Here is a 115,343-nt window from a genome sequence, read left to right on the forward strand (position 1 = left end):
TTTCGGGTACAAAAAGCTCGGAATTTTTAACACTCAGGCCGAAATCGACGCAGCTCCATTGCAGGAGGGTGCCGTACCGGGGGCTATGAAATTTGCTGATCTGCACGGCGCTCCCGACGGCGGGCCGGACGGAATCGTTTCCTACGATACCAAGGACATGACTGAAATCGGCAACCCTAACCCCAAATTCAACTGGGGATGGACTGTCGGGGCCGACTATAAGCGTTTCGATGTGAGTATCTTATTGATGGGCGCCCATAAATTCGATATTTACCGTAACATCGAGGCTTCGACGATGAACATGGACGGTGTCTTTAACGTGCTGGAAAAAGCGAAAGACCGCTGGCGTTCACCCGAGAACCCGGGCTCTAACCCGAATGCGAAGAACTCTCAGGGCGGTACCGACTATTTCAAATGGTCGCGCGAGAGTAGCGAGCGCTACGTGTACGACGGCAGCCATACCTGGATCAAAAACGTGACAATCGGCTACACGCTTCCCAAAGTGGGCGGCATTCTGTCGGATGCGCGCATCTTCATTAATGCGGCTAACCTGCTGCTGATCACCAAGTATCCGGGTAATAACCCCGACGCGGGCGTACGTGGCGGAACCGAACTGAACAACGACGACGAGTCGTATCCGGTACCCAGGACGTTCTCTGGAGGCATTAAAGTTAACTTCTAAAAATGGCGAAGATGAAAAAAGTAACGATACTCGGAATCGCACTGGCACTAGGCCTGTCGTCATGTAGCGAAGATTTCCTTAACCAAACCGACCCTACCAAGGTGGAAGTCGATTTGTTTTACAAAAACGAAGAGCAGGTAAAGCAGGCAGTAAGCGGCGTTTACAGCCAGGTACAGGCACTCACCAACACGGCATACCTGTTTGGTGAATTTCAGACTGACAATACGACCGTCGACCTGAACCCGTCCGACCGGGGAGGCGCAGGCGGCTGGGAAGCATTCGAATTCAGCACGGTCAACTCGGGCAACGGCGAAATTGCCAACCTCTGGAACGGTTACTATGCGGCCATGTACAACTGTAACCTGACGTTGGAGAAAATGGTGGAAGCCACTATGACCGACAACGGCCGAAAAGAAGCAGAAGGGCAACTCAAATTCCTGCGCGCCTATATGTACTTCAACCTCGTCCAGTACTTTGGCGATGTGATCATCGTCACATCCACACTGGATATCCCCGACCCGGCATTCGATCTCGTACGATCGCCCCAGGCCGATGTATGGGCACAGATTGAAAAGGACCTGAAAGAAGCGGCGGCGGCATTGCCCACAAAATACGCCGCCGCCGGCGACCTTGGCCGCGCTACCAAAGGTGCCGCATTGAGTTTGCTGGGCAAATCCTATCTTACGCAGAAGAAGTATGCCGACGCGGCCACGACGCTGAAAGAGGTAACTACACTGGGTTATGCACTGCACGCTAACTACGCGGACAACTACAATCCATCCCGGAAAAACGGGATCGAATCCATCTTTGAGATCCAGTACCAGGGCGATAACGACAACGGGGAGTGGAGCAACTTCGAATATGTGTTTGCACCAAGGGTTTCCAAAGGTGCGGTGACAGGTTTCGCGGCGGGATCGAACGGCGGTCGGAATGTTCCAACCAATGATATCATGGCAGCTTACGAAAAGGGCGACTTACGAAAGGATATTTCCCTTAAACCCAATTTCAAGCTAGATACCACCACGTATAAGGTGCCCTACGTAATCAAGTACAACTACCCGCACACGATCGTGAACCGTACGAATACCAACTGGCCGGTACTGCGCTACGCCGACGTACTGCTGATGCTGGCGGAAGTGATTAACGAGCAGTCCGGCCCGACGGCAGAAGCATTGGGCTACGTCAACCAGGTCCGCAAACGTGCCGGTCTCGCCGACCTTCCCATGATGGATAAAGTGGCGTTCAAAGCGGCTGTTTTGAAAGAGAGAAGACTGGAACTTGCATTTGAAAACCACCGCTGGTTTGATCTCAAAAGAACCAAAACACCAGCCGAGTGGGCAGCTTTCATGAATGCGCACGGTGCTCAGGAGCGCGCGAACCCCACCGTGGCAAGGGGCAATGTACCATTCAACTCGACAGACTATGTCTTTACTGAGAATGAGTATTTCCTGCCTTTACCGGCACCGCAGATCCTGATCAACCCTAAGCTGACCCAAAACCAGGGCTACTGATCCGATTGAGTGTATCGATGCACAGGAGGGGCATTCAATATGTCTCTCCTGTTAAATTTTATAACTAATCCTTGAATAAAATCGTTATACCTCTAATAGTCAATCCATTACCCAAAGAGGTATTTATATAAACCTTTTTAGAAAATCATGAATATTTATTATTTATAACAAGACAGAACAGGATACTATTTCCTTAACTGCATTTTAGTATTGTATGATATTGCGGAATATCCCCGCCGGTATTCCTGAACCACTAACCCCTTGAACTTGTGTTACTCCAAGCAACCGAAACTTTTTGGCTTTGGCAATTTTTAGGACGATTGCACCCTTTACTGGTCCACTTTCCCATTGGACTTCTTTGCATTGCATTGCTTTTTGAGCTGATCGACTGGAAGCATAAATCGACAGTCTTGCGTGATGGCACGCGCATTATCACCTGGATCAGCGCCGGAAGTGCAGTCCTGGCTGTTGCATTCGGTCTGTTACTCGCCAGCTCAGAAGATTCCAGCGGCACCAATCTCGAAATCCACCGCTGGGCGGGGATCGCCACGATGGTGCTTTCCCTTATTACCGCATTCACATTACGCTCGGGTAGCAGGAGCCTTTTCCGCGGACTATTGCTATCGACCGTCTTCGGCGTGTCGTTCGCGGGCCATTATGGCGCAATGCTCACGCACGGAGAAGATTACTTGTCGAGCGTGCTGCCCGGTGCTGACAAAACGGTAGAGCCGGAAGGAACAACCGAGGCTGATTTTGTGCTGACCAACAATGGCGCATTAACGCCTGAACAAATACAAAACCTGAATGTGGAAGTCAGGACGATCCTGGCACACAACTGTTACAGCTGCCACAGCGAAACCAAAATGAAAGGCGAGCTCCGGCTCGATAGCAAAGAGGCTATCATGAAAGGTGGCGAGGACGGCGTCGTTGTCGTTCCGAATCACCCTGATAAAAGCGAGCTGATCCGCAGGATTTCCCTTCCCAAAGGCCATAAGGAGGCCATGCCCACAAAAGGTAAGCGCCTGACGGAAAAAGAAGTTAAGCTGCTCGAATTCTGGATTGAAAAAGGTGCGCCATGGCCTGATGGCAAGGAAAAAAGCATTTACAGGGTAGCTGAGCTCGCTCCGCGCACACCTCCGGTACCAACCGCGACCGCGGAACTTAACAAACCCGTCGACCTTTTTGTAAACGCCTATTTCCAAAAGAACAAAGGCAGCTGGAAACCGGTGGTGGACGACCGCACTTACATTCGCCGCGTTTACCTCGACATTATCGGGCTGCTTCCGCCTCCCGAAAAAGTGGATGCATTCATAGCGGATACCCGCCCCGACAAGCGCGAATTGCTTGCGAAAGAACTTTTATCCCAAAATGACGCGTACGCACAGCACTGGATGACATTCTGGAACGACGCACTCCGTAACGATTATGACGGAACGGGCTACATTACCGGCGGCCGCTTCGGCATTTCCAAATGGCTTTACGCAAGCTTGCTGGATAACAAGCCCTACAATTGGTTTGTGAAAGAGCTGATCAGTCCTAACAAGGAATCCGAGGGTTTTATTAAGGGTATCAAATGGCGGGGCACAATCAATTCCAGTCAGCGCACCGAAATGCAGGCTGCTCAAAACGTAGCCCAGGTGTTTTTAGGTCTAAATCTAAAATGTGCTTCCTGCCACGACAGTTTCATCAGCGACTGGAAACTGGCCGACGCATATGCATTTGCCAACATCTTCGCCGACACATTACTTGAAATCAATCGCTGCGACAAGCCTACGGGCAAAATCGCGGGAACCCGCATTTTGTACCCTGAGCTGGGCGAAATCAAGGTTAATGCAAAAACTGAAAAACGCCTGCGCCAGCTGGCCGATTTCCTGATACAGCCGAAAGACGGAAGGTTATACCGCACGCTCGTGAACCGCGTATGGGCACAGCTGATGGGCCGGGGCATTGTGGAACCGGTGGATGCGATGGATAATATGCCCTGGAGTCAGGATTTGCTCGACTGGCTGGCGTCCGACTTCGTTACGAATGGCTATGATGTCAAAAAACTCATTTATACGATTGTCACATCGAAAACCTATCAGTTGCCTTCTACGTCGGTGAAAGAAGCGGGCGACATCATGGCGACCGATTACAAGTTTACGGGCATGGTGCGCAGGAGGCTCACGGCCGAGCAGTTCGCCGACGCGATCAGTTCCAGCTTCACGCCAATGTATGCCGACACTGCGCTCGCTTTGAAAAAACTGCCGGAAGACATTAAGGCACGGTTGCCATTCCCGCGCGCGGCCTTCGTTAAAAACGATCCGTTCCTTACTTCGCTCGGCCGGCCGAACCGCGAGACCGTCAGTACCAGCCGCACTTCGCAGGCCAACCTCCTGCAAGCATTGGAATTGACGAACGGCTCGAAATTCACGGAAACGCTCAAAGCAGGATCGAAGGTCTGGAAGTCGCAATACCCGACGTCCGACTCGCTCGTGACGGCTCTTTACCGGAAGGCGTTGGGCCGCTCGCCGGTACCGAAAGAGCTCGCGGCTGCGAAGAAAATCCTCGGCCCGACACCAAATGAGGAAGGTATTCAGGACCTCGTGTGGGCGATCGCGCTGGTGCCCGAGTTTCAGTTGATATATTAAATGTATGACACAAACAAAACATATCTAACATATCAAATGAATAAAGCTTTAAATACAGATTAAACATTTATAATGTACATAAAGAACAAGACCTATGATATTAATTATAAATATTAAAAGTATTTAAAGTACTATAAGTTAATTAAAGTAATACATTGAAATACAAACATTTAAAATATATAGAGAAATGAATATCCAGTGGAATAGGAGGGAGTTTCTGCAACGTGCCAGCGCCGCTACAATGGCAGCTTTGGCGGCGGGAGCCCCCATATCAAACCTGCTTACCTCATGCCGGGGGAAGGCGGGAGCCAATTCTTCGGCGGACACAGTGATTCTTTTATGGATGGCGGGCGGCATGGCACATACCGAAACTTTCGATCCGAAAGCATACACGCCGTTCGAAAAAGACATGGAAGGCAACCGCGTTTTGAGCACGTTTAAATCTTTTCCTACCAAGCTCGACGGCATCCATTTCTCGGAGGGTTTGCAGTCGATAGGGCAGGTGATGGACAAGGGAACGCTGATCCGTTCTTACGTGGCCGCCGACATGGGGCACATCCTGCATTCGCGCCATCAGTACCATTGGCATACCTGCTATGAGCCGCCTCAAACAGTGGCAGCACCGCATATCGGTTCGTGGATTGCCAAGGAACTCGGGCCAAAAAACCCGGTGATTCCAGCATTCATTGACATTGGCCAGCGGTTCACGGTAGGCGAGGCCGAAGAGCTGAAAGCATTTCACACCGCCGGCTTCCTTGGCAATGAGTTCGGTCCGTTCTTCATTCCCGACCCGAGCCAGGGGCTCGAAAGCGTGCGCCCGCCCGTGGGTATGGATGCAAAGCGCTTCGAGCGCCGGAACCAGCTATACAATGAGCTGATCAACAACAGCCCGGTGGGCGAGTTCGGCAGCGACTATCAGCGTGAATCATTGAAGCGCTCGATGGAACAGGCATACGCATTGCTCAACTCGCCCGAATCGAAAGCATTCGACCTCAGCACGGAGCCTAAAAAGAGCTACGACATTTATAATACCGGCCGGTTCGGATTGGGTTGCCTGCTTGCCCGCCGGTTGACCGAACAGGGCGCGCGGTTCATCAGTGTTACCACCGAGTACGAGCCGTTCAAAGGCTGGGATACGCATGAAAACGGTCATACGCGCTTGCAGGAAATGAAAAAGCAAATTGATGGCCCGATTGCTCAGCTCATCAAAGACCTCGACGAAAAAGGTCTGCTCGACCGCACGATGGTTGTGCTTGCAAGCGAATTCAGCCGCGACATGATGGTAGAAGGCCGACCAGACGCCAAGGTCAAGGAGCAAGTAGCGCAGCCCGACATTCTTTCTGATCTGAAATTCTACGGAATGCACCGGCATTTTACGGACGGCTGTTCGATGCTGATGTTCGGGGGCGGTATCAAAAAGGGTTTCGTTTACGGTAAAACTGCCGATGAACGCCCTTGCAAGACGATCGAAAACCCGGTCAAGATCGACGGAATCCATCAAACGATCTACCACGCATTGGGCATCCCGCCGGACACACAATACGAAATCGAGAAGCGGCCATTCTACACTACGCCCGACGGAAAGGGCCTGCCAGTAAAAGAATTACTTTTATCATAAATCATTTTTCCCGTGAGATGCTGGCAACCAGGATCTCACGGGCATTCCTCCCCAATTCGCCTCACCTGCTTCATACCCTGCGAGATAGAGCGTTGACGTTACCGCAACCAGCCCGGACGACGACGATAATATGAGATATATCCAAAAAACTCATGCTAATTAAATATTAATTAAAACCAGACAGAGCAGGACAGTCTGTTCTCGCATTCCTTCTACTATTGCATTAATGTTACTTTAAGTATGAATAATTGTCTTTTACACGTCAGTAAGACATTTATTTCTTAGAGTATTCCAACTTCTTCATCAACGATAAATCTGCCAGCTTTCAGGCCAAAATTCTGCCTTTTCCCGACCCGACAATTTGTTCACTTAAACCGAAAACTATGAGAATAGAAAGCTTAACCGATTAACCCCGCTTCCCGGACGTCTTAAACAAATGCGCCCGGGCCTCTGCTAATTACTAAATCTAAAAATGAAGCTTATGAATCAATTTCGACAATCTCCTTATTATGGCCGATTGAATTCGATCCTGAAACTCTCCGTGGGCCAGGCGCTCATTGGAGTGGCTTGCGGATTCAACGCAATGGCCGATAATAGTTTAAATCTTAACCCGCTGGTTGTAAGCAATATCACCGCCGACCGGACGATCAAGGGAAAGGTAACCGACGACACCGGCGAAAAGCTGCCGGGTGTGAGCGTGGTTTTGAAAGGCACCACGATAGGAACGGTGTCCGATGCGGACGGGATATATTCCATTAATGTCCCTGATAAAGGTGGTGTCCTTATATTCTCTTCGGTAGGCTTTCTCAGCCAGGAAGTACCTGTCGGAAATGGGGCGACGATCGATATCAAACTGGCCACCGACGCCAAAGCGCTCACCGAAGTCGTGGTTGTAGGTTATGGTAGCCAGTTGAAAAAAGAAATTACAGGTGCGGTACAGACCGTGAAAAGTGAGGAACTGAAAGATATTCCGGTATCGCAGGTAACTCAAAAACTGCAAGGACGTCTCGCGGGCGTGCAGATTAACCAAACCACCGGTAAGCCGGGGCAGGGGATGTCGGTGCGTATCCGCGGGCAAGTTTCGGTGACGGCTGGTAGCGACCCGCTTTACGTCATCGACGGCTTCCCGATCACCGGTACCATCGGCCAGATGAACCCGGATGAAATCGAAGACATTACGATTTTGAAAGATGCCGCGTCGACGTCCCTTTACGGATCGCGGGCGGCTAACGGCGTTGTGCTCATTACCACCAAGCGCGGCACGCCAGGCAAGACCAGCGTGAGCTTTAATGCGTTTGCAGGGATTCAGAAGGTCCCGATGAGAGGACGTGTAAAAATGCTGAATGCAGAAGAATTCGCTCAGTTCAAGAAGGAAATGTATGAGGATGAAAACAAGCCAGTACCTGGTGAGTTTTCCGACCCGTCCAAATACCGCGGCGCAAACAACGACTGGTATGACGCATTGCTGCGTACTGCACCGATCCAGAGCTACAACCTGACGATCAGCTCCAACAAGGAGAACATGCGTACATCGCTCGTTGCCGGTGTATTTAATCAGAAAGGTGTCGTGCTTAACAACAACTACAAGCGCTACTCGCTTCGTATGAACACCGAATACGACATATCGAGCAAGGTAAAAATCGGATTCAACGTGGCACCACAGTTTGTTTACGACAATACGCCGAGAACGGATGGTGACCGTGGTACCGGAGTGCTTTTCAATGCTCTGCACACCTGGCCGGTAATGCCGATCCGCGATGCTAATGGGAACCTGACTAAGTTCAACACATTCCCAAGCAGCACCGGTAACATCTTCAACTACCCGAACTGGGTCCGTGCCGCCAACGAGTTGACCAACGAAACGAAGATCAACAAGCTGCTCGGTAACACATATATCCAGTACACCCCGATCAAGGGGCTTACGCTGAAATCAACGTTGAACGTCGAAATGGAGAGCAACAAGTTCTTCTTCTTCAACCCCTCGACGGCCACCAGCGCAATTAACGTTCCCATCCCGACCACGGCAGTTTCAATCCGCCAGAACTATCAGAACTTCTCGTGGCTGAACGAAAACCTTGCGACATACAGCCACAGTTTCAATGAGAAACACAACTTTGAAATACTGGGTGGTTTTACGCAACAACGTTTTCGCCAGGAATTTGACCGTATCACGGCCAATACCTACACCGACGACCGTCTGCCGACTATCCAGGGTGCGATCAACATCGACCGCGGGGGCAGTTTCAACGTGAATGGCATCTCAGGTTCCAACACTTTCAATGGTGCCAACGAGTGGGCGCTGATGTCGTACATTTCACGTCTGACCTATAACTACAAAGGCAAATATCTATTCACGGCGGCTGTGCGTGCGGATGGTTCCTCCCGTTTCGGTTCAAACAATCGGTGGGGTACTTTCCCTTCCGCTTCTGTGGGATGGGTTATTTCAGATGAAAACTTCATGCAGTCGATACCCAAAGTATCATTCGCCAAGGCGCGCGCCAGTTATGGGGTGATCGGTAACAACAACATCGGTAATTACACCCAGTATGCTTTGGTAAACAACACGACGAATGCCGTGTTCGGAAGCACGGTAGCAACCGGTGCCCAGGTAACTTCATTGTCAAACAGCAATCTGGGTTGGGAAACTACCAAGCAGTTTGACGCCGGACTAGACCTGGGTCTCTTGAACGACCGAATTCAGTTTATTTACGATTTCTATACCAAACGGACTACGAATCTGCTTTACGCGGTTCAGATTCCGCAGGAATCCGGTTTCTCAAACTATAATGACAACATCGGTGAGATCAAATTCTGGGGGCATGAATTCTCCCTTACCACCCGTAACCTCGTTGGTAAGTTAATATGGACAACCAATGCTAACATTTCCATTAACCGTAACAAAGTAATGGAACTGGCTCCGGGCATCGACCGTGTGTACGGTACTTTCCACATTACCCAGGTAGGCCGGCCGTTTGGTCAGTTCTATGGTTTGGTAAAAGACGGCTTTTACACGAGCAAGGAGGAATTGGCCAGCAACGCAATCATCCCGGGTCGTTCGGCTATCGGTACCATCAAGTTCAAGGATATTAACGGTGATGGTGTGATTACCAACGGAGGCGACGCCGACGACCGCACGATCATTGGAAACCCTTTCCCTAAATTCACCTACGGTCTGACCAACACACTAAGCTACGGTGGTTGGGATTTGTCAATCACCGGATCGGGCTCGCAGGGTAACCAGCTTTGGGTACGCCACTTGTACAGTACTGCCAACCTCGACGGTGTATTTAATATGGTGGCTGGTGCCAAGGATCGCTTCCGCGTGAAAAACGGCGTAAACCCTGTAACCGGTGTTGTAGAAGCTCAAACGGTGATCACTCCGGGTAAAGGCATGTATGGTGCTACCAACAACGGTGGTAACTATACAGGTATCGAGCGCGACTGGAACAGCTCGCACTTCCTGGCCAATGCTTCGTACTTCACCATCAAGAACATCACGCTGGGTTACAATATGGGTGGTATTAACAAGTTTTTCAAGTCGGCACGCTTGTATGCGAGCGTTCAACAGGTTTATGTGTTCACCAAATATTGGGGCGGACCTAACCCTGAAACGAGCGCTCAGGGCGACGGACAAGGAGATGGCGGTAACCTGAGCCAGGGTGTGGATCTTTCCAACTATCCGGTACCACGTACCTGGACACTCGGTTTGAACCTCAACTTCTGAGCCTGACTTGTAAAACATCTCATCTTAATTTTGATAGAAATGAAAATAAAATATATATCAGCATGGTTTCTTGCAGCAGGGATCATGGCCGGATGCGGGGATAAGTTCCTGACCGTTAACCCGGAAACCGCATTGAGCTCGAACAACTTCTTTACATCTGAAAATGACTTTAAGCAAGCGGTAAACGCGGCATACGAACCATTCCGTCAGATGTTCAATGAGCGCGCGTGGATTTTGGAAGAAATGCACTCGGACAATACCTATTATGCCCGGAACAAGCTCTACGGAGCTGTTGACCCTACGGAAAACGTGGCGGATTTCGCGGTACCGACAGCGAACGGCGTGACAGCCAACGATAACGTACTGGTGCAGTACCGTCTGAACTTCCGGATCATCGCGCGGACGAACCAGATCCTGGCACTGATCGACGGTGTCGATTTCGACGCGGCATCCAAGGGAAACCTGAAAGGACAGGCTTTGTTTCTTCGCGCGTTCGCTTATTTTGACCTGGTGCGGCTTTTTGGCAAAGTACCTCTTCACCTGGTGCCCGTAACTGGCCGTGACGATGCGCCTGTTCCGCTGGCAACTACTGAGCAGGTTTACGCACAAATCGAGAAAGATGCGAAAGAGGCCATAACCGGCCTTTACGATAAAGCCAAGCAGGAAGCAGGACGCGTTACTTCGGGTACAGCGAGAACCTTGCTGGCCAACCTTTATATTACTCAAAAGAAGTGGGCCCTGGCCGAGCCGCTGCTGAAAGAAGTCGTATCGAGTGGTCAATACGCATTGATGCCTGATTACAACGACGCATTCTCGACAACGACCGGCAACAAAAACAACAAGGAGTCGGTTTTTGAAATCCAGTACATGGAAGGATCGTCAGGGTACAATGGTAACCAGATTTACCGCTTCATTCCGTCACCGATCACGGCAGCTGAAATCGCGCCGATCACCGGAACATCGAACCCGCAGCCGACATCTCAGGAAAGTAACAACATTCCTACGCCTGACCTGATCGCCGCCTATGAAGCAGGGGATAAAAGAAAGGATATTTCGATCGGAACGGTAACGCTGAGCACGTCGCTCGCTGATAACAAGGTTTACCCTTACATCAAAAAATACGCGCGCCCGCATTCGCTGCATAACAACACCGGCCAGAACTGGCCCGTTTATCGCTATGCCGAAGTGCTCCTGTTCCTGGCCGAATCCCTGAACGAGCAAGGCAAACCTGCCGACGCAGCTACCTACCTGAACCAGGTCCGTGCACGTGCAGGACTGACAGCGACCAAGGCAGCATCACAGGCGGATATGCGTGAAGCGATCTTCAAAGAGCGAAGGGTAGAGCTGGCATTTGAAAACAAACGTTGGTTCGATCTTACACGCACAGGCCGCGTGAAGGAAATTATCGGAGCGTACGGCGCCAAAGTGAAAGCCAACCCGGCTGCCTACTATTTCCCGGCAGGAGCCGTTCCTCCGCCCAATGCATTCACCGTACTGGACGACTACTATGGTCTGCCTGCCGTTGAAGCTGCATTGACGCCACATTTCTGATGGATGAAAAGAATAAAAAAGTGCAGCAGGCGAAAGCTCGCTGCACTTTTTTCATTATAAGCATACTTATCCGCCCGATACCCCACAGAACAGGATAGTCACGTGGAAGTTTCGATCTAATATTGTATTTATCAGATTATTTAAAGTTTTAGTTTGCTTTATTTAAGAAGAATCAATCTCATCAAACAGAGCGTCGGGCCAGGACACATCCGGCTAAGCGCCGTAACGCTCGTCCTTTTTTATCAATCATATTTACTTAAACTCTGAGCTGTAAAATGTACACAAAAAAACAATGGTTAAAACTTCCGATGACGCTCGCGGTGCTGCTCGCCGTAGGGGTCTTTTGTGGAGTGATGCTAAGTAACCGAACTGCCAAACACCGTCCTCCCGGCTCAAAGGTCGATAAACTGAAACTCCCAGATGGCTTCAAGGCCGATCATTTATATAGTGTTTCGGAAGAAAAGAACGGCTCGTGGGTATCTATGACCTTCGACAACAAGGGCAGAATGATCACTTCCGACCAATATGGTGGATTGTACCGGCTGGTGCTGCCGGCTATCGGCTCTACCGACAAGCCTCAGGTTGAAGTACTTAAAATTGAAGGCGACACCGCAAAAGTGGCCATGGGTTATGCGCACGGTTTGCTGTACGCATTCAATAGTCTTTATGTGATGATCAACAACCGGTCGAATGCACGTTTCCCCAAAGGAAGCGGCCTGTACCGCTTGCAGGATACGGATAATAACGATCAGTATGACAAGATCACGCTCATCAAACCGCTGAAAGGCGAAGGCGAGCATGGTCCGCACAGTATCGTGATGGCGCCTGATCAGAAGTCGCTGTTCGTAGTGGCAGGTAACTTCACCGACCTTCCCCAAATGGACATCTACCGTTTGATGCCGAACTGGAAAAACGATAACCTCTTCCCATTCATCAAGGACCCGCGCGGCCATGCCACGGATCGCAATGCACCGGGAGGCTGGATCGCACATACTGATCCGGAAGGAAAAAACTGGGAGTTGTACACTGCCGGTTTCCGTAACCCCTACGACATTGCATTCAATGAAGCGGGTGATCTTTTCGCCTACGACTCAGATATGGAGTGGGATTTCGGAACACCCTGGTACCGTCCGACACGTGTTTGCCATGCGGTAAGCGGCGGCGAGTTCGGTTGGAGAACGGGCTCTGCCAACACTTCACCAGCATTTGCAGATTTCCTTTCGCCCGTCATGAACATCGGACAAGGATCGCCTACCAACCTGATTTACCTGAAAGACGCGCGTTTCCCGGCAAAATACAAAAACACATTGCTCGCATTCGACTGGAGTTTTGGTATTGTGCACGGTTTGCACCTGAAACCAAGCGGTTCGACTTACACTGCTGATCACGAGGAATTCTTATCGGGAGCTCCGCTTCCGTTGACCGACGGCGCCATCGGCCCTGACGGTGCGTTATACTTCCTGACGGGCGGTCGTCGGTTGGAGTCGGATCTTTACCGTGTATATTATGGTGATTATAAGAACATTGCACCCGGATCAAATGCAGCGACCCCGGTTATCACCAACGAGCACAAGCAGCGCACCGCTATCGAAGAATACCATGTTAAAAAAGATCCGAAAGCGATCGACCAGGCGTGGCCATTGCTAAAAAGCCAGGATCGTTTCCTGCGCTACGCAGCCCGGTTGGCTATTGAACATCAGCCTGTAAGCCAGTGGGAAAGCAAAGTTTACGAAGAAAAAGATCCTCAGTCAATCATTTACGCGGCCATCGCGCTGGGCCGCCAGGGCGATTCTACGAAAGTAGGAGGGCCCCTTTTGAAAAAACTGACGACCATCGACTACGCGAAGCTTGACGACCTGAACAAACAGGCACTCTTGCGTGCCGTGGAAGTGATCCTGTACCGTACAGGCCAGCCTGATGCTGCTACGAAAGCCGCATTGATCGGTTATCTGAACCCTAAGTATCCTTCACCTAATGCATTACAAAACAGATTCTTAGCAAAAATTCTTGTAACTATCGAAGCACCGAAGGTAGTTGAAAAGACCCTGGCGCTGATCGCGAAAAACGAGAAGTTCGATGACAAGGACAACGAAATGGTTACCGCCTCTGCAGACCTGATCTTGCGTAACCCGCAATACGGTCTTGACCTGGCTGGTTTGCTGGAAAAAATGCCGCCGCAACAGCAGACATTCTACGCGATTATGCTAAGCAGCGCGAAAACCGGCTGGACACCCGCATTGCGCGAAGCGTATTTCAAATGGTTCCACAAAGCATTCAGTTACCAGGGCGGACGCAGCTACATTGGCTTTATCGACAAGGCCCGTCAGCTCGCATTGAAAAACGTTCCAGGCGATAAAGTGGCTTATTACAATAAACTGTCTGGTTCTGACTTACTTACAGGAACAGGAAATGACCTTGTAAAGCTCTATACGCCGAAAGGCCCTGGCCGTGGATGGAAAGTTGACCAGGCTGTCGAACTCGTGAAAGACAGTCTCACCAACCGTGATTTCGAGCGCGGCAAGCAGATTTTCTCAGCTGTACTTTGCAGTCGCTGCCATACCATCCAGGGCGAAGGTGCGGACGTGGGGCCAGAGTTGACACAATTGGGAACCCGCTTCTCCGTAAAAGACATGCTCGAAGCGATCATCGAACCCGACAAAGCCGTGTCTGACCAATACGCTTCTATCTCATTCCAGATGAAAGACGGACAGTCGATCGTTGGTCGCGAGGTAAACCAGGATGCGAACTTCTATTATGTTTCTCAAAACCCGTTTGATCCGAAAACGATCCGGAAAGTGGCTAAAAAAGACGTCGTGTCGAGCAAAATATCGCCCGTGTCCATGATGCTCCCAGGACTTATCAACGGGTTGAACCCCAACGAACTGAGAGATCTGGTAGCCTATCTGATGGCTGGCGGCAACAAAAACAACCCGATCTATTCCGAATCCGGAGGAGCGAAAAGCGGAAAATAGATCACATGATTTTTTGAGTAGATTATAATTAATTAGGCTTAAGATAGTGGTGCTGCGTGTTGATCCTGATGCTTTCAAGGCAAAAATGGGTCCGGCGGCATCACTACTTTTTTGTGGGAACTGCTAAACAGAAGACCGGCGAATAATAGACGTATATCAATAGACGTTCATAACCGGAAAAAGGGTAGGGGGCGCAATGCGCAAAAGGATCAAATATTATATTTTCAGATAGTTAACTTATAAATGAAGTCACTCTCAAATCGAAGAAAAGCACTCAAAAGCATGGCAGCAGCGGCCGGCCTGGGTACGTTTTCAAGCTCTCTTGCCGGTGCGTTCGCCGCGTCGCAAAAGGCGCTTGGCCCTCAGCTGAATGGCAAGATCAATCACTCCGTATGCAAATGGTGTTATAGTAAAATCCCATTGGACACCTTCGCGCAGGAATGCAAGAAGATCGGACTGACGTCCATCGAACTGTTGGGCCCGGAGGAATGGCCGGTCATTCAAAAATACGGACTTACCTGTGCGCTGCCCTGGGGCGAAGGACTTACACGCAGCATCGACAAGGGTTTCAACGACCCTAAAAATCACGAAGAGCTGATCAAAGGATTTGAAGATGTAATCCCCAAAGTACGCGCAGCGGGTTATGACAAGATTATCTGCTTTTCGGGTAACCGCCGCGGAATGTCGGATTACGACGGGATCCGGAATTGTGCCGAAGGTATCCGCAAACTGATCCCGACTTGTGAAAAACATAATGTGACGCTGGTTATGGAGCTGCTGAACAGCAAAGTCAACCACAAAGATTATATGTGCGATCGGACAGAGTGGGGTGCTGCCCTTTGCGAAGCTGTTGGTTCTGAGAAGTTTAAGCTGCTCTACGACATTTACCACATGCAGATCCAGGAGGGCGACGTGGTAGCAACGATCAAAAAGTACCATAAATACATTGCGCACTATCATACGGGCGGTGTGCCAGGACGCCACGAGATCGACGAAACGCAGGAACTTTACTATCCGGCGATCATGCAAGCCATTGTTGAAACCGGTTACAAAGGATTCGTAGGGCAGGAGTTCATCCCAAGCCGCGGCGACGATCTGGCTTCGCTCAAACAGGGCGTTACCATTTGTGACATTGCCTAATCACTGATATTCAAAAAGCTTATTATGCCAACCAGAAGAAACGCATTAAAAAATATAGTAGCAGGAACCGTCACAGGAGCCGGTATCATGTCTATTTCAGAGGTTTTTGCAAAAAACAAAGCTGTACTGGGTACTAAACTGAATGGTAAGATCAACCACTCGGTCTGTAAATGGTGCTACGGTAAAATCCCGCTTGACAGCTTTGCACAGGAATGCAAAAAAATCGGGATCACGTCCATCGAGCTGCTCGGACCGGAAGATTGGCCGACATTGAAAAAGTACGGGCTCACGTGTGCGTTGCCTAATGGCGCGGGCATGGGTATCGAAAAAGGGTTCAACGACCCGGCCCTGCACGACGAACTTGTCAAAAGTTACGAGGACATTTTTCCAAAACTAAAAGAAGCCGGCTACAAAACCGTCATCTGCTTTTCGGGCAACCGCCGCGGCATGTCCGATTACGATGGCATGCGCAACTGCGCGATTGGTCTGCGCCGGTTAATGCCGTCAGCTGAAAAGTACGGCATTACCATGATCATGGAATTGCTCAACAGCAAGGTCAATCACAGAGACTATATGTGTGACCACACTGCCTGGGGTGCCGGACTTTGTGAGATGGTAGGTTCCGAGAACTTCAAATTGCTTTACGACATTTACCACATGTCGATCATGGAAGGTGACGTCATCGCGACCATCAAGCAATACTACAAATACATCGGGCATTACCATACAGGAGGCGTTCCCGGCCGCGCAGAAATCGACGAGACGCAGGAACTGTATTACCCGGCGATCATGAAAGCGATCGTTGAAACGGGTTTCAACGGATTCGTCGCGCAAGAGTTCATTCCCAAGCGCGAGCCGCTGGCTTCTTTGAAGCAATGCGTTGGAATTTGCGATATTGCCTGACAGAAGAGCTGGGTCATCTAACGATTTTACGCTTAATATTGCCTGAAAAAGTCGCTTGAAGCGCATCAAAAGCCTTCAAATCGACATTTTCAGGCAATATTTGATTTTAATCACCGAATTTCATCCCGCTTAAAAATTCACTAAAAATCCTCTATTACAGCAAATTAAACCGCTTAAAACATAAAATATACAGCCTGACATTTGCACAAAAATTATTGTTCGATATCCAGGACAGGCTGATAAAATCTCGCGGCTATTAAAACGACGTGGACAGGAGCTCGAAAACGAACCGACGTGGCCAGGCAACTGCCTAATGAAATCCACATCTGATTGTTGTATAATTTATATTATGTTAAATAGATATTCCTAAACGAAGAGAGCATCGATTTCCCGATGCTCTCTTCTATCTTATAAGCTGGTGCGAAGCTACTGCCTCTTGCCATTCCTATTCCTCAATACAAGCGACTCCTTTTGCAGCGAACTGTTCGAGAACGCCGTTCAGGTTTGTCAGGTTATCCTTAGCCTCAGCTTCGTCCTTAGCCTGGATCGCTTTTTCGAAATATGGTTTCGCTTTTTTGAATTTACCGCAAACACGGCCTTCAACTTCCTTACCACGCTGCTGGTATTCAGTCATGTTCATATTATCCACTTCACCTTTCAGCTGTACGGCTTCGTTGAAATAGAAAACTCCCAGGTTATAAAGCGCATCGTAGTTGGTTGCATCGATTTCCAAAGCCTTTTTGTAATTCAATACAGCTTTTTCGCTTGCTTCTTTTTGTTTTGCTTTCGCATCAGCAAGTTCTTTTTCCAAAGCAGCTACATCCTGTCCCTTTGAAGCTTCCTGTGCAGCTTTTACGTCACCTTCCAGTTTGGCGATCGCTTGTACACTCTCTTTCTTCTTCGCATTCACGTCAGCGAGCTGGCGTTTCAGGTCAGCATTTTTCGGCTGCTTCTTGATCAACGCGCCGATACGTTTTACCTCGCCGTCGTAAACCTCGATCTTACCTTTTTCAGCATCCAGGGCTTTTGTAGCAGTGGCAACCGCATTGTTACCTGAGCCAACTTTACCACTCAACTGCTTCACTTTGTCGGTAGCTGTTCTGTACATGTTATCGTACAAGATAGCCAGGTTTACCACATTCTGGGTGTTTTTAGGATCAGCTACGGCCAGAGCTTCCAGCTCTTTGATAGCCTGGTCTTCTTTACCCGATGCCAGCAAAATGTTCACAACTTCCGCTTTCAGGTCTTTGTTATCCGGCGACTGCTTCAAACCGTTATTCAAAGCTTCGATAGCTTTATCGAAATTGTTTTCAGAACGGTACAATTGAGCCAGACCGTAGAAAACGCTGGGGTCTTTACCGCCGTTAGCAGCATATTTCTCAAAGGAAGTTTTCGCAATGTCCTTTTTATCAAGCTGTTGAGCAGCAATACCGCCATAAAGCGATGCGAGCGTATCCTTTTTGTTGATCTCCTGAGCAGCCTGGAACATTTCCAAAGCACCATTCAGGTTTTTAGCCTGGTATTTTTCAGCACCTTGCTTTACGAATGCATTGAAAAGCTGGGTTCCTTCTCCACCGGCAATTACGTTAGCGGCTTCCTTCGAAGATTTTCCCGGCTCCCCTTTCTTCGTAACATCCAGCTCAACAACCTTTTTGTAGGCTTCCAAAGCCGTTTTTGCTGCACTAGAATCTACTTCTGAACCTTGTAGGGCTATGTTTTCATAAAGTTTGGCGCGTTCGAGCCAGAATGCAGCCTTAGCACTTGCTTTGGGGTCAGTGGCATCTTTATCGCTTTTTTCTTTATCCTTACGAAATCCATCTACCAAAGCCTTGTTCACAGCGTCCTGCGCTATCGCAGCACAGCCGAACAGGCTAAGTGCAGAAACAAAAAACAGTTTTTTCATAAATATTAACTTTGGTTGTGATTGATTGTTCGAGTTCTAAATATAAATCAATTAATATAAATTTTACAAAAATCATGCCTCTGCGTCGTCGGAAGGCTCTTCGTCGTCCTCCTCTTCATCATCAGCAACATCTTCGTCTTCCTCGTCCAACTCATCCGTTACCAATATATCTTCGGCCGATGCGCCTTCAACCTGCGCTACCGGTTTTGGAACTACGTTTCCTTCTTCGTCCAGTTCTTCGGCTTTTTCATCCGGATCTTTCAGAATGCGGGTTACCGACGTGATCTCATCCGAGCTGTTCAGACGGATCAGTTTCACACCCTGCGTATTACGCCCTGCCTGACGAATATCCAGCACGCTCATTCTGATCGCGATACCATTGCGTGTGATGATCATCAGATCGTCCTCTTCGGTTACCTCGCGGATGGCCACCAGTTTACCCACCTTGTCGGTAGCATTCATAGTCGAAACCCCTTTACCACCACGATTGGTAACGCGATAACTTTCTATTGCAGAGCGCTTTCCGAAACCATTTTCTGATACTACCAGCAATTGAGCATCTTCCCGGCTGATACAAACCATACCGATCACCTTATTGTCAGGATCGTTCAGATTGATACCACGCACACCGGCAGCGGTACGGCCCATTGGCCTTACACCTTTTTCATTGAAACGCACTGCACGACCGGCCGCTGACGCAATCACGATGTCGTTGTCGCCGTTAGTCAATGCCACGTTCAGCAAACGGTCACCCTCGTTAATTGAAATCGCGATGATACCATTTGTGCGCGGACGCGAATAAGCTTCGAGCAAAGTCTTTTTGATGGTGCCCTGCTCGGTACACATAATGAGGTAATTATTGTTGATATAATCATCATCCGACAAGGTTTTCACATTGATCACCGAGCGGATTGAATCACCGGTCTCGAGGCTGATCAGGTTTTGGATCGGGCGGCCTTTCGAAGTTTTGCTTCCTTCGGGCACTTCGTACACCTTCATCCAGAACAACTTACCGAATTCCGTGAATATCAAAAGGTAGTTAAGCATTGTCGCAGAGAACAAATGCTCGGTGAAGTCGGTATCCTTGGTTTTCACACCACGTGAGCCAACCCCTCCCCTTGTCTGCGTACGGTATTCAGAAAGCGGAGTACGTTTGATATAACCTTCTTTGGAAATGGTAATAAGCATTTCCTCGTCGGCGATCATGTCTTCGTCACTGAATTCCTCAGCAGAGAACTCGATTGTCGTCCTGCGCGCGTCACCGTAGCGTTCCTTGATATCAGAAAGTTCGGTTTTGATGATTTCGTACTTACGGAATTCGTTGGCGAGAATGTCTTTCAAGTCGGCGATCAGCACCATGATCTCTTCATATTCCTTCACGATCTTCTCTCTTTCCAGACCGGTCAGACGTTGCAAGCGCATATCCAGAATTGCACGCGCCTGGATTTCAGACAGGCTGAATTGTTCCATCAATCCGGTCTTGGCCGTTTCCGGATCACGCGCCGCACGGATCAATGCGATTACCGCATCGAGATTGTCCAATGCGATCAGCAAGCCCTGGAGAATGTGCGCACGCTTTTCAGCTTCGCGTAGTTCGTACTCCGTCCGGCGGGTAATTACCACGATCCGGTGGTCTACATAATGCTTGATCAGATCTTTCAGGTTCAGCAACACCGGGCGGCCTTTGACCAGCGCCACATTGTTCACCCCGAAAGAGGTTTGCAATGGTGTGTATTTGAACAAATGGTTCAATACAATATTAGGTATAGCATCTTTTTTCAGATCGAAAACGATGCGCATACCGTCACGGTCCGACTCGTCGCGGATGTCGGAAATACCGTCGAGTTTCTTGTCGTTGATCAGCGACGCGATCCGTTCGATCATCGCCGCTTTATTGATCATATAAGGTATTTCGGTCACGATGATCTGCTCGCGGCCAGTCTTCGAAACCTCGAACTGTGCCTTCGAACGCATGATAATGCTACCGCGGCCGGTTTCCATGGCCGAACGAACCCCATTGTAACCGTAAATGATACCACCCGTCGGGAAGTCCGGAGCTTTTACGTGCTCCATCAGTTCCGGAATTGTAATGTCGTTGTTGTCGATGTAAGCCAGCACGCCGTCCACTACTTCACTCAGGTTGTGCGGCGCCATATTGGTGGCCATACCTACTGCGATACCGGATGATCCGTTCACCAGCAGGTTAGGAAATTTGGCAGGAAGAACCGTAGGTTCGCTCAGCGAGTCATCGAAGTTGGGTTGGAAGTCAACCGTATCTTTGTTCAGATCCGCGAGCAACTCGTCGGCAATTCTTTTCAGCCTGGCCTCCGTGTAACGCATCGCCGCCGGGTTATCACCGTCGACAGATCCAAAGTTACCCTGACCATCGACGAGGGGGTAACGCAGCGACCACGGCTGGGCCATACGTACCATCGTATTGTAAACGGAGGAGTCGCCATGCGGGTGGTATTTACCCAAAACCTCTCCTACAATACGAGCCGACTTCTTATGAGCCCGGTTGTAGCTTACGCCCAGATCGTCCATTCCGTAAAGGACCCGCCGGTGAACGGGTTTCAGACCATCGCGAACGTCAGGCAAAGCGCGGGAAATAATAACGGACATCGAGTAATCGATGTAGGCGCCACGCATTTCATCCTCGATATTAATCGGGATAATGTTTTCACCAGAAGATTCTGCCATAAACGATTAGAAAAGAATCAAATTTTAAAGTGGGCTAACCGATAGATTCAATTGCCCAGCGGATTAATACAATCTTATTGGTACTAAAAAGCCAAATTTCGCTATTTTAAAGCATTCTAACAAACTATCTTTTGTGCTATTTTGGGCCTTGGCTCGTATATGCGTGACTATCCGTACATTACCTCACAGAAATATCCGGGGGAAAACTAATTGGGCATGTATCATTAAAAATCCCGTTCTTCCAGCTTATTAGCAAAAGCTTAATTTTCGACAATTTCACTATGCCTTTACTATTAACCTTCATCGCGATCCTCGCGCTTATTTTACTTATTGCCTGGCTCAAAATCGATACATTCATTTCTTTTCTCCTCGTTTCCATCGCGCTGGGACTCGCGAGCGGGCTGGACGTGGACACGGTGAGCAAGGCCATTCAGAAAGGCGTGGGAGGCACCCTGGGGGACCTGGTGCTCATTGTCGGTTTTGGCGCGATGCTTGGGAAGATGGTCGCCGACAGTGGGGCGGCGCAGCGCATTACAGATGCGCTGATCAGCCTTTTCGGCCAGAAATATATCCAGTGGGGTATGGCACTCGCAGGGTTTGTGATAGGTATCCCATTGTTCTATAATGCAGGGTTTGTGATTGTAATCCCGCTGATTTTTATGATCAGTGCAACCGCGCGGTTACCATTATTATATATAGGTATTCCAATGTTATCCGCATTATCGGTAGCGCACGGGTACCTCCCACCCCACCCTTCCCCGGCCGCCATCGCCAGCCAGCTGCATGCCGACCTTGGTAAGACCCTATTCTATGGTATGATTGTTTCGCTGCCCGCCATCGCGGTGGCCGGCCCTATTTTCGGAAAAACCTTAAAACGCTTCCAGCCGAAACCCGACCAGGACCTGTTCGATGTGAAACCACGCCCCGCTTCCGAGCTTCCCGGCCTGGGGATCAGCGTCGTTACTGCGCTGCTTCCAGTGTTTCTACTCACGACCATGTCGGGCGTCAAGCGCATTTACCCCGGCAACAAACTGATCGCATTGCTGGCCGAGCCCTATTTCGGCATGCTTGTTTCGGTACTTTTCGCCGCTTATGTATTGGGTGTACAGCGTGGGCTGAGCATGAAAAAAGTGGGAAAATCAATGGAAGAGGCTTTCAAAGGCGTTTCAACCATTCTGCTAATTATCGCGGGGGCAGGCGTGTTTAAAGAAATCATGACGGCTAGTGGCGTGAGTACCTATATCGCCGAAAGCCTCAAAGGAATGGATATCTCTCCGCTCCTGCTCAGTTGGGCCATTGCGGCGGTAATCCGCGTTTGCGTCGGCTCCGCCACCGTGGCCGGCCTGACGACCGTCGGCATTCTCGCACCGCTGCTTGCCAACGCCGATGTGCCACCCGAACTGCTCGTACTCGCCATCGGATCAGGCAGTCTGATGTTTTCCCACCTGAACGACGGCGGCTTCTGGCTCTTCAAAGAATACTTCAATCTAAGTATCAAAGACACAATCCTGACCTGGTCGGTAATGGAAACAATTGTGTCAATAATGGGTTTGCTGGGCGTTTTAGTGCTAAATTTGTTCGTCTGAGATAATTTTGAATGATTGAATGATTGAATGACCGAATAGTCAGTTGTTGTCAAGCTTAGTCAGTTTGTCATTTGTCGTTTTCCAAACCCAATGACCACGCCTATCCATAGCTGACTAGAAATGATCATTCAATCATTCCCCGTTCCACGGCGGATCATTAATCATTCAATCAATCAATCATTCATTCATTCATTCATTCATTCATTCATTCATTCATTGAATCATTCAATCATTAAACATGGACAACACACCTGAATCAAACTTCGCAGCGCTTGGCCTCAACCTTCCTCCCGCCCCGAAACCGGTTGGCGTTTACAAACCCCTGTTGATCGTCGACAAACGTTGGGTTTACGTTTCCGGCCATGGTACTGTGCAGGACGATGGTTCGCTGATCAAAGGACGCATAGGAAAGGACCTGGATGCAGAACAGGGCAAGCTCGCCGCACGTCAGGTAGGTCTGGCCATTTTATCGACATTGAAAGCCAATCTGGGCAGTCTTAACCGTGTTAAAAGAGTTATCAAAGTCCTCGGTATGGTCAACTGCACAACCGATTTTGAAAAACATCCATTCATCATCAACGGATGCAGCGAGCTGTTCGCGAAAGTCTGGGGCGAAGAAAACGGCATCGGTGTAAGAAGCGCCGTCGGAATGGGCACATTGCCCGACAACATTCCGGTGGAGATTGAGGCAATGTTTGAGTTGGAAGAAAAATAATTTTGAGTGACAGAATGATTGAATGACTGAATATAGAATTTGGTTACGCAATCATTTGGTCATTCAATCATTCAAAATTCAAAAAGATGTCCTGGTACCAGCTGACCAATCCCGGAGAAGTCATATCTCCTTCACTCCTGTTCTACAAAGACCGCATCGAAAGCAATATCCGGAGTATGGTGAATATTGCTGGCTCGCCCGAACGGCTTGTGCCGCATGTTAAGACCCATAAATGCCCGGAAGTAGTTGAAATACAATTATCCGCTGGGATTTCGAAATTCAAGTGCGCAACCATCGCGGAAGCTGAAATGGTTGCAGGTACCGGCGCTCCATGGGTGCTGATCGCCTACCAGCTGGTCGGGCCGAATATCGACCGTCTTTTCTCGCTCCGTGAGAAATACCCGGCTACGACTTTCGCGTCTCTGATTGATAATGAACAAACTGCGGCCGTGCTGCACGAAGCCTCGCTCGCTCGCGGCGTTACAGCCACCGTCTTTCTGGATGTAAACAATGGCATGAACCGTACTGGCCATGCTACCGACGAAAGCCTGCTTTCGCTCTACCGCTATGTGAGCAACCTCGAAGGCCTTGCGTTCGGCGGCGTGCACATTTACGACGGCCATATCCGCAATCCCGAATTTTCGGAACGCAAAGCCGCGGCCGACGAGGCCTTTGAGAAAGCATTGCCCCTGCTCGATCGCATTGAAACCGAATGCGGCTATGAGCCGATGATCATCGTCGGCGGCTCGCCTTCGTTCACCGTCCACACGCTACGGCCTGATGTGTTCCTCAGCCCGGGCACAAATGTACTCTGGGACTGGGGTTATGGCGACCGTTTCGACGGCCAGCCTTTCGAGCACGCTGCATTGATACTAACGAGAGTAATTTCCAAGCCTGCCTCGGGCATCGTCACGATCGACCTGGGCCACAAAGCCATCGCCGCTGAAAATCCCATTGAAAATCGCCTTCGTCTGCTCAATCTGGCCGAATACACGCTAGTTGGACAGAGCGAGGAGCATGGCGTATTGCAGGTAGGCACGGAAGCCTGGGAAGCAATTCAGATCGGCGACGTCTTCTACGCCCTCCCCTACCACATTTGCCCAACCGTAGCACTGCACGATTTTGCAACCGTCATCGAAGATGGCAATGTAACCGGGGAATGGAAGATAACGGCCCGCAGCAGGCGGATAGGTATTTAATTTTGAATGATTGAATGATTGAATGGATAGTCAGGTGTGGTCAGTTATTGTCAGGTGTGGTCATTGGGTTTGCAAAACAATAAATGACACACTGACTAAGCTTGACAACAACTGATTATTCAATCATTCAGTCATTCGATCATTCAATCACTAATCATTCAATCATTCCCCGTTCCACGGCGGATCATTCAGTCATTCAATCATTATAACAATGTTCCTCTTCGACGCACATCTCGATCTTTCCATGAATGCCGTGGAATGGAACCGCGACCTGACCCAAGACTTATATGCAATCCGCGACCGTGAAAAGCACCTTACCGACAAGCCCGATCGTGGCAAAGGGGTGGTGAGCTTTCCGGAAATGCGCAAAGGGAATATCGGCATTTGTGTAGCCACCCAAATCGGCCGGTACATCAAGCCCGACAGCAAAATCCCTGGCTGGCATTCGCAGGCCCAGGCGTGGGCGATCACCCAGGCGCAGGTAGCGTGGTACAAAGCCATGGAAGAAGCCGGTGAAATGGTACAGATAACAGGGCTGGCTGGCCTAAGGAGCCACCTCGAACTCTGGCAGAATGCTGAAACGACCGAAGGCTTACCCATCGGCTACATTCTGAGTCTGGAAGGTGCCGATTCATTTGTAAGCCTAAAAAACCTCGAAACAGCCTACGGCTATGGGCTGCGTGCGATCGGGCCCGCGCATTATGGCCCGGGCGTGTACGCATACGGGACAGATTCCGATGCTCCGTTAAGCGAAAAAGGCAAAGACCTGTTACGCGAAATGGACCAGCTTGACATGATCCTCGACGCTACGCATTTGTGCGACACCGCTTTTTGGGAGGCGATGGATCTCTACAAAGGGCCTGTTTGGGCCAGCCATAACCTGGTGCGGGCCATCACACCGCACAACCGCCAGTTTTCCGACGAGATGATCAAGGTATTGCTGGAACGCGATGCGGTGATCGGTATGGCGTTCGATGCCTGGATGATGATCCCGGGTTGGGTTCGCGGTAAATCGACGCCCGAAAGTACCGGCCTGAAAATCGAACATATCGTTCAGCACATTGACCACATTTGCCAGATTGCAGGAAATGCATTGCACGTCGGCATCGGCTCCGACCTGGATGGCGCATACGGAAAAGAACAATCTCCCGGCGACCTGGATTCTATTGCGGATTTGCAAACCATTACGGGCCTCCTGGCGCAACGCGGTTATTCTGAAACCGACATCGAAAGGATTATGTGGCGCAACTGGGTTACTTTTCTGGAAAAGAACTGGGCCTGACGGCATTAGCCTACGGTCTCAGGAGAGTTTATTAAATCTAATAAATTCTTAATATAGCACTAAAAGGAGTTCTCAAAAAAGCTTCGCAACTTGGCATCATGGTTGCGAAGCTTTTTGTTTTTATTCCAAATTTTAAACCGACTTATTTGGAACGATTTTAAATAAGTAGTAATTTCGATTCATTAAATCAACAATCTAAACTCAACGGTAACATACCGACCACTAATTTCATGCAAAAAGATGGCCAATACATATAAGATTTTCTTCCGTACTCAAATTCAGGCGAGTAAATCGCTGCAAAAACTACACGACTGCCTGAAACAATTGAATGTAAAACACTGGGCTTACGATTTTCAGGACTTCCTGCTGACAATGACCTCCGAATTATCCGATTTCACGCGTATCGAGCTCGCCCTGCGCTCAGCGGGTTATGTTTGCCACTTTATCAAACTTGAAAATATGAATGAAACCCGGATGGAAACCAGCGGCGTTTCAATAGCGTAACATACTGACTATTAGCGGCTATCTACACCCTTTTCACGGGCAGTCATCCAGGTGGCTGCTTTTTTTATGCACGAACGGCCCGTGCAGAACCCGCACCGGCCGTTATGCAATGCATTGCTGGCTAATAAATGCTTTCGGGTACCAGGTTACGTTTTGCCTGCCTCATATGCCGCTCGTCGTGCGCGACAATAAATTGGAAAACATCACCCATTTTCATACGAATAAATGGCAGTATCGATATTGGAATGCGAATGGCGTCGAGATCTTTCCTGGCGCCTTCGCGCAGCAGATACAAAAGCTCCTCCCGCTGCCTGATGAACTCACTCACTACTGCGGCGGAATCCAGATGGGCAGGCGGAATGTGCCCTTTGAAAGCTTTAAATTTCCCCTTGCCCGTTTCCGGGTCCATCATTCGGGTAAAATACGCACCCAGCCAGGTGCTGGTAAAATCGTCCTTTTCCATCGACGGCGCTGCTCGAAGCTTTTCCCGCATTCTAGGCAAATAGTAATGGCCGTAACTGTTCAGATGATCCAGACATTGCGCGATGCTCCAACCTCCGTTTACCGACGGCCGGTTCAGAAACTCGTCGTCCCGGTTCTGGAACAATGCCACCGCGTCCGCGATATGTTGCTCAACCTGGTCGTCGAGGCGTTGAAGCAATGCTTTCTTATTGAAGTTCTTCATGGGCGTTCGATTAATAGACAATGCAAAGTTGCGCATCAGTGTTTTTGATTTTTTTGGTAAAAACCAACATTTTCAAATACGTACCCTATTCACAAGTTTGCTGAAATTGGTCGGATCGATGCCCAGGTAATTGGCGAGGTATTTGTGCGGTACGAGTTGCAGGATATGCGGACTTCGTTTAAGCAAATTCCGGAATTTATCTTCGGAAGAAAAGCATTGCACCTCCACAAGCCGTTCCAGAATACCCGAAAGCGTCTGCGTCATCCCCGCCCGTAGCATCCGTTCAACGGCCGGGCGTTCATATGCAACGGCCTTAAACTCGATATATGGCGCCCGGATGAAGCTCGAAGGCGTAAGCGTTTCATAATAGTAACGCGACGGCACCTCCATCAGTACCGAATCTATAATTCCGCCAAACGACGGCCGGTACGTGAATGCGATGGTCGCCTCCCGGTCCTGATCATCCAGGTAATAAATGCGCTGCACGCCATCCGTCACGAAATAGAGGTACCGCTCGGTTTCCCCCGCAGACGTGACAACCTCTTTCCTCCGCGCGGTGAACGGTTTCCAAATGCCCGACAATGCTTCCCAATCAGCATAATCGAGCGGGTGAATGGCCTGAACGACCGAGTGAAGCAATTTTAGCGATTCCTCCATAGAACCGCTAAAATACAAAAGCCCCTCCTACTCGCCTACGGGCGAAACCATAAAATGCAGGAAATGAAAAACCTCGTCCTGGCTTCGGATGTGGTTCCGTGCGGCCGAGAGGTCGTCACCTATTTTTATTGTAAATGAAGTATCGGGCAACGCCTCGAACATATCTTCGTCCGTCGTATCGTCGCCGATGGCCAGGATGAAATCGAAATCACCCGTTTCGACGAACGTGCGCGTGGCGGTTCCTTTGTTAAACGCGGTTTTCTTCACTTCCACAACCTTGTTACCGTCGATTACCTGCAAGTTCAGTTCGGGCTGTATATAATTTTTGAGCTGCCAAAGGAGCTCCTGCGCGCGGCGGGTAGCATATTCCTTGTCGTCGGCGGTGCGGTAATGCCACGCCAGCGCAGTTTCCTTTTCTTCAACAAATGCACCGGGGCAGCGTTTGGCATAAATCTGCATCATCGGACGGATACCGTCCTTCCAGTTTTCCTCGTAATTTTCATTCAGCTGCCATTCTCCCGAATCTTTGGCTTTTATCAATGCACCATGCTCAGCGATCATATGTACGGGAAGGTCGCTGAAAAGCTTGTCGAGAAAATAGCGGTCGCGGCCGCTGACGATGACCACCGTGTCCCGTTTGGCGATATCGTTCAGTAATTTTTTTACATCCTCACTCATAATCGCTTTCGCCGGGTCGGGAACGATCGGTGCGAGGGTGCCATCGTAGTCGAAAAAGAGGATCCTGTTATTGGATAATTGGTAAGCGTGCCGGATCGCGTCGATGCCTTTGTTAGTCAGGAAAACCTGGCGCAGCCGGTCATGTTCTAATTCAAGCATTGTCATTTGGGTAAAAAAATCACTGGTCCATGCGAACACATCATAGTCACGAATCCTTTCGCGCATGGCCTCCATTCGTTTGTATTGCTCTTCTTCCGGCATCTCGAACGCAGTTTTGATCGCGTCCGCAATATCCTGCCTGTCGAGCGGATTAATGATCAGGGCTTCACCCAGCTCGGCTGCGGCGCCGGCCATTTCACTTAATATCAACACGCCCCGACCGTCCCGCCGGCTTGCTACATACTCTTTGCAAACAAGGTTCATCCCGTCGCGCACGGGCGTGATGAGCGCGACGTCGCTAGCGGTATACATGCCCACCATCTCATGATAGGGCATCGAACGGTACTGGTAAATGATCGGCTGCCAGGATATGGTGCCAAAATCCGCATTGATTTTTCCCACCGTCTGGTCGATATCCGACTTCATCTGCTGGTACTGCTCAATCGTATCGCGTGAGGGCACTACCACCATCACAAATGATACTTTTTCATGCCAGCCTGAGTTTTGTTCCAGGAAGCGCTGGTAACCATGCAGCCGGTGGATAATGCCTTTGGAATAATCCAGGCGGTCGACAGAGAAAATGATCTTTTCTTTCAGCGACTGCCGGGCGTCAGCGCGCGCAGCGATGACATCCGAATCATCATAAGCGTCATTGAATTTATCGAAATCGATACTGATCGGGAATGAATCGACCTTCACGATCCGGTTGCCGAGGTTAATATAATGCAATTTATTCCCCAGTTCGGAGACAAGTCTCGCCGCTTTCAGGAAATACTCCACATAATCGTTGGTATGAAAACCCACCACATCAGCGCCGAGTATGCCATCTATAATGGCCCTTCGCCAGGTCACCGGCAACAAGCGGAATATCTCGAAAGAAGGAAAAGGGATATGAAAAAAGAAGCCGATCTTGTTTTCCGGAAATGCATTGCGGATCATTTGCGGGAGGAGCATCAGCTGGTAATCCTGTACCCACACCACATCGCCCGGGCGGATCACTTCCTTTACCTTTTCGAAGAACAATTGATGCGCTTCCCGGTATGCATCGAAATAAATATCGTGGAACCGTGCCAACGACGGGAAGTAGTGGCAGAGCGGCCATATCAGATTGTTACAGAAGCCCTCATAGTAATTTTCGTTGAGCTCGTCGGGAATAAAAACCGGGTGGGCCCGGAAGTTCTCATTTTCCATGGACTCCCCTTCGAGTTCCTCCGGGGTATTCTCCGAAAAACCGATCCATTGAATTTTCTGGTGGGGGTCAAAAGCCTGGTTTTCCTGGTCTTTAACCAGCGACAGCACCGCGGAAACGAGGCCGCCGGAATTTTGAAATAATCGGGAGACGTCACCGTCGCGGACAACCTTAAACGGTAACCGGTATGCGACTATGATGAGCCTTCCCGTATTGACTGACTGAGATAAACTTTCCATAATACGCTCAAACGACTTCAAAAGCCATGCCAAATCGGCTTGCAGCATTGAAATCCTTCTGCGAATGCAATAAGTGCCGCGTATATTGCCATTCAACAGCTTTGCCTTGCTCTATCAAAAAATGAGTACGCTACTCAAACTGATAAGGCTTTGCCGAAAGGAATGAATGTGTTACTTTCGCTGCCGCAACCTCTTTTATCACATTACAGGAACCGATGGTCCGTCATGCGGATTTTCGGGCCGTGGCGCGAAAGCACACAAACCCGCGGCAAGCAATACATTGCTGTTTTCCATGAGTTAATGTGATAACTGACCACAAATACGGGCTTGTAAAGGCCCAAGATTAGTCAAGGACTACAAAAATGTAATCGCAGATTAATACTGTGCCACTCTTTGTTGTGGGTTGCAGGCGGCCAGAAATGGCCGCCATTTTTTTGCATGTGTTTGGCGCAACTCTGCTCCTTCCAATGGCATTTTCACTGGTCGCTATGCCTTCCGTTTCCGCCTAAATTACATTTGTGACTACGATGCCTAATGTAACTATTGAACCGTTCTCAATATTTAAAGACTCACTTTCTGGCTACGTCCGACGAAATAGTATATTATTCCGCCAAAAAAAGGAAAGCCAATAATCACGATAATCCAGATCAATTTGTTAATATCCTTTGCGAAATCGCTTTTGATTACATCAATCAATGCCCATATGGTAATCGCAAATGGAAGAATAAGGAATAGAAACGTAAATACGCCACCTCCCAATCCAAAAAATAATAGAATTGCCGCTATCATACGAGTGTTATTTAGGCGATGACTTTTGTGTCATGCGCGGCAGCAAATTACAATATTCGGGTGGCTAAAAAAATCATTTCGCCACCCGATATCAAAGTCAGGCGATACTCCTTATCCAGGCTTCCGCCTTTCCCGGGTCGGTAAAGAAACGTTCGCACGGACTGCTGTAAAGAGATTCGTATTTCTCGATTTTGGTCTCATCCTGGTGGCAATGCACCGCAGCCAGGCACCGGATATTACGCTTCGTGGTTAGAACCAGTCTCGCCGCTTCCTCTTCAAACATGGCGAGGTAACCCACTTTCCACCCATAATCCGCGAGCGTCAGCGGCACGATGTTGCGGAAATATTTGTGTGCATCGAGATTCAACGCCGTGAAGCCATGCAGGTTGACGAAAATGCTGAACGATCCTCCATCCTCTATTTGATCCAGCGCGTCGTGAAGCGATTGCTTCCACCTGATCACATCCGCTTTCTCCACTTCACCGCTAATTTGCGTAATAATGAGTCGGTTAACTGGCTCCCAATCCGTTTTTGTAATTTTTGAATCTGACATCTGAATATGGCTGACAAATACTAACTGACGGGATAAACAGCAGGCTCCTGCATTTGTTCCATACCGTCGACGGACAGCACCGGATTGTCGACAAAGCGCTTATCAGGCAAGCAGCCCTTTCACTTTCAGATCGTCGAAAAGCAACTGCGCGGCCAGCGATACCTTGGCGCGGTCTGCGTATGTCAACCACTTAACCTCCTCGATCTCAGCAGCCGCGCTCACCTCTCCCCTTTCGGTGGTTGTATAGCAGCCCAGCCTAACCAAGACGCCTTCAGGTTGCCCATGCGCCTGTGCCTGAAACTCCCCGTAGAATTGCAACAGTGACGGATCCAGAACAATGCTGATCTCTTCGGAAATCTCGCGCACCAGTGCATCCTCATCCGATTCTCCCGGCTCGCGCTTGCCTCCGGGAATGTAATAAGTATCCCTTCCCCGGCTCTTGGCAGCCAGTATTTTTTGGTTTTCCAGGTAAATCAGGGCAAGTTTATCGATTATCATGTTATCTGTACGGGTTACTAATTATGTAACTTCTTGTAGCCAAAAGTAAAAAATTCTACATTAATGCTATTTAAAATAAGGAACAGGAAATCTTATCATTCAGATTTAGCACTTAATCAGCTCTGGCAACTTCTATCAACCTTGCCGCGAAACCGGTATTGACTGTACTCATGTGCATCTACATGGCAAATCCTGATAAACAAATCTATCTTCCAGCATACCTGTAAAGTTTCCTTTTAAAGAAACTTTCGCTATCTTCACCTGGAATAGATGATCGAAAAACTTTTTAATGTGGTCATCCTCGACCAGGCAGCCGATTTTCTAAGGTCATTGGATCGAAAAGCTGCGATGAAATCATGTCGAATATCAGAAAATCACAGTCACGACTTGACCCGGCCTTGCTTAAAAAGCTGAATGCGGATATCTGGGAGTTTCGGACACAGTTCAATGGCATCAATACCGGATGCTGGCTTTTTGGGACAAGACAGACCATAGGAACACATTGATAATTGCAACACACGGCTTTGTGAAAAAACAAAGCAAAGTCCCGGATCACGAGATCATAAGGGCACAAAACATCAAGGTCAAATACTTTTCAGACAAAAAGTCTAACACATGAAAACTTACACGCTTAACGAAATAGAAGACGAAATTATCGGCAAAGTAGGCACGCCGGAACGTGACCAATACGAATATGATTTGAAAATGGATTTGATTGGGAAAGCGATCAAGCAGACGCGCAAGAAAAGGAGACTTACTCAGGAAGCACTTGGCGAACTGATAGGAGTCCAGAAATCACAAATTTCAAAGCTCGAAAGCAATGCAGGAAATGTAACGGTCGACACGCTTATGAGGGTATTCAATGCCATGCAGGCCAATGTGAAGTTGCAGATTGAATTATTAAATTAGCTAATTTACACGGCCATTTGTAAGAATTAGTTTCCTAACTTCTTCTCAAAGCAAACACTATTTTCCACCCCCAAATATTGCCCGTAATTCTCCGTACGCCGGTACCCGTTTTTTTCATAGAGCGCAATTGCTTCCGGCTGGCGCTTGCCGGTTTCGAGCACGCATCGGGCATAACGCATTTCCCTCGCCCAATCTTCCAGCTCCGTAAGCACGCGTGTGGCAATACCCTTGTTGCGGCCTTCGGGTGAGACGTACATCCGCTTCACTTCCATCGCCTCGTCGCTGAATGCCTTAATGGCCCCGCAGCCAATGGCCTGGCCGTTTTCGTAGCATACTACGGCGTGCCGGATCTTGTCTATTTTGTTGAATTGAGAGTAAAAACCATGGTCGGCGCCGTCGCGTATGGCCAGGTCGGCGTCCAGGAGCTTTACTAATGCTTTGAAATCTTCGTCGTCGGAATCGGTTCTTCTTAGTGTAATCATTGCAATTCTTCGAGTTCTACTACTTTGGGCGTTCGGGTGAGCCAATGGATAATCAGCCACGCCACAAGATAAGTAAAACCGCAGATTGTAAAAATGATGTTGTAGCCCGCCTGGATATTGCCGGCTGCTTTGTAGCTGTCGAGCAGGTTGCCGATCAGGATCGGGAACAGGATGCCGCCCACCGCCCCGGCCATTCCGCCAATGCCTACCACCGAGCTAACGGCCTGTTTCGGGAAAAGATCGGACGGTAGGGTGAATACGTTGGTAGCCCAGGCCTGGTGCAATGCTACGGCCAGACTGATCAGCCCTACTGCCATCCATACGCCGCTGGAAAACTGGATCAGTATCACGGATAATTCACAGAATGCCAAACCCAGCAAAACCGTTTTGCGCGCTTTGAGCGTCGGCCAGCCCCGTTTGATAAGCCAGGAGGACAAATAGCCGCCTCCGATACTCCCAACGGTTGTCGCCGTGTAAATGAGCATCAATTCAAAACTGGGCTTTTTAAGGTCCAGGTTAAACGTCGAAGCGAAATAGGATGGCAGCCAGAAAAGGAAAAACCAATAGATTGGGTCAATGAGGCCTTTGCCCGTGATGTACGCCCAGGTTTGCGGGAAAGTGAAGAGTTTGATCCATTTAACCGGCTGCCTTTCGGCCTCGTTTTCGTCCTGGTCTTGCCCGCTCAGAATGTAATGCAGTTCTTCTCCGCTCAGGCGCTTCTGCTTGACGGGAATATCGTAAAATATCAGCCAGAAAACAAGCCATACAAAACCCAGCGCTCCCGTAATCCAGAACACTTCCTGCCAGCCGTAATGGCTCAAAATCCAGGGCACGAGTATCAGTGCCACCACCACGCCTACGCTGGTACCGGCATTAAAAAGACCGGTCGCTAATGCGCGTTCCTTTTTCGGAAACCATTCAGCAACGGTTTTGACTGCCGCAGGATAATTACCGGCCTCTCCCAAACCGAGCCCCACACGCGCAAGCCCAAACCCGAATGCGCTGCGTGCTACGGCGTGCAGCATTCCTGCGACACTCCAGAAGATGATAGTAAACGAGTACCCCGCTTTTGTACCGATCTTGTCGATCAGCCAGCCAAAAACGAGTAGACCAACGGCGTAAGCTGCCGTAAATGCCATGACAATGCGGGCGAAATCGGTTTCAGTCCAAACGAACTCTTTTTCGAGAATGGGTTTCAGGAGACCGATGATCTGCCTGTCGAGGTAATTAATGGTCGTGGCGAGAAACAGCAGGATCACGATGATCCAGCGGTAATTCCTGATTTTACCCATTGCTAAGCAAGTTTTTGTACGAATTGAAGGAAATGTGCTTTCAGTCCGTCCCAGTTTTTGTCCTGGATCAGTTTCTTGTCAAATAACTGTCCGCCAATACCCAGCCCGTTCGCTCCCGCTTTCAGGAAAGCTTCCATGTTTTCGAGGCTTACCCCACCGGTAGGCAACAATTTCAACTGGTTCATCGGCGCTTTGAGGTCTTTGATATACCCTGGCCCCAGGGCCGTAGCCGGATAGATCTTCACCATCGACGCGCCGAGCGACCATGCATTGAAAATTTCAGTGGGTGTATATGCGCCCGGAAACACCGGGATGCCCTTTTTCACACAAGATTTAATAACCTTTTTACTCAGAACCGGCGTGACAATGAACTGCGCGCCTGCTTCAAGGGCCGCATCCAGGTCATCTTTGGTACAAACCGTTCCCGCACCGATGTTCAGGCCGTAATGTTCATTTTCCAGGGCATACCGGATTATGTCAGTCGCGCCCGGTGTGTTCATCGTAATCTCAACGGTCGTCAGGCCGGCTTCCCGGTAAATGGGTAGAATGCGTTTAACGTCTTCCGGCGAAACATTCCGGATAATGCCAACCAGCGGCGCCTTGTTGAACAGCTCCCACGAAAATGTATGCTCACTCATAAATTGTTTTATTCAATGTTAAATATTGGTTCTCAAAAATTCGGATATGCCCCATGGTGGCCGCCCTGTCTACAATCTCCGACGGGATAATGGTCGCCCTTCCGGCCAGCCCCAAAGCCTCGATCGCAGCTCTGTACAAATGGTACAGATTGCCCCCGCCACATAGTACCAGCTGTGCGCTGGTCTCCTTCGTGAGATCACGGATTTCGTAGCCGATCAACAGCCCGCTCAGGAACATTCCGTTTTCCCGCTTATTCATTAAATCAAAAAGCTGGTTGGTTCTTACTGTAAATAATGCATTTAAAATATTTCCCGAACCCGACTCACGTATGCCCAACCTAAAAGCTCCGGTAGCTTCCGCGTCAAAATCAGGCTGGTGGTAATGGTCGATGGAATCTTTCAAAATGCTCTGATTGGCCATCAGGTTGAACACTTCGCCCGTCATAAAAGTCTTGAAATCAATCAAACGGCCGTCGCGCACGAACATATGCTTGGAATGCGTGCCCGGGAAAATGAATATCGCGTCGCGACCGGAAAGATCCATGGCCGCACCCAGTCCGATCAGTTGGGTTTCTTCGCCACGCATTACGTCATGATCGCTCCTTACGCCGGAAACCAGCGTGAGCTCGTGCCGGAAACCGGCCTGCTGTCCATAATGATGCATGCCCAGATGTGCCCCGTCCAATGCAAACGGCAGGCGGGCGTACGGCAGCTCCTGCATCCCGATGGAGGAAGAGGCCATGCCCGAAAGCACAATGGACACGCCTGTCAAGTCTATTCCGGTTTGCTTCTCCAATGCGGTAACCTGCGTCGCGATGATCGAACGGTAGTATTCGCCCCGCGGCATCTGATTGGCATTGTGCACTTCCTGCCAGGCATTGTACACCGCGCCTATCCCATTCTGGGACGTCACTTCCGCTACCACATCGTGATCCTTCACATTGACCAGCCTCAACCGGAACGAGGACGTTCCCCAGTCACAACTTAGCAGGTTTTTACTCATAGCTTCTTTTTCGTTAGGTAACTTCCGCCGCCTTAAATCGACGGTCAACGGTATGTCATGGCAGGGCAAATGCAATGTAATTGCCGCCGGGCTTCAGCCCGTAGCGTGTACCGCCGGCTGCGATCGCAATATATTGCTTTCCATCGACCATATAGGTAATGGGAGTAGCAAAACCGCCTGCCGGAAGTTTGTATTCCCACACAACCTGACCGGTTTTGGTATCGAACGCCCGAAGTTTTTCATCGTAGGTCGCTGCGAGGAAGAGCAGGCCACCGGCTGTCACCAACGGGCCGCCATGATTTTCCGTACCGGTCGGCGGGATTCCTTGCTTCGTCAGCTCGGGATACTCGCCAAGTGTAACTTTCCAGAGGTATTCGCCGGTGTTCATATTAATGGCGTTCAATGTACCCCATGGCGGCTTGATGGCCGGGTAATTATCCTGGTCACGGAACTGCACATTGCCGTTGTTGACATAAGGCGGCTGATATGGAAAGTTGACATTGCTTTTAGTCGCGTTCGCCGCCGTTTGTGCGTGGATGTCGTTCGCTGCCGGTTTCGGTTCGGTTTTTAAAAGGAAATCTATAATAGCCGCGCGGTCATCCCTCGAGATATGCTGAAAGGAAGGCATCCTGCCGCGGCCGGTTTCCAGCAACGTGCCGATTTGTTCACGGTTCATCCGCTGTCCGATGTCTTTCAAAACCGGGTAAGTTTGAGAGACCGTCGCATTTTTCGAATCGGTAGCATGACAAACCGCACAATTGGTATTAAACAAAACCTGACCTCTTGTCAACACCTGGCCCTTCTGACTTTCTTTCGCATCCCGCATTTTAAGCCACCAGAGCATATTGTTGCCATTCACATACACAATACCTTCCGGATCGGCTGCGGTACCGCCCCACTCCGCTCCGCCGCCGATACCGTATAGCAGCCCGCCCTGCAAATCGGGCGGCTGGTTTTTCGGTCCTTTGTTACTATTGCGAAAACGGTCGAGCACGTAGGCGTGTGCCTCCGGCGTGCGCGTAGTAATGTCGGCTTCGGTCAACGACTGGTTGGCAAATGGCTCCGGTTTAACGGGTACGGGCTGCGTAGGCCAGGGCTGCTCGCCCGCCAATGGTTTCGCTTTGGGGACCGGTACCTCTTTGATTGGAAACAGTGGCTTTCCGGTTTCACGGTTGAAAAGGAAAATGTGGCCATCTTTTGTCGCCTGCGCCACGGCATCCACCATCTTTCCATTCCGTTTGACCGTGATCAGATTGGGCGGGCACGGAATATCCCTGTCCCAAAGATCGTGGTGAACTGTCTGAAAATGCCAGACGCGTTTGCCTGTCTCCGCATTAAGCGCGATGACGCAATTCGCGAAAAGATTACTTCCCTTCCTGGCCGCTCCGTAAAAATCTACGGATGGCGAGCCGGTTCCCAGAAAAACCATTCCCCGTTTTTCGTCCATCACCATTCCTGCCCAGCAATTGGCTCCGCCCAGTTTCTTGTATGAGTCTTTCGACCAGGTTTCGTAGCCATATTCACCCGGCAGCGGAATGGTGCGGAACACCCAAGCCACCTTACCCGTACGTACATCGAATGCACGGATGTGCCCCGGCAATGCGTCGCCGCCTTCGGAAACAGAGGAACCGGTAATGAGGAGGTTCTTGTAAATCACGCCGGGCGTGGTGTTGCGGATATTGAACTGATAGGGATCGTAACCGTAGGTGGCCTCATCGCCCAGGCCATCATGAAAATCCACCTCGCCGTTTTTACCGAAGCTTTCCACCAGCTTCCCTGTTTCTGCATTCAATGCAAACAACGATGCCCCGGCCGTGAACAGAATGCGCTTATCAATCCCATCCGACCAATACACAACCCCGCGCATCGGATGGAACCGCGGCCGTTTTCCTTCAAAAGGATCGAACTTCCAAAGCTCTTTGCCTGTCGCCGCGTCGATGGCAAAAACCTTCAACCTGGGCGTGGTACCGTACATAACGCCGTCAATGACGATCGGCTGGCACTGCAAATCCATACCGCGTTCACCGGGTTTGTTTTCCCCGGTATCGTAAGTCCAGACAGGTTGCAGGTTTTTCACATTATCCTTATTGATTTGGGTCAACGAAGAATAGCGGTTACCGGCATTGTTGCCGCCGTACACGGGCCAGTCGGCATCTTTCCCATCGTCCCGGAAGACCGGTGCGAGGCCGCAAAATGTTGCGGTTGCAATCATTGAAAGTATAATCGGGAAACGGATTGTCATGGAATTTTTGCAGGTAATTTGTACTAAAAAAGCCGGATGCCTGAGCCGTTTGTTCCAACGTCGGCCTGACCGGTAACGTCTCGCATGCCTTCGACTTCGCTCAGGCTGACATCAGCGATATCCAAATGTCAGCCTGAGCGCAGTCGAAGGCGGGCGAAACCGTATCTCCACCCCGGTTACTGCTACAAATTCGGATTAATGGACGTATCCGTATAAGGCAGCGGGAACCAGTAGTTAGCCTTCACGATCGGCTTGATCGGCTGCAAATCGTCGTTGCTTTTCTTGGCATTGGCTTCTTCCACCTTTTCGAGCCGCACCAGGTCGAACCAGCGTGTGCGCTCGCAGGCGAACTCCCAAGCCCGCTCCTGTACCACTTCATCTGCAAACTGGGCTGCTGTGAGGCCGTCACCAGGCATCAGCGCTTTGGTCCCTGCCGCACGTCCACGCAAGCGTACCTTGTTCAAAGCGTCGTATGCCGCCTGGTCGGGTCCACCGGTCCCGCGGGCTTTGGCTTCGGCATAGATGGTCAGCACGTGCGGGTAACGCATCATAACCGACGGCAGCGAAATGCTCGACGTTACGATATTTCCCTTGATATACCATTTCTGGTAGTAAGGATGTTTGGTCAAACTGTTCTGCCAGGGAATTTTGGTAGCACCCAGGCCGAATTCCGTGCGGAATGTAGCGTCCTTTCGCGGGCCGGCGGGAAAGTCACGGAAGAAGTTAAGCTCGGCAAACATATCGTCCCAACCGCCTTCTTCGCCGGGCATAGTGGTGTTGCCATAGGTTGCATTGGCCGTGCCGCTCCCGCCAAGGTACCCGCTGATCTGGAACACAGCTTCTTTGGTGCCCGGGGATGCCGGATCGTTTTCAAACACCGCCGCGAATGTCGGCAGCAGTTCAAAGCCGTAGGCGCCGGCGTTGTCGATAACCTCTTTGGCTTTCGCGGCAGCCAAATCGTATTTGTCTGTTTGCTTCAACGGCCAGCCCGCCATCGTCAGATACACGTCCGCGAGGAATGCTTTGGCAGACCCTTTGTTAGGCCGTCCCGGATCACGTTTTGCGTTTGGAAGATTGGTTTCAGCCACTTTCAAATCAGCCACGATCAGATCGTAAACTTCCTGCGGCGTCGATTTTTTAACCGTCAGCAAATCATCGGAATATTCGCCGGCCAGGATCAATGGAATGTTACCCCAGAAACGGGTCAGCCAGTAGTAGGAAAACGCACGGATAAAATGCGCCTCGCCGACGATGATATCGATCGTCGCCTTGGTACCCACCGTTTTCTGGTAATTATTGATCACATTATTCGCTCCCTGGATCGCTTTGTAACACCCATTATAGACCGCATTCGAGCGCTGGTTCGTAGTCGAAACATTGAACTGATCGAACTCACGCCAATCCGCCTTATTACTCGCCGGGTGCGTGGTAACGTCGTCCGCCCCGAGCACCGCCGCATTGGCGGATGGATGTAAAAACCCGTAGCTCCACTGGTTGGCCAGGCCTTTGTAAGCGCCTGTCAACGCCGATTCAAGTCCATCCTGGGTCGAAAGTACATTAGGCCCGTATAACAGTCCCGTCGTATCCTCATCGAGATAATCGCTGCAACCCGCACCAGCCAGAAGCAGGGCGCTTAGAAGAAGTATTGGTAGTTTTTTCATTTTTTTAATGCTTTAGGCTTTAAGCTGTATGCTTTAAGCTACGTTTGCTCAGCAACAGCTGATGTTTTTATTTCTTTGTTGAAATTTCATTTAAAGGTTCACAGGCGATATGCTGCAAGCGGTGCGCCCGTTGTAAATTCCCGCCTAAGGCTTAAAGCTTATCGCTTACTGCCTATTGCCCCTAAAACCCAAGCGTCACCCCCAGCGTGTACACTTTCGCATTCGGGTATGAACCGCGGTCGATGCCTATGGCGGTGTCGGTGCTGGAACCTACATTGCTGGTTTCAGGGTCGGGACCGGTGTATTTGGTGATCGTGAGCAGGTTGGTCGCGCTGGCGAAAATGCGGACATTGGCTTTATCTTTGAAAACAGAGGAAGGCAGGTTGTAGGCCAGGCTGACATTTTTCAATCTTACAAAACTCCCGTTTTCCACAAACCGGCTCGACTGCGTAAATGGCTGGTAGGTTTTGGTAAATGCGGGAATATCCGAATCCGTATTGCCCTCCCGGTAATAGTCACGGATTTCTGTCAGCAAGAACTGACGCGCCTCACCCGAGCCCGACATGGCGCCCGCGCGGGTGTAGTTTAGCTTATCAACTCCAAAAGCACCCTGGAAGAATACATTCAGAGTTAAACCGCTATATGTAAAGGTGTTATTCCAACCGCCGGTCAGTTTTGGGAACGCGTGGCCGACAATCTGAAAATCGTCGGTGGTGATCGCATTGTCGCCATTCACGTCTTCATAATGCGGGTCGCCGGGTACGCGGCCTTGCTTGGCGGCGATGTCGGCCTCATTGGGTTTGAAGGTACCAAGGTATTTCAGGCCCCAATACGAACCGAGCGGCTGGCCGGGCATGAGCATAAATTCGTTGGTAATGGACATGCCGCCGCCTGCTCCGGTACCGGTGCCGAGACGTGGCAACCCGCCGAGACTTACCACCTCGTTTTTCAGTGTCGACAAGTTCAGGTTGGTTTCCCAGCTGAATTTGCCTTTCTCGATAGGTGTACCACCAATAGCAAACTCAAAGCCCGTGTTTTTGATCTCGCCCACGTTGCGAGGCTGCGTACCACCGCCTGCGTAGTTGGGCAACTGCACGTTCAGCAGCAAATCGGTAGTGCTTTTGTTGAAATAATCAGCTTCGAAATGCAGACGGCCATTAAGAAACTCCATTTCAATACCCACGTCGGTTTGTGTGGTCGTTTCCCATTTCAGATTTTTGTTCCCCTGGTTACCCTGGATCACACCCGCCGTCACGCCAGTATTGTTGAAACCGACCTGCGTAGAGTTGTAGGGCGATAATGTAGCGTACGGGTTAATAGCCTGGCTACCGGTTTTACCCCAGCTTCCCCGCAATTTCAGGTTTGAAAACACATTCAGGTTCTTGATAAATTCCTCCTCAGAAAGCCGCCAGCCCAATGCTACCGACGGGAAAACGCTGTTACGGTTATCTTCGCTGAATTTCGAAGAACCATCACGGCGAATGGCCGCAGTCACCAGGTATTTGTCTTTGAATGCATAGTTCACCCGTCCGAGCAATGAAAGCAGTGTCCATTTGGAAAAGCCTGAATTGACGGTCGCGGCCGAGTTACCGCCGATGTTATCGTAGCCCAGCTGCGGAAAACGAAGGCCATTGGCGGTGGCCGTGAAGTTTTTATCGGTAAACTGCTGTGTCTCGAGAACGGCTACCGCGGTGATAGAATGGTTACCGAAAGTGCGGGTGTAGTTCAATGCATTGGTATTTTGCAAAGTCACCTGGTCGGACGAATAGCGGGTCGCATTCGGGTTGTTGTTCGAAAGGCGTTTGCCGTTGAAGTTCTTGTTTTGCGCATCCAGGTAGTTGATCGCGTATTGCAGATCAAGCGACAAGCCGTTGATCGGCAATTGGTAAGTCAGTCCGCCGATCGCGTTGATGTTCATCCGCTCGGTATCGATGGATTTGTCATACAAATGATCCAGCGGGCTTCTGGAAACCGAACCGGTCGGATCCGCAAACGTCGGCTGGCCGTCTGCACCATAGGCAGGCGTGGTAGGCGCCCATTGCAATGCTTCGATCAATGCTCCGCCACCGTCCGTATTGTGGTTGGCCGTTTTGGCACCCGACAAATTGAGCCGCAAGGCAAGGTTCTTGTTGATTTGCGTCGTCAGATTGGTCCGCAACACATAGCGTTTGAAGCCACTGTTATTGACAATACCTTTCTGATTGACATAATTTCCGGAAATCAGGAAAGAAGTCTTTTCGTTACCACCCGAAACCGTAACCTGATGCTGTTGGCCGCTTCCCTTGCGGTATACGAGATCTTGCCAGTCGGTACCGCCGTTCTTTTTAAAATCGTCGACCTGCGCCTGCGTAAACGGGGCATTAGAACCCGTAGCCGCCGCGCGGGCATTCACGATCTCGGCAAATTCACCCGCAGGCAGGATATCGAATTTCTTGATCACATTCGAAACGCTACCTTGCCCTTCATAGCTTACCTTAATGCCTTTGCTACCCTTTTTGGTCGTGATAATGATCACCCCATTCGCACCGCGACTACCATAAATAGAAGTCGAAGCCGCGTCTTTCAGCACTTGCAGCGATTCGATATCGTTGGGGTTCAATAAATTATAGTTGGCACCAACAAAACCGTCGATCACATAAAGCGGATCATTGTTTCCCAGCACAGAGTTGGCACCGCGAACACGTACTTTCGAATCGCCGCCCGGCGCACCATTGGACTGCGTCACCTGCACACCGGCCGCACGGCCCTGCAACACCTGGTCGAGACGGGTAATGGGCTGCTGCGAAAACTCACGCGTCGAAACGACCGATAGTGCGCCCGTTACGTCTGTTTTCTTTTGCGTACCATACCCTACTACTACCAGTTCGTCGAGGCTGCGGGATCCCTGGGCGAGTTTAATGTCAATTACCGAACGATTACCGATGGCGACCGTCTGGGTTTCATAGCCGATAAACGAAAATACCAGGCTTCCGTCCCCCGGTGCATTGATCACGTAATTCCCCTCTCCGTCGGTCACGGTACCCTGCGAGGTACCGCTGATCAGGATACTCACACCAGGCAGCGCGGCATTGTCCTGATCCGTTACTTTTCCGGTTATCCTGCCATTTTGGGCAAGCAAACCACCTCTGCCCAATGCAAGGAGCACCAGGCATAAACTCAGCAATTTTCTCATGGATTTTAATAGATAGATTTATTTGAACGTTAGGAAAATACTTGTCACCGATCCACTACCGACGAGGTATGGTATTTCATAGCATTACCAGTTGTGGATAGCACCGTCCGGACTTTTCAGGATCGGGTGCGGGAATTTGGTTTTCTCTTTGACCTCCATAATGAAAGTTGCCTTTTTAGGATCGAATTTTACCCCCAGTCCGGGCGCGTCGTTGAGATACAGCTTACCGTTTTTGAAATTGATAAAGTCCTCATTGAAGTAAGGCGGCCGCTCCGGTTCTCCCCCGCCCAGCTCCATCAGCGCCCTGGCCGGACTGCTCGAACCAAGCACGTGTACCAATGTGGCTGTCGCCAGCGGGCCTGTGAAATGCGGTATCATGCCTACATAATGCGTTTCGCACATGGAAGCCAGCTTTTTAAATTCGCTGATGCCGCCCGTGTTAGGTAATGTAAACCGGGTGTAATCGATCCAGCGGTTTTCGATAAACTCGTTGCAATCCCACCGGTCGCCGAACTGCTCGCCGACGGCAATGGGCACCTTGGTCATCGAGCGCACGGTTTTGTAAACCGAAGGGTTTTCCGAGCGGATGATGTCCTCCACGAAATACGGTTCCAGCGATTCAAGCGCCGTACAGATCTTCAAGCCATCGGTCATATCGAACCTCGTATGCAGGTCGATGGCCCATTTTCCCCCGCCGCCGACAGCCTCGTCGATCCGTTTGCAGAAATCGATGGTCTTTTTGACATTCTCATAAAAATCAAAGGGCTGATCGCCATTACCTCCCGTAGGACCGATGCGATAGGACCGCAAACCTGCCTCGATGCAATCTCTCGCCCGCTCTTCTTCCGTCGTGGCCTTTGATGCGCGGAAACCGGTGGCATAGCATTCGACATAGTCGCGTGTGGCGCCGCCGAGCAATTCGTAAACAGGCACATTCAGCGCCTTGCCTTTGATATCCCAAAGCGCCATCTCCAATGCGCCCAATGCGTGCAGTTTCTCGCGGCCCGGTGGGTAAAACATCCCGCGGTACACGTTCTGCCAGATGTGCTCGATGCGGAACGGGTCCTCGCCGATCATCATTTGGGCACATTGCTCGATCATATCCTTCGAGCCGCCCTCGCCGATCCCGATAATGCCGCCATCAGTTTCGATCTCCACGATCCCGCGCGCCTGGTTGAAAAGCGGCTTGTTATATCCCGGAGCGGCATAGTACCGGATCTTGGTGATCTTCATTTTGGACGCTGCCTCGGCTTTGATCAGTGGAAAGCCACTAGCGACCGCCGCAGTGCCGAGGAACGCAGTTTTGATAAAGTTTCTTCTTCGCATAATGGTAGTAGGTCTGGTAATAGTCAGGCAATAGTCATGTGATAGTCAGGTACGTTGTCAGGTGCTGGTCAAGAGTTTTCGGGAATAGTCAGGTTATGATTGGGTGTTGTCACAAATGGTCAAGTGCGGTTGGGTATAGTCAGGTGATATTGCATCCTCCATCATTCCTCCAACCCACAATATGACCAAACCTGACTACGCCTGACTTCATTTGACTTTAGCCTGACTACACCTCACTTCGCTTGACTACGCCTGACCAAACCTGACCACACGTGACTATCCACATCAATATGGTTTATAACCGCCCGTGCATTAAACGTTTAAGCATGTTGGCAAAAAAATAGCCTGCCATGCATTAGCCGCTAAGCGCCGCAGGTTTGGCCTTCGATGACTCCCGGGCGATCAACTTCGCCTCCATCAAAATCTGCTTCATGCCTTCCTCGGGGTTTTTTAGCTTTTTCAACAAAAACTCAACCGACGTTTTGCCCAGCATTTCCAAAGGCTGCCGTACGTAGGTGATCGGGCAATAGTACAGGTCAAAAACCTCCGCCTGGCCAAAACTGACGATCGCCAGGTCGGACGGGACTTTGAGGCGCAGCTCCGTGATATATTTTAATGCATTGATAGCTAATCCGTAGGTCGCAAAAATCATCGCGTCTACACGCTGCTCGGAGGCCAGTATTTCGTCGATTGCCGTCCGTACCTCCTTATCCATCGTTTCGAAATGCACTTCTTTCAGCCATGAGTCGTGAAACTCGATGTGGTTGTCGCGCAATGCGTGTTTGTAGCCCCGCACGCGCTCCTCCATGTGGTACATAGTCGATTTGTAAGCCATGATCCCGATCCGCGAATAGCCGCTTTTGATGAGGTGAACGCCGGCGTCGTAGGAGGCCTTGTAGTTGTTGGTAGCCACAAAATCGGTCTGGATTTCGGGAAAGTGACGATCCAGCAGCACGAATGGGATATTCCGCTCTTTAAGATAATGCACCTGACTTTCGGAGCCTTCGCAGGAGACGATGATGAAGCCATCGACCTGGCGGTTGATCAGCACATTCAGCAAATCCCAGGATTTCTCGGCATGCTCGTCGCAGCTGCCAATAATGACCGTGTAGCCGTTTTTCTTGGCCTCATCTTCCACCACACGGGCGATATTGGCGAAGAACGGGTTGGAAATATCGGCGATGATCAGCCCGATGGTGTGTGTTTTGCCGCTTCTCAGGCTTTTGGCCAGGTGATTGGGCTGATAGTTCAATTCCTTGGCTATCAACCTGATTTTCTGAGCAATGGCCTCCCCCACCCTGGTTTCCTTCTCTTTGCCGTTGAGGACATATGAAACCAGGGCCGTGGAAACGCCCGCCTGCTGTGCAATATCTTTGAGCGATGTTTTTTTCATGGACGTATAAGCGTACCGTCGAATTTTCTTACTTGCCAGTTCGATTTTGCGCTGATCGGAAATTTAGCCGCGGCTTTTTCATCGATGTCCACCCCTATGCCCGGCACTTCATTGACCGACATATAACCGTTTTTCATCGTCGGGCAACCCGAGAATACTTCCAGTGTCTTGTCATTGAACTGCACCGCCTCCTGGATACCGAAGTTCCAGACAGCCAGATCGATATGCGCGTGCGCCGAGTGGCCTACCGGTGACACATCCCCAGGACCGTGCCAGGCCGTTTTGACATTGAACCATTCCCCAAGCCGGGCCACTTTCATGGCCGGCGTGACCCCGCCGATCTGCGATACGTGGATGCGGATGTAGTCGAACCACTGATTGGCCATAGGTTCGAGGAATTCATTGATATTATTGAAAAGCTCGCCCATTGCTAGCGGAACCGTGGTGCTCTGGCGCAGCAGTTTGAACCACTTCATATTCTCGGGAGAAAAAGGATCTTCGATAAAAAACGGCCGGAATTCTTCCAGCTTTTTGATCATATTGATCGCATTCATCGGCTGCACGCGCTCGTGGATGTCGTGCAGGAGCTCCACTTCCTCCCCACATTGCTTCCGCACGGTTTCGAAGAGAATGGGAATGGCTTTGAGGTAGGCATTTTCGTCCATATAATTGTCGGTAGCCCCGCCGAAGCCAGCTTCCTTGAAATCAGGCTTTTGGGTAGTGCTGCCCACGGCACCGTACCCTCCCTGCTGAATGCGGATGTAGCGGTAACCCTGCTCCTGGATTTTTTTGACACTTTCCACCGTTTCCTCGGGCGTGCGCCCGTTCGCATGGGTGTAACAAGGCACTGCAAAACGCGCTTTACCGCCCAGCAACTGGTACAGCGGCATCCCGGCGCGTTTGCCTTTGATATCCCATAGCGCCTGGTCCAATCCACTCAATGCATTGTTCAGCACGGGACCGTTACGCCAGTACGAGCTCACATAGGCGGCATGCCACATGTCCTCGATATTGTCGACGTCCCTGCCGACGCAAAATTCATTGAGATAAGTATTGACCGCCACCAGCACCACCTCGGCGCGCTGCGTGAAAGTAGCGCAGCCCAGCCCGTAAAGCCCGGGCTCGGAGGTTTCCACTTTCACGACAATGAGGTTGGAGCCCTGCGGCGCCGTCGCAATCGCGCGGACGCTTTTTATCGTCAGGGGTTTCATGCCTTTGGCATACTGCGGCGTTTCCGCTTCGGCGGCGGCCCGACGGTCGGCACGAGCATCGGAAATACCTCCGAACAGCCCGAGCATTCCCGCCGAACCGCCCAGCCCCAGGGCTTTCATCGTGTCGCGACGACTCATTCCATTCTCTTTCATTTGTTTCAGGTTAAAGGTTTAAGAATTGCCTATTACTTTTTATCCCACCAGATCCGGCGCGTCAAGTTTCAAAACCGTTCTGGCCAAAAACCACGCTGCTGCATAGCATGCTGAGCAGCGCCATCATTGTAAAACATTTCTTCATCACGTCTAACTGGGTCAAAATTCAGGGTGAATGGCGTTATGCAAAACGTACACGAAACCGTAATTGCTTACGGACACGAGCACCAGGAACAGCAAAGCAAAAAACAAGCTGCGAACGGCCGGAATAAACGAACGATCATATCTATACGCAAACAACAAAGAACCTCTTCCGCTACTTACCGGATGCGGAAAGTGACGGCAAATGCATGCATTGCACGGGCAACAGGCTATGTGTTGATAACTGTTTTTTATTTAAACGATTAAGCAATTTCTCAAACCAATATGTCGGATAGCAATGTCTTAGTCAGGTTTCTGTGATGGTATCGGGTAATGGAAACGGCTCGCCGAATAAGTATCTGATGGCAAGAGGGAAAATCTGAAACTGGGAATAATGTGACCAAATGTAGATTTAATCGATTAAACAACAAAATTTACAAGCAATTATTTTTACATTTTTTCTAAAAATAAACACATAACAACCAACATTGGCCTCAAACGAATCGCATGGCTAAAAATGTGTTTCAGATAACGATTCCCCCGCTTCGCGTAAATCAGGGTTACTTCCCGGTGCGAAGCCATTAGATTTGTCCGGAAATCATCCTTATGGTTTCCAAATCATCCATCCTGTCATGACCTTTTTAAAACGTATGTTGGAACATTCGGGGCTGCCGCTTTCCGTCGGGCAGTTCTGGTGGTACTCCTTCTGCTATTGGGGCATTTTTGCAATAATAACGTTCGGTCAGCTTATGATGCTGTGGCTTTTAAGGGAGGGTGTAGTCATGCGGCCCCATGAGGTGTTTATCTGGCTGCTCGACGGGTTGTTCTGGTGGTCTACCACCCCGCTCGTTCTGTACGCGTCGATCAAAGTTCCGATCGCCTTCAAAGTCCGGCAGAGCTCCATTCTGAAACCGATCCTGATCCACCTGGCGATCGTCACATTTCTGAACATCTTTATCAACCTGCTGCATTATTATATTACCAACCCGCTGATGTACCGGGCAGTGGGAAAATCCGTACCGCTGGAAAACTACCTGTTTTCCTTCTTCATTGCCTACACGGCAAGTTTCGGGCAGTATTTACTGTTGGTGGTCGGTTTTAATAAGGTGTCCTATATTTACCGCTATCAGCAACTCAAACAACAGAATTTCGAAACCGAGCTGCACAACGAACAGCTCCGCGGCCAGTTGGCCAATGCGCAGCTGCAATCGCTCAAAATGCAGCTCAATCCGCATTTTCTCTTCAATACCCTGCATAGTGTCGTCAGTTTAATGGTTAAAAACGATATCCGCAAAGCCACGCTGATGATCACCACGCTGAGCGACCTGCTGCGGGCGGTACTGGTGAACCAGTCGGCCGATTTCATTCCGTTACAGGAAGAGCTCAAACTGACCCGGCAATACCTCGACATCCAGCAGATCCGTTTCCAGGACCGGCTGAAAGTGGAATACCATATTGATCCCGCTTCCGAGCTTTGTCCGGTGCCACAGCTCATACTACAACCAATCGTCGAAAACTCTATTACTCACGGCATTTCCGATATTGCCACCAACGCGCTCATACGCATTACCAGCCGCGTGACCGCCACCGGCATGCAGGTGACGGTCTACGACAACGGCATCGGCGCCACTCCCCGGAAGCCCTCGAAAGGAATGGGCCTCGGCCTGCAAAACACGTTATTGAGGCTGCAACAAGCTTACGGTGCCGAAGGCCGGCTGGAATTTGACCAACCCAATGGCGGCGGCACTTCGGTGACCATGTATTTTGACGGCCGTCGGCCTGGCAATAACAACGAACACCAAAACCCCGAAAGAATATGAAATACCGCTGCCTGATCATCGATGATGAAGTGCTGGCCAGGGACGTTATCAGGACATTTGTACAGCATGACCATACCATTGAAATCACCGACGAGGCTGCCAACGGCTCCGAAGCGGTGGTAAAAACATTACAGCACAAGCCCGATGTCATTTTTCTCGACATCCAGATGCCCGAACTCGACGGTTTTGAGGTATTGCGGGAAATATGGCCCTACCACCAGCCGTTCGTCGTCTTCACGACCGCGTTCGATCAATATGCATTGCGTGCATTTGAGGTGAATGCGATCGATTATTTATTGAAACCGTTCGATGAAATCCGCTTTCACCAGTCGCTGGGGCGGCTTAAAGAGCGGCTCAGCCAAAAGTCGCAACCGCGGATCGAAGAGCTTGTAAACAGCCTTTTTCGTGATCAAAAAGAAAAGGAAGATAACTATTTGCAGCGGCTGCTCGTAAAAGAGGCCGGGAAGATGTACCTGGTCAAGACCGACGATATCACCCATTTTTCGGCGGATGGCAACTATATATCTGTTTATACTACGCAGAAGAAAGTTTACACCGTTTACGAGAGCCTCGGCAGTCTCGAAAACCGTCTGGACCCTTCTGTGATGATCCGTGTGGGCCGTTCGAACATTGTGAACATGAATTTCATCTCCGAGCTCGAAACCTACTTCAACGGCGAGTATATCATACACTTAACCACCGGTGAAAAAGTAAAATGGACACGTGGTTACCGCGACAATATCAAGGCTTTCATTGCCAGAATGGGATAACCTGCCGATACGGTTCACGATTTGAAATGCACGTTTTAAATAGTAAATAATCCAGATCAGACATTTTCTGTACACATTTCAACGAATTGGGCTACAAATTTGTCAAACGGTTTAGCTTTCGCCCACGCGGCGGGTACACCAAACATCTATTGCATTTAAATCCATTAGCCATGCTCTTCAAATCTACTACCATCGTAACCTCAGCAGTATCCGCGCTGTTCCACAATCCCAAAGGACAGCTGCAAGCCTTTTTCGTCTCGGCCGCAGCGGCCGGCGTTATTATCTGGCGACTGTGCATCTGCCCGGTCAGCCACGCGAGTCCAGCTCCAACGCTCACGGAAGCTCCGGCAGCCGACCAGAAAATGGCCGGGATGAAATGGAGCTACGACGAAATGGCACATAAGCTGATCGTGGAAAATACAGACCTCGCTTATGCTGAAATCAGCGAGGGTTTCACAAAAGGGATCGGTCAGGCGCTTAATAAGGTTACCAGGCAAAGCGGCGGCAAGCCCGTGGTCGTCAATTTATAAGGAGATAGCATCAAAAAGAAAATGGTTACCGGTAAGCTGCCGGTAACCATTTTCTATACTAGTAGGCTGCTTCAAGCTCTGTTTCCTCTACTGCGAGCCGTTGTTCTACTTTCGGCGGCAACAGCTTGTACATTACCGGCGTCACCAGGCGGGAAAGCAGTGTGGAGCTGATCAGCCCGCCGATAAGTACCAAAGCCAGGGGCGAATACAATGCGCTATACTCTATCACGAGCGGCAGCAAGCCGCCTATCGCCGTCATCGAAGTGAGCAATATGGGTACGAAACGGATTTCGCCGGCTTCGATGATTGCTTCCTCGATGCCCTTGCCCTGCTCGCGCAACTGGTTGGTAAAATCGACCACCAGCAGCGAGTTTTTCACTTCAATACCTACCAATGCGATAAAACCGATCGTGGCTGTGAAGGAAAGCGTTTCACCCGTCAGGAACAACATCGCCAGGCCGCCCACAATACCCAGCGGGATCACCGACAGTACGATCAGAATGCTTTTAAAGGTTTTGAATTCCAATATCAGTACTCCCAGGAACCCGAACACGGTGATCAGTATGATCAATCCCAATCCGCCAAAGCTCTCCTCCTGGCTCTCTTTTTCCCCGGCCACTTTAAAGTGCTGGCCTTTTTCAAATTTGAACTGATTGAGCTTCGCCGTAATGTCGTCGTTCATTTTCTGGACATTATAACCCGGCTTAGCAAATGCTGAAACGGTCACGTAACGGTCTTTATCGTAATGCCGGATCTGGTTCGGGGAGCTTTCCATTTCGATCGTGGCGATATTTTTCAGGGGAATGCTCGCACCCGAGGCCGATGTGACATACAGCTTGTCGAAAACACTGTAATCCTGGATTGCAGCATTGCGCGGGACGGATACATTGATATTGTAGCTATCGGCCTTACCCACATCCTCGCGGAAAGTGGCCACGTTTAGCCCGGCAGCCCCCAGCCGCACCGTACGATCGATGTCGGCCGAGGAAATGCCCAGCGTTCCGGCTTTCTGTTTATTGATGTTGATGCGTAAATCGGTCGGTTGCACGAGCAACGGGTTATTGACGTAAATCGTCCCTTCGGTTTTGGTGAGCAAATCCGCGACGCGGAATGCGGTTTTGCGCAAGTCTTCCAGGTTTTCCCCGTAAATGCGGTAGGCCAGCGGCGCTTCGATCAACGGCCCCTGCTCAAAGTCTTTCACCTTGATTTCAGCGCCCGGATAACGTTCCAGCCTCTTTCGCAGCTTTTCGATCACCGCTACTTTCTCCTCGGTTTCAAGTCCTTCCACCTGCACGAATATCTCGGCAAAGTTCTCGCTCTCATTCCTTTGAATTACATTATAATAAACCCGCGGGTTACCCTTGCCGACGTTAGTCGAAAAGGAGGTAATAAGTGGCTCTTTTTTAAGAATACCTTCCACGTAGCGGGCGATTTCGTTCGTCTTTTTGAGGTTGGTACCCTGCGGTGTTTCAATGTCTATCAAGAACATCGGCTTCTCCGATTTGGGAAAAAGACTGTTGCCGATGAGTGGTACCAATGCCAGCGAGCCTGCGAAGATGAGCCCGGCGATGAGCAATGTGGTTTTCGGCCAATGCAATGCACGGTCGAGCACGCTGCCGTAGGTTTTGTGAATACCTTTTTTCATACCCCGCAGCAGCCAGTTACCATCCTCACTCGCATGCGGTTTCAGGATCACGCTCGACAGGAACGGCACTACGGTAAGCGAAACGAGCATGGAGGCAAATACCGTCGTGATCACGGACATCGGCAAGCTTCGGATAAAGTCACCCGCGCCTTCGGGCAGGAATACCAGCGGCAGGAATGCGAAGATCAGCAGAATCGTACAACCGACTACCGCGAGGCCGATTTGCGAGGAAGCCTGAATAGCCGCCTGCACCTTTCCGTAGCCCATGCGTAAATAACGTTCGATATTTTCCACCACTACAATGCTGTCGTCAACCAGGATACCCAGCGCGACGATCATCCCGACAATGCTAAGCTGATTAATATTATAACCCAGCAAGTTCATGATCGTAAGGCCGATCGCCAGTGAAAGGGGGATCGAAATCATCACCACCAGCGAAGCCCGTGTGCCAAGCGGCAGCAATGTGAGCAGTACCAGCAATATGGCTATGCCGAAATCCCTGGCGAAATGCGATAAACGGGTATCGACGCTACTGGCCTGATCGAACACCTTGATCATTTCTATATTGGAAGGCAATGTTTTTTCAAACTTCGCCACTACCGGCACTACCTGGTCGCGCACGGATATGATGTTTTCGCCTTCCTTCTGGCTTACATTCACAAAGCTGCAACGGAAGCCGTTCAGGCGGGTGATATGCGTTTCGTCCTCATAACCCATCTTTACGTCGGCTACGTCTTTCAGATACACGATCTTGCCGTTCGAGCGGGAAACTACCGTATTGGCAACTTCATCCAGCGTGCGGTAGCTGCCGCTCGTTTTAATGTTCAGCTTTTTGGTGGCCATGCTGATGCTGCCGCCGGGAATGTTTACGCCCTCGCTCTGCAATGCGCCAACGATCTGGTCCTGGGTCAGTTTCTGCTGTGCGATTTTTTGCAAATTGAGGTTTACCTTCACTTGCGGTTCCGGGATGCCCGAATATTCCACCTTTTTAAGGGTTTTGATCTTTTCGAGTTGCTCCTTGAATTCCTTCGAATACTTTTTCAATTGCGCATAACTCGCATTTTCGCTGATGAGTGCGTACTGGTAAATGCTTACGTCCGACGGAATCTGTTTGTTAATGCGGATGTCGGCAATGTCCGCAGGCAGCTGCGAGCGGAGCGCGTTGATTTCCCGCACTACTTCCTGGTATTTGTCATCGGGATCCGAGCTGTATTTGTATACCACCTGCATAACGGCGAGCCCGTCGCGGATATCGGTAATTATGTGCTTCATATCGTCGAGCTCGTTGATTTTCTTCTCCATCGGGTCGACGACGAGCTGCTCCATGTCTTTCGGGTTCGCACCGGGGTACACCACCACGACGGTAAATTGCGGCGGATGAATGTCCGGATCCTCGCTTCGGGGCATGGTGAAGAGCGAGTACAGCCCCAGCGCCAGCACGCCCAGGAATATCACCAGCGTAAACTGGTAATTCTTGACTGCAAATTCAGGTAATTTCATGATCTAAACAGTTGAAACAGGTTACTGAACTACTTTAATCACCGATCCTTCGGCCAGATAAGCCGAACCTTCGCGGATCACCCGCGCACCTGCATCGATACCGGCGAGGATAAATGCCTTGTCGCCTTCGAGGAATGCGATCTTCACGCCTTTTTTCTGTGCCCGGTTACCATTGGCCACGAATACGAATGCGCTATCGTTCTCTCCCTCGATCAATGCGTCGACGGGAATGGAAACCATGCTCGTTTTCTCTTTTGGATAAATATGTACTTTGGCAAAAAGGCCGCTGGCAAGCTTCATGGCGGGCTTGTCAATTCTGATTTCCGCCTGGTATAATCCTGAAACCGGGTCGGTAACCTGCGCGAGGGTTTTTACATTACCTGTAAATGTCTGCGGATAAGCGTCGAATGTGATCTCGGCTTTCTCGCCTCCTTTGAGCCTCGCCCAATCCTTGTCGGTAAGGCCACATTTGACCACCCAGTCACTGCTGCTGGTGCTGCTTACATGCAACACCGGCGTTCCGCCTTGGACCTGCTCGCCCGCATTCTGTAATTTCTGCACTACCACGCCGTCGGCGGTGGAGAATATTTTGGTCTGCGACAGATTGAATTTGACGATATCGAGCTGCTTTTCAGCGAGTACCAATGCGGTCTGCGTGTTTTCGAGCTGTTCCTTCGTCGCAACGCTATCGCGGTAGAGGTTCTGCACACGGCGGGCGTCGCGCTGGGCTTTCAGGAAGTTCTCTTCCGCCTGCCCCATCTGCGCGGCGATTTCCGTCGTATTAAGCGTCGCCAACAACTGGCCTTTCCTTACTTTATCCCCTTCCTTGACAAGAATATCTTTAATAATGCCGCCGATCTTGAACGACAGGCGCGCCTCGTTTTCGGAACCCAGCAGACCGGACGTTTCCACGGCCTGTGCCTGGGTCAATGCGGCTGAACTGATGATTTTAACCGGGATTGTATCGTCGGTCTGTTCCGGTTTCTTTTCTTCCCTGCATGCGGACGCGAACAGCGTTGCCGCGAGCAGATAGGCGTATATCATGGGATGTGTTGTAGCTTTCATATCATTTTTAGTTTGAGAATAAATAGCTTGCCCGGGCCCGTTCCAGCTCTGCGGCGCGGGTTTGGACATTCAAATAGGAAATACTCTGTTGAAGCTGGTCGCTGATCAGCCGGTTCTGGGCGTCGAGCAATTCGATGTAAAGCAACTGGCCTTCGCGATAGAGTTTTTGCTGATCCTGGTAATATTGTTGTGACAATGCAGTCTGGCTCTTGGCAGCCCGGTAAGTAAGCACTGCCGATTGAAAAGTATTGGCCGCGGTTTTGTTCTGTAATTGAAGCTGTTGTTCTACCTGGCTGATCTGCTCGCCGGTGGCTTTCTGCTCCATTTCCGCTTGTTTCACTTTGTATTGTGTGCGGTTGTTGGCAAAAACCCGCCAGTCGAGTGTCACCCCGAAGAGGTAATAGCGGGTATCCCGGTTAAAATTCACAAAATCACCCTGTGAACCCAGATCCATGAACGTAGAGAGCTTCGGTAATGCCCCTGCACGCGCCAGCTGGCCCGACAATGCATTGATTTTCGAAAGCGATTCCAGCTTGGCCAGTTCCTCTCTCCTACCCGCAGCAGCCGTATCCGTCAACACCTCCGCCTCGGTAGGAGCTTCGATTTCCAGACTGTTATCTAATGGGTTATTCAGCAGGAAATTAAAGTAAGCCTTCGCATTCACCGACTGGTTCCTTGCGTCCACGAGCCGCGCTTCGAACCCGATGAGCTCATTCTCCGAACGGCTCACGACGGTGCGGATCGCCTTGTCGTTTTTCACCAATGACTGATTGAAACGAAGGTTCTCCCGTGCCAGTAAAACGGCGCTTTCCAGAATACGGACCGCCTCGTCGGACTGCTGACAGGCATAATAGGCAAGTTTAATCTCCTTCACTAACTCTCGTCTGTAAACGTCGACCTCCGCCTGCTGCAAATGGATCTGCTCTTTCCGGATTTTGGTGTTATAGGTGATTTCTGCATTGTAAAGCGGCAGCGAAGTCCTGAATTTGGCATCATAGTAATTCCGCGGATTGAACGTCTGGCTTACATTCTCCACCTTCGGAAATGCCGAAGACTTGGTCAATTCATTGAGGGAGTTATAGACAGGGTTCAGCAAATCGCCAATCGGAATGCTGATTTTCCGTCCGCCGCGCGAGTCGAGATAAGAAGTACTGAAATTGACTTCGGGATAAAAGAAGGTCCTCGCCTCTTTGAGGGCAAACAGGTTTCTTTCCAGGATAAAGCGTTGCTGTTTAAGCCCTTGATTGTTCCGAAGACCCTGGTCAATATAGGTTTGCAGACTCGCGTCCTGCCCTAGCACGGGTGTAAAGATGCTTAGCAAAGGCACAAGAAGATACTGCCAATGCCGAAGCATGGGTTTCAAGAATCGTATCATTTTTTAAGTAATGTTTAGTTTATAAACAGTGTTTAGTGAATGGTAAAATTTTTTACTTTTTCAGATTGGCTAAAAATAAGTCGAATGAATTATACAGCATTTCCCGCGTAGCATCGTCGGGCATCATCAGGATACACATCCGTTCCCTGACATAGAGCGAAACCAGTCCGTGCACAAACGACCACACCTGGATCGCCGTCACGTGTAAATCGGCCTTCCGGATCCTGTCCTGTTCCAGGCAAGCTTCGAGCGTCGAAATCAGGTAACCGAAAGCACATTCGCCGGCTTTCCATTTCTCTTCATTCCTGATCTGTTGCATCGGCGCGCGCATGATGAACATCAGATCGTAATAATCCGGGTTTTGAATACCGAACTGCATGTAGGTCCGGCCCAGCGCGGCAAGCCTTTCAAACGGGTCGGCTATCACATCGTGTTTTCTTAGCTCCTTGTCCAGAATATCGAACGCATTCTCGTGTATGACGTAGAAAATCTCGTCTTTATCCTTGAAATACAGATAGATAGTAGCCGGACTATATTCAATATCGTCAGCAATGATACGAATCGACGTCTTATCGTACCCTTGCTTCAAAAACAGCTGAGTGGCTGACTCTATGATCAGGTTCCTCATTTCCTGTTTTTCCCGCTCTTTTCTTTCCTTGATCGCCATGCTTTTTGTAATTACGATGTGAATATAATAAACACTGTTTAGTAAATGCAAATTGTTTAGCAAATAAGGTAGGAATGGTGGAAATCTACCTATGAGCGGGAGCGGAATGTGCGGGAAGTTATTTTTGCCGGAAACGGTCGTCAGTCAGGGCTTCGAGAAACGCCACAATGTCGTCGACCTCATTTTCCGAGAGATTCAGCCCGCTACCCAGCGACAGGTCGCGGTTGATCGGGTTGTTTACAAACTTGTCGGGCGTGTTGTAATATTGTACCACTTCCCGCAATGTTTTAAACATCGCATTATGCATATAGGGAGCTGTCACGGCCACATTTCGCAAGCCAGGTACTTTAAAGAGCCCGATATGAGAGCTGTCTTTTGTGATTTTAAACCGGCCGGAATCGTTCAGCTCTTTACCATTAAACAAGCCAATACTTTTGAAACGGTCGGCCGTGAAATCCTCGCCGGAATGGCAGGTAGCACAATTAGCCTTTCCAATAAAAAGCATCCTGCCGCGCACAGCCGCTTCCGACATGGCTTTTTCGTTGCCGTCCAGATAGCGATCGTAGGGCGTATCGGTCGTTTCCAGCGTGCGTTCAAAAGCAGCTATGGCGCTGAGCAGGTTTTTAGTGTTAATCTCTGTTTTGAAGACCTTTTGAAATGCGGCGCTGTAAAAATCGTCTCTTTTTAGCCTTTCAACTGCCTGATCAACGGGCAGGTCCATTTCATCATGTGCCGACAGTGGCCCTAGTACCTGTTCTTCCAGTGACGCGGCGCGCCCATCCCAGAAGAAGTCCGTACGGCCCGACAGGTTGGTCAGCCCAGGGCTGTTGCGCGTGAGCCGCGTGCCTTTATCCCCGATACTGAACGCGGCAGAGTCCGCAAAAGCAAACTGCGGAATATGGCACGACGCGCAGCTGATCGCCCGCCCACGCGAGAGGATCGGGTCGGAAAACAACTTCTCGCCCAACTCCTCCTTCGTTTTCACTTCCACCGACGCCGGGTTGGATTGCCAGGATATGAATGTCAGCGAGCCGCCGCAAAGCACGACCGCCAGCCATTTTGTAATGCCCATTTGAAACTATGGATTTAAATCAATGCACTTCAAAAGATTCCTTAAATGGCACGCAGAGGCCGTCCTCGCTGGAACACAAGAGGCCTTTGATCGTTCCAGACACCTTACCGCCGGCTTTCGCGAGTTGGATCGTCTGCCGGAACTCAGCCTTGTCTGTGAAATAGGTATAAGCCTTGTCCCAGGTCGGGTCCACAGCTTTGAGGGGCTTCACCGGCCTGACCTCGCCAACGAGCTTGTATGTATGGTTGGAATTAAATGCAAATTCGGTGGGAAGTGGCCCGATATCGCCCTTGAAATCGGACGAATAGAGCTTCCAGTTTTTATCGATATCCGCGGAAAATACCACTTCCACCTGTTCGCCGGGTTTGGCATCGCTTTTCGAAAAGCTTACTTTCCAGCGTGAAATGTCTTTGAGGTCCTGGCCGAAAACACTTCCCGAGCAGCACAGAACAAGCGCTATAATCTTGTAAATCATTGAAATACTATTTTGGAATAAATGTTAAACAACTGCAAAGCACAAACATTTTGCCGGCCTTGCAGTTGTCTCAAATCACCACGTACCTAGTTTGTTGAACTTACGATCTGGTTTAGGCCAGGTATTGTTGTTACATGCCTAACGGCATTTACGATCGATACGACCAACCATTTACAGCTACCAATATTACATCGCTAACGCGATTGGACTTTCCCCGCCTAGTGCCGTCAGGCACGCAACATTGGTAGAAAAACGGTTGTATCAGAATTTTTAAAATCCCGTAGGGATGTAACAACGCACTGTTTGCAAAACGTTATTTTGAACTCTTGGTCGTACCAACCGAGGCCGACCTGACACCAGCCGGCACCGGCTCTGAGATAAGCTCGTTGAGGTCTTTGTTCCATTTCGCCACGTAATCCTGAAAGTACTGGCCGGTAACCTCGCCGGTGTACCCGGTATGGATCTGGCGGACTTCGCCTTTGCGGTCGATCAGGATTGTCGTCGGGAACGCCATCATGCGGTTCAGCGCCGGTAGTTTGTCGGAAGCCACCTTTTTATCGGCAATGCCTCCAAAAAGAATGTCGTACTCGATACCGTATTTCTTTTTCAATGTACCCAATGTGTATTTCGCATATTCAAGGTCGTCTTTTTGCTCAAACCCGATCGCGATCGCTTCCACGCCGCGGTCTTTATTGGCGCGGTACCAGGGCGCGAGGAACGACGTTTGGTCGGTACAGTTCGGGCACCAGGTCCCGATGATCTCCACGATCACCACTTTACCCTTGTACTTGTCGTCGCTGAGCGATACCTGCTTGCCGTCAAGGTCAGGTAATGTAAAATCGAGTTTTTTGTAACCCTCTTTCAGATAAGTCAGTTTGTAAGGGTCGGGCAGTTCCGCCTTGTCGTTCTTGCTGCCTTCGAACCGGGTATTATCATAAATGCCCGAGCTGATAACCCCTGTAATGCTGCCGTCCTCGTTGATTTTGCCTTTATACACGCGCGGGTTCGGACCTGAGAAATGTGACAGCACAAACTCATCGCCCTGTACCACGCCTTCCAATTCACGGCTATCCCCTACTGTGGACATCACCACGCCTGTCAGTTTGCTGCCCTCCTGTTTAAGAAGCGCCACATTATCAGGCATTTTGGCTTTGCTGAAAACCTGCAAATCCCATTTGCCTGAAAGGTTATGCTTCGTAGGTTGTTCCTTTCCTTTCTCCACGAAACGGTAGTTCTTACCATATTCGGCCGAGAACGGAAGTGCATTACCCCGGAAGCCGGGCACAAGGCTGCGGTACTCGCCTGTGATCTTTCCGTCGGTTTCTACTTTGGCCACCAATGCGGCGTCGTAAGTATTCATTTTCACGAAAATAGAGTCGCCCCCGAGTTTGGTCACCTTAAAATCGTCGCGGCGTGAGCCGTTCAGCAGCGTCAGGATCGGGTGGTCTTTGTCTTTGGCGTTATACTCGAAATTAAATGGAATGTGCGTTTCGCTGATCACGAATTCGCCCCTCCATACGCCCTGCTTTGGTGCTTTGGCGCCCGGACCGTCGCTTGCAAATGCTGCACTGCCGAACAACGTGGCCCCTGCCAATGCCACGGCTTTGATCTGGTTGTTGATTTTCATACAACTGGAAATTTTTAGGTTTTGAAAAATGAAAAATTGCATAGCCTCGCCGGCCGCGCCTGGCCGTCAGCGCCTCGCTGGTGCGTTATCGGCAATACACTGGCTGCCCGCGCCGGAAATACTTCTTTTTTGATCCGAGGCATTTTGCAGGATTGGCCCGGATCGTCGGCAGGTCAGTGGTGGTTTGTGACCGGCCGGTAAATCATGCAGCAAATATAAAACAGCGGTTTTAATTATCTATAATTTTTGTAGACTAAGTAGAATAAACTCGTTTTTCATACCACCAGACTCCTACGCACGTACATATAATGCGGCCTGCGCATCTGGTGGCAACGTATCCGATTTGCCGTTTCAAAATTTTGATTAACCGGATTGAGCGGCATTACCTTTGTGACGTCTTACAATTACTACCTGCAAAGTAAAAGTGGATTTATAGGTGCAGCCGGGCGGCGACCGCCGACCACCGTTTTTTTCGGAAACTATAAATTTGCAAATCATGTCAAAACTGATTCACTCAAAGCATTTCGTGCAGAAAAGCACTCGTACACTCCACCGTTGTTGTCCGGCGGATGTCTGGCGGAGTTAAGCATCTGCTTTTTTAAATTATTTTAGTCTATAAAATCCGTAGATTAAATATAATAAACACAGATCCGACGATGTGCGGAATGGCTACCGACGGGAATGCAGGCTCTCCGTTGGTACACTGTGCGCCGGGTCGCCGGGACGCCGGTGCCCCGAGACGCCGGTGCACCAGAATGTCGGCCATTTCCGCCATCGCCGGATCAGGTTTCAAGTTCATTATCCCAAATAATACTTATGAAACATTTATTACTTTTTATACTTTTAATATCTACTCCCCTGCTTGCTCAGCAGCGCACGCTCACGGGCATCGTGCGGGCAGAAGACGGCGCTGCACTCCCGGGTGTGAATGTCTCTGTCAAAAATACACGTCAGGGCACGATCACCGATGTCGACGGTCGTTTCACCATTTCGCTCGTGAAGGGCGAAACCCTCTTGTTTTCCTTTATTGGCTTTACAGCAAAAGAACTGCCCATTACAGCTTCCAACGAATACAATGTGACGCTCCTTGCCAGCACACACACGCTCGGAGAAGTGCAGGTAGCGGGTTCTCGGAATGCTAACCGCACCAAAATCGATTCACCTGTCCCGGTAGACATTATCGATTTGAAACCTTTGCAGGAATCGGCCCCGCAGGTAAGCATTACGCAGCTCCTGCAATACGTTTCGCCCTCTTTTCACTCGGTGAACGGCACCAACGCCGGCGATGCAGGCTCCGCGTTGAACCTTTCGCAGCTGCGGGGATTAGGCGTAGACCAGTTGCTGGTGCTCGTAAACGGCAAACGCCGGCATAAAAGCGCCAACATCAACTGGGGTGGCCTGGGTAACGGCGCGACGGGCTACGACCTGAATGCAATACCTACGGCAGCCATCGAGCGTGTCGAGATCCTGCGCGACGGGGCGGCGGCGCAGTACGGTTCGGATGCCATCGCGGGCGTGATTAATATTGTGCTCAGCAAGAGCGTCGATCAGCTCACATTGAGCTCCACGGCCAGTTCACGTCGCCGCGGCGATGGCGTTACCACCCGCACCAACGCGAACTACGGTTTTGCTCTGGGCAAAAACGGCGGCTACCTGAACACTACGGCAGAATTTGCTACACAAGCCATTGCGATCCTTCCCGGTAACGACGATGCCGGCCTCTACCTCGGACCGATTTACGGCGGCGGCGCCAATACGCGCAATTACGATGCCATTTATACGAAAGAGATCGACGAAGCCATCCTTGCTTCCCGGGGCATCGACCGCCACCATTTTGACCGTCGCGGCGGCGGCTCCAATAAAGCCAAAGATGCATTGCTGTTCTTCAATGCGGCCGTTCCGATCCGCCAGAATGCCGAACTGTACGCATTCGGCGGCATCAGTCACCGCAACTCGCAGTTCACTGCCGTATACAGGCTACCGGGATGGACCGAGCGCAACAACGCTTTTCTGTACCCCGACGGCTTTCTGCCGGCGATGGAAAACATCATTACGGACAAATCAATTGCCGTCGGTATCAAAGGCAAGGTGCGTGACTGGGATGTGGATATTTCCAACGTGTATGGCAAAAATGATTTCGGGAATGTGATTACCAATTCACTGAACGCCAGTCTGGGACTGAAAACGCCTACCACTTTCGACGCGGGCAGCTACAACGCGAGCCAGAACACGGGCAGTATCGATATCAGCCGCTATTTTCCGAAGACACTGAAGGGTGTGAATGTAGCATTCGGGGCGCAATACCGGGTAGAAACTTATCAGATCATTGCCGGTGAAGAAGCGTCTTATTCCAAAGCCGACCTCCGGACAATCTATGGCCTTGATACTACGGCAGCGGGTATTGTCTACGAAACCAAAGAAGGCAGCATCGGCCTGAACGGTCTTTCCCCGGGTTCTCAAATCCACGCCGGCTTTCGCCCTGAAAACGAAGTGAGTGTAAGCCGTTCGGTATTGGCGGGTTATGCCGACATCGAGGCAAACATTGCCAGTAAATGGCTGGTGTCCGGCGCTGTACGACTCGAAAGCTTCTCGCAGCTCCGGAATGTGACTACCTACAAGGTCGCCACCCGGTACAGTATTGCCGACTGGCTGGGTGTTCGAGCGTCACACAACACGGGCTTTCGAGCGCCTGACCTGGCCCAATACTACTACACCGAAACATCCACCAGCTTCCAGCAGGGCCGTGCCATCGACCAGGTGACCGCCTCCAACCAGAGCGCAGCCACACGTGCGCTGGGCATACCCACGCTCACACCCGAGAAATCAAAGGGCTATGCCGCCGGCTTCACATCCCAGCCATTCCGGAACTTCGAGCTGACGGCCGACGCCTACCTCGTGGACGTTGACAACCGCGTGGGCAATACCGGCAATTTTTCGGCTACCGACGTCAATCTGCCGGCCGAAGTGCGGACATTGTTCGTGCAAACCGGCACAACGCAAGCCAAGTTCTTTTACAACTCGTTCAGCACCCGTACGAAGGGGCTTGAAGTTACCGGAAGCTACCGTACGCCATTTCGCAGCGGCACGTTGAGCCTGCTTTTGGGAGCCAATATTGTAAAAAACGAAGTGAGGCAGGTGAACACGCCCAAAGGACTGGAAGCATACCGTTACATCATTTTCAACGATGGCGAAAAAGCCCGGGTAACGTCGCAGATTCCTGGTCAGAAAATCACATTACAGGGCATTTTCAAGAAGGACCGCCTCACTTACCTGGCACGCGCCGTGTACTTCGGCTCTGTTACCAATGCCTCTGCATTGAATGCGACATTTCCGAAACCGGATTACTTCTACCAAAAATTGAAACCGATCTGGGTTGCCGACGTATCAGTGGCCTATTCACTGACAAAATCCATCCAGGCCACATTGGGAATTAACAACCTCTTCAACGAGCTGGGCGACTATTCTGATCCGAAATTAAGCGCATTAAATAATCCTTCAGTTATAGGCATCCAGAACGGCAGTGCCGGGATCCAGCCGTTTATTCGTGTTACCGCAAAACTTTAACCTCATGAGAACATTCAAGCGACTGACCAGTCCGGCTTTTCGGCTGCTGAGCATTATCCCGGCCATTCTCCTCGTCTCTGGCTGTAAAGACACTGGCTACCTCGACATTGACGCGGCCGACCGGCCTCCGTTGAACGCTTACATCAGCTTTGTCAATGCGCGTCCTGTGGATGCCGGCCTCTATTTCTGGACATTCACAGACAAAGTAACGCCTGCGCCCGTAGCCGTCAACAAGGCTTCGGAATACCTGCCGACCGTTTTCGGAAACGTGCAGATCAATTTCACCGAAGGTACCAATACGAGCTACAAAGCCTCTTATCAGTTCGGCAACTCCGCCACATTCACGGCAACCGGCCGTCCCAATGGCCCTATCGCGACCTTCTACCACACGGTAGTAGCCGCGCGGACTGCCAGCAACAAAGCCGACTCGCTAATTCTTTTTTATGACGATCTCAAAGCCCCGAGCTCGGGTAAAGCCAAGCTGAGGTTCATTAACCTCTCTCCTGGTGCGGGGACACTGGATGTCGTTCAGAACGGGAAAACGCTATTCAACGACGTAGCATATGGTCGCGCCGCCAACTCGGCATTGTCTGGAGAAGCATTAAGCGCCTGGTCGCTCGGCCCGTTCGAAACCGTCGGCGCCGGCACATTGAATGTAGATTATGTCAATGCTGCCACGGCCGTTAAAGTCGGAACGGCGAGCCTGCAACTTGAAGCCGGCAAAATATATACTGTCTTCACGAGAGGTCACACGAACGCAACGCCCGCTTTCGGCACGAGCATCATCGAACATCCTGTGAAGTAAATGGTGATTGGACAAAGTCTAAGCCGCGCTGCCGATTGGCGGCGCGGCTTTTTGTCTCTATATTTTTATTCCAAAACGATTACCCTCAATTTCGACAGTAAGGCAATTCTTTTAAAGTCAGACTTGTTAAAAGTATACAACTCATCGCAATGCCGTTCGGCAATGGCAGTATGGAGGCAATCGTTGATATGCTGAAAGCCCAGGTTTTTGCATAACGATATGGCTCGCTGCATTTCCGGCGCCTCGTAGCTAACAGGCCCGAAAGTCAGGAACGTGTTCATAGTTGATTCGATATCTTGCTTTGCCAGTCCTAAGCGATTCAAAACGTATGCAGTTTCCTGCATTAGCAAAAAGGATACTTTGAGTTTTCCCGAAGAGATTATCTGTTCCAAAATGGTTTTAGCAACCCGATACTTTGAAATATCTTGAGGTACTAAAAAATGAATCAGTACGTCTGTGTCGAGGTAAATCATAAATTTACCTCATCTGCAAGTTTAGAGATATCTATATTGGGATCGAGTTTTACGTCTTTGAATTGTTCTCGGAGTGACATTAATGACCGGCATAACTCTTGCTGAGACACGTCGTATGGCTTAACGTGTTCAACTACTACCTTCAATTCCTTGTCACCGAACATCTTCCTGACAAGCTCGACGAATGCAGGTGTGAGACTTTCTGGCTTCAAATGAAAAGTGTGTTGCATAGCTTTCTGAATTGCTTTTTATCAAAAATAACAATTTCAGAAAGCCCAAGCAACTCACTTTCGGGAAATGATAAGTTAATCGAATCATCAATTATCAGGCGCTACGCCACAGAAAGCATCCGGCGGCTCAGTGCGCTTACCCGAATGCCTTTCAGGTATTTCTTGCGTTCTTCTATTTCATTTTGATAACGGAAAGTATAGCCCGGACCAACGGCGCGTTTGAATTCCCGGGTGGCCTCTTTGATTTGTTTGCGTGAGATACCGCCGTATTCCAATTGGAGCAATTGAGACCTTTCAGGAGTAGATTTTTTGAGCTTCCAGTACTGCGGATGGTTCGGGCCGATCGGTTCGCGGAAACCGGCGTCGTGCTTTTCGCGGATGAGAAATTTAGTACTGAATAAACAATCTACTTATTTTATAGACAAAGTAAACTTAAAATCATCAATCTGCAAAACCCGGGTTACAAAAGTTCATCGAATTTCCCGATCTTGCCGCATGATCATTCTCTTACCTAAACCACTAATTAAACATGAATTCCCGCTTTTGCGCATGGCTGCGATCTGTGATGATACCGGCAGTGCTCCTCCTAACATTCCCCGCCCTGGCGCAGCCGACATCAAAAAGCAACCCCAATATCATTGTTTTCCTGGTCGACGATATGGGCTGGCAGGACACCTCCGTACCTTTCTGGACCAAGCCTACCGACTTCAACCGCCGCTACCACACGCCCAATATGGAGCGGCTTGCCCGCGAAGGCATTAAGTTCACGAACGCATACGCCATGCCCGTATGCACACCCACCCGTGTGAGCCTGATCACGGGCGTAAATGCGGCACGGACCCGCGTGACGCATTGGACATCGCCTGACAAAAACAAGAACACCGATTATGCCGATGCCACACTGAATGGTGTCGATTGGAATATCAACGGTTTCAGCCCGGTTGCAGGCGTGGAGCACACTTTCTATGCCACCGGTCTGCCTGAGGTATTGCGCCAAAACGGTTATTATACCGTACACAGCGGCAAGGCGCATTTTGGTTCTTCGGGCACGCCTGGTTCCGATCCGCTGAATGCGGGATTTGATGTAAATATCGCCGGAAGTTCGATCGGCCATCCTGCAAGTTATTCGGGCCGGGCCAATTACGACAGCCCCGTCAACGGAAAGCCTAACCGCAATGCGGTACCCGGCCTGGACGCTTATCATGGCACGGATACTTTCCTGAGCGACGCGATCACCACCGAGGCGCTCAAAGCAATCGACAAGCCGGTGGCGAACAAGAAACCGTTTTTCCTCTACCTCGCGCATTATGCAGTACACATTCCGCTGACAGCCGATCCACGTTTTCTGAATAAATACCTGCAAGCAGGCCTCGACAGCACCGAAGCCAAATATGCCGCTTTGATAGAGGGTATGGATAAAAGCCTGGGGGATGTGCTCCAATACCTCGACGACAAGAAGATCGCGGACAATACGGTAGTGCTGTTTATGTCCGATAACGGCGGCCTGAGCACCACTCCGGCACGCGGTGGCAAGGCGTGGACGCACAATCTGCCGCTAAAAGCAGGGAAAGGATCCGTTTATGAGGGCGGTATCCGCGAGCCGATGCTCGTGCGGTGGCCCGGGGTCGTTAAAGCCGGTGCAGTAGCCGATCAATATGTGATTGTGGAGGATTTCTTCCCCACCATTCTGGACATTGCTGGTGTAAGGAATGCCAAAACAGTTCAAAAGGTGGACGGAAAGACATTTATGCCGATCCTTAAAAATCCGGCATTCAAAGATGAACAGCGGGGGCTGGTATGGCATCACCCTAACCGATGGATCGCAGCCGAAGGTCCGAACATTCACTATGCCACCGCATTCCGGCAGGGTGACTGGAAGCTCGTCTACGACTACCGCCAGGCTAAGCTCGAACTGTACAACCTGCGCGATGATATCGGCGAGGAACACGACCTGGCAACTTCCAACCCCACGAAAGTAAAAGCGCTGGCAAACCTTCTGACCAGACAACTCAAAGCGTGGAATGCGCAATGGCCGACCTTCAAAACAACAGGCAAATCGGTGCCTTTCCCCGATGAGCTGACGCTTTAATAACAAAACACCTCCCGAGAAGCCCCGAGAGGTGTATTCGCTTTACTCAACGTGTACAACAAGCTGTACAACCATTATACCTCAAAATATAGTGCCTGCGCAACCTGCTGTCACACAATTTTTTACCAAACCGGTACTATCCTTCGTCATCCGTATTCTTCATCTTCATTAAAAGCGCATATGCGTTGCGGATAACGATCTTCGATTTGGCGTCTATATCAGGACCACCGATCAGCTGAAAACCGTCTTTTGCCGTCCCAGGCTCGATTTCCACCATTTCAAAGTTACCCCGGTCGCGTTCAAGGAAAACGAAGGACTTGTTCTTCCAGCGAACGACGGCATCTTCGGGTACCGCAAGGCCCTTTTTCCCCTCTACCGAAACTTCCCCGTTCATAAACATCCCGGGCACAAGGCCGGCACTATACTGGTCGAAATGGCAATGCACTTCTGCCATTCTGTCATCGTCAAGGCTCTTTCCAACCAGGATAATTTTGGCTGTAAACTTCTTTGAAGGATCGGCATTGGCGTAAGCGGTAACCCGCTGCCCGAGCGATAAGGCATTCAGGTCCTTTTCAAACACATTCAAGGCCAGGTGAATGTCTTTCGGATCGACCAGTTCGAAAAGCATATCAGTCGGCGCGGTGTATTTACCTACGTTTACATTCACTTTTGAAACAAAACCATTGATCGGTGAAAGGATTGGGACAGTTTTGGAAATGTTATCCGGAGTCAGTTTTCCAGGCGCTATTCCGATTACTTCCAGCTTCCGCGCGAGCGCATTCATCAGGATCCGTTGGGTTTCCATTTCCGCCCTGGCTTGCTGAAAAACCTTGTCGCTGGCCGCTTTACTTTGATTCAGGTCTTTCTGACGGGCATATTCATTCTCAGCCAGTTCGAATTTGGCATGCGCCGTCAGGTAATCCTGTTGAAGTTGAATAAACTGCATATCTTCCAGTTCCGCCAGCACCTGCCCCTTCCTGACCCGCATACCTGGCAGCATTTTCGTCGATTTGAGATAGCCTCCCAGCGGAAAGCTGAGACTGATGGTACTCTGGGGCGGCACGTCGATCTTCCCCTGAAGCATGAGCGTTCCGGAAATGTCTTTTAAAGTCGGCCTGCCGACCTCAATCCCCACGTTGCGGACTTGTTGCGGATTAAATGACACAAGGCGCATGGCGGGCGCGGCGGCTTCGCCAGTCGTATCTTCTTGCCGTTCCTGCTCAGCAGTACCGCATGACAGGCAGATCCAAAGTGCTGCGGATATCAAAATGTATGTTTTCATAATGGCTTACTGGTTGTTCAAATGAAGTAACTGGATGACGGCTTCGTTGTAAGAGCTCAATGCGTTCACGTATTCGCCTTTTATGGCGATCGATTGCCCTGCGAGAATGACCCATTGCAGGTAGTCGATCTCACCGCTCACAAACTGGCGATCGGCCACGACCATAATCGTTTCAGCATTAGGAAGGCCCTGCTGCTCGTAATAGCGCAGGTTTTCGGCGAATTTCCGGACCTGTCCGTTCGCATTCCGCATATCGGAACGCAGGCGTTCTTCGGTAAGCTCAGCGTCATTTTGCGCGCGAAGCCACCCAATACGAGCTGCGGAGATCTGCGCCGTATGGGCTTTAAAAAAGATCGGGATATTGATTCCCAGGCCGTAGTAACCAAACCGGTCGCCCGAGGTCAGGTTTACTTCCCGGCCGTCGAGCAGCTGGGTTCCGCGAAGGCTCTGGTTATTGTAAGACGCGGAAAGTTCGGGCAAAAGCTTCGACTTCTCCGTCCGGTAACGGAAGTACGCCGATTCCGTCAGCTGTTTGCCCATCTCGATCACGGGCAGGTCTAATGCGGTCGTCATGGTGTCAGGCAGGTTCTGCGCCGGCATACGTGGCGTGTTCCATTCAGGGATGTAGGCCAATGAGTCCTGCAACCAGAAATTGAACTGTTCGAGCACGATACCGAGATCCTGCCGGACGAGGTTGAGCTGATTGGCAATCTGCTGCTTCTGCGAAATAGCGGCCGTTTTTTCCAATACATTGGAAGCACCGCGTTCGAAACGGAGGGTGGATTTCTCCTCAAAACCGGTGAAAATACTATCGGCATAGACCAACAGCTTTTCCCGTTCCTTCAACACGGCATATTCATAGAAAACCCGCCGCACGCCCGTACGTACCTCCTGCTCGGTCAGCCTGGTCTGAGCCTGGGCTGCCCGGTAATCTGCTTCGCGGGCTTTGCGCTGGTTGGTATAAACCGACGGGAAGGCGATCGATTGTGTAATACCGATGCGCGTGTCGTTGTTCGGACTGTTGAATTTACCATAATCGGCGCTGATCCCTGTTTTGGCAATATCGAATGCCGTACCTCTCAGCTTTTCCGCGGCGCGTTCACCCAAACGGCTTCCCTTAACGGTCCGGTTGTTTGTCCATGCTTTTTGTACCGCTTCTTCAAGGCTTATAGGATTGTTTTGAGCATGAACAACGTTCGAGAACAACATTAGCAAGCCTACTACAGTGGCGACAATGCGTTGCTTTATCTCCGGCTTATTTTTTGAATTAAACAACAAATACAAAGCCGGTAGCACAAAAAGCGTGAGCAACGTAGCGGTGATCAGCCCGCCTATCACCACCGTAGCCAGCGGCCGCTGCACTTCCGCCCCGGCGCCATTGCTGACGGCCATCGGCAGGAAACCGAGCGATGCCACGGCGGCAGTCATTAACACCGGACGCAACCGGTTACGCGTGCCCGTCATTACCAGTTGCCAGGCATCGGTGATCTGTCCTTCCTTTTTGATCCTGTTGAATTCGGAGAGCAATACGATGCCGTTTAGAACCGCCACCCCGAACAATGCGATGAAGCCGACACCCGCCGAAATGCTGAATGGCATCCCCCGTATGACAAGCGCAAAAACGCCGCCGATCGCCGAAAGGGGAATTGCCGTGTAAATGAGCGCCCCGTCCCTGACAGACGAAAATGTGAAATACAACATCATGAAAATCAGCAGAAGTGCCACTGGTACAGCGATTCCCAGTCGCGCCTTTGCTTGCTGAAGATTTTCGAACGCACCTCCGTAGGTAATCGAATAACCGCTTTCGAACTTCATTTTCGCTTCCACTTGCTGCTGCAACTCTTCCACGATCGATTGCACATCGCGGCCCCGCACGTTGAAACCGACAATAATGCGCCGCCGCGTGTCTTCGCGTTGGATCTGATTGGGTCCTTCTATTTCGCGTACGGTGGCGACCTGACTAAGCGGGATTTGCAGGCCGTTGGGTGTCGATACGAGCAAATTCTGCACATCGGCCATGCTTTTGCGCCCTTCCGGTCCCACGCGTACCACAAGGTCGAACCGCTTTTCGCCTTCATAAATCTGCCCCGCGGCCGCTCCTGCAAACGCCGCGTTAATCGTTTTGTTCAACTCGTCGATATTCAAACCGTATTTTGAGATTTCGGCCCGGTTAAAGTCGATCACGATCTGCGGCATACCCGTCACTTCCTCCACATACCAGTCGGCGGTACCATTCACACGCCTGGCGATCTGGCCAAGCTGATCGGCATAGGCGGTGAGCTTATTGAGGTCCTCACCGAAAATCTTGCATACCACATCCTGTTTTGCCCCGGTCATTAGCTCGTTGAAACGCATTTGGACTGGATACTGGAACCCGGTTGTGACCCCCGGAACGACTTCCTGGGCCGTTGCAGCCATTTTGGTGGCCAATTCCGGGAAAGTCGTGGCATTGGTCCATTCCGATTTGTCCTTCAATACGATGATCATGTCCCCACCCTCGATCGGCATCGGGTCGGTAGGGATTTCGGCGCTGCCAATGCGCGATACGACCTTGATCACTTCCGGATAATCCTTTTTCAGCCGGTCGGAAATGCGGTTGATCGCCTCGATGGTCGTACTGAGGTTAGTGCCCACTAAAAGCCGTGTTTCAGTGGCGAAATCGCCTTCTTCGAGCTGGGGGATAAACTCCCCGCCCATCTGACTGAAAAGCCATACCGCCCAGCCGAAAAGCACAAATGCACCGCCTGCGATTGCGCGCTTGAAGCGCAATGCGCCTGTAAGCGTTCGCTCATACGCGCGTTCGATCCTAGTCATAATCTTGTCGGACCAGTTGGGTCCCTGGCCGATTTTCCTGCTGATCAGCAGCGAGCTGATCATGGGCACATAAGTGAGCGATAAAATGAATGCGCCCAAAATTGCAAATGCGACCGTCTGCGCCATCGGCTTGAACATCTTGCCCTCAATGCCCGATAGTGAGAGTATCGGCAGGTAAACGATCAGAATGATTATTTGCCCGAAAACGGCGGCGTTCATCATGCGGCTAGCGGAGCCCGACACCTCGTCATCCATTTGCTGCTGACTTAGCCGGTTTATTCCCACGTATTTTTTGGAGGTATGCAGATGGTGCAGGATCGCCTCGACGATGATCACCGCTCCATCGACGATCAGCCCGAAGTCCAGTGCCCCGAGACTCATCAGGTTTCCGCTCACCCCAAACAGGTTCATCATCGCCACCGCAAAAAGCATCGATAGCGGGATCACGGAAGCCACGATGAACCCGGCCCCCAGGTTCCCCAAAAAGAGCACAAGCACGATCACGACGATCACCGCGCCTTCAAGCAAGTTGCGCTCGACCGTGCCAATGGCGTTGTTGACCATCTTGGTGCGATCTAGAAATGGTTCTATTTCAAGCCCTTCCGGTAAAGTCTTGCTAATCTCTGCAATGCGCGTTTTTACATTCCCGATCACTTCCGACGAATTTCCGCCTTTGAGCATCATCACAATGCCCCCGGCAACTTCGCCGTAACCGGCCATAGTGAGTGCGCCGTAGCGGATGGCAGGCGCAAACCGCACCTGGGCCACATGGCGTACCAGCACCGGCACGCCGGCACGGTTGGCAACGACAATATGGTTGATATCCTCGATCGACCCCGCTAGTCCCAGGCTGCGGATATATAGTACCGTAGGGCCTTTTTCGATGTAGGCGCCGCCGACATTCTGGTTGTTACGGCTTAATGCGGTGAGTATGTCGGATATGGTCAATCCCATCGCTTTCAGGCCCGACGGATCGACGGCTACTTCATATTGTTTCAATTCTCCCCCGAACGTCGAAACATCGGCAACGCCGGGCGTGCCCAGTAATTGCCTGCGGATGAGCCAGTCCTGCGTGGTACGGAGATCGGCGAGTGAGAACTTTTTCTCAAACCCCTTTTTAGGTTTAACCACATATTGATAAATCTCTCCAAGGCCAGTCGTAACAGGCGCCAGCTGGGGTTTACCGGCAGTTTCAGGCATGTCGACCTGCGAAAGCCGTTCGGTGACCTGCTGGCGTGCCCAGTAGATGTCGGAGTCGTCGTCGAACACGATCGAAACCAGCGAAAGACCGAAACGCGACATGCTGCGGCTTTCCCGGAGGCCGGGGATATTGGCCGTGGCCTGCTCGATCGGGAATGTGATAAGGCGCTCCACGTCTTCGGTCCCCAGCGATGGCGCCGTGGTGATAATCTGTACCTGGTTGTTGGTGATGTCGGGGACGGCATCGATGGGCAACCGGGTAAGTTCATAAATGCCGCAGGCAACCCACAGCAACATGAATATCCCGATCACCAGCTTGTTCTCCACGGAGAACCTGATGATTCTGTTCAGCATATTGGTCGAAAGAATAAATACACGGATACGCGCACAGCCAGACAGGTGGTGTGCACGGAAATTTACGCCGGGCGCTATCTGCCCGGTCCGGTGTATTTATGCCCGCGGCGGGCGGAAGAGTGAGCCCAGGACAGTACTGTAAGCAACCTGAGGCACAGCGGGGCCATATTCGGCTTTAACAGGAAGATAAACCCTCCTGAATGTAAAAACGGGTGCAAGAGGTACGAAAATGAAGCTGGATGTATGCGCTTCCACCTTTTTGAAAGGCAATTGCATGTCCTTGTCGTCGTCATTATCATTGATATCCTTTCCCAGGTAATGCATGGAAAGGAAGTCGGTGAAGGTAATTTCGTGGTTGAGCGACTGGTGTTCCTCGAAATGCCTGAGCAGCAAGGGCATCTTGTACACCTGGCACAGCGAGGTAGTATCCAGGATAACTATAAATAAAATGATATTTCGCAATAGCCGTCTCACGCCGGTAAAAGTAACTCACGGGATCATTAAAATCAACCGCAGGCCATTTTAAATAGCATTATTGGTTTTCGATTTACTCAAAACAAAACTTGCCGACGACCGGCCGGCAAGTTTTGAAATCAAAAAGTACAAATTTCTTCAAGCTCTCTCACATTTAACTAACGGGCACCTTGCAGCGAAGCGAGTTTGGACTCGTCCTCAGCGATCTTCTTTTTGAGCGATTCAATGTTCTTGTTCAGTTTATCGAGGTTCTGTACAGCCCGTCGCGCCCTTTTCGCATCGCGGCTTGCCGACCCGGCACTTTTACTGGCCCTCCGCGCATCTTTTTTGTCCTGCGGATTATCGCCCAGCTTTTCAGCTGCTTTCTTGTTTTCCTCGGCAGATTTCCGGGCTTTTTCAGCGGTACTTGCAACTTCCTCTGTTTTTTGAGGAACCTGGTTTTCCAGTTTGGCCAGTTCAAGCTTTCGTTCGTTCAGCCGCTTGCTGACTTCGATTACCTGCTTCTGGTCTTTCAGCATGTTGATAGAGTCTTTGGACACCACCTGGGCCGATACTGACAGCGATATCAGCAAAAGTCCCAATACTCCTACTATGTCCTTGATTTTCATAATGGTATTGTATTTAAATAAAAGATAAAAGACCGATCCGCGCAAAAACCATGCCCGGATACATGGTTAAATATAATGTTACCGAAGGAATCAAACAACGATTTTCGGAGTTATTCGGAAGCGTCCGTGGCGTGCGACTCCCGAAGTCGGATCCTGGGCGTGGAATCACTCTTATCACTAAATCATCAATAAACTTGAAAAATGTAGTACACTGGGCCTGCCTCGGCCTGGTTTTAATGCTCACTTCCTGCGACGACCTTTTCCAGTACAATCCCAACGAGGAAACACTTTTAGACAGGGACAAGGACCTTACCGCCAGGAACATCGAAAGAATCAGCCATCTGCCCGTTTCCGATACCACACGGTTCATTCTGATGGGCGACTCGCAGCGGTGGTACGACGAGTGCGAGGAATTTGTACGGAGCGCCAACCAGCAAAAGGGCATTTCATTCGTGCTGCACGCAGGCGATATCTCTGATTTCGGTCTTACCCAGGAGTTCAAATGGGTGAACGAGATCATGACCCGGCTAAAATATCCCTACGTAACGGTGATCGGCAATCACGACATCGTCGCCAATGGGTCGGCCACTTACCGCAAAATGTTCGGGCCGCTGAACTATTCTTTCAGCTTCGGGCGCGACCGGTTCATTTTTATCAACACCAATTCCCGCGAATATGCATTCGACGGCTCGGTACCCGATATTTCGTGGCTGAAAGCGCAGCTCGCCAACAATCCCGAAAAAAAGAATACGATCCTTGTCGGACATGTGCCGCCTTTTGATGCGGATTTTGACAAAAATCTCGAAGAACCCTACACGAACGCCCTCGCCGACGACCCGAATGTAAAGTTCACGCTCTACGGCCATCAGCACCGGTTCTATGAAGGAGAATTTTATGACGACGGCGTAAACTACCACCTCACCACCTCCATGGGTGCGCGTGGCTACATGATTATTTCGACCTGGAAAGACGGTTATAATGTTGAACGCGTCGAATTCTGAAAGCCATGAAAAATTATCTGCTATCTCTTTTCTTTTTGATAAGTCTGTCCTCGCTGGCACAGGAAGTGGGCCTGAATCCTTACCGCAAATGGTACATGCCGGATCACTTGAAGTTGCAATTTGCGGGAAACATTGGTTTTCTTTCGGGCGGGCCGGGCTATGTCTCGCGTAACAAGACGCTGGAAACGGATCTGCTCTTCGGGTTTTTACCTCAGAAATTCGGTGGAGACGCGCTGGTAACAACCACGCTCAAGACCACCTATTCGCCCTGGCGTATCGGCTTGAAAAACGATTACTACATCAGGCCGTTCTCGATCGGGGCGTATCTGAGCTACACGTTCGGTCCGCAGTTTGATACCAAATGGCCTTCCTACTACCCGGCAGGATACTACTGGTGGGCAACGTCAATCCGGCCCGGAGCTTACCTCGGTGGCAAAGCCGGGCGAAACGTGGTAGTAAATAACCGGCGGAGATCATTGGAATTGTATTACGAACTGGGTACCTACGATCTTTTGATTATCAGTTATGTACAAAACAAAAGCTTCCTTAAACTACACGATATTGTGAGTCTTTCACTGGGCGTCAAATTCGGTTTTGATTAAATGCGCTCGGTTTTAGAGGAAATGTCGCGGATGATTTCATCCAAATCATGTGCCGACGTGAGTACGTGATCGAGCAGTTCGCTTTTCTCAATGTCCGAATGCTGGTAGTTACGGATCAGGTCTATCAGGCCCATCAGTCTCGCCAGCGGAGCGCGTATGACGTGCGACTGCATCCAGGCAATCTCCTGCAATTTATGGTTCCGTTCCTCTATCTCACTGATGTAACGCAGGCGGTCGGTTACGTCGTGCCCGATCGCGATCCAGTGCGTGTGTACACCGCGTGCATCGGTAACGGGCAACAGCGCCAGGTTTATGAAAAACTCCTCTCCGTCGCGGACATAACGCAGCGTGGCACCTTTAAGCGGTTCGAGGTTATAGATGGCGTCTTGCAGCCGGTCGAAATCATTTCGCGCGGGACTGAAACCTTTCAATAACGCCGGACTCTTGCCTACTACTTCTTCCGGAAGGTGCCCGGTAACCCGCGTGAATGCCGCATTGACATACAGGATTTTAAGCCCGGAAATGTCGTTTGGGTCAGACTCGGCGATCAGCACCGCGTCGTTGGTATTGGTAATCACCGACACAAGCAGTTTCAGCTCGTGCTGCTCCTGGCGGGCCTTGGTCACATCCCTTAAAACACCAATCATGCGAACCGCCTTTCCTGACTGGTTGCGTCTGATATAGCCAATTTCCTCCACGTAAGCATATTGCCCATCGGCCTTTAAAAAACGGTAGTCTGCGCTCCATTTGTGCTGCTCAGGATCGGCAAGCTGGACTTCGAGGCTATCCGCGATCGTTTCGCGGTCGGCAGGATGCACGCGCACAGCCCAACGCGACAGCGGGTAATCCACCGATTCGGCCTCGTTACCGAAAAGCCGGAAAAAGCCGTCGCCCCACTTGATATGGTCACGGATCAGGTCCCAATCGAAAATGGCGTCGTTGGTTGCCATATTCACATATTCGTAGCGCTCGTTGACACTTTGCAAGAGCTCCGAATTTTGCCTGTTTTCGAAAATCACTTTCAATATCGAGCCTACCCGCTCGATCACTTTCAGCTCGTCTTCACCCGGGATGGCGATTCGGTCGTAATATATCGCGAAGGTCGCCACTACCTCCCCGTCCAGAATGATGGGATGCGACCAGCAGGCGAGCAGGTTATACGGCAAAGCCAGATGCCGGTAATCTTTCCAGCGCGGGTCGCTGGCAATATCGCTTACGATCACCTGTTGCCGCGAAAAGGCGGCCGTTCCGCACGAACCGGCATTCTCCCCGATCTCCTGATTTTCGATGGCTGCCACGAATTCGGGAGGCAGCGAAGGTGCCGCCAGGCTGTAAAGTTTTTTGTTTTTAATCCCCAGCAGAGAGCACCTGGAATGGGGAAACATAGCTTCCACCCCTCTCACGTAGGTATCAAGCACGTTGGCCAGCGGCGTGCCCTTTACCGAATTCATTTCGAGCACGATCTTTTCAAGGTGTTCCAGGCTCTCCAGGCGTTTAGCCTCCGTCACATCGACCATCAGGCCCCTCAGCGTTACCGCTTTGCCATTCTCGCGGATCACCGACACCACGTCTTTGATCCATACCAGGCTGCCATCGGCCTTCCACATGCGGTAATCGAAGGTATGGTTCCGAAGGCCGCGCGTTTCCTGATGGCAATAACTGATTGCCTGTTTGCGATCGTCCGGATGAATGTGGTCCTGCCAGAAATCTGGGTCGGCCAGCCATTGCTGCGGCGTGTAGCCCAGGATATTCCAAACCCGGTCGCTGATAAAGCTGAATTGGAAAGTCTCGGCATCCGCTTCCCAGACGATCCCGTCGACGGTTTGAATCAACGATTCGAACTGCCGGTAGGACTCCACGAGCTTCTGCTCAACGAGCTTCCGGTCCTGAATATCCTGTATTACACCGTAAATGCGGGAGCAGATACCCTCCACGACCTCTGCCTTTCCGGTAACACGGGTCCACTTTTCCCGGCCCTGCCCGGTAATGATTATCAATTCGAGGTCAAAGAGCTTCCCGCTGACGATTGTCTCCTGCACAGCCTGCATGAACGCATCGCGATGCTCACCGGGCTGGTAAAATTCCATCGCCGTCAGAAAACCAGGCTCGTAGTCGGCCGGTACCTCGTGAATTTCCTTTACCACATCCGACCAGTTGATCATTTCGTTGATCAGGTCTACCTCCCAGCTTCCAATGCGTGCGACCTGGAGGGTTTCGCTTAGAAATTTCTCGGATGTGAACGGGCGGTGCGTCTGCCGCGCCAGGGTAACCTCGGTCACGTCGGTGACAGTGCGAAGAATGTGCGTTAATTCGCCGCTATCGTTCCTAACCGGCGTGTTGGTTGAGATCAGATATCTGGTGCCGTTCCCGGGCAAAATGTGTTTCGAGACGGGCGATTGGTTGGGTAAACCGTCGGCCACCAGCTTTTCGAGCAGGTTATTCCAGGGCGCGACACGGTTATATGGATTATTGGGAAATGCCTCATAAAACCCCTTGCCGATCAAATCGTTACGCGACATAGAAACCAGTTCAAGATAGGCGTCGTTCACCTCGGCTATCGTAAACTTCGGAACGTCCGGCAACAGCACCAGGCTCGGCGCGGGCACGAATTTGAATACCTGACTTAGATAATTGTCGATCATATCGCTTTCGGCCAAAATGGCCCGATGCACAGTTTCCCTACCGATACCTTATACACGCCGACTTCGATTTCCATCGGCGTAAGGCCCCTATCATTCCTACAATTTAAAGATATTTCCGACCAAATAAGCCAATTTAATTACTATATTGGGATTGAAGCCTTAACTTTTCTCATGAAAATCATTCTACCCATCGCTGCCTTGTCGCTGTTGACAGGCATTGTCGCTTTCGAACACCTATCGCCGAAAACGATACCCTCGCCGGCTCCCGGAGAGATCGCCGTGTGCGGGCCCGCTTATCAGAATCCTCAGGCGCCGCTGCTCAATGGTAAATACGTTGTGGCGCTTCCCGGGTGGGGCGTTTTTTCCTATAAAGTTTCGACCAGCTCCGATAGCTCGCAGTTCTACTTCGACCAGGGGCTGAATATGTACTACGGGTATCATTTCAAAGAGGCCGTTGCTTCATTCCGTGAGGCAGGGCGGATCGACTCTACGAACGCGATGGCGTTCTGGGGGCAGGCACTCGCAATGGGTCCTTACTACAATGCGGCACATATGTATACCAAACCCGCCGAAGTGGCCCTGGCGCTGGCAAAGATGAACAGCCTGACCGACCATGCTACCGGCAAGGAAAAGTTATTGATCGACGCCATGAATGCCCGCTATTCTGATGACCCCACCGATTCCAAACGCGCGGAACTGAACCAGGCCTACTCCGGCAAACTTAAAAAACTCGTAGCCGATCATCCCGACGAAAACGAATTCAAACTCCTTTATATCGATTCCCAAATGCTGATGCATGCCTGGGACTTTTGGAAAACTGACGGCACGGCCAAGCCCTGGACACCCGAATTGGTTGCATTGTGCGAAAAAGCATTGAAAGTTGCCCCGAAGCACCCTGCGGCCTTGCATTATTATATCCACCTGACCGAGGCATCCAAACATCCCGAAGTGGCGCTCGCGAGCGCGGAAGCATTGCGTGACCTGCTTCCGGGCGTGGCGCACATGGTACACATGTCCAGCCACGAGTACGAGCGCAACGGCTTGTTCACGGAAGGCGTGGAAGTGAACAACCTCGCCGACGACGCGCTGCTCAACTATGATATGCTTGCGAAGAACCTGTCCCTCGTCAAGCATTCTCCTCATTATTTTGCAGTGCAGACTTACTGTGCCCTGAGCGCCGGCATGTACAGCGACGCGATGCGCTACGCAAAGCGCCTCCGCGGGAGTGTGGCGCCAAAACCCGAAACCACCTACGATCAGTATCTCTACATGCTGCCCGTCATGGTTCAGGTAAGAATGGGTAAATGGCAGCAAATCCTTACCGATTCAGTCACCCCCGATCCGGCATGGACTTACGCAAGCCTGCTTTCTGATTTTGCAAAAGGCATCGCATTTGCCAATACCGGCCGCGTCGATTCGGCTGCGGCCAGACTTTCATCGCTGAAAATCAAAGCCCAGGATCCCGTTTTAACCAAGCGGAGAATCCCGTTCAACGCGCCGGTAGAAATAGCGGCCATTGCCGAAAAGATACTCGAAGGCGTGGTTGCCATCTCGCGAAACGAATGGGCCAAAGGCATCAGTGCTTTGCAAATAGCCGTGAAACTGGAAGACAACCTCATTTACACCGAACCCAAAGACTGGCCGCTACCTTCCCGCCAGTTCCTGGGCGCATACGTGCTCAAATCGGGTAATCCTGCATTGGCCGAAAAAGTGTATCGCGAGGACCTGATCTATAACCCATCCAATGGCTGGTCTCTCGTCGGTCTGGCACGAAGCCTGAAAGCACAGCGAAAAACAAAGCAACTGGCAGGCATCAAGGCAAAATATGAACGTGCATTCGCAAAAGCCGAGCAGATTCCGGCAGGCTCTGTCTTTATGAAGTAAGAGCGCTGTTCAACCTTATCACGATCATTATGAGTGTCTTGAAAATCGGCAGACCGGGCCGGAATACCATCTTATCGGCCACTTTGGTAGCAGGTGCGCTGGACATCCTGGCGGCCTTCCTGGTGTATGCGGTTATATTGGAAAAAACCAGTCCGTCGCGCATACTGATGTCGATCGCCAGCGGTATTTTCGGCAAGGCCGCCTATTCGGGCGGTACGCCGATGATCATCACCGGCCTGCTGCTGCATTTCCTGATCGCTTTTATTTTTTCAGTCTTTTATTACTTTATTTACCCCGGCTTATCCTTTCTGCATCGGCGTAAACTGCTCAGCGGCATTCTGTACGGCATTTTTATCTGGCTGGTGATGAACCTCGGCGTGCTGCCGATCGTGTTCAAAGGCATGCCCCTCCCCGATCCCGCTGCCGCATTGCTGGGCGTCGCGATTGTCATTGTCGCTGTGGGGATACCGATTGCATACATTGTGTCAACCGCGCGACGCTGACCGGGAACTGAATCCAATTTGAATGAAAGAAATATATCAGGACAAAGTCCAGGCATACAAAATCTCTGCGGCTGGTTTCTTACCTGAGCTTAATCGCCTTTCCTACGCACGGTTAGCCGTTTTTCTCGCAACCGGCATCCTGATCATGATTTTTGCCGCCAATGGCTGGGTAGTTCCCGTCGCTTGCACTGCGGTGATCGGCGCTGTGTCGTTCGTTTCGACATTACGCGGATATAACCAGATAACGGCCGACAAAAAACGCGTCGACTTTTTAATACAAATCAATGAGGCGGAACTCCTCCGGACCGGCAATAACTTGTCTGCTTTTCCATCGGGTAACGAATTCCTGCACCGCAACCACGACTATGCGGCCGATCTCGATGTATTCGGACATCACTCGTTGTTTCAATTAATGAACAGGACAACCACCGAATCCGGTGCACGGCTTCTGGCGGATTGGCTCACAGCACCTTCCGACCGGTCCACCGTCGACGGCCGCCAGGAGGCAGTGCGCGAACTGGCGCCAAACCTGGATTGGCGACAGGATTTCCAGGTCTCAGGCATGCAGTTTGAAACGACGAAAAGTGACTACCAGCTGCTTTTGAAATGGATCGAAGAGCCGGAGCAGTTCCTGTCATCAGGCAAAAGATTGCTGACTGTCAGTCTGTCGCTCGCTGCATTGTCCAGCGCCGCATTGGCTTTCTTCCTCTACCACTTCCTGTTCCATCTCCGCGATCTTTCCGGCATTCATTTGCTGCCGCTGATACTTACCTCTGTCATCAACTCGGTTTACCTGCGCAAATTCAAACAGACGGCCGAGCACATTATCCTAAGCACCCAGCAAAACATCGGCATTCTGGGCGCCTACCAATCGCTTATTGAAACAATTGGAAAACAATCATTTAATGCCAAAAAACCAAGCGAACTGCGGGCCATTCTTACCCATGCAAGCAACCCAGCAGCATATGAAATCGGGGCATTGAAAAGAATACTGGAAATTTTCCAGCAAAAAGGCACGCGCAATACTATCGGCAAGAACGCTTTCTACGGCATGATCAATAACCTGTGGCTGATCGACGTCCATCTTATCCTGAAAACAGAAGACTGGAAAGCAAGGAATCGTGACCATATCCGTCCGTGGGTCGCGGCTGTAAGTGAACTGGAAGCGCTCTGCAGCATTGCAGGGTTTACTTATTCAAATCCCCGGTATGCCTTTCCCGAAATCACTTCCGAACCTTATCTGGTTGATTTCCGGGCGGTCGGGCATCCTTTGTTAAAGCCGGAAAAACGGATCAGCAACGACTTTGCCATGAGTGGCCGCGGCGCTACCACGATGATCACCGGTTCGAACATGGCGGGCAAAAGTACATTTTTGCGGACGGTGGGCATTAACCTTGTACTCGCATTCATGGGTGCGCCCTGTTGCGCGTCCCACGCACGGGTGTCGCTCCTGCGCATATTCACAAGCATGCGCACGCAGGACAACCTTGAAGAATCCGTGTCGTCGTTTTATGCGGAGCTGCAACGGATCGAGCAGTTGCTCAGGCTTGTGGGCGAAGGTGAACCGATTTTCTTTCTACTCGACGAGATGTTTAAGGGCACCAATTCGCAGGACCGCTTTCGCGGCGGGGTATCGCTGATCCGGCAGCTTGGCGAGTTCAATGCGTTCGGTATGATTTCCACCCACGATCTTGACCTGGCCAAACTGACCAAAGACCTTGCGATCGAAAATTTCAGCTTCAACAGCGTTATCAGCAACGGCCAGATTTCGTTCGATTACCGGCTTACACCTGGTATTTGCACCGATTTCAACGCCAGCGAACTCATGAAACGAAGCGGGATACACATCTTGCCCGACATTCATCCGGCCTGAAAACCTCAAACGCGCTTTACTTCTGTTTCCAGGTATTCCCGTAATGTAGTATCGGCCTGCACGCTGACTGTTCCTTTGCCCTCTGGCCCGGATTTGCCATTGATAACCGCCTCGGTCATTTCTATGAAGTTTCGGATGCCGTCTGCGGAAAAGCCGATTGACCGCAGCGTTTGCTCCCATTGATCCCGCGGAATTTGCCGGGCCTTGATTTCTTTGTTGAATACTTCGCTGAACGCTTTCGCGACGTCGGCCGAGCTGAGTGATGCTGGGCCGCTTAGTTCGTAGATCGTCAGGTCGCGGTCGTTATGGAGCAGTACTTCGGCTGCGAACTGGCCTACGTCGCCGGGGCAGATCATCGGAATTTTCAGGCCGACCGGAAAGAACGTCGGCAGCACACCGCTTTCCTCGGCCGATTCGAGGTAGCCCAGCCAATTGCTAAAATAATAGGCCGGGCGGATAAACACGCGCGTCAGGTCAAGGCCTTCAAATGCGTGTTCCAGCATGTACGACATCAGCAGGTTACCCGTTCCCTCGCTATGTTGTGCGCCCATTGACGATAACCCAACAACCTTTCGTATGCCGCTGGCAGCCAATACCGTGTGGTAGTTAGTGAGAATATCGTTTGTATCGGCGAGCACGTTTTCCTCCTGGCCGGTTTCAGGTGTGAGCGCAAAAAGTGTTTCCCCGTCACGCATGGCCACCTTCAATGCCGGCAGGTTATGGGCGTCGGCAATTGCCGCTTCTGCTCCACGGGATTTGAGCCCTTCGGCTTTTTCTTCATTTCTTACTACTCCTTTGACCACCTCTCCGCGTTCAAGAAGCTTATCCACTGCTGCCGAACCTACCCTGCCCGACGCGCCCAGAATGATATGTGCCATAATGAAATTTGAGTTTGTAATTAATTGAAAAATTTCGGTTACATCAAAAATCGAACCAGGCCGCTGTATTACCAGAAGCGGCTGCCTCAGCTGCATTTGATCCGTTTTCAGAGACCTGTCGTCAAAACAATTTTCCCTGCGGCATCGCACCGTATTTCTTTGCGGACAGAACTTTGGGATACTCACTCTATGGATCGCCGTGAATTTATGCAAACAGCCGCGCTCTCAACGGGCGGTTTGCTGCTCTCCTTTTTCGTACCCGACAAATCCGGGCTGGCCGCAGGTGCCATGCAAGACTTTTCGCCGAACGCATTGCTGCGGATCGGCACCGATGATACCATCCGCATCATTCTCAATAAAGTCGAAATGGGGCAGGGCGTTTGGACGACGCTTGCCATGCTGATCGCCGAAGAGCTGGATTGCGCATGGAGCCACATCCGCGTAGAACACCGGGTAATCGAAGGCCAGCATCTGGCGGAAAGCATGTGGGTGCTCTCGACCGGGGGATCCGACACCATACGCTCCGAATTTGACCGCTATCGTACCACGGGCGCGACCGCCCGCACCATGCTCGTGCAGGCCGCAGCGCAGCGCCTTGGCGTTTCGCCTGACCAGTGCACCACTGCCGCAAGTTATGTGCAGGCCGGATCAGCAAGACTCAGCTACGGCTCCCTGGCCTCAGATGCTGCCAGGCTGCCCATTCCGGAAGTAAAGTTGCGCGGGCGCAGCGAATGGAAACTGATCGGCGGGCTGCCCGGCCGCTCGCCCCGCAAGCTGGACATACCGGATAAAGTGAACGGAAAAGCCCGGTATGGTATTGACGTCCGGTTCCCGGGCTTGCTCACTGCCGTCCTCGAACGCTGCCCGGAGTTTGGAGGGAAGGTCAGGTCTTTCGATGCGTCGCAAGCGCTGCATATTCCGGGCGTGCACAAGGTGGTGCAGGTGCCCGAGGGCGTGGCCGTGGTCGCGGATCATTTCTGGGCAGCCATGCAAGGCAGAAAAGTATTGCGGATCGAATGGGACCCGGCCGGGCACATTAACCCCGACACCGGGCAACAGTTTGCGCAATACCGCGAGATCGCCGCGCAACCTGGTATCGCAGGACAGTCCAAAGGAGATGTCGAAAATGCTTGGGGGAATGCCAGAGAGATCTATGAGCAGGAATTTCGCTTTCCATACCTGGCGCATTCGCCGATGGAAACGCTCAATTGCACGGTAAAACTGTCGGCCGGCAAATGCGAAATATGGACTGCGACACAATCGTCTTCCCTGCACCGGCAGGAAGTGGCCCGCGCGCTGGGCTTCCGGGACGATCAGGTGATGATCTACACACCGGCTATCGGTGGGAGTTTCGGTCGGCGCGGTTCATTCGGGAACGATTGGGTAATGGAGGCGGTGCACATTGCCCAGGCAACCGGCCAGGCGGTGAAACTGATCTGGACGCGGGAAGACGATATCCGCGGCGGCTACTACCGTCCTATGTACCTGCATCGGGTAAAGGTAGGAACGGACAGCAATGGTATGCCGATAGCATGGCGGCACGACGTGGTCGGGCAATCGCTTTTTGTAAATACAGTTTTAGAAAAAGACATTGCACCCAACGGGCTCGATTACAGCTCGCTCGATGGCGTGAACGGCTCACCTTACATTGCCCATTGTCCCGATCATTCCGTGGTGCTGCACACGACCACCAATAATATCCCCGTGCTCGCATGGCGTTCGGTAGGCAATACGCATACGGCGTTTGTCATGGAAACGGCCATAGACGAGCTGGCTTTTCGTGCCGCGACCGACGCCGTGGAATACCGCAAAAAATTGTTTACCAACTACCCAAGGCACCTCGCTGCTCTGGTAACCGCCGCAGAAAAAGCCGGTTGGGGCAGCCCGCTTCCGGCGGGACATTTCCGTGGCGTGGCCGTCCATGCCGCTATGGGCAGCGTTGTGGCGCAGGTTATTGAAATATCCTATTTAAATAAAAACCTTAAAATTCACCGCGTGGTATGCGCCATCGCCTGCGGGCTGGCGGTAAATCCCGACGGCATTGTGGCGCAGATGGAAAGTGGCATCATCTACGGTCTCACAGCCGCCCTGTTTGGTGAAATCACCATCGAAAAAGGTGCAATACAGCAGCACAATTTCCATGATTACCGAATGCTAAGGATGGAAGAAGCACCGGCCATTGAAGTACATATTATCGAAGACGACGGCAAAATGGGCGGTGCGGGAGAACCCGGCGTTGCACCGGTTGCCCCGGCATTGGCGAATGCATTCTTTGCGGCCACGGGCAAGCGCGTCAGAAATTTGCCTTTACTTTCTAATATTTAATAAATTCGGGTATGCGAACGGCTATTTCCAAACTTTACCATATACCTTTCTGGCTGGCCTACCATTATCTGTGGTGGGTGGTGGCGATGGGCAATCCGTGGAAAGCTGCGCACAGCATCCTGTTTTCACCCTATGCGGTCAAATTCGTATTTTATGTGGTACTGCAAGCGGTGGCGGTTTATTTTAATCTGTATTATCTCATCCCAAAATATCTTGAAAAGGGACGGTTGAAAGCCTATCTGGGTTATCTGAGTGTTACTTTGCTTGCCGCGGCGCTGGCCATTGTTTCAGGTTACTATGTGAGCGCATTGCTGGCCCATCAATCGGTAGAGGTGCTTTTTGGCCGGGACAGCAATTGCTTCTTCTACTTTTTCGGCGAAGCAATGCCTTCCACACTGGCCAGCACCACCCTGGCCATGAGCATTAAGCTCACTAAAAACTGGATCAGTACCGAGCGACGGAAACAGCTATTGGAGAAGGAAAAACTGGAAACCGAACTCCGCTTTTTGAAATACCAGTTCAACCCGCATTTTCTCTTTAACAGCATCAATTCCATCTTTTTTCTCATACACAAAAACCCGGACGCTGCCTCTTCATCGCTGGCGAAGTTCTCGGAGCTGCTGCGGCATCATTTGTATGAATGCAACGACGAGCTGGTTCCCCTCGACAAGGAAATTGCCTACCTGCGTAACTTCATCGCGCTGGAAAAACTCCGCCAGAACCGTAGCGTCAGCGTCATTACCGATATTTTGGAAGAACTGCCTGCCGACGCATACATTGCGCCATTCATTTTGATGACCTTTGTTGAAAATGCTTTCAAACACGTTTCAAAGGACAGCGACCGCGAAAACCGGATCGAAATCCGGCTCTATGCGCAGCCGGACACCCTGGAATTTGAAGTATCCAACACTACTTCGGCCCTGACGACCAAGCAGGCGCCGCATTACCGCGGAATAGGTCTTCGAAATGTGCAGCGGCGACTTGCGCTGATCTATCCAGGCAAGCACCAGCTGGCCATACGCGATGCCGGCGGCACATTTGAAGTCAGACTTTCGCTCATCCTCGCAGCACAGCCGGTATCCCGACCGGCACAGCTCACCCTTTAAAAGCGCTTTATTTAAATTCCCATTCCTTTAAAATACTTTCAACTTCTTTCAAATACTTAACCCAAGGGTAACCTGCCCTTAACGGACTGATAATATTGCCCGCCTACATTTGTGCCGGATTTAGCAGTCAACCTTTCCTTCTATACGATCAGGCCGCATTTTGCCTGACGACCGTTCTGAGCCGACATTGTTCCTGATGCCCTCCCGGCACCGGTGTGATCGTTCATGCCTTTTTTGAACGTGCCCTCTCAAATGGTCCGTCCTGGTATTGCCCGGGAAACTACACCGCAAATCCTACAAGTACCGATCCTGTTTCTCCGGGAATTGTGCCGGAAAGAGCACCTGAAAAGCATTTGTAAAAAATTACCAAGTAACCAAACGAACAGAAAAAATGAGGAAATTAATTACTGCATGTCTCGGAATATGCGCTTTTCTCCTGCTTTGGAGCCTCGAAACGAGGGCTCAGGCGAACGAAGCGTCCATTATCGGGAAAGTGAGCGAAGGACAGTCGGGGCCGGTTGTCGGCGCAACGGTGTTCGTCAAAAACGAATCGACCGGTTTCAGCACGGGTACGGTAACGGACGCCAACGGCGACTACATTATCAAGCAATTACCCCTTGGTTCGCCCTATTCCATCACCGTGTCGTTTATCGGTTACGGTGAGCAGAAAAAGACGGGATATTCGCTCAACCAGGGCGATCAGTTGCGCCTTAATTTCACATTGGAAGCCGCTGCCAACGAGCTGAAAGCCATTGATGTTGTAGCCAACTCGTTGAAAAACACGGTGGTCTCGTTAGGCGCCTCAACCCCGGTGACGGCACGTGATATTGCGCGGCTGCCGGTAAACGGCCGTAACTTCACCTCGCTTATCGATCTTTCGCCACTGAGCAACGGAAGCAGCCTCGGCGGTCAGCTGGCGTCATCGACCAACTACACGATCGACGGTATGACCTCGCGCGGTACGATCGCCGGCGGTGGTACCTCGGGCGCTTATTCAATTTCCATGGAAGCGATCCGCGAGTTTAAGGTGGTTACCAACGAATATGACGTGACCATGGGCCGCGCGGGCGGCGGTACGATCAGCACCGTGACCAAATCGGGTACCAACAAGCTTTCTGGCAGCGCCTTCACCTATATGCGTAACGACGCGCTTTCGAGCAAATACGACCTCCGCGGAAACAAGAGAACGCAGGAGTTTTCGACCTACCAATATGGTTTTTCTCTCGGCGGGCCGATCATCAGGAACAAAGCGCATTTCTTTGTGGCATGGGACCACCAGGCCGATACCCGCCCACTTTACATTGCCAACATCCTGAGTCCAGCCGACGAGGCCGCCAATAAGGTTACCAATGCAACCCTGGAACGTTTCGTGGGCATCGCACGCGACAAATATGGCGTGTCGAGCAATCCCCAATACGGCGCATTCGATAAAGCCAAAGGTACGGACGCACTTTTTGCCCGTATCGACTGGCAGCTGAACTCGAAAAACCTGCTCACGATCCGCAACAACATGGTGATCGAGGACGACGCCCTTTCGGAAGGTGACAACTCGAACATCAACTTCTACGAGTCGTACATCGATCGTAAAAAGTTCGACAACAGCCTCATGGCCTCGCTCCGCACCACACTTAATCCCCGCGTGACCAACGAATTGAAAGTGCAGCATTTCTATGAAGACGTTCAGGTGATCCCAAGTTCCGAGCTTCCTTCGGCGGGTATTCCGCGCGCGATCGTAGAAAACGTCGAGTCTGTTGCCGGAACAGCCAACTACCTGACCTCGATCCAGATCGGCGGCCAGCGCTTTTCCCCCGAATGGTTCAAAGGAACCGTGTTGCAGGCGGTTGATAATCTGTATTACAATACGGGAAAGATCAATTTTACGTTCGGTATCGATGTGATGTACAACTTGATGCACTCGCGTTACGGCAGCGAAATGAACGGCCGTTTCTATTTTACGGGAATGGATAATTTCAATAACCTGAAACCCTACCGTTACGCCCGTGAGATCTATCTAAATGAGGATCAGAGCAATAAGGTGAAGTCGCTAAGCACCGGTTTGTACGCGCAAATGGATACCAAACTGGGCGTAGGCCTGGACATGACGGCCGGTTTGCGACTGGATAACACCGTCTACCTCAACCGCGCGAATTTCAGTCAGGTCGTGTTCGATGAGCTGGGTATCAAAACCAACAACCGCATCAACACGCTGCAGCTGCAACCCCGCGTTCAGTTTACCTGGGACGTGAACGAGCAGAGCAAAGACGTGATCCGTTTCGGTGCCGGTGTTTTTGGATCCGCTTTGAACCCTTACTCGATGGTCAACAATATGCTGTTCGATGGTTCGAAAGTGGCTTCGGTCGAAATCCAGGGGAACCTCGTTCCTACCCCTAATTTCCCGCTGTACCGTCAGGACCCCAGTAAGGCTCCGGGTGCAGAGCTTTTCAATATTCCGGGCATCGAGCGGCTGATCACGATCAACACCAACAGTCCCGACGCCAAGGTTCCTGTCATATATAAAACCAATCTTTCGTACAACCACTTTTTCAGCGACCGTCTGCGCGTGGGTATAAGCGGCTACGCATCATGGGCGCGTCACAACTACATGTACATCGACCGCAATATGGTGGACGAGCCATTTTTCCGCATCGGAGCAGAGGCTAACCGCGGCGTATATGTGCCTTCGGAAAGCATCAACGCTACCAACGGGGCTACCAACTGGCTCAACAGCCGCCGGACCAAGCAGGTGGGCCGTGTACTCGAACTGGTCAGCGATGGCAAGAAAAACCAGTATGCCCTCGTGATCGATGGAACTTACAAATATTTCCGCGATGGACAGATCACCGCTTCCTATACCTGGAACGACGCGAAGGATAACACTTCCTACAATGGCAACGTGGCCAACACGGCTACCCTCGACCAGATGGTAATCGACGACCCGCGCGATTTGAGCCGCATGAGTTATGCAAACAACCAGTTCCGCAACAAGGTGATAGTGTACGGTACGGCGCCGAGCTTCTGGGGGATCACGCTTGGCGTCCGCTACTCGGGCATCGGCGGTACGCGTTACTCACTGGCGGTGAGCGGCAACATGAACGGCGACTTCGTTTCCTCAAACGACCTCCCTTACGTTTACGATTACAACAGCGCAGCAACTCCCGAATACATTCGTACAGGCTTAAAGGCTATTATGGATAATCCCGAAGCAGAAGAAAGCATCAAGACATTTATCCGTGAAAACACTGGTAAAATAGCCGAGCGTAACGGCGGTGTGAATGGCTTTTATGGCGTATTCGACCTACGCCTGGTTAAACGTTTTAAAATTCACAAAACGCACGGCATCGAAGCTTCCATCGACGTGTTCAACTTCGCGAACCTGCTCAATAAGGACTGGGGCGTGGGTAACAACCTGGGCAAGCAGACCCTGTACACAATCAAAAGTTTCGACAAGGTGAAAAATGAGTTTGTCTACAATGTGAACAAGGGTGCAGGGGTATCCAGCCTCAATGGCAGTCCTTACCAGATTCAGGTCGGTCTGCGCTACTCGTTCTGATTGTTTTGAATTAATAAAAAACCGGCTCCCTGCGACGGCTCGGGGAGCCGGAAACTTAACTAACGGGCGTATTCAATGAAAAAACTAATCCTACTCTTAACCCTTTCCACCTTTACGCTCAAAAGCCTTCGCGCGCAGGACTCGCACGTGATCGTGATCAGCGTCGACGGCCTGAGGCCCGAGTTTTACAAAGACCCCACCTGGTCGATGGTGAACCTCCGGCAGGGAATGGAGACCGGCGCTTATGCCGACGGCGTAACCGGCGTTTTCCCGACCGTTACCTACCCTTCGCACACGACCATGATCACAGGCGTGAAACCAATCAAGCACGGGGTTTATTACAATACTCCTCCCGAACCGCTGGAAGTGACGGGCAAATGGCTCTGGGATTACAAGACCATTAAGGTACCTACCATTTTCAGCGCGGCGAAGGAAAAAGGGCTGACGACGGCCTCTGTATTCTGGCCGGTGTCGCTCGGCGGGCCTGCCGATTACAACATCCCCGAATACTGGTATTTGCCGGAGACAAAAGGCGGCAAGCGTAATATGACCAAGGCACTCAGCGAAAACGCAAACCCGAAAGGATTTTACGAAGAGATCCAGCAGAATGCCACCGGTAAGCTGGAAGAGATCGATTTCGACGGCGAATACCTCAGCATCGACGACAACCTCTCGCGTACGAGCGCCTACATTATCCGCAAGTACAAGCCTTCCTTCCTGGCCGTGCATTTGGTAGCGGTGGACCACTTCGAGCACGAGCAAGGCCGTGATGGTGACAAAGTGCGCGCCGCATTAACGAGCGTCGACCGGGGCATCAAAGCCATTCTCGAAGCGATCGACAAGGCGGGTATCAAGGACAAGACGACGGTAATCGTCACCGGCGACCATGGATTTGTGGATATTCATTCGTCGCTTTCGCCCAATGTGCTCCTGGCGCAGGCGGGACTCTACGACCCTAAAAATCCATCTTCCTGGAAAGCCTATTTCCATGCATCGGGCGGGTCTTCATTTCTGCATTTAAAAGATAAAAACAATACCCAGACGCTTGAAAAAGTGAAAGCGGCGCTTTCCAAACTGCCTGCGGCCCAGAAGGCGATGTTCGAGGTGAAAGACCGAGCGGCGCTGGATGCGGTGGGCTCCGACCCGAATACGGTGCTGGCCCTGGCCCCAAAACAAGGGTTTACGATCGGTAATGCCGCTACGGGCGACTTTGTGCGCGCTGCCAGCGGCGGTACCCACGGTTTTTTCCCAGATTTCAAGGAGATCCAGACGGGTTTTGTGGCATTCGGCCGTGGCATCAAAAAAGGCGCCGTGATCCCCGAAATGGGCTTGCAGGACATTGCCCCGCTGATCGCGAAGCTGCTCCATATTGATTTCCCAACAGCGGAAGGCTCCGTGTACCCGGGAATCCTGACCAAAGAATAGCATTTAGGTTTGTAAGATAGATAAGAATCAAATCGGAAAGGGCGTCGCTGTTGTGCGGCGTCCTTTTTTGTTTGGCGGGAGGCATAATTTTTGTTGTTTAGTCCGAATGGCGCGAGGGTTCCCTTCGTGCCATAATATCAAACAATTAGAACATCTATGAAAAAGACATTGCAAGTCGCCAATATCATCGCATTGATCGTCACAGTGGTGATCAATTACCTCTCCAACACAGGTGTTTTCAACAACAGTACGATGGCCAGCGTTTCGGCACGGTACCAAAACTACTTCACACCATCGGGCTATGCATTTTCGATCTGGGGCCTGATCTACCTTTTACTCGCGGCATTCGCTATATACCAGGCACGGGGCATTTCCGGCAAGCGCGAGGTTCCGGCCGTTGTGGAGAAGATCGGCTGGCTGTTTGTCGTCTCCTGCGCCGCCAATTCGGCCTGGGTATTGGCCTGGCTCTATGACTTCACGGGCCTTTCAGTGCTTATTATGATCATACTGCTCTCCTCGCTATGGATGATCATCGTGCGAACCCGCATGGAAATGGATTTGATACCCATTAAAAAAATAGCCCTGACATGGTGGCCATTCGCCATTTACCTGGGCTGGATCTCCGTGGCGCTCATTGCCAATGTAGCGGCATACTGCACTAAAATCGGCTGGGGCGGTTTTGGCCTCTCACCCGTCGCCTGGACGGTGATCATGATCTGCGTCGCGGGACTTGTATACGTGGGCCTCACCTGGAAACGTAATTTGCGGGAATCGTCGATGGTGGGCGTATGGGCTTTGGTAGCTGTTGCCGTTGCCAACTGGGGCACTACCCCGGCGGTTGTAAATGCGGCGCTGATTGTTTCGGCTATCATTTTCATAAGCAGCGGTATTCACGCATATCGGAATCGCGGGAGACATTATCTGGGAGAAGCGCGATAATGGCGCGAAGGTTTCCTTTGTGCTGCTATTGCTTCGAAAAAGCCCGGCACCAATCGATTACTTTTGGGTACAGCTCTGATACCGTCTTGTCGGGGCTTTCTTTCTTCATCTTCATCAAAGTCGCATTGAATTCCCGGAATTTCACAAATCCTCTGCGATTGACCATCATCTCCTCCCGCCGCGCGATCAGAAAATCCGCAGTTGGCCTGTCGAATGTGTCGAGCACGTAGAGCGAAAACAGCGCGTGGGTCATGTACTCGTTGAATACCAACTGTGGTTTGGGATAAAAGTCCGCTTCTCTGCCCGGTGACCAAAACGGTCTGTTGGAAAAAAGACTATCTATCTGCGCTTCAAAATCCCCCGATCTCGGGTTCACATAATTGTGGTCAATTTCCGTAAAAACGATGCCTGCCAGCGAACCGCGGCGCTGTTGATCGTTCCATTCCGGATGCCCATCGCCAGGCCCGCTGACAAACAGGAGCCGTTCCTGAAAATATTTACCGTCGTCGCCAAATCCCCCGAAACGTTGGGTACTATGGGTCGAATGAATAATGGGCGAAAAAATCAGTCTCAGACAATCAATTTTAGGCTTGACAAATTCCCTTTCGAGCCATTTTTGCATCCCGGAAAGGTCGCTCCATTCTGTTTGCTGCGCAATCAGCTGTCGGTAGTAAGGCAAATGCTTTTGGTAGAAGTCCCTGAATTTGGACCTTCTGGCAAAATCTGCTACGAGCTCAATACGGTTTCGGAATGCGTTGGCGTAGGTTGAATCGTCCGACCCGTATACCAAAAAGTAACGCGAGGGCGTAAGCTTGTCGCCGCTAAACTCATAACAGATGCTATTTTCTCTGAACTCGTAATAATTGGTCATGTACCGCGCTTCCGGCACATCAAGCACCTTGAATACCGGGTGGCCGAGGTAGGGCTTGAAATAAGCAGCAACTTCATCGTGATACTGTCCGGTACCCACCATATTCCCCGCCTTCTGCCCGGCAGGCGAAAGCATCAGCAGAATATTGGCCAGTTCGAAGGTCTCCGGGATCTCCACGAAGGTGCGTCCGCTATTTTTCCGGATGTATTCAGGTGAAAAATAGGCCCTTACATTGTTAAAGCGCAGCCGTAAAGTATACTTCCGCCCGGCCAGTAACAGTGGAAAATGGTGCCTTTCCTCAAACGGAAAATTGTCATTGCGGATTTGCATGGAATCACTATCAATATACGCCGTCACGGTTTTGCCCGGAGCTCCGTCCGAACCGAGGTCGAGGGTGTCATATTCACTTCCCGACAAAACCATCGGCATCTTCATGTGGCTGAACCGGACTTTGACAGAAACAGCGGCACTTTTCAGCGTGTCCTCATGATAAAACGTCTTTGGCTGTCCGAAGGTCGACTGTCCGAAGGTCGGCTGCCCGAACGTCAATGCCGTCACGACCGCAAACAATAAGTAAAAGTCCCTAAACACCATATCGTAAAATATTTGAAGTTTCAGATACTGCTTTCGCGCGGCTGACGCGAAGCTATGCTTCGTGGCGAATTATTCTCAGGCAATGCAAAGCTCACGCTTTGTACCATCCTCCCTAAATGTAACCAATAATATAATAATTAAAAGAATATTTTATCCTAAACATGCTCCCGTTTGTGCCGTAGGATCGCGTGCAATGCCCATTTGGAGATTTTAATCCCTTTTTAACATCCTTTTAACATGGTGTTAAGGATGAAGTGCGGTTTTTGTATGCGTATAAGAGGCACACACCTACGAAAAGAACAATTTTACAAACCGCGCCGAAGACAAACAGCGCCTAAACGCATGCTCATTTTCAAAGACTTGAAATATTGAGACCAATTAAGGTCTTCAAATTATACAAAAGACTCAATAGCGACCCGTTAAGATGATCAAAGAATTGCTGAAATATCTTCTGCCCCTGTGCATTCTCCTGGTGGACGGATACAGCAACATGTATGCGGGCTCACAGGAACGTCAGGCTTGCCTGGCTCCCATTCACGTTCTTGCACAATCGGAACATCCAAATTTCGTACAGGCCTTCGATGATAATGCCCCAGCATTCCGCCTGCCCGATGCCGCCCGGAAGTTTGAGCAGTTCGTCAGGACGATCTCCGAGGAAAAAGAAGAAGATTCCAGCGAGTCGCATTCTGTTAAAAAAACACCACGCGCAGGCGGCCCATTTGCTGCCCCATTTGCTTCGCGCCAGTCCTTTCCCTTTTGCTACATCCCCAAAACCCGGCCCTTACCGCGGTTTAACCTATTCTATTCCTCTCACCGATATCTGAGGCTCTGCGTTCTCAGGATTTGATCCCGCTCAACGGCAGGCTATGCTACGGCCTGCTAATCCGGTCATCGTGACGCCAATCCCCGGTAGCTCACGATTGCCCGTCCCGTGCCACCAGGCACACCCATACGAACAGAAACTATCAAAAATTCCATTTTGCTAACTCCAAAAATCATCATGAAAAGAATTCTCATGCTCGTGAGCTTGGGTGCATTGTTGTATCAGACAGGCTGTACATCAAAACACGAAGAAGAAAAAGAAAAAGAGGTTAACTATTTAGTAACAAGCCCCTTACAAAAAGACACCACCATCATAAAAGAGTACGTGAGCCAGATCAGGGCGATCAGCCATATCGAGCTCCGTGCGTTGGAGAGAGGTTATTTGCAAAAAATATATGTGGATGAAGGCCAGGCGGTGAAAAAAGGGCAACTGATGTTCCAGATCATGCCAATGGTGTACCAGGCCGAGCAACAAAAAGCGCAAGCAGAAGCAAATTTCGCCGAAATCGAATACAAAAACACCAAGGCGCTGGCCGACAGCAATGTGGTTTCCAAAAACGAACTCGCATTGGCCAAAGCCAAACTGGACAAAGCCAAGGCGGAACTGGGACTTGCTTCAACACACCTTGGGTTCACAGAGATCCGCGCGCCGTTCAATGGTATTATGGACCATTTCCAGGTGCGGTTGGGAAGCCTTGTGGACGAGGGCGACTTGCTTACGACGCTTTCCGATAACAGCGAGATGTGGGTTTACTTCAACGTTCCCGAAGCGGAATACCTTGATTACAAATCAGGTGAAGACGGAGGGAACCTTCTGAAAGTAAGACTCAAAATGGCCAACGAGAAGCTCTTCGATTACACGGGGGCGGTGAAAACCATCGAGGCGGATTTTAATAACGAAACAGGTAACATCGCATTCCGGGCCACATTCCCGAACCCCAAAGGCTTGCTTCGTCACGGCGAAACCGGCAACGTACAGGTAAGCGTGCCACTGAAAAACGCCATGCTGATCCCACAGAAAGCGACTTTCGAAGTTTTGGAAAAGAAATATTGCTACGTGCTCGACAAGGACAACAAGGTCCAGTCACGCGAGATCACGATCGCCGCAGAGCTGCCGCACATTTTCGCGGTTTCACACGGACTTCAAAAAGACGACAAGATATTGCTGGAAGGTTTGCGTCAGGTACACGAAAACCAGAAGATCAGCTACAAATTCCAGAAGCCCGATTCGGTTATTTCTCACCTCAGCCTGTACGCGGAATAATCAGGTCCGAAAGCAAAAGATATGTTTAATCAATTCATACGACGACCTGTATTCGCGATTGTGATATCGGTCATGATAGTCTTCGTAGGTATACTGGCTATCAAAAAACTGCCCATCTCGCAGTTCCCGGACATTGCTCCTACCACTGTTAACATTTTCATCGCATACCCTGGGTCCAGTGCCGACGTGTTGGTAAAATCCACGCTTATTACGCTGGAACAGGCCATTAACGGTGTTCAGGATATGCGCTACATCGCTACCGACGCCACCAGTGCCGGTGAAGCGACGCTCAGGATCATCTTCGAGCCCGGTACCGACCCGAACGACGCGGTAATCAGGGTAAAAACAAGGGTTGACCAGGTGATGCCGCTCCTTCCCGAGCTCGTTCAGCGCGAAGGGGTAATTATCACGCCTATTCAGCCGAGTATGTTGATGTACGTCAACCTGTACTCGAAATCGAAAACCATTGACGAGAAATTCCTCTTCAACTATGCTACCGTTAAAATGATCCCAGAAATCCAGCGGACCAAAGGGGTAGCACGGGCGCAGATCCTGGGTAGCCGCCGGTACGCGATGCGTGTGTGGCTCAACCCCGACCGTATGCGTGCGTACAACATTTCGGTAGAAGAAGTAATGAAAGCGCTGGGAGAGCAAAGTATCATCGGTCGTCCCGGCCGGATCGGTCAAAGCTCGGGTATCGCCGCGCAGTCCCTCGAATACGTATTGACCTACAAAGGCCGTTACAGCGAACCGAAAGAATACGAGGACATCATCATCCGTGCCAATGCCCAGGGTGAAAGCATCCATTTGAAGGACATTGCCAAAGTGGAACTGGGAAGTGAGTTCTTCGATATTTATTCCAACCTGGACGGTAAGGCCTCGGCGGCGATCGTATTGCGCCAGAACTATGGCAGTAATGCAAGTGACGTAATTAAAGAGGTAAAATCGAAGCTGGATGTTATGAAAGCCTCCTTTCCTCCCGGCATGGATTACAAGATCAGTTATGACGTTTCGACATTCCTGGACGCTTCCATCGAGCAGGTAATCCACACTCTGCGCGATGCATTTATCCTCGTGGCCATCGTGGTGTTCATCTTCCTCGGCGACTGGCGTTCGACATTGATCCCGATCCTTGCGGTACCGGTCTCATTGGTGGGTGCATTCTTCGTAATTCAGGCATTCGGCCTTTCGATTAACCTCATCACCCTTTTTGCGCTTGTATTGGCGATCGGTATTGTGGTCGATGATGCAATTGTGGTGGTAGAAGCGGTCCATGCCAAGATGGAAGAAGAGCCGCATTTATCACCATTTAACGCTGTTAGAAAAGTTCTTGGCGAAATTTCAGGTGCGATTATCGCGATCACCGCTGTAATGGTGTCGGTGTTCCTGCCTATTTCGTTCATGTCAGGGCCCGTCGGTACCTTCTACCGCCAGTTCTCGATCACAATGGCCAGCTCGATCGTCATCTCGGCGCTTATCGCGTTGACGCTTACGCCGGTACTGTGTGCGATCATGCTGAAAAACCATCACGGTCACGAGCGCAAGAAAAACCCGCTTACCCGTGCGCTCGACAGCTTTAACCGCGGATTCGATAAGATGACCGGTGGGTATGTCCGCCTGCTGAGGCTGATCGTTAACAGGCGCGTGGTAACATTCGCAATTCTGGCCGCATTCTGCGCAGGCATCTGGTACGAAAATTCGGTGGTACCGGCAGGTTTTATCCCTAATGAAGACCAGAGTACCATTTACGCGATCATCCAGACACCTCCGGGGTCTACTTTGGAAAAAACCAACGAAGTATCCCGCCGCTTGCAGAAAATCTGCGAGGAGGTTAAAGGAATTGAATCCGTATCGTCACTGGCAGGTTACGAGATCATGACGGAAGGTCGTGGTTCCAATGCAGGTACGTGTTTGATCAACCTGAAACCTTGGCACGAGCGCGAACAGAATGTGAAGGAGATCATGGAGGAGCTTGAACATGCTTCGAAAGGCCTTGGCGCGACAGTCGAATTCTTCGAGCCGCCTGCGATCCCCGGTTTCGGTACTTCCGGCGGTTTCTCGATGCGTTTGCTCGATAAGAACACTGATACCGACTACCACGAGTTCGACAAGATCAACAAGGAGTTCATGGAAAACCTGGGCAAGCGCAAGGAGTTGACCGGTTTGTTCACCTTCTTTGCCGCGAACTATCCGCAATACGAGCTGGAAATCGATAACAAGCTGGCCATGCAGAAAGGCGTGTCGATCGGAAAAGCGATGGATAACCTCAACATCATGATCGGTAGTACTTACGAGCAGGGCTTTATCAAGTTCAACCAGTTCTTCAAAGTGTATGTGCAGTCCGATCCACAGTACAGAAGGCTTCCGACGGATCTTTTGAAACTGTTTGTGAAAAACGATGCCGGCGAAATGGTGCCCTACTCGTCGTTCATGAAACTAAAAAAGGGTCAGGGACCTAACGAGATCACGCGTTTCAACCTGTATAACTCGGCGGCGATCCAGGGACTTCCTGCCAAAGGATACACCACTGCCGAAGCCATCCAGGCTATCCGCGAAGTGGCGGCCAAAACGCTGCCAAAAGGCTACGATATCGCATTTGAGGGTCTTTCCTATGACGAATCGATCCGCGGTAACGAATCCCTGGTGGTATTCATGATCGTGTTGGCATTCGTATACCTGGTACTTGCAGCCCAATATGAAAGCTTCATTATTCCATTGGCGGTTGTGACATCCCTTCCGGTGGGGGTATTCGGTTCATTCCTGGTACTAAACCTGATGGGCCTGGAAAACAACATCTACGCGCAGATCGGTCTGATCATGCTGGTCGGTTTGTTGGGTAAAAACGCGGTATTGATTGTGGAATTCGCCGTTCAGAAACGGCAGGAAGGCGCCACGATCCTTGAAGCGGCCATTGAAGGTGCGAAAGTACGTTTCCGCCCGATTCTGATGACGTCCTTCGCATTCGTGGCGGGTCTGATCCCGCTGATCATCGCCACCGGCGCAGGCGCGATCGGTAACCGTACCATCGGTGCTTCGGCATTGGGCGGGATGCTGTTTGGTACCATTTTCGGGGTTATCATCATCCCCGGGTTGTATTACATATTTGCCAAAATGGCTGACGGCAGACAGCTGATCAAGAATGAGGACGACAGCCCGCTGTCCGAAGGATTCGTGCATGCCATTGATGCTTTCCCACATTCAGAAGAAAACGACGAACATGCGAAATAAAAGAATATTGAACTGGGCCGGCATCGCGTTTATCGGGCTGACCTACTCGGCCTGTAACATCCCGACGCTGCCCCAGAAAACAGAGAACAAAGTGGTACCTGTGAGCTACAATGGCTCACAGGACTCCACCAACACCGGAAAGGTAAGCTGGAAATCGTTTTTCACAGATCCTAACCTGAATGCGCTGATCGACACCGCATTTAAGAACAACCAGGAGCTGAACATTACGATGCAGGAAATCGCCATTTCGCAAAACGAGATCGGCGCCCGCAAAGGGGAATACCTGCCGTTCATTGGATTACGCGGCGGCGCCGGTGTTGAAAAGGCAGCACGCTACACCAATATCGGTGCCAGCGAAGCCACTACCGACATCAAACCGGGCAGAGAAACCCCCGACCCGCTTCCAGACGTGAACATCGCGGCGGTGGCCCGCTGGGAAGTCGATATTTGGCATAAGCTGCGCAATGCGAAAAAAGCGGCGGCAACAAGGTATTTGTCGTCTATTGAAGGCAAGAACTTTATGATGACCAACCTGGCGGCTGAAATCGCCAACTCCTATTACGAACTGCTCGCATTGGACACGCAGCTGGCCATTATCCGCCAGAATATCGACATCCAGAATAATGCGTTGAAGATCGTAAGAATGGAGAAAGAAGCGACCCGTGTAACAGAACTGGCCGTACGCCGGTTTGAAGCGCAGGTACTGAAAACGCAAAACCTGCAATACGGTATCCAGCAACAGATCATCGAGACTGAAAACCGGATCAACTTCCTGGTGGGACGTTACCCGCAGCCGGTGCAGCGCACCAGTCAGGGCTTCGAAAACCTTGTTCCAAACATTGTGCAGTCCGGTATCCCTTCGCAATTATTGTCAAACCGCCCGGATATCAAACAGGCGGAGCTTGACCTGGAAGCTGCGAAAATCGATGTAAGTGTAGCCAGGGCTAACTTCTATCCTTCATTGGGATTGTCGGCCAGCCTGGGGCTTCAGGCGTTCAGCCCGATCTACCTCGCCCGTGTACCCGAGTCGATTATGGGATCGCTGATCGGAGACATGGCCGGACCGCTCATCAACCGCTACGCGATCCGCGCAGGTTATGCCAACGCGAATGCGCGGCAGATCCAGGCGATCTACAACTACGAACGTACCGTTTTGAATGCCTACATCGAAGTGGTGAACCAGCTTTCCAATATCAGTAACCTGGAAAAGAGCTACGACCTGAAAACGAAAGAAGTGGAAGCACTGAACCAGTCGACGACGATTTCGAACCGGTTGTTCGCTTCGGCCCGCGCCGACTATATGGAAGTATTGCTGACCCAGCGTGACGCGCTGGAGTCAAAATTCGAACTGATCGAGACCAAAATGAAGCAGATGAATGCCATGGTGAATATCTACCGGGCATTAGGAGGCGGCTGGAATTGACAGATTAACTTAGGATGTGTTTTTTTTGTAAAGATTCTCCCGGCTTTCGGGGGAATCTTTATTTTTTTGCAGGTAATACGTTCACATCCACATATCGACTGGTATCGTCACCAAGAAATGAAACGGGGACTGGTTTTCAAAATATTATCCTTGACTGTGCTTCTCGTCGCAGGTGCTGCCGGGTACGCCTTGCATAGCATGCGCTGGCTGCCGTGGCAGAAACCGGCTTTTGATACAGCCATTCCGGCTAATTGTTTGGCGACCGGGCCGAATGCCATATTGGTATTCTCTAAAACGAATGGTTATCGCCACGCATCCATCGAAGCGGGTGTGAAAGCGATTAAGGAAGCAGCCCAAAAACGCGGCTGGGAAGTGATAGCAACAGAGAATGGGGCCTATTTTGACGGACCTTGCCTGAAATCCTACCACGCCGTCGTATTCCTGTCCCCTACCGGCGATTTCCTCACCGACGCTCAGCAACGCGCATTTGAAAAATACATCGAAAATGGCGGGGGCTACGCAGGCATTCACTCCGCCGCCGACTGCGAGTACGACTGGAAATGGTACGGGACGCTGCTCGGTACACGTTTTCGGAACCATACTTTTTTACCCTACCCCACCCCCAAAGCTCAAATCGTAACCGAACCGGGCTCTCACCCCGCTGGCATAGGCCTGCCAGCACGCTGGACGAAAAAGGACGAATGGTACAATTTTCACGAAAACGTCCGGGGAAAACCGGGTTTTCAGGTACTATTGACCGTCGATGAAAGCACCTACCCCGCTTTCTGGCCCAAAGCCATGGGCGACGACCATCCTATTTCCTGGTCACGACCGGTTGGCAAAGGCAGAATGTTTTATACCGCCATCGGGCACAACGCATCCACATATAGTGATTCCACCTCGATGAAACATATCATGGGCGGGATCGCCTGGGCTGCTGGCTTTTTCTATTAAAACCACGATTTACGGTAATTTTTTGCTGCTCGCCGATCTCCAACACACGCGTTGCTACGTCATCTGGACTCCTTTAAGTAAAATGAGTAGCAAACGTCAGACAATCATGAAGATATATAATTATTTCGATTAAAAATTTGACTAAATTAGACCCAGTCACCTCACCATTTTTCGAACTTCATGAAACACTTTTTACCGATTATTCTCCTGCTATTTTTGTGCGCTCATCTCTCCTTTGCTCAGACCCCCACGAAAGGAGCAATTGACGCATTTGCTGCCAGCACCGGCGCGCTTCCTACGATTGATCCCGCTACCGGATCACTAAGTTTCCTCCGCTTTCCCGCCCAAAGGGCGCTACAAATTAACGGTGGTGACGCTCAGCAGAAATCGATTAACTTCGTTTCACAGTACAAAACCCTATTTGCGCTTCGGCCCGGTGAAGATGAGTTTCGTCTCAGGGAACAAAAAACAGACAATTATGGCTTGCAAAACATCACGTTGCAGCAAACGTATAAAGGCGTGCCGGTATACGACGGTCTGATGAAGTTCCACTATAACAATGCGCAAGCGCTCACCGCCCTTAACGGCAACTTTATTTCCGAAATCAAAGTCAACGTAGTGCCTACCCTGGCCCAGCACGAGGCGGAATCCATCGCGAGCGGGCTCGTGAAAGGGCAGCAACTGGGTAAATCGTCAGTTCCTGTGAAGGTCAATAAAAGCACGCTCTACATTTTCCAGAAAGGGCTCGCCCAGGGCTACAATGGAGCGAAACTCCTTGTCTATGAAGTGGAAGTACGTAACGACGCGGATGTGCGCGAATTTCTGTATATCGACGCACACAATGGCCAGCTCGTTGAGCAGTTCACGGGTATGCATCAAATTAATAGGGAGCTTTATGAAACTTCTGCTACAGCCCCTAATCTGAAGTGGAAAGAAGGTGACGCTTTTCCCGGCACGCTCGACCAATGGCAGCAGTCGGAAGTGGAAAGTTCGGGCTTCATTTACAATCTGATCAAAAACGCATTCGGCTACACTTCCTACAACGACGCGGATGCGACCATGATTACGATCAATAACAACCCCAGTATCAACTGCCCGAATGCCAACTGGAACGGCATAAGCGCCAACTATTGTACCGGAACCGCCACCGACGACGTGGTGGCGCACGAATGGGGGCATGCCTACACCGAATACACCAGCGGGCTTATTTACCAGTGGCAACCCGGAGCACTGAACGAGGCCTATTCCGACATCTGGGGCGAAACCGTAGACCAGCTCGACGGCTATATGGATGCCGGCGAATCCAACGCCAACCGGACCGGATGTGCAAGTTCAGATCGGTGGCAAATGGGCGAGAAAGCCACCGCTTTCGGCGGGGCACTCCGCGACATGTGGGACCCGACTTGCAAAGGGGACGCCGGTAAAGTAACCGACCCCCAATACTGGTGTGCCAACTCCGACCAAGGCGGGGTACATAGCAACAGCGGGGTGATCAACCACGCCTACGCATTGCTGGTTGACGGAGGCACTTACAACGGCCAGACAATCACCGGCATCGGACTCACCAAAGCTGCCCACATTTTCTGGCGGGCGCAATCGGCATACATGACTGCCACAACCGATTTTGCGGCGCAGGCAGATATCCTGGAAGCTTCCGCAACCGACCTGATCGGCGTCAACTTGCTAGGCTTATCGACAGGTGTTTCCGCTCCCGGTGCTTCCGGCCAGATCATTTCTGCCAGCGATGTTGCCGAGCTTGTTAAGGTAATCGCTGCCGTTGAGCTGCGTGTCGAGACCAATTGCGGGTTCACCGCCACGCTAAAACCCGCTCCTGCCCTATGCGAGGGTGCGAGTGCAGGCCTCGCCATTTTTTACGAAGGTTTTGAGTCAGGCCTCGGCGGATTTACCACGTCTTTCGAAACAGCGTCGGCAGGCTGGTTTAGCCGCCAGTGGCAGCAGGTAGCATCGCCCGGCGGACGTCCCGGTCATGCTGCATTCGGGATCAACTACCAGGGCGGCGCTTGCACCTCGGGTACCTCCCAGGCAGGCATTATCCGCATAGAAAGCCCTGTCATTACGATCCCCGCCGGAACACCCGGCAATCTGAATATGGCATTTGACCATTATATCGCCATTGAAGATACCTGGGACGGCGGTAACATCAAATTCAGGATTAATGGCGGTGCGTGGACTCTCGTGCCCGCTGCGGCATTTACAGCCAATGGCTACAACAATTTACTGAACGCCTCGGCCGCGGGTAACACCAATCCGATGCAGGGCCAGCCTGCCTTCACGGGAACAGACCCGGGATCGGTAACGGGATCGTGGGGCCAGAGCCAGATCGACCTTAGTAGTATCGCCATTGGCCTGGTCGCCGGCAACACCATCCAATTCCGCTTCGAACTCGGCACGGATATTTGTGGCGGTATCGAAGGGTGGTATGTAGATGACATCCGTGTGTATTCCTGCGCGGTTACGCCAGCGGTTCACTTTGCGGCGGCTGGTGCTACCATGAACGAGGGGGAAGCAACTACCGTGGATCCGGCGGGCTGTCTTAAATACATCGATAAAGTGGTTACCGTTGGGATAGACAAAGCTCCGACCCAGCCGGTAACCGTTACATTCAATACCCCAACCGGCACCGCCAAGCAGGGGCCTACCGCCGACTATATCATTTCGCCGGCATTCGTCACGCTCGACGCGGGTTCAATGACCAAAACTGTTACCGTCCGCATTTTCAACGACGCATATGTGGAGGGGCCCGAAACGATCAACCTCAGCTATGCACTGAATGCCAATGGTGGAAATGGCTATGCGGCAGGCACTCTGCAGAATTTCGAGCTGACGATCAATGACGACGATCTGGCGCCGGGCAATTACACCGACGAACTGCTGAGTTCCAATTTTAATAACGGCGCGCAAGGCTGGAACCCGATCAATGGGGGCAACTCGTTCCATACGTGGGCAGTATCACAATTCAGCAACGCGGGGTTCGAAGACCTGTCGCCGTTCTTCTTTATGAACAGCGCCATCAATAATGCCTACATTCTTGACGAGATCCTGGAAACTCCTGCCATTAATACTTCCGGAAGGAAAAACATGGTGCTCACCTTCAGGCAGGTTTGGGAAAGACAAATCGGTAGCGATGCGGAAGTTGGAACTGTCGAAGTATGGAGCGGCACAGCGTGGCAGCCCCTGCTGACGCAAAATGAAGCAACCGGCAATATCGGAAGTCTTTTAGGCTACACATCCGTGGTTAAAGTCCTGAACATCCCGGATTCCTATGCGAATGTCAATATGAAATTCAGGTTCCGTTACACTTCCCGCTCGGAAATATGGTGGGCGATCGACGATGTGAAATTGACGGCCACAAATTCCACCCAGATCCTGACGACGGTCAATACCGGCAACGCAGCCCGGGAATACCTTGGCCCGAATGAAACAGCGGTGTTCTATGACCCGACGACTGGTAACCTCCTAGCTAAAATCAAGAACCTTAGTTCGCATGATTATGGCTGTACCACAGTGGAAGTCGACCGTGGTGGTGCGAACGGGTTACCATGGCTGGGAAGTTACCAGGTATCGAACAAGACCTTCAAGGTAACGCCTACCAACAATAACCCAGCCGGACAGTACGAAATCACGCTTTATTACAGAGGGTCCGAATTAACCACCTTTACGCCGGCCAACATCCAGTCGGTGGGGAAAAGCCCGGGCAGTATCGCAACAAGTGACGCCGCGACGACCTCCATTGTTGCAGTGGCGTCAGCACCCGCATTCGCTGGCGACTATTCATTTACAGCAACTTTCAGCACCGGATTCTCAGGGTTCGGTCTGTCCGATGCGCCTCCGGGGACTGCATTGCCTGTAACGCTGGTGAATTTTGAAGGGAAAAACACATCCGAAGGCAATGTGTTGCAATGGATTACCAGCTCGGAGAGCAACAACGATTATTTTGTGATCGAGGAAAGTACCAATGGCAAGAACTTCGTTGAAACAGGACGGGTAAAAGGTGTTGGCAATGCTTCTTTGGAAAACCATTACGACTTCACGGATATGGATTTCAACAAAGGTATCACCTACTATCGCCTCAAACAGGTGGATTTTGATGGTACATATGCGTACAGCCGCATTATCCCGATCGATGCGCCTTCGGCCGGGAACATCCGCTTCTACCCTAACCCGGTGCAATCGGCGCTCAACATCGAGCTGCCCAACCTGCAAAGTAGCTGGGTAAATGCGCGGGTTATAAATGCTTCTGGCCAGGAGGTGATCGTCAGGGAGAAAGCCGCTGTTCAGAATGGCAAGCTGAATATCTACCTTGGTAAACTGCCGGCGGGCATCTACCAGGTACTGATCAGGAATGATAAAGTCAACTACCGGTTGTCGGTATTCAAACCGTGATGGATTAAAGCAAACAAAAAATGGGCTGCATGTTTGTGCGGCCCATTTTTGTTTAAGACATTTCAATAAACTTCATCCATCACTTTCGCCAGCCAGTCGGCCACTTCCTTCGCATTCGCATCCTGATTATGGATGATCACATTGCCGATTTGACGGAGCAATACGGGGGAATAGGTCTTTTTGTCGGCGTCGTAAGTGTAGCTGTAAAACCGAGTGAGGCCCAGGTCCGCGCCGCCATTGAGTGGTTTCGAGAAGCTATCGCCCGAGATCTTGCGGGAGGCATCGATGTATTTGTTGAGATCTGCCGTAGCTATTTTGATTGAAGAGACCGTCGTTTGCGAAATATTGGCTTCCATATCCTCCTTCGAAAGCGTCGGCTGCAAGTCGCTGCCTTTCCAACTTACCGGCATGTCGTAGGTTCGTACCTGCCCCTGTTTGTCGATCAGAAAACCTTTAAACTGGTTTCCCCAAGCCTGGTTGGTATAATGTATTTCAAAAAAAACTTCCTGCTCATTGGTAACCACAACGTCGTCGGAGCACGAAACGGAAAACGCAGCTAATGTGCTGAAAAACAGGATCGGGAGGATATATTGAGCTTTCATGTTTGAAATAGCTGATTCACATAAAGTTAATCATTTTACCTGTTGAATGATCGTCATTTCTAGCGACTTTCCTGCCGGACTTTGACAAGCCATTCTGCTATTTCCTTTGCATCGGAATCCTTGTTATAAATCTCATTGTCGCCAACGCTTTGAAGCAGCACAGCATGGTACATCTTCGAGTCTGAATCATACCGGTAGACATAATATGCGCTCGCTCCCATGTCCGCGCCTCTGTTCGACAGCTCGGTAAAATCCTTGTCACTTACTCGCTTCATTTTTTTGATATATTGAGCCAGCTCATTTGCGGGTACCGTATATTTTGCGACGGTCGTTTTTGCCAGTCGCTCATCCATTTCCACCGTCGTGAGAGGCCCCGACGCCGCAAATTTCCAATCCTTTGGCTTATCAAATGTTCTTACCCGGCCCATTTTGTCGATCAGAAACCCGTTGTTCTGGAAACCCCAGGCGTAGTTTACATAGTTAACTTCGAAAAAAACCTCCTGGTCATCGGGAATAGGAAATTCCTCATTGGAACAGCCCGGCAGCAGCATTGCAGCGGCAATCATGTAAAGAGCGAATAAAAACGACCTGGTCTTCATGACATTATCGGCTTGTAGGGTTGAAGTTAGAAAATTCCTATTAACTGAAAGCAAGACAAACCAAACCGTTAATTGGTTGTTACGGGTCCCTTCTTACTATGCATTTTGCACCAGCGACGGGTTTAGCTCCCGCAAGCAAATGGGTGCCGGGTAGTTTCGCTCCATCGTGCGTTTGTTGTGGAACGCGAACACCGCCCTGAACAAAAAAATTGGGATGGAAAGATCCAGCCCAATTCATAGCTAACATAAGGATTAACGCCGGATAAAGCAGCAAAACCGGCTACTGTACAGCCACATATTTACCCGAGCAGGCCTCGATACAGCCATAGCCGAGCGTTACTCCCGTAGCGGAGAGATCCGAATAAAACCAGATATGAGAAGGCGAATTTTTATCGATCGGGATCAGCTCAATGCGCTTGTCGTCCAGGGCTTTGTAAGCATTGAACAATGGCACCGACGATTGTGCCGGGGCTTTGGTTTCAACAAATTGACCATTCTCTTTAAACTCGATCATATGCGCAAGGTCACCCTTCACTGTCTGATAGGTACCGCTGCCATCGCCCGGGTCGGCGAGGTACTCGACGATCTTCCATTTTCCGACAAGACCGTTATTTTCTTTCATGGCCCTTTTGGCTTTGTCGTCCAGCGGGTCGGCGTTTTCATTCTGGCAAGCTATTACCGTGCAGAGCAGCATCAGCGAAAGGAGTAAACGGGTAGTTTTCATGGGCTAAATATGAAATTGGTTTCGGTTACCTAGATGCGCTCCCGTCTTTTTTCGTTGGAATAATCTACAAATTTTGTAACCAAAACAGCGCTTTCAGCTATAAGCCTTGCCGCTACCTCCGGATCGTCCTGAACGTCAGATTGATCCGTGGGCCATTTTGCGTCCTGGATTTGGGGATGCGGTGCTCCCAGGTGTGCTGCAAATCGCCTTTCATGATGAGCAATGATCCGTTTTCCAATGTCAGTCCGTACTTGCGGGTATGGTCGGGCCGGTACCGGAACTCGAACCGCCGCTCCTGCCCCAGGCTTACCGACGCGATCACGGGATTCTTACCCAGTTCCTGCTCATTATCACCATGCCAGGCCACCGAATCGTTGCCATCCCGGTAGTAGTTGAGCAACACGCTATTGAATGTGAACCCCGTTTTCTGCTCGATCCGTTGTTTGAGACCGGCCAGTTCGTCCGTCCATGCGTAAGGCTCAAATCTGGTTCCTGAAAACGTATAGGATTTATCGGTATCTCCAAACCAGGCCATCAGCCTGGGCGCGGTTACCTCCTTACCGTACATTTGCATTACCTGTTGCCGCCAGGGCAGTTCGGCAATCCACTCCCGCATGAGCGTGGCGCTTTCGTTTACCGGTACAAAGCCGGGATAGTATTCCAGCAGGTCCTCGGGAAATTGTAACGCCTCCTGTGACCCAAACAGACTTAATTGTTTCATAAAGAAGTTTGCTGATCGGTTTTTCCGAAGCATAACAACAAACTACTCAAAAAAGTCTAATGTGACTCCATCAAATGTGCTCCGCAGGCACCGGAAGCGCGACAATGCTTCCCGGTTGCACCCATTGTACTTTCACATTTTGCACCTCGGCCTGCCGGCCCAGCTCCTCCTCCATTTGTGGGAATTGGTGGTACATTCCCTCCTTGTGAAAACCATAATGGATAGGTACCAGCACGTCGGCGTTCAGCAGGCGCGTGACTGTAATTGCCTGAATGGGCGTAAGTGTGATAGGCACCGGACTAGGCGCCACGCGCGGAATGTTGACCACCGCGCCATTCACGGGCAGGAAGACGGCATCGAAATGCTGCCATGTTTTTCCCAACTGCCAGAACTGGTTATGCCACATAGTGTCCCCGCCATGCAGAATGCGCTTACCGTCGGCCTCGATTACCCACGAAACCTGCTTGTCGCCTACCCCATCCATGGCAAATACGGCTGTAATCGTAAAGTTTCCGATCTGGTGCGGCTTGTTCAAGGTGAGCGTCTGCGGTGCGAAGCCGTCGCTGACGACCTCATCGGCAATCTGCTCGGAGACGATAAAGCTACCTTCCGGTTTCAATACCGCCCGGATGGCTTCGGGATCGTAGTGGTCTGAATGCAAATGTGTGATGAGTACCGCATCTGCCGGTGTATTTTGTACAAACTGAAAAGGATTCTCGGGACCTATGGAAGCGCCGCGCTGATAGTTCTGCACGGCGTCGATGAGTAATATCTGACCATTGGATTCCACTTTTAGTCCTGCCCAGGATAATCTTTGAAGTTTCATGTGCTATCGATTTTTAGTACATGACAAAAGTAGAGGGTTTAGATATATGAGAAAAATGATTTATTTTTATCAAAACAATGAACATCACTCATACAAATAACCATGCTGACGCTCCAACATCTGTATATTATTGAAAAGATTACCAGTGAGGGATCGGTCACCAAAGCGGCCGAAAAGCTCAATCTGACACAATCTGCGCTAAGCCACCAGATCCGTGACCTGGAAGCGGCCAGCGGCGTGAAGCTTTTCAACAGGATCGGCAAGAAACTGGTGCTTAATGAGGCCGGCCAGCGCGTGGTGACGAGCTCGCAAAAAGTGCTGCCGGTGATCCGCGAACTGGAAGCGGAATTAAAGGAAATACGCGACGGCAAAAAGCAAACGATCCGCATCAGTACCGAATGCTACACGTGCTATCACTGGCTGCCACGGCTGCTCACCGGTTTTCATGAGGATTATCCCGGCACGGATATCCAGATCGTGGCGGAGGCTACCCGCCGACCCATGGAATACCTGGAAGCCGGTAGACTCGAACTGGCGCTCGTAAATGGCACTAACGGCAACAGCAGCCTGCATTTTGAACCACTTTTTGAAGACCGCATGGTTGCGTTGCTTTCGAACCGGCATCCGCTTGCATTGCGCAATACACCGCTCGAATTTTCAGACATTCATTCCGAAACGCTGGTAGCCTTTCAGATCAGCAGCGACAGCAACCTGCTCTCGCCTGACCTGGTATCCAATCTTTCTCCCAAAAAAGTCATACACATTCCCATGACCGAGGCCATCGTGGAGATGGTCAGGTTCGGGATGGGCATTACCGTGATGGCCGAATGGGCAGCCCGCCAGTACCTTAGTACGGGCGGGCTTGTAACCCTGCCTTTCCGTTCGGAGATCGGTACACGTCACTGGTACGCATGCACGCACAAGGACCGGAGCGAATCGCTGAGCGGGTTGGTGAGCAGGATGCAAGAGGCGTTACTGGGAACGGAAAACCCTGCAGCGGCCTGAATTCACGGAATCTCGTAGCCTGAAATGCCCTGTTTTTTCAATTTTTTCATGAGCAGGTTTCGCCCGCGCAGCAGTTGCGAGCGTGAAGTACTGTCGGTAATACGAAGTGTTTGGGCGATTTCGATATGCGAATAGCCGTCGATCAGGTGCAGGTTAACGATCTTTTTATAACCCTCGGGCAACTGGGCGATCATCTCGTTGACAATCCCGAGACTGAGCATGTCGATAATGTTTGTATGGTCATTGGATTCGAAATCCATCGGCGACATGTCCATCGAATGGTTCATCGCCTCCTTCTTGGTGGTCCGGTGATAGTAGTTAATAGCCGTCCGCGTTACGACGGCGCGCATCCAGGACTCTATCGATTCCAGGTTTTGCACTTCGTGAATATGCCTGAAAATTTTCACGAACGATTCCTGATAGATGTCCTCCGCCTCCATGCGCGTCCTGGCGAAACGCACGCAAATGCGCATGAGCTCGGTCCTGAACCGGTTGTAAAATAGCGTCTGTGCACGCGGGTCATTATGCTGACAGGCTCTGACAAGGTCTGTCAACGTGCCATAGTTTTTTTTGATAGATGCCTTCATGTGCTGCGAAAGGAGTTGGGTAGTGACTGATAATCTTTGTCTGTTTATACCCTACGCCGTTTAACCTTATCAGCACGAATCAAAAAAATTTACAAAAAACAAGGCCGGAAGCAAAAACGCTGCTTCCGGCCCTTTAAAATCAATCTATTTACTTAAAATTTATAGGCCACACTCAATGTGGAATTCCTCGGCTTCTGCGGATTCACCGACCAGTAACCGATGTAATATTCCTTACTGGTAAGGTTGTTGACATTCAGCGATATCCGGAAATGGCTCGCGTTGTAAAACACGCTCGCATTCAGCAAAGTGTAGGCTGGAAGTGTAAAAACGCCGGTTTTACTGTTGTCGATCACCTTATATTCGCCTGCATAATTTCCACCAAAGCCAAAGCCGGCGTTTTTCAGCGTACCACTACTGATCCGGTATGTGGCCCAGAAGTTGGCCAGATTTTGAGGCCCCTGCCCGCCGATCGCCCGGCCGGGTTCGCTGTAAAAATCTTCCGGATCGCCCGAGATGACTTTCGTTTTGTTATGGCTGAAACCTGCAATAAGATTCAGCCCGGTCACCGGATTAGCTGTTACATCGATTTCGAAACCTTTGCTGCCCACTTTTCCGCCCTGTGTGTAATCGCGGATATTGGCGGGGTTGGGCATGACCCGGTCTGACACTTTAATGTCGTACACAGAAAGTGTAGCAGCCAGCTTATCGGAGAAAAGGTTCGTTTTCACACCATACTCCCACTGATCGGCGTGTTCGGGCCGGAAAGTTTTGACGCGCGGGTTGCTGCCGTCCAGATCGGTTATCTGCCGCGGCGCGACGTTGATGAAGGCATTCATGTAATTGGCAAAAACCGAAACCTTGTCGGGCACGGGCTGATAAACGATCCCGAATTTGGGCGACAATGCCCATTGGTCGAAATCGTCTTCGGAAGTCGTCTTTTCACCTTTGGAATCAAAATAATCGGCCCGCAAACTGACCATTGCGCTCAGCTTCGGTGTGATATTGAGCACATTGGACGCATATGCGCCGAATGAGCTATTGGTGATGTTGCTCGCACTGTTTTCCAGGCCGGCCAGAAGGTTATCGATTGATGCCAGCGTGAGGTACACAGGCGCGAGTGTGTCGCCTGAATACGGGTCCACATAATTCACATCCCCCTGCGGCGACACATTGCGGGCCGAAGCCCAACCCGAGCCATTATCGATGACATTTCTTCTGAAATAATCCACGCCCACCAGCAACCGGTTGCGCATGTTGCCAATCTTGAAATCGCCGTTGAAATTCTGCTGAATGTCCGTGGTATGGATCGTTTGCTGCTCTTTGTGAAAGTATTGGCTGAACCATTTATCACCTGAAACGTCGTCCCAGATGTAGGTATAAATACCATTGGATTTCACAGTCCCTCTTGAAAAAACGGTCTGCGAAGTCCACTGATCCGATAGTTTGTAAACCGCCTGCGCCTGCAAATTGAAACGCGGGTTGCGGATCGTGAAATCGTTCGAGGTGAATGAGAGGCGCGGGTTCAGGTTCAGCTCTTGCAGGTTTTTGAATGGAAGCGGGCTGAAACGGTCGGAATGGAAGAATACCGGCGCTACGGCCCTCTCCTCTTCCAGGATTTCGGTCAGAAAATGAAACGACAGGCGATCATTCACTTCATAGACCAGCGAGGGCGCGATGAAGAACGATTTCTTGAAACCGGCGTCCTGAAAGCTGCTTTCGGAATGATAAGCCGAATTGACGCGCAAGGCAATCTTGTCGGCCTTGCTAAGAGGGGTATTCACGTCCACGGTGACGCGGTTCAGGCCAAAACTTCCTGCATTGTAGCCGATCTCGCCACCGAACTGGTGGTAGGGCTTTTTGGTAATCGTGTTGATCATTCCCCCGTAGCTATAAAAGGCGCCTCCGAAAAGCGTACTGGATGGTCCTTTGATCACCTGGATCTCCTCGACGTTCGCAGGATCGAGGTTGCCGCTGGTGAGGCCGGGAAGACCGTTGTAAAGCGTCGGCTGCGCATCGAAACCCCGCAATGCGAAATAGGAAGCCCCATCTCCTGCCCTGCCGGTCGACTCCCAGGTACGCGAGATGCCCGGTACGTTGCGGAGCGCGTCGTCGTAGTTGGTAATGCCCTGCTGCTTCATGATTTCGGACGAAACTGTGTTATAAACCTGCGGGTTTTCCAGCTTTTTCAAAGGGATTTTAGCGACGATCGCATTCTCGCGGTTCAGGTTACGGGCAGAGACAATCACTTCCTGCAACTGGGCCGAGCTTTCATCCAACGTAAAATCCAGCGAAGTAACCTCGCCCGCCGTTACTTCGATCGTCCGTTCCTGCTTTTCCAGACCGATGAAAGACGCCACCAGCCGGTGCAATCCGGGCTGAACATTTCTGATCTGGTATTTGCCGTTCCGGTCGGTCAATGCACCCTTGGCAGTACCTTTCACATTCACTGTAACGAGCTCGACCGGCTCGCCATCGGAGGTAAGCACCGAACCACTGATCGTACCATGTTGCGCAAATACCTTTGCAACAGCGAAATAGCATAATAGTGCGAGTAGAAATAGCTTTTTTGTCATATCGTAATTTTAGATTTCGCGCAAAAATATTATTTAAACTAAATCTAAACAACAAAATATAACAAAGAACTTGACTTACTGCCTCCCTCGCGGAAGCGAATGGGGCAACATTATTTCAGTTTACCGGAATTGACATAAAAGTCAGACAGCAGTGATAGGAACTCCTCCTTGCGTCGCCGCGAAACCTCGATTTCGGTATTATCGCTCATCCACACCTGCCCTCCGTCTCCTTTGACATACCGCTTGATGTGTTCGAGATTGATGATGTTGGACTGATGTACGCGGAAGAAATAGTAGTTATCGAGGATCTCCTCATATTCTTTCAGAAGCCGCGAAACTACGATCGCCGGGCCTTTTACGAGGTGGAATTTGGTGTAGGAACCGAGCGATTCGCATTGGATGATGTCTGTCATTTGCACAAAATGGATGCCCTCGGCGGTAGGCAATGCAATGCGCTGGTTATCATTGCGTTTTCGTGTAATGAGCCTGGGCGCGCGGACGGGCTCCAACTGTTCCTGCAAAATCTTTAGCTGCTCTGGATTAACACTCCCTGTTCTGTCCCTGAACTTGCCGACGGCCGTTTGCAGCTCGTCCGGGTCGATGGGTTTGAGCAGGTAATCGATTGCGCTGAAACGAAATGCGCGGATAGCGTACTCCTGGTAGGCAGTAGTAAAAATGACCCCGAAATCGACCTTCTCAAAGCTGGAAAGCAGGTCAAAACCACTTTTGCCCGGCATTTGGATGTCGAGAAAGATCAGGTTAGGCCGCTGCTGACGGATCAGCTCGATGCCCGAATCGGCGTTCCGTGCTTCACCGCAGATGGTCACTTCGGGGCTCACGATCCTTATCAGATTGGTGAGTGCTTCCCGGGCATTGGTTTCGTCGTCGATAATGACCGCGCGTAAAGATGGGTTCATAGGTTATACGTTTTCAATCGGGATTATCATTTTTACCATGGTACCGGCCGGTTGGTCTTGATCACCAAAAAGATCGATCATTTCGATGCGGGCCTCGCTGTCTTTCTGCCGCAATGCTTCGAAAATCCCCCGCGTCATTTCCTGGCCCCTGGAAATATGCCCCTCCGTTCGCGGCGCAAAGTCGCGCCCGACGCCATTATCGGCGATCGTGCAAATGATGTGGCGATCGCTCAGCCGTGCAGTGATCGTCAATTTTTTTTCGCCCTCCTTAGGCATCAACCCATGCCAGATCGCATTCTCCACATAGGGCTGCAACAGCATGGGCGGCAGTTGCGCATCGAGCAGCACGTCATTTTCTTCTATATCAAAAGT

General features: G+C 50.9%; 84 protein-coding genes (2 of these 84 running past the window's edge). 40 read left to right on the plus strand and 44 right to left on the minus strand.

Annotated features, from left to right (window positions below; all coding sequences use genetic code 11):
- From AAHB90_RS16765 to AAHB90_RS16805, 9 genes are all read left to right on the plus strand, one after another.
- Nucleotides 1-682, plus strand: partial view of a SusC/RagA family TonB-linked outer membrane protein gene (locus AAHB90_RS16765; RefSeq protein ID WP_446717909.1) — the end only. The gene continues 2,552 nt to the left of window position 1, outside the view; 682 of the gene's 3,234 nt are visible here — the last part of the coding sequence; its start codon lies off the left edge, out of view; it ends in the stop codon at nt 680-682.
- Nucleotides 683-693: 11 nt separating this feature from the next.
- Nucleotides 694-2,193, plus strand: coding sequence for a RagB/SusD family nutrient uptake outer membrane protein (locus AAHB90_RS16770; RefSeq protein WP_342086360.1), 1,500 nt, complete (start codon nt 694-696; stop codon nt 2,191-2,193).
- Between the two features lie 320 nt (nt 2,194-2,513).
- A complete protein-coding gene (locus tag AAHB90_RS16775) occupies nt 2,514-4,823 on the plus strand; it encodes a DUF1549 domain-containing protein (protein ID WP_342086361.1) in 2,310 nt (769 codons plus the stop codon).
- Nucleotides 4,824-5,010: 187 nt separating this feature from the next.
- Nucleotides 5,011-6,441, plus strand: coding sequence for a DUF1501 domain-containing protein (locus AAHB90_RS16780; RefSeq protein ID WP_342086362.1), 1,431 nt, complete (start codon nt 5,011-5,013; stop codon nt 6,439-6,441).
- A gap of 481 nt (nt 6,442-6,922) precedes the next feature.
- Nucleotides 6,923-10,165 carry a SusC/RagA family TonB-linked outer membrane protein gene (locus AAHB90_RS16785; RefSeq protein ID WP_342086363.1) on the plus strand — a complete coding sequence of 1,081 codons (3,243 nt, stop codon included), beginning with the start codon at nt 6,923-6,925 and terminating at the stop codon, nt 10,163-10,165.
- 39 nt (nt 10,166-10,204) lie between these two features.
- Nucleotides 10,205-11,716 carry a RagB/SusD family nutrient uptake outer membrane protein gene (locus AAHB90_RS16790; RefSeq protein WP_342086364.1) on the plus strand — a complete coding sequence of 504 codons (1,512 nt, stop codon included), beginning with the start codon at nt 10,205-10,207 and terminating at the stop codon, nt 11,714-11,716.
- A 275-nt stretch (nt 11,717-11,991) separates the two neighbouring features.
- Entirely contained in the window at nt 11,992-14,688 is a 2,697-nt protein-coding gene (locus tag AAHB90_RS16795; RefSeq protein WP_342086365.1) for a c-type cytochrome, read from the plus strand.
- A gap of 243 nt (nt 14,689-14,931) precedes the next feature.
- Nucleotides 14,932-15,828 (plus strand): hydroxypyruvate isomerase family protein, encoded by an 897-nt coding sequence (locus AAHB90_RS16800; protein ID WP_342086366.1) that lies wholly within the window; start codon nt 14,932-14,934, stop codon nt 15,826-15,828.
- Between the two features lie 24 nt (nt 15,829-15,852).
- Complete coding sequence (locus AAHB90_RS16805; protein ID WP_342086367.1) at nt 15,853-16,731, plus strand: hydroxypyruvate isomerase family protein; 879 nt, start codon at nt 15,853-15,855, stop codon at nt 16,729-16,731.
- A gap of 445 nt (nt 16,732-17,176) precedes the next feature.
- Here the strand turns inward: AAHB90_RS16805 and AAHB90_RS16810 are convergent, their stop codons facing one another.
- Both AAHB90_RS16810 and gyrA read right to left on the minus strand, forming a co-directional pair.
- The gene (locus tag AAHB90_RS16810) at nt 17,177-18,634 is read right to left on the minus strand and encodes a tetratricopeptide repeat protein (protein WP_342086368.1); all 1,458 of its coding nucleotides are present in this window, start codon (nt 18,632-18,634) and stop codon (nt 17,177-17,179) included.
- Nucleotides 18,635-18,706: 72 nt separating this feature from the next.
- Nucleotides 18,707-21,334, minus strand: a complete 2,628-nt coding sequence (gene gyrA, locus AAHB90_RS16815; RefSeq protein WP_342086369.1) for a DNA gyrase subunit A — start codon at nt 21,332-21,334, stop codon at nt 18,707-18,709.
- A 281-nt stretch (nt 21,335-21,615) separates the two neighbouring features.
- On the opposite strand from gyrA, the gene AAHB90_RS16820 reads away from it, so the two are divergent.
- The 5 genes from AAHB90_RS16820 to AAHB90_RS16840 all read left to right on the plus strand — a co-directional run bounded on the left by AAHB90_RS16820 (nt 21,616) and on the right by AAHB90_RS16840 (nt 26,620).
- Nucleotides 21,616-22,920 carry a gluconate:H+ symporter gene (locus AAHB90_RS16820; protein ID WP_342086370.1) on the plus strand — a complete coding sequence of 435 codons (1,305 nt, stop codon included), beginning with the start codon at nt 21,616-21,618 and terminating at the stop codon, nt 22,918-22,920.
- Nucleotides 22,921-23,158: 238 nt separating this feature from the next.
- Nucleotides 23,159-23,635 carry a RidA family protein gene (locus tag AAHB90_RS16825; RefSeq protein WP_250775386.1) on the plus strand — a complete coding sequence of 159 codons (477 nt, stop codon included), beginning with the start codon at nt 23,159-23,161 and terminating at the stop codon, nt 23,633-23,635.
- An 86-nt stretch (nt 23,636-23,721) separates the two neighbouring features.
- A complete protein-coding gene (locus AAHB90_RS16830) occupies nt 23,722-24,834 on the plus strand; it encodes a D-TA family PLP-dependent enzyme (protein WP_342086371.1) in 1,113 nt (370 codons plus the stop codon).
- A 211-nt stretch (nt 24,835-25,045) separates the two neighbouring features.
- On the plus strand, nt 25,046-26,116 hold the full coding sequence (locus AAHB90_RS16835; RefSeq protein ID WP_342086372.1) for a dipeptidase: 1,071 nt from the start codon (nt 25,046-25,048) through the stop codon (nt 26,114-26,116).
- Nucleotides 26,117-26,356: 240 nt separating this feature from the next.
- Entirely contained in the window at nt 26,357-26,620 is a 264-nt protein-coding gene (locus AAHB90_RS16840; RefSeq protein WP_342086373.1) for a hypothetical protein, read from the plus strand.
- Nucleotides 26,621-26,741: 121 nt separating this feature from the next.
- On the opposite strand, the gene AAHB90_RS16845 is transcribed toward AAHB90_RS16840, so the two are convergent.
- The 6 genes from AAHB90_RS16845 to AAHB90_RS16865 form a co-directional block, all read right to left on the minus strand.
- Nucleotides 26,742-27,305 carry a DinB family protein gene (locus AAHB90_RS16845; protein ID WP_342086374.1) on the minus strand — a complete coding sequence of 188 codons (564 nt, stop codon included), beginning with the start codon at nt 27,303-27,305 and terminating at the stop codon, nt 26,742-26,744.
- Nucleotides 27,306-27,377: 72 nt separating this feature from the next.
- Complete coding sequence (locus AAHB90_RS16850) at nt 27,378-27,962, minus strand: Crp/Fnr family transcriptional regulator (RefSeq protein WP_342086375.1); 585 nt, start codon at nt 27,960-27,962, stop codon at nt 27,378-27,380.
- A 27-nt stretch (nt 27,963-27,989) separates the two neighbouring features.
- Nucleotides 27,990-30,227, minus strand: a complete 2,238-nt coding sequence (locus AAHB90_RS16855; protein WP_342086376.1) for a bifunctional alpha,alpha-trehalose-phosphate synthase (UDP-forming)/trehalose-phosphatase — start codon at nt 30,225-30,227, stop codon at nt 27,990-27,992.
- 561 nt (nt 30,228-30,788) lie between these two features.
- A complete protein-coding gene (locus AAHB90_RS32815; RefSeq protein WP_446717910.1) occupies nt 30,789-31,016 on the minus strand; it encodes a PLDc N-terminal domain-containing protein in 228 nt (75 codons plus the stop codon).
- Between the two features lie 97 nt (nt 31,017-31,113).
- A complete protein-coding gene (locus tag AAHB90_RS16860) occupies nt 31,114-31,569 on the minus strand; it encodes a hypothetical protein (RefSeq protein ID WP_342086377.1) in 456 nt (151 codons plus the stop codon).
- A gap of 102 nt (nt 31,570-31,671) precedes the next feature.
- Nucleotides 31,672-32,067 (minus strand): NUDIX hydrolase, encoded by a 396-nt coding sequence (locus AAHB90_RS16865; RefSeq protein ID WP_342086378.1) that lies wholly within the window; start codon nt 32,065-32,067, stop codon nt 31,672-31,674.
- Nucleotides 32,068-32,530: 463 nt separating this feature from the next.
- Between AAHB90_RS16865 and AAHB90_RS16870 the strand changes: the two genes are divergently transcribed.
- On the plus strand, nt 32,531-32,686 hold the full coding sequence (locus tag AAHB90_RS16870; RefSeq protein ID WP_342086379.1) for a hypothetical protein: 156 nt from the start codon (nt 32,531-32,533) through the stop codon (nt 32,684-32,686).
- Nucleotides 32,683-32,976 (plus strand): helix-turn-helix domain-containing protein, encoded by a 294-nt coding sequence (locus AAHB90_RS16875; RefSeq protein WP_342086380.1) that lies wholly within the window; start codon nt 32,683-32,685, stop codon nt 32,974-32,976. Before AAHB90_RS16870 ends, AAHB90_RS16875 begins: the two co-directional genes overlap by 4 nt.
- A gap of 26 nt (nt 32,977-33,002) precedes the next feature.
- Here the strand turns inward: AAHB90_RS16875 and AAHB90_RS16880 are convergent, their stop codons facing one another.
- The 10 genes from AAHB90_RS16880 to AAHB90_RS16925 all read right to left on the minus strand — a co-directional run bounded on the left by AAHB90_RS16880 (nt 33,003) and on the right by AAHB90_RS16925 (nt 47,549).
- Nucleotides 33,003-33,458, minus strand: coding sequence for a GNAT family N-acetyltransferase (locus AAHB90_RS16880; protein WP_342086381.1), 456 nt, complete (start codon nt 33,456-33,458; stop codon nt 33,003-33,005).
- On the minus strand, nt 33,455-34,750 hold the full coding sequence (locus AAHB90_RS16885) for an MFS transporter (RefSeq protein WP_342086382.1): 1,296 nt from the start codon (nt 34,748-34,750) through the stop codon (nt 33,455-33,457). The genes AAHB90_RS16880 and AAHB90_RS16885 overlap by 4 nt, the downstream gene beginning before the upstream one ends.
- Nucleotides 34,751-34,752: 2 nt before the next feature.
- Nucleotides 34,753-35,388, minus strand: a complete 636-nt coding sequence (locus AAHB90_RS16890; RefSeq protein ID WP_342086383.1) for a bifunctional 4-hydroxy-2-oxoglutarate aldolase/2-dehydro-3-deoxy-phosphogluconate aldolase — start codon at nt 35,386-35,388, stop codon at nt 34,753-34,755.
- Nucleotides 35,381-36,391 (minus strand): 2-dehydro-3-deoxygalactonokinase, encoded by a 1,011-nt coding sequence (locus tag AAHB90_RS16895; RefSeq protein WP_342086384.1) that lies wholly within the window; start codon nt 36,389-36,391, stop codon nt 35,381-35,383. The genes AAHB90_RS16890 and AAHB90_RS16895 overlap by 8 nt, the downstream gene beginning before the upstream one ends.
- Before the next feature lie 55 nt (nt 36,392-36,446).
- On the minus strand, nt 36,447-38,603 hold the full coding sequence (locus AAHB90_RS16900; protein ID WP_342086385.1) for an outer membrane protein assembly factor BamB family protein: 2,157 nt from the start codon (nt 38,601-38,603) through the stop codon (nt 36,447-36,449).
- 212 nt (nt 38,604-38,815) lie between these two features.
- The gene (locus tag AAHB90_RS16905) at nt 38,816-40,294 is read right to left on the minus strand and encodes a RagB/SusD family nutrient uptake outer membrane protein (RefSeq protein WP_342086386.1); all 1,479 of its coding nucleotides are present in this window, start codon (nt 40,292-40,294) and stop codon (nt 38,816-38,818) included.
- Nucleotides 40,295-40,475: 181 nt separating this feature from the next.
- A complete protein-coding gene (locus tag AAHB90_RS16910; protein WP_342086387.1) occupies nt 40,476-43,466 on the minus strand; it encodes a SusC/RagA family TonB-linked outer membrane protein in 2,991 nt (996 codons plus the stop codon).
- A gap of 84 nt (nt 43,467-43,550) precedes the next feature.
- Entirely contained in the window at nt 43,551-44,792 is a 1,242-nt protein-coding gene (locus AAHB90_RS16915) for a mandelate racemase/muconate lactonizing enzyme family protein (RefSeq protein WP_342086388.1), read from the minus strand.
- Nucleotides 44,793-45,147: 355 nt separating this feature from the next.
- Entirely contained in the window at nt 45,148-46,185 is a 1,038-nt protein-coding gene (locus AAHB90_RS16920; RefSeq protein ID WP_342086389.1) for a LacI family DNA-binding transcriptional regulator, read from the minus strand.
- Nucleotides 46,182-47,549, minus strand: coding sequence for an enolase C-terminal domain-like protein (locus AAHB90_RS16925; RefSeq protein WP_342086390.1), 1,368 nt, complete (start codon nt 47,547-47,549; stop codon nt 46,182-46,184). Before AAHB90_RS16925 ends, AAHB90_RS16920 begins: the two co-directional genes overlap by 4 nt.
- A 773-nt stretch (nt 47,550-48,322) precedes the next feature.
- Between AAHB90_RS16925 and AAHB90_RS16930 the strand changes: the two genes are divergently transcribed.
- The 3 genes from AAHB90_RS16930 to AAHB90_RS16940 all read left to right on the plus strand — a co-directional run bounded on the left by AAHB90_RS16930 (nt 48,323) and on the right by AAHB90_RS16940 (nt 50,810).
- Nucleotides 48,323-49,510: a sensor histidine kinase gene (locus AAHB90_RS16930; protein WP_342086391.1), complete on the plus strand. Its 1,188-nt coding sequence runs from the start codon at nt 48,323-48,325 to the stop codon at nt 49,508-49,510.
- On the plus strand, nt 49,507-50,280 hold the full coding sequence (locus AAHB90_RS16935; protein WP_342086392.1) for a LytR/AlgR family response regulator transcription factor: 774 nt from the start codon (nt 49,507-49,509) through the stop codon (nt 50,278-50,280). The genes AAHB90_RS16930 and AAHB90_RS16935 overlap by 4 nt, the downstream gene beginning before the upstream one ends.
- A gap of 170 nt (nt 50,281-50,450) precedes the next feature.
- The gene (locus AAHB90_RS16940; protein ID WP_342086393.1) at nt 50,451-50,810 is read left to right on the plus strand and encodes a hypothetical protein; all 360 of its coding nucleotides are present in this window, start codon (nt 50,451-50,453) and stop codon (nt 50,808-50,810) included.
- 58 nt (nt 50,811-50,868) lie between these two features.
- Here AAHB90_RS16940 and AAHB90_RS16945 read toward each other — a convergent pair whose 3' ends face one another.
- From AAHB90_RS16945 to AAHB90_RS16975, 7 genes are all read right to left on the minus strand, one after another.
- The gene (locus AAHB90_RS16945; RefSeq protein ID WP_342086394.1) at nt 50,869-53,955 is read right to left on the minus strand and encodes an efflux RND transporter permease subunit; all 3,087 of its coding nucleotides are present in this window, start codon (nt 53,953-53,955) and stop codon (nt 50,869-50,871) included.
- Between the two features lie 21 nt (nt 53,956-53,976).
- Nucleotides 53,977-55,020, minus strand: a complete 1,044-nt coding sequence (locus AAHB90_RS16950; RefSeq protein ID WP_342086395.1) for an efflux RND transporter periplasmic adaptor subunit — start codon at nt 55,018-55,020, stop codon at nt 53,977-53,979.
- Between the two features lie 7 nt (nt 55,021-55,027).
- On the minus strand, nt 55,028-56,395 hold the full coding sequence (locus AAHB90_RS16955; protein WP_342086396.1) for a TolC family protein: 1,368 nt from the start codon (nt 56,393-56,395) through the stop codon (nt 55,028-55,030).
- A 52-nt stretch (nt 56,396-56,447) separates the two neighbouring features.
- A complete protein-coding gene (locus AAHB90_RS16960; RefSeq protein ID WP_342086397.1) occupies nt 56,448-57,062 on the minus strand; it encodes a TetR/AcrR family transcriptional regulator in 615 nt (204 codons plus the stop codon).
- A gap of 118 nt (nt 57,063-57,180) precedes the next feature.
- Nucleotides 57,181-58,134: a cytochrome-c peroxidase gene (locus AAHB90_RS16965; protein ID WP_342086398.1), complete on the minus strand. Its 954-nt coding sequence runs from the start codon at nt 58,132-58,134 to the stop codon at nt 57,181-57,183.
- Nucleotides 58,135-58,153: 19 nt separating this feature from the next.
- The gene (locus AAHB90_RS16970) at nt 58,154-58,609 is read right to left on the minus strand and encodes a protein-disulfide reductase DsbD domain-containing protein (protein WP_342086399.1); all 456 of its coding nucleotides are present in this window, start codon (nt 58,607-58,609) and stop codon (nt 58,154-58,156) included.
- Between the two features lie 313 nt (nt 58,610-58,922).
- Nucleotides 58,923-60,236, minus strand: a complete 1,314-nt coding sequence (locus AAHB90_RS16975) for a peroxiredoxin family protein (RefSeq protein WP_342086400.1) — start codon at nt 60,234-60,236, stop codon at nt 58,923-58,925.
- A gap of 21 nt (nt 60,237-60,257) precedes the next feature.
- Here AAHB90_RS16975 and AAHB90_RS16980 point away from each other — a divergent pair, with 21 nt between their 5' ends.
- A complete protein-coding gene (locus tag AAHB90_RS16980) occupies nt 60,258-60,437 on the plus strand; it encodes a hypothetical protein (protein WP_342086401.1) in 180 nt (59 codons plus the stop codon).
- Nucleotides 60,438-60,849: 412 nt separating this feature from the next.
- Here the strand turns inward: AAHB90_RS16980 and AAHB90_RS16985 are convergent, their stop codons facing one another.
- Entirely contained in the window at nt 60,850-61,035 is a 186-nt protein-coding gene (locus tag AAHB90_RS16985; RefSeq protein ID WP_342086402.1) for a hypothetical protein, read from the minus strand.
- A 17-nt stretch (nt 61,036-61,052) separates the two neighbouring features.
- Between AAHB90_RS16985 and AAHB90_RS16990 the strand changes: the two genes are divergently transcribed.
- A complete protein-coding gene (locus AAHB90_RS16990; protein WP_342086403.1) occupies nt 61,053-63,800 on the plus strand; it encodes a TonB-dependent receptor in 2,748 nt (915 codons plus the stop codon).
- 4 nt (nt 63,801-63,804) lie between these two features.
- Nucleotides 63,805-64,605, plus strand: coding sequence for a DUF4397 domain-containing protein (locus AAHB90_RS16995; protein WP_342086404.1), 801 nt, complete (start codon nt 63,805-63,807; stop codon nt 64,603-64,605).
- 65 nt (nt 64,606-64,670) lie between these two features.
- On the opposite strand, the gene AAHB90_RS17000 is transcribed toward AAHB90_RS16995, so the two are convergent.
- Both AAHB90_RS17000 and AAHB90_RS17005 read right to left on the minus strand, forming a co-directional pair.
- The gene (locus tag AAHB90_RS17000) at nt 64,671-65,078 is read right to left on the minus strand and encodes a type II toxin-antitoxin system VapC family toxin (protein ID WP_342086405.1); all 408 of its coding nucleotides are present in this window, start codon (nt 65,076-65,078) and stop codon (nt 64,671-64,673) included.
- 331 nt (nt 65,079-65,409) lie between these two features.
- Nucleotides 65,410-65,592 (minus strand): hypothetical protein, encoded by a 183-nt coding sequence (locus AAHB90_RS17005; protein WP_342086406.1) that lies wholly within the window; start codon nt 65,590-65,592, stop codon nt 65,410-65,412.
- 245 nt (nt 65,593-65,837) lie between these two features.
- Here AAHB90_RS17005 and AAHB90_RS17010 point away from each other — a divergent pair, with 245 nt between their 5' ends.
- On the plus strand, nt 65,838-67,397 hold the full coding sequence (locus AAHB90_RS17010; RefSeq protein WP_342086407.1) for a sulfatase: 1,560 nt from the start codon (nt 65,838-65,840) through the stop codon (nt 67,395-67,397).
- A gap of 136 nt (nt 67,398-67,533) precedes the next feature.
- Here the strand turns inward: AAHB90_RS17010 and AAHB90_RS17015 are convergent, their stop codons facing one another.
- The 4 genes from AAHB90_RS17015 to AAHB90_RS17030 all read right to left on the minus strand — a co-directional run bounded on the left by AAHB90_RS17015 (nt 67,534) and on the right by AAHB90_RS17030 (nt 74,129).
- Nucleotides 67,534-68,679, minus strand: a complete 1,146-nt coding sequence (locus AAHB90_RS17015) for an efflux RND transporter periplasmic adaptor subunit (RefSeq protein WP_342086408.1) — start codon at nt 68,677-68,679, stop codon at nt 67,534-67,536.
- A 6-nt stretch (nt 68,680-68,685) separates the two neighbouring features.
- Nucleotides 68,686-73,047, minus strand: a complete 4,362-nt coding sequence (locus AAHB90_RS17020) for a CusA/CzcA family heavy metal efflux RND transporter (RefSeq protein WP_342086409.1) — start codon at nt 73,045-73,047, stop codon at nt 68,686-68,688.
- Between the two features lie 96 nt (nt 73,048-73,143).
- Complete coding sequence (locus AAHB90_RS17025) at nt 73,144-73,509, minus strand: hypothetical protein (protein WP_342086410.1); 366 nt, start codon at nt 73,507-73,509, stop codon at nt 73,144-73,146.
- 170 nt (nt 73,510-73,679) lie between these two features.
- Nucleotides 73,680-74,129, minus strand: coding sequence for a hypothetical protein (locus tag AAHB90_RS17030; protein WP_342086411.1), 450 nt, complete (start codon nt 74,127-74,129; stop codon nt 73,680-73,682).
- A gap of 194 nt (nt 74,130-74,323) precedes the next feature.
- On the opposite strand from AAHB90_RS17030, the gene AAHB90_RS17035 reads away from it, so the two are divergent.
- Together AAHB90_RS17035 and AAHB90_RS17040 are read left to right on the plus strand one after the other, a co-directional pair.
- Nucleotides 74,324-75,130 (plus strand): metallophosphoesterase family protein, encoded by an 807-nt coding sequence (locus AAHB90_RS17035; protein ID WP_342086412.1) that lies wholly within the window; start codon nt 74,324-74,326, stop codon nt 75,128-75,130.
- Nucleotides 75,131-75,135: 5 nt separating this feature from the next.
- Nucleotides 75,136-75,732, plus strand: a complete 597-nt coding sequence (locus AAHB90_RS17040; RefSeq protein WP_342086413.1) for a hypothetical protein — start codon at nt 75,136-75,138, stop codon at nt 75,730-75,732.
- Here the strand turns inward: AAHB90_RS17040 and AAHB90_RS17045 are convergent.
- The gene (locus AAHB90_RS17045) at nt 75,729-78,404 is read right to left on the minus strand and encodes a PAS domain-containing protein (RefSeq protein ID WP_342086414.1); all 2,676 of its coding nucleotides are present in this window, start codon (nt 78,402-78,404) and stop codon (nt 75,729-75,731) included. The genes AAHB90_RS17040 and AAHB90_RS17045 overlap by 4 nt on opposite strands.
- Nucleotides 78,405-78,545: 141 nt before the next feature.
- Here AAHB90_RS17045 and AAHB90_RS17050 point away from each other — a divergent pair, with 141 nt between their 5' ends.
- From AAHB90_RS17050 to AAHB90_RS17060, 3 genes are read left to right on the plus strand one after another with little or no spacing between them, the layout of a single operon-like run.
- Complete coding sequence (locus AAHB90_RS17050; RefSeq protein WP_342086415.1) at nt 78,546-80,258, plus strand: hypothetical protein; 1,713 nt, start codon at nt 78,546-78,548, stop codon at nt 80,256-80,258.
- 29 nt (nt 80,259-80,287) lie between these two features.
- Nucleotides 80,288-80,761: a DUF1440 domain-containing protein gene (locus AAHB90_RS17055; RefSeq protein ID WP_342086416.1), complete on the plus strand. Its 474-nt coding sequence runs from the start codon at nt 80,288-80,290 to the stop codon at nt 80,759-80,761.
- A 22-nt stretch (nt 80,762-80,783) separates the two neighbouring features.
- Nucleotides 80,784-82,634, plus strand: a complete 1,851-nt coding sequence (locus AAHB90_RS17060; protein WP_342086417.1) for a MutS-related protein — start codon at nt 80,784-80,786, stop codon at nt 82,632-82,634.
- 5 nt (nt 82,635-82,639) lie between these two features.
- On the opposite strand, the gene AAHB90_RS17065 is transcribed toward AAHB90_RS17060, so the two are convergent.
- Nucleotides 82,640-83,512, minus strand: a complete 873-nt coding sequence (locus AAHB90_RS17065; protein ID WP_342086418.1) for an NmrA family NAD(P)-binding protein — start codon at nt 83,510-83,512, stop codon at nt 82,640-82,642.
- A 189-nt stretch (nt 83,513-83,701) separates the two neighbouring features.
- Between AAHB90_RS17065 and AAHB90_RS17070 the strand changes: the two genes are divergently transcribed.
- From AAHB90_RS17070 to AAHB90_RS17090, 5 genes are all read left to right on the plus strand, one after another.
- Nucleotides 83,702-85,837, plus strand: coding sequence for a xanthine dehydrogenase family protein molybdopterin-binding subunit (locus AAHB90_RS17070; protein WP_342086419.1), 2,136 nt, complete (start codon nt 83,702-83,704; stop codon nt 85,835-85,837).
- Between the two features lie 11 nt (nt 85,838-85,848).
- Entirely contained in the window at nt 85,849-86,943 is a 1,095-nt protein-coding gene (locus tag AAHB90_RS17075; RefSeq protein WP_342086420.1) for a sensor histidine kinase, read from the plus strand.
- A gap of 391 nt (nt 86,944-87,334) precedes the next feature.
- Nucleotides 87,335-90,493 (plus strand): TonB-dependent receptor, encoded by a 3,159-nt coding sequence (locus AAHB90_RS17080; RefSeq protein WP_342086421.1) that lies wholly within the window; start codon nt 87,335-87,337, stop codon nt 90,491-90,493.
- 75 nt (nt 90,494-90,568) lie between these two features.
- Nucleotides 90,569-91,918 carry an alkaline phosphatase family protein gene (locus tag AAHB90_RS17085; protein ID WP_342086422.1) on the plus strand — a complete coding sequence of 450 codons (1,350 nt, stop codon included), beginning with the start codon at nt 90,569-90,571 and terminating at the stop codon, nt 91,916-91,918.
- A 156-nt stretch (nt 91,919-92,074) separates the two neighbouring features.
- A complete protein-coding gene (locus AAHB90_RS17090) occupies nt 92,075-92,857 on the plus strand; it encodes a tryptophan-rich sensory protein (RefSeq protein WP_342086423.1) in 783 nt (260 codons plus the stop codon).
- Between the two features lie 25 nt (nt 92,858-92,882).
- On the opposite strand, the gene AAHB90_RS17095 is transcribed toward AAHB90_RS17090, so the two are convergent.
- Nucleotides 92,883-94,322: a DUF4932 domain-containing protein gene (locus AAHB90_RS17095; RefSeq protein ID WP_342086424.1), complete on the minus strand. Its 1,440-nt coding sequence runs from the start codon at nt 94,320-94,322 to the stop codon at nt 92,883-92,885.
- A 424-nt stretch (nt 94,323-94,746) separates the two neighbouring features.
- On the opposite strand from AAHB90_RS17095, the gene AAHB90_RS17100 reads away from it, so the two are divergent.
- From AAHB90_RS17100 to AAHB90_RS17125, 6 genes are all read left to right on the plus strand, one after another.
- Nucleotides 94,747-95,169, plus strand: a complete 423-nt coding sequence (locus AAHB90_RS17100) for a hypothetical protein (protein WP_342086425.1) — start codon at nt 94,747-94,749, stop codon at nt 95,167-95,169.
- Between the two features lie 153 nt (nt 95,170-95,322).
- Entirely contained in the window at nt 95,323-96,408 is a 1,086-nt protein-coding gene (locus AAHB90_RS17105; RefSeq protein ID WP_342086426.1) for an efflux RND transporter periplasmic adaptor subunit, read from the plus strand.
- 21 nt (nt 96,409-96,429) lie between these two features.
- Nucleotides 96,430-99,636, plus strand: coding sequence for an efflux RND transporter permease subunit (locus tag AAHB90_RS17110; protein WP_342086427.1), 3,207 nt, complete (start codon nt 96,430-96,432; stop codon nt 99,634-99,636).
- Nucleotides 99,626-101,059: a TolC family protein gene (locus tag AAHB90_RS17115; protein ID WP_342086428.1), complete on the plus strand. Its 1,434-nt coding sequence runs from the start codon at nt 99,626-99,628 to the stop codon at nt 101,057-101,059. The genes AAHB90_RS17110 and AAHB90_RS17115 overlap by 11 nt, the downstream gene beginning before the upstream one ends.
- Before the next feature lie 117 nt (nt 101,060-101,176).
- Complete coding sequence (locus AAHB90_RS17120) at nt 101,177-102,013, plus strand: ThuA domain-containing protein (RefSeq protein WP_342086429.1); 837 nt, start codon at nt 101,177-101,179, stop codon at nt 102,011-102,013.
- Between the two features lie 180 nt (nt 102,014-102,193).
- Nucleotides 102,194-106,417: a M4 family metallopeptidase gene (locus AAHB90_RS17125; RefSeq protein WP_342086430.1), complete on the plus strand. Its 4,224-nt coding sequence runs from the start codon at nt 102,194-102,196 to the stop codon at nt 106,415-106,417.
- A gap of 62 nt (nt 106,418-106,479) precedes the next feature.
- On the opposite strand, the gene AAHB90_RS17130 is transcribed toward AAHB90_RS17125, so the two are convergent.
- The 5 genes from AAHB90_RS17130 to AAHB90_RS17150 form a co-directional block, all read right to left on the minus strand.
- Nucleotides 106,480-107,019 (minus strand): hypothetical protein, encoded by a 540-nt coding sequence (locus AAHB90_RS17130; protein WP_342086431.1) that lies wholly within the window; start codon nt 107,017-107,019, stop codon nt 106,480-106,482.
- A gap of 59 nt (nt 107,020-107,078) precedes the next feature.
- Nucleotides 107,079-107,618, minus strand: coding sequence for a hypothetical protein (locus tag AAHB90_RS17135; RefSeq protein WP_342086432.1), 540 nt, complete (start codon nt 107,616-107,618; stop codon nt 107,079-107,081).
- A gap of 280 nt (nt 107,619-107,898) precedes the next feature.
- Nucleotides 107,899-108,342 (minus strand): hypothetical protein, encoded by a 444-nt coding sequence (locus tag AAHB90_RS17140; protein ID WP_342086433.1) that lies wholly within the window; start codon nt 108,340-108,342, stop codon nt 107,899-107,901.
- A gap of 112 nt (nt 108,343-108,454) precedes the next feature.
- Entirely contained in the window at nt 108,455-109,063 is a 609-nt protein-coding gene (locus AAHB90_RS17145; RefSeq protein WP_342086434.1) for an alpha-ketoglutarate-dependent dioxygenase AlkB family protein, read from the minus strand.
- Between the two features lie 70 nt (nt 109,064-109,133).
- Nucleotides 109,134-109,889, minus strand: coding sequence for an MBL fold metallo-hydrolase (locus AAHB90_RS17150; RefSeq protein ID WP_342086435.1), 756 nt, complete (start codon nt 109,887-109,889; stop codon nt 109,134-109,136).
- 102 nt (nt 109,890-109,991) lie between these two features.
- On the opposite strand from AAHB90_RS17150, the gene AAHB90_RS17155 reads away from it, so the two are divergent.
- On the plus strand, nt 109,992-110,894 hold the full coding sequence (locus tag AAHB90_RS17155; RefSeq protein WP_342086436.1) for a LysR family transcriptional regulator: 903 nt from the start codon (nt 109,992-109,994) through the stop codon (nt 110,892-110,894).
- Nucleotides 110,895-110,896: 2 nt separating this feature from the next.
- Here the strand turns inward: AAHB90_RS17155 and AAHB90_RS17160 are convergent, their stop codons facing one another.
- The 4 genes from AAHB90_RS17160 to AAHB90_RS17175 all read right to left on the minus strand — a co-directional run.
- Complete coding sequence (locus AAHB90_RS17160; RefSeq protein WP_342086437.1) at nt 110,897-111,481, minus strand: RNA polymerase sigma factor; 585 nt, start codon at nt 111,479-111,481, stop codon at nt 110,897-110,899.
- A 152-nt stretch (nt 111,482-111,633) separates the two neighbouring features.
- The gene (locus tag AAHB90_RS17165) at nt 111,634-114,054 is read right to left on the minus strand and encodes a TonB-dependent receptor (RefSeq protein WP_342086438.1); all 2,421 of its coding nucleotides are present in this window, start codon (nt 114,052-114,054) and stop codon (nt 111,634-111,636) included.
- Between the two features lie 110 nt (nt 114,055-114,164).
- A complete protein-coding gene (locus AAHB90_RS17170) occupies nt 114,165-114,971 on the minus strand; it encodes a LytR/AlgR family response regulator transcription factor (RefSeq protein ID WP_342086439.1) in 807 nt (268 codons plus the stop codon).
- A gap of 3 nt (nt 114,972-114,974) precedes the next feature.
- Nucleotides 114,975-115,343 carry the 3' portion of a sensor histidine kinase gene (locus AAHB90_RS17175; protein WP_342086440.1) on the minus strand. The gene runs 2,658 nt beyond the window's last position, so only the last 369 of its 3,027 coding nucleotides appear in the window; the start codon falls outside the window, past its right edge — the gene reads right to left on this strand; the stop codon is at nt 114,975-114,977.

The organism is Dyadobacter sp. OTU695, from assembly GCF_038440355.1.
Classification (GTDB): Bacteria; Bacteroidota; Bacteroidia; order Cytophagales; family Spirosomataceae; genus Dyadobacter.

Excerpts from the sequence above, each read along its gene's own strand:
- AAHB90_RS16770 (WP_342086360.1), top strand. The coding sequence starts at position 694 with ATGAAAAAAGTAACGATACTCGGAATCGCACTGGCACTAGGCCTGTCG.
- AAHB90_RS16780 (WP_342086362.1), top strand. The coding sequence starts at position 5,011 with ATGAATATCCAGTGGAATAGGAGGGAGTTTCTGCAACGTGCCAGCGCC.
- AAHB90_RS16785 (WP_342086363.1), top strand. The coding sequence starts at position 6,923 with ATGAATCAATTTCGACAATCTCCTTATTATGGCCGATTGAATTCGATC.
- AAHB90_RS16790 (WP_342086364.1), top strand. The coding sequence starts at position 10,205 with ATGAAAATAAAATATATATCAGCATGGTTTCTTGCAGCAGGGATCATG.
- AAHB90_RS16795 (WP_342086365.1), top strand. The coding sequence starts at position 11,992 with ATGTACACAAAAAAACAATGGTTAAAACTTCCGATGACGCTCGCGGTG.
- AAHB90_RS16800 (WP_342086366.1), top strand. The coding sequence starts at position 14,932 with ATGAAGTCACTCTCAAATCGAAGAAAAGCACTCAAAAGCATGGCAGCA.
- AAHB90_RS16805 (WP_342086367.1), top strand. The coding sequence starts at position 15,853 with ATGCCAACCAGAAGAAACGCATTAAAAAATATAGTAGCAGGAACCGTC.
- AAHB90_RS16810 (WP_342086368.1), bottom strand. The coding sequence starts at position 18,634 with ATGAAAAAACTGTTTTTTGTTTCTGCACTTAGCCTGTTCGGCTGTGCT.
- gyrA (WP_342086369.1), bottom strand. The coding sequence starts at position 21,334 with ATGGCAGAATCTTCTGGTGAAAACATTATCCCGATTAATATCGAGGAT.
- AAHB90_RS16820 (WP_342086370.1), top strand. The coding sequence starts at position 21,616 with ATGCCTTTACTATTAACCTTCATCGCGATCCTCGCGCTTATTTTACTT.
- AAHB90_RS16825 (WP_250775386.1), top strand. The coding sequence starts at position 23,159 with ATGGACAACACACCTGAATCAAACTTCGCAGCGCTTGGCCTCAACCTT.
- AAHB90_RS16830 (WP_342086371.1), top strand. The coding sequence starts at position 23,722 with ATGTCCTGGTACCAGCTGACCAATCCCGGAGAAGTCATATCTCCTTCA.
- AAHB90_RS16835 (WP_342086372.1), top strand. The coding sequence starts at position 25,046 with ATGTTCCTCTTCGACGCACATCTCGATCTTTCCATGAATGCCGTGGAA.
- AAHB90_RS16840 (WP_342086373.1), top strand. The coding sequence starts at position 26,357 with ATGGCCAATACATATAAGATTTTCTTCCGTACTCAAATTCAGGCGAGT.
- AAHB90_RS16845 (WP_342086374.1), bottom strand. The coding sequence starts at position 27,305 with ATGAAGAACTTCAATAAGAAAGCATTGCTTCAACGCCTCGACGACCAG.
- AAHB90_RS16850 (WP_342086375.1), bottom strand. The coding sequence starts at position 27,962 with ATGGAGGAATCGCTAAAATTGCTTCACTCGGTCGTTCAGGCCATTCAC.
- AAHB90_RS16855 (WP_342086376.1), bottom strand. The coding sequence starts at position 30,227 with ATGGAAAGTTTATCTCAGTCAGTCAATACGGGAAGGCTCATCATAGTC.
- AAHB90_RS32815 (WP_446717910.1), bottom strand. The coding sequence starts at position 31,016 with ATGATAGCGGCAATTCTATTATTTTTTGGATTGGGAGGTGGCGTATTT.
- AAHB90_RS16860 (WP_342086377.1), bottom strand. The coding sequence starts at position 31,569 with ATGTCAGATTCAAAAATTACAAAAACGGATTGGGAGCCAGTTAACCGA.
- AAHB90_RS16865 (WP_342086378.1), bottom strand. The coding sequence starts at position 32,067 with ATGATAATCGATAAACTTGCCCTGATTTACCTGGAAAACCAAAAAATA.
- AAHB90_RS16870 (WP_342086379.1), top strand. The coding sequence starts at position 32,531 with ATGCTGGCTTTTTGGGACAAGACAGACCATAGGAACACATTGATAATT.
- AAHB90_RS16875 (WP_342086380.1), top strand. The coding sequence starts at position 32,683 with ATGAAAACTTACACGCTTAACGAAATAGAAGACGAAATTATCGGCAAA.
- AAHB90_RS16880 (WP_342086381.1), bottom strand. The coding sequence starts at position 33,458 with ATGATTACACTAAGAAGAACCGATTCCGACGACGAAGATTTCAAAGCA.
- AAHB90_RS16885 (WP_342086382.1), bottom strand. The coding sequence starts at position 34,750 with ATGGGTAAAATCAGGAATTACCGCTGGATCATCGTGATCCTGCTGTTT.
- AAHB90_RS16890 (WP_342086383.1), bottom strand. The coding sequence starts at position 35,388 with ATGAGTGAGCATACATTTTCGTGGGAGCTGTTCAACAAGGCGCCGCTG.
- AAHB90_RS16895 (WP_342086384.1), bottom strand. The coding sequence starts at position 36,391 with ATGAGTAAAAACCTGCTAAGTTGTGACTGGGGAACGTCCTCGTTCCGG.
- AAHB90_RS16900 (WP_342086385.1), bottom strand. The coding sequence starts at position 38,603 with ATGATTGCAACCGCAACATTTTGCGGCCTCGCACCGGTCTTCCGGGAC.
- AAHB90_RS16905 (WP_342086386.1), bottom strand. The coding sequence starts at position 40,294 with ATGAAAAAACTACCAATACTTCTTCTAAGCGCCCTGCTTCTGGCTGGT.
- AAHB90_RS16910 (WP_342086387.1), bottom strand. The coding sequence starts at position 43,466 with ATGAGAAAATTGCTGAGTTTATGCCTGGTGCTCCTTGCATTGGGCAGA.
- AAHB90_RS16915 (WP_342086388.1), bottom strand. The coding sequence starts at position 44,792 with ATGCGAAGAAGAAACTTTATCAAAACTGCGTTCCTCGGCACTGCGGCG.
- AAHB90_RS16920 (WP_342086389.1), bottom strand. The coding sequence starts at position 46,185 with ATGAAAAAAACATCGCTCAAAGATATTGCACAGCAGGCGGGCGTTTCC.
- AAHB90_RS16925 (WP_342086390.1), bottom strand. The coding sequence starts at position 47,549 with ATGAAAGAGAATGGAATGAGTCGTCGCGACACGATGAAAGCCCTGGGG.
- AAHB90_RS16930 (WP_342086391.1), top strand. The coding sequence starts at position 48,323 with ATGACCTTTTTAAAACGTATGTTGGAACATTCGGGGCTGCCGCTTTCC.
- AAHB90_RS16935 (WP_342086392.1), top strand. The coding sequence starts at position 49,507 with ATGAAATACCGCTGCCTGATCATCGATGATGAAGTGCTGGCCAGGGAC.
- AAHB90_RS16940 (WP_342086393.1), top strand. The coding sequence starts at position 50,451 with ATGCTCTTCAAATCTACTACCATCGTAACCTCAGCAGTATCCGCGCTG.
- AAHB90_RS16945 (WP_342086394.1), bottom strand. The coding sequence starts at position 53,955 with ATGAAATTACCTGAATTTGCAGTCAAGAATTACCAGTTTACGCTGGTG.
- AAHB90_RS16950 (WP_342086395.1), bottom strand. The coding sequence starts at position 55,020 with ATGAAAGCTACAACACATCCCATGATATACGCCTATCTGCTCGCGGCA.
- AAHB90_RS16955 (WP_342086396.1), bottom strand. The coding sequence starts at position 56,395 with ATGATACGATTCTTGAAACCCATGCTTCGGCATTGGCAGTATCTTCTT.
- AAHB90_RS16960 (WP_342086397.1), bottom strand. The coding sequence starts at position 57,062 with ATGGCGATCAAGGAAAGAAAAGAGCGGGAAAAACAGGAAATGAGGAAC.
- AAHB90_RS16965 (WP_342086398.1), bottom strand. The coding sequence starts at position 58,134 with ATGGGCATTACAAAATGGCTGGCGGTCGTGCTTTGCGGCGGCTCGCTG.
- AAHB90_RS16970 (WP_342086399.1), bottom strand. The coding sequence starts at position 58,609 with ATGATTTACAAGATTATAGCGCTTGTTCTGTGCTGCTCGGGAAGTGTT.
- AAHB90_RS16975 (WP_342086400.1), bottom strand. The coding sequence starts at position 60,236 with ATGAAAATCAACAACCAGATCAAAGCCGTGGCATTGGCAGGGGCCACG.
- AAHB90_RS16985 (WP_342086402.1), bottom strand. The coding sequence starts at position 61,035 with ATGAACTTGAAACCTGATCCGGCGATGGCGGAAATGGCCGACATTCTG.
- AAHB90_RS16990 (WP_342086403.1), top strand. The coding sequence starts at position 61,053 with ATGAAACATTTATTACTTTTTATACTTTTAATATCTACTCCCCTGCTT.
- AAHB90_RS16995 (WP_342086404.1), top strand. The coding sequence starts at position 63,805 with ATGAGAACATTCAAGCGACTGACCAGTCCGGCTTTTCGGCTGCTGAGC.
- AAHB90_RS17000 (WP_342086405.1), bottom strand. The coding sequence starts at position 65,078 with ATGATTTACCTCGACACAGACGTACTGATTCATTTTTTAGTACCTCAA.
- AAHB90_RS17010 (WP_342086407.1), top strand. The coding sequence starts at position 65,838 with ATGAATTCCCGCTTTTGCGCATGGCTGCGATCTGTGATGATACCGGCA.
- AAHB90_RS17015 (WP_342086408.1), bottom strand. The coding sequence starts at position 68,679 with ATGAAAACATACATTTTGATATCCGCAGCACTTTGGATCTGCCTGTCA.
- AAHB90_RS17020 (WP_342086409.1), bottom strand. The coding sequence starts at position 73,047 with ATGCTGAACAGAATCATCAGGTTCTCCGTGGAGAACAAGCTGGTGATC.
- AAHB90_RS17030 (WP_342086411.1), bottom strand. The coding sequence starts at position 74,129 with ATGAAAATCAAGGACATAGTAGGAGTATTGGGACTTTTGCTGATATCG.
- AAHB90_RS17040 (WP_342086413.1), top strand. The coding sequence starts at position 75,136 with ATGAAAAATTATCTGCTATCTCTTTTCTTTTTGATAAGTCTGTCCTCG.
- AAHB90_RS17050 (WP_342086415.1), top strand. The coding sequence starts at position 78,546 with ATGAAAATCATTCTACCCATCGCTGCCTTGTCGCTGTTGACAGGCATT.
- AAHB90_RS17055 (WP_342086416.1), top strand. The coding sequence starts at position 80,288 with ATGAGTGTCTTGAAAATCGGCAGACCGGGCCGGAATACCATCTTATCG.
- AAHB90_RS17060 (WP_342086417.1), top strand. The coding sequence starts at position 80,784 with ATGAAAGAAATATATCAGGACAAAGTCCAGGCATACAAAATCTCTGCG.
- AAHB90_RS17065 (WP_342086418.1), bottom strand. The coding sequence starts at position 83,512 with ATGGCACATATCATTCTGGGCGCGTCGGGCAGGGTAGGTTCGGCAGCA.
- AAHB90_RS17070 (WP_342086419.1), top strand. The coding sequence starts at position 83,702 with ATGGATCGCCGTGAATTTATGCAAACAGCCGCGCTCTCAACGGGCGGT.
- AAHB90_RS17075 (WP_342086420.1), top strand. The coding sequence starts at position 85,849 with ATGCGAACGGCTATTTCCAAACTTTACCATATACCTTTCTGGCTGGCC.
- AAHB90_RS17080 (WP_342086421.1), top strand. The coding sequence starts at position 87,335 with ATGAGGAAATTAATTACTGCATGTCTCGGAATATGCGCTTTTCTCCTG.
- AAHB90_RS17085 (WP_342086422.1), top strand. The coding sequence starts at position 90,569 with ATGAAAAAACTAATCCTACTCTTAACCCTTTCCACCTTTACGCTCAAA.
- AAHB90_RS17090 (WP_342086423.1), top strand. The coding sequence starts at position 92,075 with ATGAAAAAGACATTGCAAGTCGCCAATATCATCGCATTGATCGTCACA.
- AAHB90_RS17095 (WP_342086424.1), bottom strand. The coding sequence starts at position 94,322 with ATGGTGTTTAGGGACTTTTACTTATTGTTTGCGGTCGTGACGGCATTG.
- AAHB90_RS17100 (WP_342086425.1), top strand. The coding sequence starts at position 94,747 with ATGATCAAAGAATTGCTGAAATATCTTCTGCCCCTGTGCATTCTCCTG.
- AAHB90_RS17105 (WP_342086426.1), top strand. The coding sequence starts at position 95,323 with ATGAAAAGAATTCTCATGCTCGTGAGCTTGGGTGCATTGTTGTATCAG.
- AAHB90_RS17110 (WP_342086427.1), top strand. The coding sequence starts at position 96,430 with ATGTTTAATCAATTCATACGACGACCTGTATTCGCGATTGTGATATCG.
- AAHB90_RS17115 (WP_342086428.1), top strand. The coding sequence starts at position 99,626 with ATGCGAAATAAAAGAATATTGAACTGGGCCGGCATCGCGTTTATCGGG.
- AAHB90_RS17120 (WP_342086429.1), top strand. The coding sequence starts at position 101,177 with ATGAAACGGGGACTGGTTTTCAAAATATTATCCTTGACTGTGCTTCTC.
- AAHB90_RS17125 (WP_342086430.1), top strand. The coding sequence starts at position 102,194 with ATGAAACACTTTTTACCGATTATTCTCCTGCTATTTTTGTGCGCTCAT.
- AAHB90_RS17130 (WP_342086431.1), bottom strand. The coding sequence starts at position 107,019 with ATGAAAGCTCAATATATCCTCCCGATCCTGTTTTTCAGCACATTAGCT.
- AAHB90_RS17135 (WP_342086432.1), bottom strand. The coding sequence starts at position 107,618 with ATGAAGACCAGGTCGTTTTTATTCGCTCTTTACATGATTGCCGCTGCA.
- AAHB90_RS17140 (WP_342086433.1), bottom strand. The coding sequence starts at position 108,342 with ATGAAAACTACCCGTTTACTCCTTTCGCTGATGCTGCTCTGCACGGTA.
- AAHB90_RS17145 (WP_342086434.1), bottom strand. The coding sequence starts at position 109,063 with ATGAAACAATTAAGTCTGTTTGGGTCACAGGAGGCGTTACAATTTCCC.
- AAHB90_RS17150 (WP_342086435.1), bottom strand. The coding sequence starts at position 109,889 with ATGAAACTTCAAAGATTATCCTGGGCAGGACTAAAAGTGGAATCCAAT.
- AAHB90_RS17155 (WP_342086436.1), top strand. The coding sequence starts at position 109,992 with ATGCTGACGCTCCAACATCTGTATATTATTGAAAAGATTACCAGTGAG.
- AAHB90_RS17160 (WP_342086437.1), bottom strand. The coding sequence starts at position 111,481 with ATGAAGGCATCTATCAAAAAAAACTATGGCACGTTGACAGACCTTGTC.
- AAHB90_RS17165 (WP_342086438.1), bottom strand. The coding sequence starts at position 114,054 with ATGACAAAAAAGCTATTTCTACTCGCACTATTATGCTATTTCGCTGTT.
- AAHB90_RS17170 (WP_342086439.1), bottom strand. The coding sequence starts at position 114,971 with ATGAACCCATCTTTACGCGCGGTCATTATCGACGACGAAACCAATGCC.